Origin of the sequence: Maribacter sp. MMG018 (genome assembly GCF_018100785.1) — a bacterium.
Lineage (GTDB): Bacteria > Bacteroidota > Bacteroidia > Flavobacteriales > Flavobacteriaceae > Maribacter.
Window position 1 is genome coordinate 921,718 of sequence record NZ_JAGJEC010000002.1, and the last position, 115,343, is coordinate 1,037,060.

Sequence of the window (115,343 nt, forward strand, 5' to 3'; positions counted from 1 at the left end):
TATAGATCCAAACCATGTGCTGTATATGGGCGATGACATACCCGATATTCCTCCGATGAAAGTGGTGGGCCTAGCAACTTGTCCGCAAAATGCCGTACCAGAGGTAAAGGCCAATTGCAAATATGTTTCCCATAAGAACGGAGGAAAGGGATGTGCCCGTGATGTAATAGAACAAGTGTTAAAAGTACGCGGAGATTGGATGGACAATTACAGTGCGGCAAACGACTAACTATGTGGACCGAAAAATTAAAACATCATAAAATAATCTTGGCCTCAGGATCCCCAAGAAGAAAACAGTTCTTTAAAGAAATGGGGTTAGATTTTGAAATTCGCCTAAAACCTGTGAACGAGGTATACCCACAGGAATTAAAAGCAGGTGAAATTTCAGATTATCTGGCAAAGTTAAAGGCGGCCGCTTTTAACGGATGCCTAAAGCCTAGAGAAATTTTGATTACTTCCGATACCGTAGTATGGCATAACAACACCTCTTTGGCCAAGGCATCCTCAAAAGAAGAAGCCTACGATATGCTACGAAAGCTTTCGGGCGATTGGCACGAGGTAATTACATCGGTTTGTTTTACGACAAACGAAAAACAGTCGGTAAAAAATAGTACAACCAAAGTGAAGTTCAAGAAACTCACCAACGAAGAAATAAATTACTATATAGATACGTACGCCCCTTTTGACAAAGCTGGGGCCTATGGCATTCAAGAGTGGATCGGTCTTATTGGCATAGAAAAAATACAAGGCTCATATACCAATGTTGTCGGCTTACCGACCCAAATGGTGTATGAAACTTTAATAAATATGACCCAATAAAAGTTTTTTGTTTAACTTAAAGAAAAAGAAACGATTATGTTTAAAAAGTGGTTGACATTTGAGCTTTTGGTTGTTTTATGTGCCATTGTATCTACGTGTGTAACATCTTGTAAAGACAGTACGAATGCAGATATAGATTCTAGTTCGTCAGCGGATAAAGAGATTAAGGCCCCCAATACCAAAAAGCCACTTACGAACGAGTTTAAAAAATATTGGTATGCGGGCAATGCCGAGATTACTTCATATGAATTAGAACAGGTAAGATATGGTGAAGTACGAGATGGAAAAGCGGTCTTGATCTATGTCACCGAACCTTTTCTAAAAGAAAAGCAAGTAAAGGCAGATGCGCAAAACCCGGACAACATTCCGGTGCTCAAGTTAAATACCACTAAAAAATATTTGACCGGAATCTACCCCTACTCCATTATGACCAGTACATTCTACCCGGTACATAACAACCAACATGCGCTTAAGGTTTCTTTTTCTGCCCAAGAATGGTGTGGGCATGTATATGCGCAACTAAACAATAAAGATAAGTTTGAAATTAGGTCACATTCTTATTTTGAATCGGAAGCGGATCAAAGCCTAAATTTGGACAAGACCGTTTTAGAGAACGAAATATGGAACATGATCAGAATAAACCCCGATGATCTACCAAAGGGAGATCTAGAAATTATACCTTCATTAGAATATGTTCGGCTAAGCCATAAAGAACTAAAGGCCTACAAGGCAAAAGCTACCTTGACCACCGAAAGCAATATCAATAGTTATGAAATAACCTACCCTGAACTGGAAAGAACCTTGACCATTCATTTCTCGGCCGACTTCCCTTACACCATAGAAGGTTGGTCCGACTCCTTTAAAGGTGGTTATGGGCCCAACGCTCAAATTTTAACCTCAAAGGCAAAAAAAATCAAAAGCATTAAAACTCCTTATTGGCAACAAAACCACAACAAGGATATATATTTACGAGATAGTTTAGGTTTATAATTTATGGAAGAATTTATTACAGGCCACAAAAGCCAACTGTTATCCAGCCTTGTATTATTCGTCTTAGTCATCATCTTAAAAATCGTTTTTTCCTCTCTGGTAAGAAAAGTGGGTAAAATAAGTGATTTCAACCCTGTAAGAACCAATTTGATCATTAAGTATATCAATGTGGGTGTTTTCATATTATCGTTTGTTGCACTCACCTTAATATGGGGAGTAAATTATAAAGACCTAGGCCTGTTACTTTCATCTGTTTTTGCCGTAATCGGTGTCGCTTTATTTGCGCAATGGTCCATTTTAAGTAATATTACGGCCGGGGTAGTCATATTTTTTTCTTTCCCTTTCAAAATTGGAAATACCATACGTATTCTTGATAAAGAGCTATCCGATTCTGAAAATCCGGAAAATGAAATTTTTGTAATCGAGGATATTAGAGCGTTCCATTTACACTTAAGAAGAGGTAACGGAGAAATTTTAACCTATCCCAATAATCTTGTGCTACAAAAAGGAATTATTTTAATTTCGACCTATAAGGACGAACCTGCTCTTAAGGATGTAGAAGAAGCTTAGTTGTTAAAGAAGTTGTAAAAAAAGTGAATCTAGGGTATTAATCTTGTTATATTTGAAATCAGACCAAAAACCAACATGATGCGCCATATTCTGGTATGTTTTATATGTGGCTTCTACTTTGTAAGTACGCTTACGGCCCAAGTACCAAAGACCACGTCTCCTTCCGATATTTACCACTCGATCCAAAAATTGAATTTTTTGGGAACGGCACTATATATTGCCGCTCACCCAGATGATGAAAACACGAGGCTGATCTCCTATTTATCTAACAGTTTACATGCACGTACAGGCTACCTTTCGTTGACTAGGGGCGATGGCGGACAAAATTTAATAGGTCCTGAATTAAGGGAGTTATTAGGAGTTTTAAGAACTCAAGAATTATTGGCGGCCAGGCGTGTAGATGGTGGCGAACAAATGTTTTCAAGAGCTAATGACTTTGGTTATTCGAAAACCCCTAAAGAAACATTAAAAATTTGGGACAAAGAGCTTATTCTAAGTGATGTGGTGTCTGCCATAAGAAAGTTTAAGCCCGATATTATTATCAATCGTTTTGATCACAGAACTCCCGGTACCACACATGGCCACCACACAGCTTCAGCCATGTTAAGCGTAGAGGCATTTGACTTGGCAAACGACCCCAATGCTTATAGCGATCAGTTAGGACGTACCGATCTATGGCAACCAAGACGTTTGTTTTTCAACACTTCGTGGTGGTTTTATGGAAGTCAGGAAAAATTTAAGAAAGCGGACAAATCTAAACTGTTGAATGTTGATATTGGCACATATTATCCCATGTTGGGCATGTCCAACAATGAAATCGCCGCAATTGCCAGCAGTCAGCATTTATGTCAAGGATTTGGCAGATTAAGAACCAGAGGTTCTGAGCAAGAATATCTAGAACTACTAAAAGGAGACCTGCCACAGGAGAAAAGTGACCCTTTCGAGGGTATTAACACCACTTGGTCAAGAATTGAAGGTGGTGACGAAATAGGCAAAATATTAAATAAAGTAGAAGCGGAATTCAACTTTAAAGACCCATCCGTACATCTATCCGATTTGGTAAGGGCCTATGCCCTACTTCAAAAAGTTACGGACACCCATTGGAAAAGAATAAAATCCGAAGAACTAAAATCTATAATCGAAGCTGTAGCCGGACTTCACCTAGAAGCTTTTACGAATCAACCATTTTCCAACGCCAGTGAAACAATAGAATTTAATATCGAGGCACTGAACAGAAGTAACAAAGAGATTGTTCTAGAATCGGTACTTATAAACGGCCAACCTAAAATTACTGAACCTAAGACACTTAAAAACAACGTAAGCATAAAAAACAAAATATCAATAGAGATACCATCGACTACCAAATATACCAGTCCTTATTGGTTAATGGAGACCGGTACTTTAGGCACCTATACCGTAAAAGACCCGAACCTTATTGGTAAATCCGAAACACCGAGGGCCTTTAAGGTTACTTTTGACCTAATGTACGATGGTATTAAAATTCCGATAACCAAAAATGTAGTTTATAAATATGCCAAGCCCGATAAAGGTGAAATATACCAACCTTTTGAAATAGTTCCTGAGGCCACCTCACACCTTAAGGACAAGGTTATAATTTTCGCGGACGATTCACCTAAATTAATTCCGATAACCATAAAGGCCCATAAGAACAAGGTATCAGGTTCTATACGGCTTAATGTTGGCGACAAATGGAAAATAGATTCGAATATTCAACAATTTAATATCGAGAAAAAGGGAGATGAACAAACATTCTATTTTAACCTAACACCTCCAGGATCGGAAGATGAAAGTAAAATTTCCTCTATTCTGACCATAAACGGGAAAAAGATTACCAAAGACTTGGTTACGATCGCGTATGACCATGTGCCTACACAAACTATTTTAATGCCTGCAGAAACCAAGGTGGTAAGATTGAACATTCGTAAATCTGGTCAAAACATTGGCTATATAATGGGTGCCGGAGATGAAGTACCTACAAGTTTAGAACAGATAGGGTATACAGTGCACTCTATCGACCCCTCTGAAATTTCATTAAATTCACTACAAAAATACGACGCCGTGGTTTTAGGAATCAGGGCATATAATGTGGTAAACGAACTATCTTTTAAACAAAAATATATTTTAGAATATGTAAAAGAAGGTGGTACGGTAATTGTGCAATATAATACGGCCGGTAGATGGGCAGATCAATTTGATAATATTGCTCCTTATGAACTTAAGGTTTCCAGAGATCGCGTGACCGATGAAAATTCAGAGGTGAAAATTATAGCGAAAGATAATGATTTAGTAAATTATCCAAATAAAATAACCAACAAGGATTTTGAAGGATGGGTACAGGAAAGAGGACTTTATTTTCCAGATAAATGGAGTAAGGAATTTACGCCAATTTTGGAGATGAAAGATGAAGGAGAACCCGCTACAAAAGGAAGTTTACTTATAGCACCGTACGGAAAAGGGAATTATATTTATACGGGGCTAAGCTTTTTTAGAGAACTGCCCGCCGGTGTACCGGGTGCATACAAGCTGTTTTCCAACATGCTGTCCGTTGGTAAGAATAAATTAGAAAATAAAGAAAAGGTTAAAGGATGAGTCGGGAAAAAGATGAAAATAAAAGCTGGAAAAAAGAATATACCTTAGTTCTGATACTGAATTTTATTTACATCCTCTTTTTTTACTATATAATGATATCATTTACATAATATGGGTACTTTAGACTGGACTATTCTTTGTGGTACACTGCTTTTTATTGTGTCTTATGGCGTTTGGAAAACAAAAGGAAGTACCAATGTCAATGATTATGTAAGGGGAGGTAATGAAGCAAAATGGTGGACCATAGGCCTTTCGGTCATGGCTACGCAAGCTAGTGCCATTACCTTTTTATCTACTCCCGGACAAGCCTTTCACGATGGTATTGGATTTGTTCAGTTCTATTTTGGCCTACCATTGGCCATGATTATTATTTGTCTGGTGTTTGTACCAATGTATCATAGGATGAAAGTGTACACAGCCTATGAATTTCTAGAAAGTAGATTTGATTTAAAAACCCGTTCTTTAGCGGCCATATTGTTTTTAATGCAAAGAGGGCTTGCTGCCGGAATCACCATTTTTGCCCCCTCTATTATTTTATCGGCGGTTTTAGGATGGGACCTTGGCACCTTAAATATTATTATTGGTACCCTAGTAATTATCTATACCGTTTCGGGTGGTACAAAAGCGGTAAGTGTTACCCAAAAACAACAGATGTTCATTATAATGACAGGAATGTTCGTTGCATTCTTTTTCATTCTGGGTTACCTCCCCTCGGATATCACTTTTTCAAAAGCTCTTAAAATAGCGGGGGCCAGTAATAAATTGAATATTTTGGATTTTGACCTGAATACAAAAAGTAGGTATACTTTCTGGAGCGGAATAACAGGAGGTTTGTTCTTGGCCTTGGCCTATTTTGGAACGGACCAAAGTCAGGTGCAACGTTATTTGTCAGGTAAATCTATTCGAGAAAGTCAATTAGGGCTCGTATTTAATGCCATTTTTAAGATACCGATGCAATTTTTTATCCTATTGGTCGGGGTCATGGTCTTTGTATTCTATCAATACAATCCTTCTCCCCTCAATTTCAACCCTGCAGCCACACAGGCGATTATGGATTCGCCCTATGCAGATGATTATAAACTATTGCAAGAAGGGCAAGTAGCTTTGGAGGCAGAGAAACGTATTGCCCAAAATCAGTTTTCCGCCGCATTGGATATTAAAGAATACACCGCCGTACAAGAGGCCAAGCAACAAATAATCAGAATTAACCAAAAAGACAGCACTAATAGAATAGCTGCAAAATCATTGATCTCGCAGGCCGATAGCTCTGTTGAGACCAATGATAAAGATTATGTCTTTATCCATTTTATTCTTAATAATTTACCAAAAGGACTCATTGGACTATTATTGGCTGTAATACTATCTGCCGCTATGTCTTCTACCGCCTCAGAACTAAATGCCTTGGGTACCATTACCGCTTTGGATCTATACAAGCGAAATAAAAAGGGGGTTTTTACAGAAAAGCATTATGTTAAAGCCTCAAAATTTTTCACTTTTATCTGGGGTATCATAGCTATCTTAATAGCGTGTATCGCTAATTTATTCGACAATCTAATTCAGTTGGTCAACATTATCGGAAGTATTTTCTACGGCAATGTACTAGGTATTTTTCTACTGGCTTTTTTCTTCAAGTTCGTAAAGGGAAATGCCGTATTTTTTGCAGCGGTCATTACTCAGATCATTATTTGTATTATATACTACAACCTAATACATATATATCCGTCCGGAGAAGAAAAGCTAGGTTACCTCTGGTTGAACTTTATTGGTGCGGCCCTTGTTATTTGCACTGCAATAATCTTCGAAGCGTTCGATAGAATGTTAAACAAACCACTTAGCACAAATTAATTTACATATAATTTTCCTTTATAATACATCATCCAATTATGGTTCACACTAAAGTTAAAGACTTTTTCATGTCCAAATACGGTAACAGCCCAATAATGGTAAAATCGCCCGGCAGGGTAAATTTAATCGGCGAACATACCGATTATAATATGGGTTTGGTCTTACCTGCTTCTATTGAAAAAGCAATTTATTTTGCCGTTCACAAAAATGATAGTGACCATATTACCGTTGAAACCTTTTTAACGCTACCAGAGCAGATTTCCTTTGACCTAGAAGGAAAACATGAACCTTTTAATGCTTTTTGGGGAAACTATTTTAAGGCCATTATCGAAATATTAATTGAAAAAAAGTACACCCTAAAAGGTTTTGACTGTGTTTTCGGAGGTGATATTCCTATAGGATCTGGGCTTTCGTCTTCAGCCGCCCTTTGTTGTGGGTTTATTTTTGCCTTGTCCAATGCTTTAGACCTATCTATCTCTAGAGAAGAAATAGCGTTGATAGCACAACAGGCAGAACATAAGATTGGTCTTAATTGTGGCCTAATGGACCAATATGCCGTATTATTCGGGAAAAAATCCAATGCTCTCTTTTTAGATTGTAGAGATCTAACCCATAAGTACATTCCCATTAATCTTAATGGATACAGTTGGGTACTGATCAATTCGAATATAAAACACAACCTTGCCGTAGATTCTGAATACAATAAAAGAAGAACATCGTGTGAGCTGGTCTTTTCTAAAGTGGGGGAAACCAAAAATGGGGTCGACTCAATGAGAGATGTTACCTTGGCCGATTTGGAGAACTGTAAACCTACCCTAGATGAAAAGGATTATAAGCGTGCCAAATATGTAATCGAAGAAAACAATAGGGTTTTAAAAATGATTGAATGCCTAGAATCCGGCAATGCCGATGAAACAGGTAAAATACTCCTGCAAGGCCATTGGGCGATGTCAAAAGAATTTGAAATAACCACACCTGAATTAGACTTTTTGGTAAAAACGGGCCAAGAATTGGATGGCTTCATGGGAGCCCGTATGATGGGAGGCGGATTCGGTGGTTGTACCATAAATCTGATCAAAACAGATCATCGAAAAAAGACGGTCGATACAATCATTAATTCGTACAAGGAAGAAACTGGCATTGATGCCGAAGTCTATCATTTACATATTGATGACGGCGTGCATGTAATAGAATAAAGGTATTTATTGACCATTAAAAAAGCCCCATAGCTAGTTGCCATGGGGCTTTTTTATTAATTCGGCTACGTTATTACATAGCTCCCCATTCTTTTAAGGAGTCTTGATTCATCTTAACATAATCGTCATTTCCTTGCTCTTTTGCTTTTACCAAAGATTTTTTCGCAGCTTCGATAGCTCCTTTTTTATCTCCTGCTTTTGCCAAAATAAGGGACTGTTGTCTTAGTTGCCAGTAAGCGGGATTTTCGGTCATAGACATAGCCTTGTCCATCCATTCCTTCGCTTTTTTAATATCTTTCCCTTCGCTAGCGTAATATACCGCGGCAGCATAATAATCACCTGCACTTGGGCCCGATAATATTCTTTCTATATTGCTCATTACCGCTTCATCGGTAGGTACCTCAAAAGGAATGGCTACATAGGTATTCTCCCATATGATTCCGATGTTGGCACCACCAGATTTTAAGTCGTCTATTGTAATGGTAAATGTCTCTACAGGCATATCCATAGAATATACCGGTACAGAAGCCTTGGCAACAACCTTATTTTCATCCCAGTTCTTAGGGGTTCCTCCACCATCTATATCGGTATAAAAGAAGACTTCCCAATTCTTTTCACCAGGTTTGGAGAAAATAGAATACGTACCTGCCTTTACTTTACTACCGGCAATGGTAACATCTGTATCAAAAGAAATTTTGGTATAGGCATTGGCACCGGTTCTCCACAACTTACCGAAAGGAACCAAATCGCCATATACTTTTCTACCCCTCATTGAAGGACGGGAGTAATCAATGGTAACATTTGTTAATCCTACCATTTGTGTAATTGTTGAAGCCGGACTCGGGGCCGGGGTATTTATCTGCGCTTCTAACGATAAAGAAGCGACTACCGCTAATAAAAAAAGTATTACTTTGTTCATATTTAATTAGTTTTTAGTGTTCTAGCAAAACTAAATATAAACATAAGCGTCAAATGTTAACAAAATACTAAATAAAATATAGGAGTCAATACACGACAAAGGGAACAGAAACTACGCGAGTATTTAGGTAAACGGTAAAATAGTAGATATTAAAAGAAGGAAAAATTTTAGAGATCGATCCTTTGTTCATCAACTCCCCATATGACTGGAGAAGCCTTCCGGAACAATCAAAAATTGAAATTCCCTCAATGTTATCCTTTGTTTTAATTTCATATATAAACTCATCAGTTGCTTGGTCTTTATATATAATCACATGTTCTTCGGCTTTGTAATTCTCCTGTTCCCCTGGTTCTAAATCGGTTGGTTCGGAAAGCGATGTTTTTAAAAAATCGACCTTGAACACTCTTGCTTCTGAAGTAATGGATGGTGATTGTCTAGAAAAATATTCAGATGTTATAAAAAGTTTATTGTCAGATATTTTTGTAATTCCCTCCGTTTGCACAAAAGAAAGGCCCAAATCTATTTCACTTTCTGGATTATTAAATATTTCAGATAGGGTAACCTCTGTATATTTTAATAAAAAAGGGGTGAGAATACTTGAATATCCCAACAAATAAAGTTCGTTCGATTGATTATCGTAAGTAGCATCCGTTACAAGTCCGATATCGTTCAGCGTACCTATGGCCGATGCTATATGATCGCCAGGTACATTGGGTATCGCATAAGCGACCGTACCGTTAGATTGCCACTGTTTTGTAAATATTACCAACTGTCCACCTATAGAAACCAGAGCTTCGGCATCCCAATTAGAATCGCCATTGTCATTAAAATCCTCTTGCCCTTCATACGCAAAATTGATATTTTCCGCAGAAACGGTATCCGACTCCAAATACGTTTCTTTCGCTATTCTGTATACGGCCAGATTCTTGCGCGTACCGTTATTGTTTCCTATATCACCAATGTAAATATAATTGTCGTCTTGGGTAAGAGCTTCCCAGTCGTTATTCTCAACGTTTATGATGCTCACTTCCCTTACAATTTCTAACGATAGTGTGTCAAGCTCATACAAAATAGCTCCATTGCCCGAATCGTTATGTGTCACCAACCGGTCGTTAAAAAATATTAGACCAGAAGATTCATCAATAGCATCCGGCAAGGCACCTACTTCTGTAACCGTCTGTTGTGCCACTAACAACAAAGTGTGCAAAAATAAAAGTATCGCAATTAAAACCTTCATAATCAATATATAACGAAAGAAGGAAATTTACAAAATCAATTCTACCCTCACGAATATTACACCGTATTTACTATACGAGACCGTTTTAATCGACCAAGTAATGGTTTAAAGCGAACAATCATCTTCTTTTTTAATTATTGTTTAACTATTTATATTATTTATTAAACAAAATTGGTTCTATATTTGCTAAAACCCGGTAAATGAAACTATATCGCTTACATTCAAAACAACTATTACCAATTTCTATAGACGAAGCATGGAATTTTTTATCGGACCCCAACAACTTGCGTACGATAACACCACAAAATATGTCGTTCACCATTACATCGGGGAATGAACTACCAATGTATTCGGGGCAAATAGTACAATATATCGTAAAACCATTTCCTTGGTACACCACCAAATGGGTAACCGAAATTACCCACCTTAAAGAAGGTGAATATTTTGTGGATGAACAACGCTTTGGACCTTATGCACTATGGCACCATAAACATTTTATAAAAAAAATAGAAGGTGGAGTGGAAATGAAGGATGTAATAGATTATAAAATTCCCTTTGGAATTCTCGGGCGTCTCGCAAATTATATCATCGTAAGAAAACAGCTCCATCGTATTTTTAATTACAGAGCTGAAAAATTGATTCAATTGTTCGGTTCCATAGATGGTCATAAACATGAACTGCAAATAAAATAGAAGTAGATGAAAAACATATTATTAATAGGTGGGTCATATGGCATTGGAGCTTCTATAGTAGCTCAGTTACAAGAAACCAATAAATTGTTCGTAGCATCGAGAACAATGCCCGCCACCTCTCATCATAACGTCACACATTTGCCCTTTGATGTCAGCAAAGACGAATTGGACAAAGATTTACTTCCCGGTCTATTGGATGGTTTTATATACTGCCCCGGGAGTATTAATCTTAAACCTTTTAAAAGAATGGATATCGAAGCTTTTCAAAAAGATATGCATATTAATTTTTTTGGTCTGGTGAACATAGTCAAAACTGTTATTTCGCAGATGTCCTCAGAATCGTCTATGGTATTTTTTAGTACCGTTGCCGTAGATAACGGAATGCCCTTTCACACAAGTATAGCTGCTGCAAAAGGGGCCATAGAAGGATTTTCAAAATCTTTGGCAGCCGAATATGCTCCTAAAATAAGAGTAAATATAATAGCGCCTTCCTTGATAAATACTCCCTTGGCGGGCAGATTATTGAACAATGAAAAGAAAAAAGAATCTATGGGGAGCAAGCATCCATTGAAGCGTGTCGGCAAAGCGGAAGATATAGCCAACGCCGCCGTTTTTTTATTGAGCGACAAAAGTTCTTGGATCACGGGGCAGGTAATTAATATAGACGGTGGTCTATCTACTTTAAATTTAAACTAAATGTCCAAAAAAAAGGTTTCCATATTCTGGTTTCGCCGTGATTTAAGAGTTGACGACAATGTAGGCCTGTTAGCGGCATTAAAAGAAGAGTGCAATGTATTGCCCATTTTTATTTTTGATACGGACATACTTTCCAAATTACCAAAAAATGATGCGCGTGTAACTTTCATATTCGACCTTGTTCAACAACTACGTGCTAAACTAGAAAAAGAAAATGGCACATCACTTGCAATTTTTAAAGGAAAACCCATAACTATTTTTAAAGATTTGCTCCACACATATGATATAAAGACAGTTTTTACCAATCGCGATTATGAACCATACGCTAAAGAAAGGGATGGGGAAATAGAACAGTTTTTGCATGAACAAGGTATCGTTTTCAAAACCTTTAAAGATCAAGTAATCTTTGAAAAATCAGATATCTTAAAGCAAGATGGCACCCCTTATGTGGTATATACCCCCTATAAAAACAAGTGGAAAGAGAATTTTAGTCCCGATAAACATTTAACCGATCACGACGCTACCCATTATTTTCATAATCTTATAAAAAACACCAAGCTACCCAATCTTACGTTGAAAAGCCTAGGTTTTGTCAAATCGAATATTTCTGTTCAAGACTATGTGGTAACACCTAGTCTGATAGACAATTATGAGAATACCAGAAACTATCCAGCCATAAAAGACGGCACTTCTAAACTTGGACCTCATTTACGTTTTGGCACAGTTTCCATTCGGAAAATAATTAAAAAAGCCATTTCCGAGGATAACCAGACTTTTTTGAGTGAACTCATCTGGAGAGAATTTTTTATGCAAATTCTATGGCATTTTCCACATACAAAAAATGAGTCTTTTAAACCGAAATATGACCGTATAGAATGGCGGAACAACGAGGATGAATTTGAAAAATGGAAAAATGGGCAAACGGGTTATGCCTTGGTAGATGCCGGTATGCGAGAGCTAAATGCTACCGGTTATATGCACAATAGAGTGCGCATGTTGACTGCCAGCTTTTTATGTAAACACCTATTGATAGATTGGCGATGGGGCGAAACTTATTTTGCCGAAAAACTGTTAGATTATGAAATGAGCTCTAATGTCGGTAACTGGCAATGGGCAGCGGGTAGCGGAGTCGATGCCGCACCATATTTTCGGATTTTTAACCCAATGACCCAAGTCGATAAATTCGATAAACAAAAAGAGTATATAAATAAATGGGTTCCAGAGTTACAAGAACTTAGTTACCCAAATAAAATGGTAGATCATAAAGAAGCCCGTGAGCGTTGTTTAAATACATATAAAAGCGCTTTGAACAACTAAATTTATTTGGCCAATTGTTGGTTTAGAACCTGTTGATCACCAATTCTTCTTTTTAAGATATTTATGTATTTTAAAGCAATAGGATTGTTGTAATCCGTATACGAGGTAGAGGCCATTTCCATTGCCTTTTCTAGGTTTCCATTAATTTCGTTGATAATGGCCATGTTGTAATAAGCTCTTCCGGCAACTTTGGCCTTCGGATTGTTCAGTTCTTTCTCCCATAGTTCGGCGGCTCCGTTCCAATCTCCTGCCCTAGCCCTACGCATGGCGACCACAAAATTATCGGTTCCCCTTACAAAGTAATCACGAGAAACCCTTCTGCTCAATGGCTTTACATTAAGGCCGTAGTTATTGCCCAGGTCACTGCTGATCTGCATTACCCCTTCTTTTCTACCAACTACCGCTTCAAGAGCCCTTACAGGGTTAATACCTTCTCCCGTAGAGGTTACATAATTCTTTGAGGTATATTCATCCAGAATTCTTTTACCTACAGGATCATAGATACGCCATCCATTTTTTACAACGGTATTCAATGTAATCCTGTGCCCCGGCACCTTTATTTTAACCCCTAGACCATTAGGTACGGTTACTTCGGTCATTTGATAATCTGCATTGGTATCGGTATCATAATAAGCTAAGGAAAAAAGAACATCGACATCATTCTCTTTACAAATTTTCTCTACGGTATCCCAAGGCAGTGCCGCAGGAAATACTGCAAGTCCTTTACGATGGTCTTCACTTGTCTCGATCAACTTTATACTTTCAAAACGATTGTTTCTACTTAATTCGTCGAAAAGTCCGGTTACCGCATATTCAGCTCCCTCTTTATCAAAATTCAAACCTTCTAAAGACAATATTTTATCTATTTCGTCTATAGCCTTATTGTTTTCTGAAGGCAAGCTCCTATTTACAATACCAATTTTGGTTATGTCGGAGGCCAAGGGTATTTGGGCAGGTTCTACTACTCCCATCGTCAACCTATTGGTAGAACTACAAGAAAACATTGTAAATAGTACAACACAAGAGCAAATCAATGTTACTGGACCTTTCATATCTTCGTTTAAATAAATCGTTTGTATATAACGCAAAAAACAATAGAAAAGTATCGTTTTATGATGTACTAAAAAATTACGGTTCTATTACACAATCTGTATTGACCACTTTGTGCAACAATAGAAGATTTATAATCAGCACGTTCAAGGCTTCATTTAGACAATGAAAACAGTTATATTTACTATACTTTCTTGGTCTTATCTATTGTGTAAGACAGGTCAAGAAATTAAATAAACTAACACCAAACTTTATTTCAAAATGAAAAAACATTTAATTCTATTCCTGACCTTGTTTTGTATGGTCACGGGATTCGGGCAAAAATTGAGCAAGAACAAAAAAGCGATCATTCAATCTGTAGAAAACCACAAAGAAGAACTCATTAAAATAAGTGATTCTATATGGGCATTGGCAGAATTGGCTTTTGAAGAAAAGGAGTCTTCTAGAATATTGGCGGATTATGCCGAAAAAAATGGCTTAAAGGTTACTAGGGGAGTTGCCGATATTCCTACGGCTTTCACAGCTACTTATGGATCCGGAAAACCCGTTATCAGTATTTTGGGCGAGTTTGATGCCCTACCGGGTATCTCACAACAGGCCACACCGGAAAAAAATCCTTTAAAAGAGGGTGCAGCGGGTCATGGTTGCGGTCATAATATGTTCGGCACCTCAAGTTTAGGTGCCGCTATAGCCATTAAAGAATTAATGGAGGCCGGTAAGATCAAGGGGACCGTAAAATTTTTGGGTACACCGGCAGAGGAAAAATACTTTGCAAAAGTATGGATGGTGAAGGCAGGACTTTGGGACGATGTTGATGTAAACGTAAGTTGGCACCCTTCTGCGGGCATAGAGGCCGATGTTCAGAGCGGGTTGTCTTTAGTCGATTTTATTGTAGAATTCTATGGTCAGGCCGCCCACGCCTCGGCGGATCCCTGGAACGGTCGTAGCGCTTCAGATGCGCTGGAACTGTACACTACCGGTATAAATTATTATAGAGAGCACATACTTCCTACTTCTAGGATCCATTATCATATTCAAGATGGTGGACAGGTTGTGAATGTTGTACCTGATTACGCTAAACTATGGGTAAGGGTAAGAGACCCTAAAAGATCTAAAATGCTACCTACCTATGAGCGTGTAAAGGCAATGGCAGAGGGAGCGGCAATAATGGCCAATGTTGATTATAAAATATCGTTGGTCTCCGGAATTTATGAAACCTTGGTAAACAGAGCTGGTGGCGAAATTATGCAGGCCAATCTTGAACTTTTAGGACCTATTACCTACACCGAAGAAGAACAGGCTTTTGGTAAGGCCATTCAAAAAGCGACGGGCAAACCGGAAGTAGGAATGGACAGTAACATCTATCCTTTAAAGGAAACCGAGAAAAATCCGGGCGGAGGATCTACCGATGTGGGCGATGTGAGCTGGAACGTGCCCAACATTAATTTAGGTGTTACCGTGGCCCCCAAGGGCACACCTTGGCATTCGTGGGCCGTAGTAGCCTGTGGAGGAATGTCTATCGGGCACAAAGGCATGGTCTATGCTGCCAAGGCAATGGGAATGACGATGCTGGATTTGTTCGAAAACCCAAAAATGGTAGAAAAAGTAAAAGAGGAATTTAAGACCCGAAAAGGCAATGAAGTGTACGAACCTATGATCGATGGCCCTCCACCATTAAATGGTAAGTAAACTATATTTTATAAAAAAGAAGCTGCCTTATAAAGGCAGCTTCTTTCATTTTTAAGTATCTTGAGAAAGATAAAAACACAATGTTTACCATGAAAAAAGTTATAGCCCTATCATTTCTCCTTTACGGATGTTTTGCATCTGCACAATCTTATGATTTTACCTATGACCACTATTCGCTTATTGTAAAGGATTTAGAAAAAGTAGGCGCATTTTATGAAAAAGTATTGAATTTAGAGGAAATTCCGCATCCTTCTGCCCCGACTGGATTCAAATGGTTTCGTATTCAAGGAAACTCACAACTTCACCTGATCGGAAAAGACAGTGTGGCATTAAAGCATAGTAAAAGTGTCCATTTATGTCTATCTACCCAAAAACTGGACGATCTGGTAGCCTCTTTAAAACAAAACAACATTACCTTTTGGGATTGGCCCGGAAAAGAAAATGCTATAACCTTACGAGCCGATGGTGTACGGCAAATATACCTTAAAGACCCCGAAAACAATTGGGTAGAAATTAACGATGCCCCTCACTAAGAGGGTCAGATATTTAAATCAGATGTTTTCTTTACGGAACTACACAGTAGAGAGAACATCTACAATTTAGTTATAGAATTTATACCCTTGTTATCTTGGCCCCTATGGCCCTTAGACGTTCATCTATGTTTTCATAACCACGATCTATCTGTTCTATGTTATGTATAGTAGAAGTGCCTTTGGCCGATAAAGCAGCTATAAGCAATGATACACCTGCCCTAATATCTGGAGACGTCATTGTGGTCGCTTTTAAAGTAGATTTAAAATCATGTCCAATAACGGTAGCTCTATGGGGATCGCAAAGAATAACCTTTGCCCCCATATCCAATAATTTATCCACAAAGAACAAGCGGCTTTCGAACATTTTTTGATGTATCAAGACTTCTCCCCTTGCCTGTGTTGCCACCACCAAAATAATACTTAACAAATCTGGTGTCAACCCTGGCCATGGAGCATCTGCAATAGTCAAAATAGAACCATCTATATAATTCTGTATCTCATAACCATCTGTATGGGCAGGAATATAAATATCATCCTCTTTACGTTCCAAGGTAATACCCAGTTTATTAAAAACCGTAGGTATTTGCCCAAGATCGTCCCAACTAACATTTTTAATGGTCAGTTCACTTTTTGTCATGGCAGCAAGACCTATCCAGCTACCTATCTCTATCATATCGGGCAACATTCTATGCTCGGTACCACCTAACTTTTCAACTCCATCTATAACCAAAAGATTAGAACCTACACCAGAGATTTTGGCCCCCATGCGGTTCAACATCTTACATAACTGTTGTAAATAGGGTTCGCAAGCTGCATTATAGATAGTGGTCTGCCCCTCTGCCAATACCGCAGCCATTATTATATTTGCGGTACCGGTAACAGAAGCCTCGTCCAACAGCATATAGGTACCCTTCAATTTTTTGGCCTCTACACCATAAAAATATTCTTCCCGATTGTAACGGAATTTAGCACCTAGTTTTATAAACCCTTCAAAGTGGGTGTCTAAACGTCTTCTTCCAATTTTATCACCTCCGGGCTTGGGAATATATCCTTTTCCAAAACGGGCCAATAACGGACCTACCAACATAATAGATCCCCTTAGGCCCCTACCATCTTGTTTAAATTGATCAGACTGCAAATAATCCATATTTACATCATCTGCCTTAAAAGTATACGAGCCTTTGCCTTTTTTCTGGATCTTTACTCCAAGATCCTCTAAAAGGGATATTAGTTTATTTACATCTACTATGTCTGGAATATTGTGTATGGTAACCTCTTCAGGTGTTAACAACACAGCACATAAAATTTGTAAAGCTTCGTTTTTTGCCCCTTGTGGCGTTATTTCACCAGATAGTGAATGACCACCTTCGATTTTAAATGTTCCCATCTATAGGAGTGGAAATTTAGTAGCGTTTTTTACCGCGATTATTGTTTCGATTCTTTTTACCAGAATTTGACCTAGGTGATTTAGCGACCCTGTTTTTCAAAAACTGTCCACTATCGGTTAAATTTTCACCTTTTGCAGCCAAATCTATTTCACCATTACTAAGTTCGTACAAATGGTTAAAAATAGCTTTGTCATCCACCACATCTTTGTTCCAATTAAGGTAACATTTTTTCATGTGATTGGCAATGGCATACTCTAGCCCAGATCTTTTATCCCCTTTTTCCCATTTTACCGCAACATCGATCATTCTTTTGATATTGTTACCGTAAAAACGGTACTTAGGAAAATTTTGAGGGTATTCTAAAGGCTCTGGGCGTTTGCGCAGCATTTCTTTAGAGGTAATCGGAAATGGGGATTCCACATCCAATTTAAAATCCGACATGATAAACAATTGGTCCCAAAGTTTATGTTGAAAATCTGGAACATCACGCAAATGGGGCTGTAAGTTGCCCATTACGCTTATAATCGATTTTGCTACTTTATTTCTTTCTACAGGGTCTTCTATCGATACCGCATAATCTACCATTTTCTGAAAATGCCTACCATATTCAGGTATAATTAATTGAGGACGCTCTGTATTGTATTCGAGGTGTTCTACTAAATCCAAATTGGAAAATTTAACTTAAAAAATGTTTGAAGAAGTATTCTTATAACGACCGCAAAATAATAAAATTATAGGTGATATACTATTTTAAAGCGATATTACACCTTCTATGGCCCCTACTTCCTTGTATTTTATGATTACTTCGTCCGGGTTTTTAAGGTTTACGGTAATGGAAACACTGGTATATTTTCCTTTTTTAGATTTTTTCAACTCTATGACCGCTCCCGTATTATCGAATATTCTATGTATTTTTTGAATCTTCTCTGTATCGGAAAGTACAATAAACTTATACAGGTAGTCGGAAGGCCATTTACTGGTCTCTGTCAATTGCTCCTTCAGCTTGGCATAAAACTCATCAGAATTTTTCTCTGTCATTATATAAGATTTTATACAAATATACGGGTAAATACCAAGTTTTTTAATACCCTTCAATTCCGTATTTTTGTATCCCTAAAACCACATTTTTTTGGACTTTAAAAGGATTGTAATCACGGGAGCTCCCGGAACAGGAAAGACTTCTGTCATAAAATCATTGGAGAACTCAGGGTATTTCTGCTTTCATGAAATTATCAGAACCATGACTCTTGAGGCTATCGAGAACGAGGAGACCGATGCTTTGCAGAACAACCCCATAGACTTTGTTAGCGATGCCGCCTCTTTTAACCAAAAACTATTAAAAGGTAGACTGGAGCAGTTTAAACAGGCGTCAGAAATAAAAAAGGACATTGTTTTTTACGATCGTGGGGTACCCGATGTGCTGGCCTATATGGACTATTTTGACCAATCGTACGGCGACGACTTTGTGAATATATGCCAAACCAACCGTTATAATAAAGTATTTCTGCTACCGCCATGGAAAGAAATATACAAACAGGACAATGAGAGGTTAGAAAGTTACTCTCAAGCCGTTGACCTACATGAACACTTAGAAAAAACATACAGTTCATTTGGGTACGAAATAATAGAAGTACCATTCGGCACCGTAGAAGAACGGTTGAAATATATTCTTAACAACACCCAAACCTAAGTGAATATTGAAGCGCAAAAAATTCTTAGAAAGTATTGGGGCCACCCTCATTTTAGGGATTCGCAAGAAACCATCATAGAAGCTGCCCTGAATGGGCAAGACGTACTGGGACTCTTACCCACTGGCGGGGGTAAATCTATCTGTTTTCAGGTACCCGCAATGATGCAAGAAGGCATCTGTATTGTAATATCCCCTTTGATTGCGCTGATTCAAAACCAGGTTTCCTCATTAAAGAATATGGGCATTAAGGCAATCGGACTAACGGGAGGTCTAAGCTTTGAGGACATAAACAACCTCTTAGATAATTGTATCTATGGCAATTATAAGTTTTTATACTTATCCCCAGAACGTTTGCAACAAGAAATTGTTCAGGATAGGATCCGCCAAATGAACGTAAATCTTTTTGTCGTAGACGAGGCCCACTGTATTTCACAATGGGGGCACGATTTTAGACCAGCCTATTTAAAATGTGAAATTATCAGGGAGCTTCATCCAGAAATTCCCATTATGGCACTTACCGCAACGGCCACTACAAAAGTTGCCAAAGACATAATCAATTCACTGCGACTTCAAGACCCATTGGTAAAAAGGGATTCTTTTTCTCGAAAGAACATCGCTTTTAAGGTAGACAAGAACGAGGATAAAAATTACCGGCTAATACAATATTGTAAGGCGTTAAAAAAAAGTGCCATCGTTTATGTCAGAACCAGAAGAACAACAGAAGAACTCAACAGATACCTATCTGCACATGGCATCTCTTCCGCTTTTTACCATGGGGGCCTAACAGAAAAGAACAAAAAATCGACATTGGCCAAATGGCTGAACAATGAAGTAAGGGTCATGGTTGCGACCAACGCCTTTGGCATGGGAATAGATAAGGCCGATGTGGAACTGGTGGTGCATTATCAAATACCCGATTGTATAGAAAACTATTACCAAGAGGCTGGCAGGGCCGGAAGAAATGGCGAAGCCGCACAAGCTATAGTATTGACCAATAAAGCCGACCAAGAACAGGTAAAGAGACAGTTTTTAAGTGTACTGCCAGACGTGGCTTTTGTGAAACTTGTGTACAACAAATTGAATAACTTCTTTCAAATCGCCTATGGCGAAGGAAGCGATACCAAGTACCAATTAAATTTTAATGAGTTTTGCTCGGTCTACAAACTAAATGCGATGCTTACCTATAATGCATTAAAAATACTGGACCAAAATTCTGTAATCGCACTATCGGAGTCTTTCGCCAGAAAATCTAGTATCCAGTTTATCATCAGTAAAGATGTATTGCTGGATTATATGAACAATAATAGGTCGGTACGTGATTGTGTAAAACTAATATTAAGAACGTATGGGGGTATTTTTGAGTTCGAAACCAAAATAAACACCTTTTCCTTGGCCAAAAAATTGAATCTGCCGGAGAAAGCAGTTATAGAAAATTTGGAAGTTTTGGCCACCGATGGCATTATAGACTATAAAGCATCTCACAGCGATCTAGAAGTTACATTTTTAATGGCCAGGGAAGATGACCATACCATAAATAGGTTCGCCAACATTATAAAGGAACAAAACCTATTAAAAAAATATCAGGTACAGCAAATGCTTTCTTATATAAATACCGATACCGTTTGCAGAAGTAGGCAACTATTACTTTATTTTGGGGAAAAGCAAACAACGGCATGCGGAAAGTGTGATGTATGTTTAGCAAAAAACGAAGACCTATCCAGCACAGACGGTTTAAAAATAATGGTAAAGACACTTTTGGCCACTGGTGGGCTTTCATCTAGAGACCTGCAACAACAACTTGACTGTTCGCCCAATATGCTTATGCATGTATTAAAGGAATTACTGGAGGAAGGAGAAATAATGCTCAACTCCAAAAATGAATATGAAATTACATTATGAAAGATTTACGAATCGTATTTATGGGTACGCCCGATTTTGCCGTTGGAATATTAGATGCGCTAATTACCAACGACTATAATATTGTAGGGGTCATCACGGCACCCGACCGGCCAGCCGGAAGAGGAAGAAAATTAAACGAGTCTGCCGTTAAGAAGTATGCCATTGAAAAACAATTGAAAGTACTACAACCTACCAACTTAAAAAACGAGGAGTTTTTAAACGAGTTGGCCGATCTTAAAGCCAACCTACAGGTAGTAGTGGCCTTTAGAATGTTGCCAAAAGAGGTATGGCAGATGCCTGAATATGGCACCTTTAACCTTCATGCCTCATTATTGCCAGAGTACAGGGGAGCCGCCCCAATAAATTGGGCCATTATAAATGGAGAGACAAAAACCGGGGTTACCACCTTTTTTATAGATGAAAAAATAGATACCGGAGCCATTATACAGCAAAAGGAAACAGATATATTACCAGATGAGGATGCTGGCTCCTTACACGACAAGTTAATGTTATTGGGTTCTGATTTGGTATTGTCTACGCTCGAACGTATCAAAAAAGGGAATTTTGAGACCACGGTTCAAAAAAATGCGACCGATCTTAAATTGGCCTATAAAATTCACAGAGATACGTGCAAGATAGATTGGAATGCCGACCAAGAAGATATTTACAACCTTATTAGGGGATTAAGCCCCTACCCTGCCGCCTGGACGGTATTGCACAACGGAGAAGAAGAACTAATCGTTAAAATATATAAGGTATCAATAGAAGAAGCCGAACATTCGTTCAACAATGGCGCACTCATTAAAACAAAGAACGAATTAAAAGTTGCCGTCAAAGGCGGTCTCATAAACTTAAAGGAAATACAACTACAGGGAAAAAGAAAAATGGCAATAAAAGATGTTTTGAACGGTCTTAAGCTAGACGAAAACGCATATCTACGCTAAAGCCCCGTGCTTATTGGCCTAACAGAAAACGTAAAAAAACCCCTACTTTATTAACAAACCCCTTGAGTTATCAACAAAATAAGGGATTTAGAGCCGTTTTACTTGCGTTGGTCGTAAATCCATATAAATTTGCTTTTAGGTTTAAAATTATTTTAACAACAATTAATTTAATCACATTATGAACAAAACAGAATTGATTGATGCAATGGCAGCAGATGCAGGCATCACAAAAGCAGCAGCTAAAAAGTCATTGGAATCTTTCTTGGCAAATGTTGAAGGTTCTCTTAAAAAAGGAAATAGAGTTTCTTTAGTAGGTTTCGGATCTTGGTCTGTAACTAGAAGAAACGCAAGAGAAGGAAGAAATCCATCTACTGGAAAAACTATTCCAATTCCAGCAAAAAATGTTGTTAAGTTTAAAGCAGGAGCTGACTTAAGCAGTGCTGTAAACTAATCTTACAATTATATGTTGATATAAAGGCGCTTGTAAAAAGCGCCTTTTTTATTTTTGTTTTTTTGAATATTAATAAGAATTGTCTTATTTTTAGGTAGTTTGATATACAAAAACAATGGTTCAACTAAAACCAAATAAAGGAAAATTATTAATTGCGGAACCCTCTTTAACAGGAGATGTTTCCTTCAACAGGTCTGTTGTTCTTTTGGCCGAACATAACGAAGAGGGTTCGGTCGGGTTTATTTTAAATAAGCCTTTAGAATACCTTATAAACGATTTAGTAACAGAGATTACCATTCCGTTTCGAGTATATAACGGTGGCCCTGTAGAGCAAGACAATCTATACTTTATTCACAAAGTACCACATCTTATAGATGACAGTATAGAAATATCGGACGGCATCTATTGGGGCGGAAATTTTGAAAAAACCGTCGCCTTGATCAACCAAAAAGTTATCTCCGAAGACGATATTCGCTTTTTTCTGGGCTACTCTGGATGGTCGTCCCTACAATTAAACGAAGAACTATCCTCTAAATCATGGATCGTGGTGGACAACGAGTACCAAAGCCAGATCATTAAAAAGTCTTTGGGCACTCTATGGAAAGAAAAAATGATGGAATTGGGAGGCGATTACCTTATATGGTCAAATGCCCCCGAAAATCCCAATCTCAACTAAGCAGTAATTCTTGCCACAGCATTTAATTTACCCACCAAATTTTTGGCTACGTTATTATTAAATACCTTTTTGCGGTATTTGGTAACCGGTATGATACCCTGAATAGTGTTAGTTAAGAAAATTTCGTCCGATTTTTGAAGTTCAAATGGCGAAATACTTTCTTCCAAGAAATTATAATCCTCGTTCTTTTCAAGAATACCAATCAATTTCTTTCTTACGATACCATTTAAGCACCCTTCTTTTAACGAAGGCGTTTTTATCGTGTTTCCCTTCACAACAAAAATATTACCGTTTAAAGCCTCTACAACCTGTTTTTGTTGGTTTAGAAGTAGACAGTTATCATAATCGTTCTCATTGGCAAAAACACTACCCACAACATTCAATATCTTGTTATTGGTCTTAAGATTGGAAAGCATATCCGGATTCACAAAAAAGTCTTTGAACAACTCTATTTCATACGGTTGGTCATTTATCGTATAAAACGGATTCTCTAGTTCTTTGGCCTCTATAAGGTATGATATATCGTTGCTTTTGGGCAGATAAAGCCCTCCATCGTTTCTAAAAACGGTAAAACGTATCCTTTGGGCATTGCCAAGCTTATTGGCCTCGACGGTTTTCTTTATTTCTTCCTCAAAAAACTCCATGGTAAAATGCATAGGTATTTCCATTCTCAAAATGCGCATAGAGGACATTAACCTTAAATAATGCTCTTCTAAAAAATAAATATGACCATTAACCACCCTAATGGCCTCAAAAAGGGAATCTCCATAACGTAGTCCCCTATTGTTTTGATTTAAGAACTTATGTTCATCCTCATACAGATACCCGTTAAAATTTACCATAAAAAAAGCCTTAAAAAATTAAGGCTCAAAGATACTGTATAATATAGAAAATCTATGATGAACCCAATACCTGTTTTAGGTCGGATATTTGATTTTCCCAAAGCATTTTTGCTTCATCCACTTCATCCTCTTCAGCAAAGTCGGTTATAAACAACGATACGTCTTTCGTTATTTCATCTACGATTATTTTCATCTCAAAATAGGTATCGTCATCATTCTCGTCCCAAGAAAACCTAACGAATTCATCCGTTTTTCGTTTCAACAACTTGGCTTCTTCCTCTACCCCATCCCAAATAAAAATATATTTCTCACCTCTAGAATTAACATTATCGGCAAACCATTCGGAAAGACCTGAAGGTGTAATCAGGTATTGATATAACAACTGTGGTGAGGATTGTATAACGTATTCTATTTCAAACTTTATTTTGTCGCTCATTCTGTACTTCTTTATATTGCCCAATATATATATTTCTAAATGATAAAAAAATAAAAGGCGATTATAATTTTTTCATCAACTATTGTTGAAGAAGAAGAAATTTACCTTTATATTTGCAGCCGCTAAAAATTATCACGGCGAGGTAGCTCAGCTGGTTAGAGCGTCGGATTCATAACCCGGAGGCCGAGGGTTCAAGTCCCTCTCTCGCTACATAGTCCACAGGACTCAAAATCAACGGTTTGTGTACGCACAAACCGTTTTTTTATGTCTTTTATTTCATTAATTTTACCTGCCGTATACGATAAAGTATACAGTTTGAACATGAAATTAAACTATTCCGGACCTAAATTTTACACAGGTGGCGTTAACATCAAGGAGTGGTCTAAGCTTACCAGACAACAACAAAAGGATGCTCTTGCCAAGGATTGGTATGTGTATTTTTCTTATCGAGACCCAAAAACAAAAACACTTGTAAGACAAACTGCGATCAAAGCAGGAGTAAATCGGTTTAAAACCAAACGAGAACGTCTTACATTTATGAAAGTCGTTAAAAGGTCTCTTATAAAATATTTAGAACTGGGTTTTGTTCCCAAGGAAGACAACAACCAAATTTTATCAAAAATCAGTGGTTCTAAGGGGGTGTCGGAAAAACTCACTAAAGTTGAGTTCAAGGAGGAAAAAACCACACAAAAAACAGTAAAAAAGACAAAAACATTATTGTCACCCCCTACGACACCCCCTTCAACACCCCATACACCACCACCTCCAACACCACTTACAGCACCCCCTACCCCTACATCTCCTATATTGGAAGAAAAGTACATGACAATCAAAGAGGCTTTCGATTTTGCGCTAAAAATCAAAAAAAGAACACTAAGCCCCAATTCTTATTCCGGTTACCTAAATCCGACCAGACAATTCCAAAAATGGTTGGAAGAAAATAAAATCTACGACATAAGGGCCATCCAAAAGAAAACGGTCGTCAAATATCTGAATACGGTATTAGAACGTACATCGGCCAGAACCCGTAACAATGCAAGAACCACCCTTAGTGCCATTTTCTCCACATTGGAGGACAACGAGATCATAGAGGACAATTTTATTCTTAAGATCAATATACTTCCCACTAAACCTGAAAGAAACAAAACCTTGACCCCCACACAGGAATCTCAACTAGAAACATTTATGAGTGAGAATGATCCTCTGCTCCTATCTTTTATACAGTTTGTTTCTTATTGTTTTTTAAGACCTGTAGAAGTATGCCGCCTAAGAATCAAGGATATTGATGTAGCCGACAAAAAACTATATGTAAAAGCTAAGAACAAAAAGGTAAAGATTAAGATTATACCCGAGATTTTAATCGACTTGTTACCAGATCTTTCCGATTTCAACCCAGATCATTTTCTGTTTACTCCTTATGGAATGGGTGGTAAGTGGAACATTCCGGAAAGGGATAAAAGAAATTATTTTTCTAGGAGGTTTAAAAAAGTAAAAGACCATTTTAAACTAGGAAAAGAATATGGTCTGTACAGTTATAGGCATACCTATATCACAAAATTATACAGAGAAATGAGAAAAGAACTAACCCCAAACGAGACGAAAAGTAAATTGTTGGGAATAACAGGACATACCACTATTGAAGCGTTGGAAAAATATTTAAGGGATATAGATGCCGAACTTCCTGCCGATTATTCAGGGTTTCTTCAACCATCCATAACCAATAACACTCAAAATGACTAAAAAAGGAAAAGATTACTTTGGGTATTTAAAAGGAGTAAAACTCAATAGTCTTTCAATAGAAGAAAAAATGGACCTTTTTGTTTCCAGAAAATTGTTTACTTCCAAAAAGGTCCTAAGTCTTACCCTTAAGAAACCCCTAAACCTTTCAGATTCGAGTCTTTATAAGACTGAACAAGAACCACTTAAGAATTTGCTCGATTCATATTATACTTATGTATCAAAAGTCTATCAAGAACATATAGACAATACCATCATTGATTTTTTTCATATGTTCAACAATCAAATTTATGGGCTAAAAAACAAACAAGCTAAAGCAATTGCCAGGCTCTACTATATCAATATCATAAACAACAAAAACACTCCTAATATTGAGGTTGAAAAAATGTTTAAAAATGAAAATGGTATTCCTGAAGTGGACATGATGCCCAAATTGGAATTATATTATGATTATCAAGAATCATATAAATACAGATTGATAAAGGAATTCCCAAAAGGATTAGATGAATATCTGATGGGAAATTCTAATTACTTTACAACTAAGTTAATTGACAACACCCCAATTTTAAAGGAGGTAGCCCAATTTGAAGGAAAGTTCAAAATCTTACTAAGTTTAAACGACAAGTATCGATTTGAAAAAATAGCAGCTCCCCAAAAAGTAGAAGTAGAACTGCCCTCGAAAACTAAACCATGTATTCCACGATCAAAAAACAACGAACGTATTGATTACCCAATTCCTACGGAAGAAGAAATGGATGAATACATACTTAAACATGTTTTTAGTAAAAAAGGGTAATTTAAAAAGTATTGTAATCACCAAGAGTGTCGATTTCAGAACAACTGCATCTGTAAATACATCTAGAGTTAGCAACTACATAGGTAGGGAAAGTTTAAATGGTACGTATTCAAGCTCTTATTACATATCAAACTAAAGTTCTATTATGTTTAAAATCATCATTAAGTTAGCCCTCGTCCTAATTTTATTCCTATGCCTGGCAGACATGCCCTATGGTTATTTTGAATTAGTACGTTTTTTAGCATTAGTAAGTTTTGGTTATTTAACATTTGCCGCGAAACAAAAAAATAATAATACTCAGGTAATTATTTATGTTGCCCTAGCATTATTATTTCAACCTTTTTTAAAGTCGCTTTAAGGAGGACCACATGGAATATTGTAGATATCATTGTCGGTTCAGTTCTATTCATTTCAATTTTCGTAAATAATAAAAAACAGATTAAAAAGGGATAACCTATAGACCACAATAAGCACAAAACAATATTCGTTTTTTTTAAACCTTTACAGGAATAGGTATATTTACCAGACTACAATACCGACAAAAATCAATGACTAAAACAAAACTAACCCTCTCTCAATTAGAACAGTATTTATCTAAAGCTGCGTGGATACTCAAAGGCCCTGTAGATGCTTCGGATTTTAAGGTGTATATCTTTCCGTTACTGTTCTTTAAAAGAATTTCAGACGTTTATGACGAGGAATATAAAACTGCCCTGGAGGAATCGGAAGGCGATGAAGACTACGCCAACTTGCCGGAGTTGCACCGTTTTGTAATCCCCGAAGGGTGCCATTGGAAAGATGTACGGCAAACGACCACCAATGTTGGACTTGCCATTGAAAAGGCACTTCGTGGAATAGAACAGGCCAATCAAGAATTTCTCTATGGTATTTTCGGTGATGCACAGTGGAGCAACAAAAACAAGCTTTCCGACCGTTTATTGATAGACCTTGTTGAGCATTTCTCTCAATACAATTTAAGTAACAGTAATGTTGATTCTGATTTGTTAGGGAATGCCTATGAATATCTTATCAAGCATTTTGCGGATTTAACCAATAAGAAAGCGGGTGAGTTTTATACCCCTCGTTCCGTGGTACATTTACTTGGTCTTATTTTAGATCCCCATGAAGGGGAAACCATATATGACCCGGCTTGTGGTACAGGTGGTATGTTGTTGGAATGCGTAGACCATCTAAAAGATAATAACGAAGATTACCGTACGCTGAAATTGTACGGACAAGAGAAGAATTTGACATCAAGCTCCATCGCCAGAATGAACATGTTCTTGCACGGTATAGAAGATTTTCAGATTGTTCGGGGCGATACCTTACGCAATCCCGCTTTTTTTGAGGCAGATGGTCTAAAAACCTTTGATTGCGTCATTGCCAATCCGCCGTTTTCATTGAAGGAATGGGGTGCTGAAAATTGGGCCAACGATCCCTTTGGCCGTAACATTGCCGGGGTACCTCCAAAAGGGAACGGGGATATGGCCTGGGTACAGCACATGATCAAATCTATGAACAGTACCGGCCGTATGACAGTGGTATTGCCGCATGGGGCATTGTTCAGAAAAGGGGCCGAAGGCAAGATCAGAAAGGCCCTTTTGGAACAAGATATGTTGGAGGCCGTTATTGGCCTAGGGCCAAATATTTTTTATGGCACCCAGTTGGCGGCCTGCGTTATGGTCTTTAAACAAAACAAGGAGGAAGCCAAAAAGGGCAAGGTGCTTTTTATCGATGCTTCAGAACAGGTGCGCGTGGGCCGGGCACAAAATTATCTAGAACCCGAACACGTTAACCAAATTTTTGATTGGTATAAAGGGTATAAAGATGTGGAGAACTACGTAAAAGTTGCATCTACAGAAGACCTACAGGAAAACGATTATAACCTGAACATTCCCTTGTACGTAGAAAAGATCATTGAGGACAATTTGCCAAGTGTAGAAGAAGCACTCGCTGATTTAAAAGTAGCATGGAAAGAAAGTCTAGAGGCCGAAGAAAAGTTTAAAAAGATTTTAAAAGAGTTTTTAGCATGACCCAACAACAACTAGAAAAATACCTTTGGGGGGCCGCTACCCTGCTCCGAGGTACCATAGATGCCGGAGATTACAAACAGTACATTTTTCCATTATTGTTCTTTAAGCGTATCTGTGATGTGTACGATGAAGAGTTTGAAAAAGCATTGGAAGAAAGCGATGGCGATCTGGAATATGCCTCCTTCGCCGAGCACCACCATTTTCAGGTACCCAAGGGTGCCCATTGGAACGATGTTCGTGAGACTACCGTAAATGTGGGCTTGGCGTTGCAAAATGCCATGCGCGAAATTGAAAAGGCCAACCCCAATACGCTCTATGGTATTTTTGGCGATGCCAGCTGGACGAACAAAAACCGGCTCAGCGATGAAACCCTGACCAACCTCATTGAGCATTACTCCCAGCACAAACTGAGTTTAAGCAATATTCCCGACGATAAACTGGGCAATGCCTACGAATACCTGATCAAGGAATTTGCCGACGACAGCGGCCATACCGCCGCCGAGTTCTATACCAACCGCACCGTGGTAAAGCTCATGACTATGATTATGGACCCACAACCTGGGGAAAGTGTCTACGACCCTACTTGTGGTTCTGGGGGACTGCTATTGAACTGTGCGCTGCACTTAAAGGAAGAAGGCAAGGAATACCGTACGCTTAAACTATACGGGCAAGAGATCAATCTCATTACCAGTGCCATTGCCCGTATGAACATGTTTATGCACGGCATAGAAGAGTTTAGCATTGTACGTGGCGATACCTTGGCCCGCCCCGCGTTTTTAGAGAACGATGAACTAAAAAAGTTTAACGTGATCTTGGCCAACCCGCCCTATAGCATAAAGGCTTGGGACCGCAAGAGTTTTGAAAATGACCCTTATGGCCGTAACCTTTGGGGTACCCCTCCACTAGGTTGTGCCGATTATGCTTTTGAGCAGCATATTCATAAAAGTATGGATGACAGTAATGGAAGATGTGTTCAATTATGGCCTCATGGTATTCTTTTTCGAGATAACGAAAAGAAGATGAGAAAAAATATGATTGAAACTGATACTATTGATTGTGTTATTGCACTAGGAAAGAATTTGTTTTATAACTCTTCAATGGAATCAGCTTTATTAATTAGAAGAACTAATAAAGAAGAAAGAAAAAAAGGAAAAGTGTTATTTATTAATGCTTTTGAAGAAGTGAAAAATGAAAAAACTATTTCTTATTTATTAGATCAACATATTGATAAAATTTATAAAGCTTATACTGATTATAAAGATATTGATGGATTTGCAAGAGTGATTGATATTGATAAAATATTAAAGAATGATGCTTCATTATTAGTAACTAATTATGTAAAATCATCAAGAATACTTGATAACAATACTTTATCAGTACAAGAAGCATATAATAATTGGAGTCAAAGTTCTAAAGAACTAAATAATAGTATGAATAACCTTTTTAAAATATTGGATTAATGCAAATGAAGATTGATAAATCCAATTGGAAAAAAGTTAAGATAATTGATGTTTTTACCAAAAAAGAGGAAAATGACAAAGACAATGCAAAAAATAGATTTGACCGTTTTTTAAAGGTTAATCATATGGATGCGGAAACCTTACATATAAAAAGGTGGGGTAGCCAAGAAAATGGAGAAGAATTAAATCCAACGTTTTATAAAATTTTCAGAAAAGGACAAATATTGTTTCCAACAAGAAATCCTCATTTGAGAAGAGCCGTTTTAGCATCATTTGATGGTATTTGTGGGGAGAAAACTCTAACTCTAGAACCGAATGAAGAATTTTTAATACCTGAGTTTATTCCTTTTTTATTTCATAGTGATTCGTTTTATGCTCATACAACTGGAGCAATAATTGGTTCAACAAATCCTCATTGTAGATGGCGTGATGTTGCCAACTACGAATTCCTCCTCCCCCCAAAAGAGCAACAGGCCCAACTAGCCGAATTACTTTGGGCTATGGATGAGGTTGTTGAGAAAAATACTGAACTTCTAGAAAAATCAGAAATAATGGAACGACTATCCTTAGCGGATTTATTTGATAAAAAGAAAGTCTTGTCAAATATACCATTAGGAAATTTGTATAAAAAAAAGTTTAAATCAATTGACCCAACTACACTTTTTGACAAAGATGTTGAACATTTTAGTTTACCGTCTTTTATGGAAAACCAAGCGCCAGAAAAAGTTAAAGCAAGTTCAATTAAGAGTAATAAACTACTGATTAGTGATGATGCCGTATTGTTTAGTAAATTAAATCCTAATAGACCTAAAATTTGGGCTGTTCGAAATCTGGGTAATGAATATAAATTAGGATCAACAGAATGGTTACCTGTCAGGCCAAACAATGATTTTTCTATTAATTACATTCTTGCTTTTTTATCCTCACAGACTTTTATTCAAAGAGTTATGAGGTATGTTCAAGGCACTAGTAATAGTCATAAGCGAATTGATCCGAAGCGATTTTATTTATTAAAAATTCCGTTATTTTCTAAGGAGGACAGTGAAGATATAATTAATTGTTTATTAAGTTTTCAAAAATCCAAAGTGAAAACCTTACAAACTATAAATAGTTCCAAAGCCTTACAAAAGAGTTTAATCAATCAGGTATTTTAGGGTATGGAGTATAAAGGCCCATATTGCTATACGTTGTGGCTTTCGGGTTCGGAAGAAAAAAGAGTGTTGTCAAAAAATGACTTAGAGGGTTATGCAACTACTTTTAAACACCCGGTAACACAAAACAAGACTCCAAAGATTTACATCTTAAAGCAAGAGGAAGAAATTGTTTATGTAGGCTATGCCAGCCAATCTATAGGCACGCGTTTGGCGCAAGGTATAAGGGCCAGTGGTCTTAACGGGTATCATGGGTATAAATGGAAACAGGCAAATGAATTGAATCTTTTGGTATTTGTGTTTGATCATACATTACAGGGAGATAAAGATGCCGATAAACCATATGTGCAATTTGCAGAATCGGTAGAAGCAGAACTGGTTTACCTAATACGTGAAAAAACCGGTCAATGGCCCAAGTTTCAAAACGAAATACATTTTAATAATCATAATTTACAAAAGGCAAAAGGGGTTGCGGAGGAAATTTACGCAATGGTTAATGTTCAAAAAAATAAAGAATGACCTTACACGAAGCCATACAACAAATACTATTAAAGTATAATAGAGCCATGACTACCCAAGAATTGGCAGATGCTCTAAATAAAACCAAGTTGTATGTTAAGAAAAAAGGCTCTCCCATAATAACGGCCTATCAAATTCATGGCCGCACAAAAAACTATCCCCATTTATTTGATAAGACCGGAAGCCTGGTTTCACTTAAAAACAAAACAGGCCATGCAAAAATCTTAAAACCACAAATAAAAAATTCGCAAAAGGGTAAAGACGTTTTACCTAATGTTGAGTCGATAAAGGATTTAATGAACATAAAAAAATTCAAATCGACCGCAGATATAGACAGCTTGGTGCCTCCAAAACCTGGCCTGTATTGTATTTGCATAAAAAACATACAAATGCTCGGCCCAGATTTTTCTACGGTCTTAAAACAACGTAAGCACAATATTATCTATATAGGAATGGCCTCCAAAAGCTTAAAAACTCGTTTTTTAGGGCAAGAACTTCGTGCCAAAGGTCATGGTACTTTTTTTAGAAGTTTAGGAGCCGTGTTAGGTTTTACTCCAGAAAAAGGATCATTAGTTGGAAAGAAAAACCAAAACAATTACAAATTCTCTCCAAAGCACCAGGAAGAAATTATTGACTGGATAAATAAAAACCTCATAGTAAATTGGGTAGAGGTCGATGTAAACCTTGATGCCACTGAAAAAGGATTGTTAAAAACATATTTGCCTTTGTTGAATTTGACAGGGAATCCTGGTAAATTGACAGAAGTAACGCAATTACGGGATGAATGTAAACGGATAGCGAGAGGTAGCTATTAAAATAAATCTTATGAACTCTAAAAAGGAATTTATTCAATTCATTAATACGACAGAGAAGGCATCGTTAACCAATTTAAATACAAGTTATTCTAAAATAAATGTATCAAAAGAAGTCTGGTGGCTAAATATACCAACCCATAAATTTACTGGCACCGTCAATTTACTATTAAAAACAAATAATAAGATCATTTGGGTACAACTACCTAAAGGGTTCGTAAATAATATTGGGACCTACTTTAAGATAAGACCAGATAGAGATGCTGTTGATTTGGAAATTTCCGCCGATAAAAACTATATGTATTTACGGGATATCAAATCTGGTGGTAGTGGATTTGACTTTAGTGGGTTTGTGAAGGATGAATTTATTTATTAGACGCTTTAATGAATTGAGTTTGAGCAAATGGATTTTAAGGATATAGAACATAAATACAAATTAGATTTTAATGGTTTGGCCGCCATTTTAAAAGAGAGACATATTACGCTTAAACTAGATCATCTAAATGATATCCCTAAAGAATGGATTCCAATAGTAGAAGAGTCTTTAGGCATAGTGACTTCAAAGAAACAGGAAGAAAAAACAAAAAATAGTGACCAAAAGAACATTAAGAAAAAAGAGGGTATAAAGAAAAAAAAGGAGATTGAAGCAAGAAAAAGGGAGGCTATACGTAAATCTAGAATTAAACGGATTACAACTAATGAACATCCATCTCTATCAGTTGCTAAAAATAAATCAGAAAATACGTTTTATGCATACGTAAAATTTATAGGACGAGAATTAGACCATGCCTTTATAAAACGAATTAATGATATAAACTCTATTGCTTCATTAGACATAAAAGCTAGAGATGATTCTGATTTTAAAATTATCGAAGATTGTTCTACGCTTCAAAGAGGTCAAATAATTTTATGTAAAAAAAAATCAAAAAAACATAATGTAGCAAAAATTAGTTCAGAAATACTAGAAGGAACTATTTCAAATAATAATCAAACTACGCAATTTATAGATTGGTTATCCTTTGATTATCCTATTGAAATAAACAAAATAAGAACTTTTGGTTTTGAATTAGAAGATACTTTTGTAACAACAAACTTATTTTATCATAATAACAAATTACGACTTAAAAAGTTGGCGGTTAAAGCGAATGAGCAAGATATTATTTCCAATATGGAATATATAATTCTCGATTCAATTTCAAATGTAACCGTTCCAGAAAATATTCAAAAATACATTGATGTTTATAAAACTAATGTACCTGTATCAAACTTTGCAACACTAGTATTAAGTCAATTTAAAAAGGATTTATCTGAACAGCAAAATTTCATAAATGAAGAAACGATCAACGCTCTTGTTGAAAAGTGGCAATGCATAGATCCATATTTGGTGACTTATACCAATATTAAGCATGATGAGTATTTCTTTTTATTTTTTGAAATGTGGATAAAAAGAAAATTGCCTATAAATTTTTGGGGAGGGCAATTGATAGAATCATGTATTAAATATCTATCTACTACGAATAAAAGCGTTGATACTGTTCTTGCCAACGTTTTACAAAAATCACATTTAGAAATTGTTTCATCTGCCCTAGAAATCTACGTCAACAGTGAATTTGAGATTATTAATTTCAATGAATTTAAGGTTTTAAACGTTTTAGTTTCTGCCTCTACTTTGCAAAATAAAGAAACATTAAAAGACCAGATATTAAACAAATTATCAAGGGAATTAAGTTTTGAACTTTGGTTAAATGAAGAAAACGGAAAATTCGATAAAGAATTAGCCATAAAGATATTTCCTAACAGTAATCTTGATTTTCAGTCTCGAATATTAAATGAGTTATCAAGCATTGATATTCTTCCTTTATTACCGTTTATAAATAAGGTTTCAGATAGTGAAGTCGAAAAAAAGGTATATGAGACATTATTAATTAGTATTGCTAATCAATTAGATTTTATTTGTTTTGATTTAGAGACCAATGGAGTGGTTGTTGACCAAATAGGTTGGGTCGATCATAAAAAAAATGAAAACTTTTTTTCTCATACAAATGAAATAGATTCTGGACTGGAAGAATTTGATAACTGTCTATTATCTACTTCAACAATTTTTATAGGTCATAACATTGTTGAATGGGATATTCCAATCTTATCCAAATTTGAGGTAAACATACCTCAAAATCAAATCTGGGATACCTTACTGGTAGAAGCTTTTTTAAGTCCAGAATTTAAGAATTATGCCTTAGTTACTGCACATAACGCGATAGATGACGCAAAATTAACGCGGCAACTATTTCTGAATCAGTTTTGGCGCATATTGTATATGGAAGATGACAAACTGATGTACTTGTTCTCATACTTACCAAGCAATATTGTAGAAAAAATAAAAGAATTAAAATCTAAGAAAGCTATAACCTGGAAACCATTAGCGTTAATCAATTCTGAAAAAAGAAAATTTTTCAGACCACAGCCAACGCCAAATGCATTGGTTAAAAAATTAAAAAATAAAATAGATGCTTTAGATGCTAATAATATATTAATTGTTGGTTCTGATAAATTTAAAAATGAAATATTAAGCATAAAAAACATTAAATTTCATTGTAATGATGCAACCAATAAAGATTTATATAAATTAAATAAAACTAAGATTCAGGAAATTGATGATACAAATGCTTGGGAAAAGCAAGTGTTGTTAAATTATGTGAATTATAATACATCCCTAAGCCAACCTACGTTTTGGGCTCAATTACCAGTAAGTGCTAAAATTAAAATTGAGAATAATGTAGATAACGTATTAGACCTATTTTATCCTAGTGAAGAAATAATATGGTCAGGTAGAAATGTGATGTATTTTACGATTCCTGAATTATTATTGTATCAAGACCAGCTATCACAACTAGATGACATCAATGTAATTACTGTTCATAATGATTTATTGTCTGTTGAGAATAAAAAGGTTTTAAAAGAAGTTAGTTTAGATTTCTTAATGAGTGAAATTAAAAACGATGATCATATTTGGTTAAAGTTTTCTGGTGGACAAAGTTTCTCTGAGCTTACCTTAGAACAGTGTGAAGATCTTGAGGTTGATATACCCAAACCATTTGATAATATATGGATAGAAAAAGTAACTCTTAATAAATTTAATATTTGGGGCAATTTCAATTGGGAAAATTTATTACTCACTTTTGATATTAGTAGTATTGAAGATATTCAACCGAATGCTGCAATATTAAAAAAAGAGCAGACCATAATTGCCAAGATTAGCGCGGTCGAGACACTAAAGAATAAAGTAATTCGATTTAATCCGGAATCTTTGTATCGTTCTCGATATTGGGTTTTTCAAAAACAATTAATAGATCAAATAGTCGATCAAGAGAAGGCTTCTGTGTTATTGATCCAAAACTATGATGAAATAGAAATACTCCAAAATTATTTTAGTCACTTAGGGTATTATATTCCTAAACAGTCTATATCTATTGGTAGAAGATTAGAATTATTACATCAAAGTAAGTCTACCTTCAGATTAATTATAGAACATATCGGTCAACTAGAACGTATTATACAGGCTAATCATGTAGACAGTCTAAATATTATTTTTGACAGTTTCAATCTTTTAGAAAACTATTATTCTGCGCTTAATTCGAACTACTTTAAAAACTTAAACAATAAAAGGTTAAAAAGAATAAATGAAGTTGATGAGGATGATTCTGAAAATACTACTATTAAAAATGAAGTCCTGAATACTTCTAAAAAACCAGTAATTAGTGATACCTTTTTTCTTCTAGAATTATTAAAACCTAAAATTTCCCATATCCGGGACCTATTGCATTATGCAGATCCGAATCACAGATTATGGATTTTAGATCCAAGATGTAATGATTACAATAGCTTATATGAATCTTGGAATGTAAGTCATAGAACTTTAAAGATTTGGAAGGACTTTGAAACCTACGAAGTAGCCGTAAAAGAAGCTGATAAGCATATTGATAGTGTAAACCCAATAGAAGATTTACCAATAGATATAGATAGAATAAAAGAGATATTACGGCAAGTATTCCTAAAAGAGTTTGATTGGCGACCTAGTCAGGTTCCGTATTTGGATCTTATTATTGAAGGCAATAAAGATCAGCTTATTACTTTGCCAACTGGTGAAGGCAAATCTGTATTATTTCAAGGACCAGCGTTGTTTAAAAGTGCTTTTACAAATAGGTTGACAATTGTTATAACTCCTTTAAAGGCATTAATGGAGGATCAGGTAGATGCATTATGGGATAAAGGTTTCTTTGGAAGTGTAGATTACATAAACTCAGACCGAAGTTCAGAGGTTTATTCTATTTACAGAGCCATGGCAGGAGGGGAATTGTCATTGCTTTTTGTAACACCAGAGCGATTCAGAAGTCGCTCGTTCAACAATGCACTTCAAATGAGGATTCAATCGGATGGTGGTCTTGAATATGGTGTTTTTGATGAAGCTCATTGCGTATCACAATGGGGACATGAATTTAGACCAGATTACTTTAACTGTGCAAAACGAATGGTTAAACTAAAAAAAATAAGTAGCAATAACTTTCCTCTTCTATTGTTTTCTGCCACAGTATCTGAAAAAATTTACAATGACTTTAATACTATTTTTTCATGATAAATTGGATAGACCATAACAAAGAGTACAATCCTATTAGAAAACATATCAAACTTGGTTTTAAAACGGTTGCAGATACACCAGGAATGATTGATGCTATTGTTGAAGATTTAAAAACAAAAAAATTTGATGAAGCGAAAAGTCGGGTATTGATTTTTGTAAGAACAAGAAAACAATCAGAGGAAATGACAGCTGATTTAAATAGATGTCTAAAAAAAAATAAACTTCCTTATGCAGGCAAAGCAGATTATTATCATGCAGGATTAGAAGGTACTGGTAGGGCTGAAAAATATGAAAGTTATAAAAATGGTGAAATAGTAATTTTAATTGCAACGAAAGCTTTTGGAATGGGAATGGATATTAAAAACATTCATTTTGTATTTCATTTAGGGCCATCCTCAACTTTTGAAGATTATCTTCAAGAAGTAGGTAGGGCAGGGAGAAATGAAACTTCATTTGAAGCTGCCGGTTATTCAAAAAGCAATCCATTACAAGCTAAGTGTTTAATAACACAAGATGATTTTAATAAAATTAAAGATTTACAGCATAAGAACGAGATTACTTGGTCTCAAATAGAACAAGTACGGACTACAATTTTTAATTATATTTCTAAATTTCGAGTACTTAAAATTGAAAAAGAAAATGCATTTCCATTACCATTGGATTTATTAAAGCAAGATATAGAATATGACGAGGTTTATGATAAGGATACCGTGTTTAGAATCATTTTGTATTGGCTAGAAAAATTAAAAAGAATTAAACTTGGTGTTTACACACCATCTCAATTACCTATAAAAATACTTCAAGACAATACAGATTTAATAGTCACAAAAACAAAGGAAGAAAATGAACAATTAAAAAGTTTGCTTAATCTTCTATTACAAATAAAAGGTGATAAGTTCGAAAAGTCAGAAATTGTGATGGTAGATATGCAATTTTTAAAAGATAGATTGAAACTTAAAACAACTACAGAACTTTTTAAAGTATTATTTACAGCCCAAAGATTTAAACTTATAATTCTTGAAAGGAATATTAAATTAGAAATTACGCATATTCGTACACCAGAACTAAAATCATGGAGGTCAAATATAAAATCCCCTATAATAGAGGCAACTTTTGATTTTGCGACTGAAATTTTAAAGATAACCAAACCAGGTGATCAAGTAGTGCTAGATGATCAAGAGTTAAATTCTAAAATAAAAACTGTTATTCATTCTAATCTCTTACCTGAAAATATTTTTTGGAAAGAAAAAAATAAAAAAAACGACCCGGTAACTAAAGAAGGAATCACTGAAAAATTAATTGAAGATTTTAAGAATGTCAGGTCAAAGTTTGCGTTTAAACTAATTAATTTCTTACCAAGATTAAAACATAAGAGCCATATAGAATATGAAGGAGAAAAAGCTTTTGTATCACAGTTGATCTATAATGGACATTATTCCAATGATATTTCTTTGAAGGAATTGAATGCCTTCAAAATTGATTTGATAAAATTGATTAATCACATAAGAAAAGAAAATATAAAAAAGGATAAAAAAACATTCAATATAGTAGACTTAATTAATCAATTGCTAATAGAAGAAAAAGGAGATGACTATTTTCAAAAACTAATATTTATATCGAAAGGATTAGGTTATTTAAAAGGAGACGGTGGTGATTTAGTGCCAATGGGAATTGAACTTTTTATTCATGATTTATCAAAAATTGATATAGAAAATGATACTGATTTAGAATATCAAAAAGAGTTTGACGAAAGTAATAAAATGAAAGAGTTAAGATTGTTAGCTCTTAAATGTCTTACCGATTTAAAAGATGACGAGCATGACAATTTTATTAAAGGGTATTTTAAATGCTCAAGTATTAAAGATTTAATACAACTTCTAATTGAAAACTGGAAAGAAAATCACCCTGATTTAGTCGCTTTTAGAGAAGAAGCTTTAAAAGAGGCTAAAGAAGCTTTAAATGAGAGTCAGAGAAAAGTTTATGATGCTAATTTAAATCAAAACATACAAGTGATTGCCGGCCCTGGAACAGGAAAAACGCATACACTGACATTAAGAGTGGCACGATTAATTCAAGAAGATAAAATTAACCCAGACAATATTTTGATTTTAGCATATAACCGTGCCGTGGTTATTGAACTAAAAGAAAGATTGGGTAAACTTTTTAAACAACTAGGATATTCAAAATTAATTCAGAAATTAAAGATTTTTACTTTTCACGGATTTATAAAACATGTTTTAGGGGCTGAACTTGATGATTTGGATTTTGATGAATGGACACCTCGGTTCATTCAAATAATGCATAATACACCAGGAACTATTGGTCAGCGATTAGGAACGATAAAGTATGTATTTGTGGATGAGTTTCAGGATATAACATCGGAGAGGATGGAATTATTGAAATTTATTGCCAATCCAGAAAAAACTAGAATTTGTGTTATCGGTGACCCCAATCAAAGTATATATGGTTATGAGCGAGCTAATTTAGGTGGTCCTATGAGTCCACAATCTTATTACGATACGTTCGCAAATATTTATAAGCCAAAAGTATTAAAACTGAATATTAATTATAGGTCTTATATTGAGATTTTAACGGAGTCTGAAAGATTATTAAGTCGTAATAATTCACGTTTTAAGATGCCAGAATTATTGGCTTATAACAAAACATCTTCAGCTAATTCACCGGTAGAAATTATAGGTTTCAGAAATAATAGGGTGGATTGGAAATTAAAGTTGCAAGAACTTTTAAGAATTAATGATGATAAAGGATGCTATCGTCAGATTGCTATTATGTTCCGTTCAAACAATGAGGTATATAGGGCATTTAATATGCTTAAAGATCTTAATTTGAATGCAAGGTTAAGAGTTCAGGGAGCAAAGGTAGCTCTAACCAAGACAAGAGAGTTTTATGAATTATTAAGAGTTTTAAAATTAAAGAGTCAAAACCAGTTAACCTTAAATTATTTAGAAGAGATTTTAGTTCTAAAAACTACAATATTAAGAGAACATCCAAATTGGGATCAATACATACTAGATGTTTTTCATTGTTTGGTATACGAGTTTGAAAAAGAAAAAGATGAAGACTCAACTTATGGGGATTTAATTCAATTTATTGAAGATATCGGACGTAATGATGATGGGCAGTTTGGTAAAATATATGAACAGAATATAAAAGAAATAGGGGGAGATAATTCCTTGCAAGAAGTTGTTATTACAACTATGCATAAAGTAAAAGGTTTAGAATTTGATGCTGTGTTAATACCACCATCATTTTCAAACTTACCAACCACCAGTAAGTTTAACGAAGATGATTTACTTGATTATATTGAAGAGGAAAGACGTTTGTATTATGTAGCATATTCTAGAGCAAAGAGAAAATTGGTAGTTATAAAATACGATAGAGAGACAGCCTTGGAAGAAGGAATTAGATACACTGTTCCGCCTAATATTTTGAATCAACTTGGTATTGCTGTTAATGAAGGCATTGATAAGCTTACATTGTATTGGAGCGCTAGTAATTATGGTAATGGCTGTTTCAATTTTATAAAAAACAATGTAAGCCTCGGGGACACTTTAGTATTAAGGCCAATTATCAATGATTATGGAACGTTTTGGTATGCTTTTAAAAATAATCAAAAAGTTGCGTTGCTCTCGCATGCATTTTCAAATAAAATCAGTCACTTACCTGAAGTTAATGGATTTATAGTTTCTTCTATTTACGTTCATACTTATAAAGAATCATTAATATCTGATAAAAGGAATAATACAACTTATAGTAATAAATGGAACGAAGAATCAAAAAAACGTGGTTATGTTTATTTAATTGATTTTTCTGGGTATGGAAGTTAAATTTAATAATATGCTATGTTGAGCTTCAAAAGGTTTTTAAAAAAAATAAAAGGAACTAAGGACTATAATGTAGATGAAAGTCGGCATCAAGATTATATCTCCTTGTGGACCGCTGGTTTAAATTATGACTCTAGACATGAGGCCGTAAGAAAGTGCACCTTGAATGAAAAAGTATATTTAGAAAGAGAACCTCAAAATATTAAGGACAATAATGCCATTCATGTAAAAAGGAAAAATGGAGATTCTCTTGGATACGTTGGAAGAATGCATGCCCAGCAATTAGCTCCACTTCTAGATCAAAACGCAATATTCTCATGGGCAAGAATAGTCGCATTAAAATGTGATTTGGTGGAAAACATACACGGTGTAAAAATTGCAATAGCTGTTTCTCCTGAAATCATAACCTCTAACACTCCTAAGCAAAAAGATATTCATTTCCGATTTGACAAAAGTGAACATAATAATCTTTATTTGTTGTTGGATTGTGATGAAAGAACTCTGGGTGAAATAATTAAATTACTGAACCAATCTCTATTTGAAATTATTAGATCTGGAGTTAGTTATAGACCTGGTAGTGATGGAAATTTGTATTCTTGGTACTTGCGACTTGAGAATAGCGTTGACCAAGAATCCATACATAAGCTATTAAGAGATAATTTTCCAATTCTTAATGAGCGATACAATCATGAACTAGAAGAAGAATATTTTGAACTTCAATCAGAAGAAATAGAAGATTTAAAATCACGTAACAAAGTATTAACCGAAGAGTTATCCCATGCGAAAAAAAACCTAATAAAATTTCAAAGTATTCATAGCCATAGATCCAATCAATTTAAAGATTTGATTAATCTGACTTTACCTAAAGTTCAATTTATGGGTGATTCTATAGATGTTCTTAATAATGAAATTCAAGACTATTCTGGTCCTTTGAAAAAAATCAAAGAGATTTTGAATAACAATAATTACAAGGCAAAAAAGATTAAAACCCTAAATGGCTGGTTCGAGTTACACTTTAATACTGGTCAAAGAGACGATGGAAGACTTTATTATAGAAGATGTGCGCATCAACTAGATGTTCTCGTTTCTTTTAAAAAAACACAAAGTAAGGATATTCAGTTTCTGAAAAAACAATAAATAGAGTTATGGCATTTAACGAACTTAATAGCGTAGAACATTATATTATTCATCAACTGAGCGGGCATAACCTAAACAACCAAACGGCCCACGAACCGCGATCAACTTATAGTGCCCAATGGATATATAAAGCTCCGGACCAAATTCAAAGAGGGGTTAACGAAGTTCTTGTCGAGAAAGAATTAAAAGAAGCTTTGATTCGGCTTAATCTAGAGATAGAAGCCAATCCCGATTTGGCCGACGAAGTTATTTATAAGTTGAGAACGGTACTTTTAGCCGTGAACCAAGTAGGATTGGTCAGGGCCAATGAGGAATTTTTTAAATGGATGACCGGTGATAAAACGATGCCTTTTGGAGAAAATAATCGTCATGTGCCTGTCCGTCTTATTGATTTTGAAGAGTTGACGAACAATACATATATTGTCACCAATCAGTACCGCATTCACCACCGTGAAACCAAGATTCCGGATATCGTGATGATGATTAACGGAATTCCTGTTGTGGTAGGTGAGGCCAAGACTCCGATACGCCCTTCCGTAAGTTGGCTAGATGGGGCCCATGAAGTACATGATGTTTATGAGAACTCGGTTCCCCAGTTATTTGTCCCCAACATACTTTCTTTCGCCACGGAAGGCAAAGAACTATATTACGGTGCCATACGCTGCCCTATGGAATATTGGGCCCCTTGGCGATTGGAAAACGACGAAGATGCCATTGCCAAAAGGCTGGGATTGGGCGAAGTGGGTAAAGAATTATCCGATTTGTTGAGTCCTAGGCGGTTATTGGATATTATGCGTAATTTTTCTTTGTTCTCTACGGACAAAAAGAAGCGTAGGATAAAGATCATACCCCGTTTTCAACAGTACGAAGGCGCCAATAAGATTGTAGAACGTGTTAAAGAGGGCCGTATTAAAAAAGGTTTGATATGGCACTTTCAAGGTTCCGGGAAATCGTTCTTAATGGTATTTGCCGCCCAAAAACTAAGGCGCGAACCGGAACTAAAAAGTCCCACGGTTATCATCTTAGTGGACCGGACCGATCTGGATACCCAAATATCCGGAACTTTCAATGCGGCCGATATCGCCAATGTAGAGACTACAGATAGTATCAAAGAGCTGCAAACTATGTTGGAAAGGGACACCCGTAAGATCATTGTTTCCATGATTTTTAAGTTTCGAGATGCCAAACCCAATATGAACACCCGGGAGAATATTATTGTTTTGGTAGATGAAGCACATAGAACACAAGAAGGTGATTTAGGGCGTCAAATGCGGGCAGCCTTGCCCAATGCATTCCTGTTTGGGTTAACGGGCACTCCCGTAAACAAAGCCGATAAAAACACTTTTTGGGCTTTTGGGTCAGAGGAAGACGCAGGTGGTTATATGTCGCGGTATACCTTTCAGGATTCCATTCGCGACGATGCCACTTTGCCCTTACATTTTGAACCTCGGTTGGTAGATGTCCATGTAGATAAGGAAAATATTGATAAAGCATTCGAAGAATTTAAAGAAAGTGCGGCCCTGACCGATGAAGAGGCGGATGCTTTGAACAAAAAATCTGCAAAAATGTCCGCTTTTTTAAAATCACCGGAACGGGTTGCCAAAATTGTAGCGGATATCGCAACCCATTTTAAAGAAAAGGTAAATCCACATGGTTTTAAAGCCATGATCGTAACCCCGGACCGTTACGCTTGTGTTCAGTACAAAGAAGAGCTGGATACCTATTTTCCGGAAGAAGCCAGTACTGTTATAATTTCCACTTCGGCCAATGACCCCTTAGACTTTAAACAAAAATGGGGAATGGACAAAAGCCGACAAGATAAAATAGTGGATGAGTTCAACGATCCACAATCGGATTTAAAGTTTATTATTGTTACAGCCAAGCTATTGACAGGTTTTGACGCACCGATACTTCAGACCATGTACTTGGATAAGTCTTTGAAGGACCATACCCTTTTACAAGCAATCTGCCGAACCAACCGTCTTTTTCCAAACAAGGCCTTTGGGCGAATTGTCGATTATTTTGGTGTATTCGATGATGCGGCCAAAGCCTTACAGTTCGATGAAGAAAGCATTAAGAGCGTAATTTCCAATCTATCGGAGCTGCGGGAAAAATTACCCAAAGCCATGAAGGATGCCTTAAGCCATTTTGATGGTGTTGATAGAACATTGGAAGGATTTGAAGGCCTAGAAGCGGCCCAGAACGCTATTAATACCGACAAGAAAAAAGATGCCTTTGCCAAAGATTATAAATATCTGTCCAAACTATGGGAATCTTTATCACCAGATAGAACATTGGATATATATTATGAAGATTACAAATGGCTATCCCAAGTATTTGAATCGGTAAAACCGGCTGCCGATAACATGGGGAAATTGCTTTGGTTTTCTTTGGGTGCACAAACCACTAAATTGATTCATGAAAATATCCATGTAGGCGATGTACATCAATTGGACGAGTTTATCTTGGATGCCGATGTTATCGAGGAAATATTTAATAATCCCGACCCTAAGAATGCCAAGAAGCTTGAAAAGATTTTGATAAAGCGATTCAAGAAACATGCAGAAAATCCTAAATTCAAATCGCTTAGTGAACGCCTGGAGGCACTGAGAGATAAAGCCGAACAAGGTTTAATAACATCTATAGAGTTTGTGAAGGAATTATGCAAGTTGGCCAAGGAAACGGTACAAGCCGAAAAGGAACTGGAAGAATTGATTCAAGAAAAAACACCTAAGGCGGCCTTGACCGAATTGTTCCTGGAACTAAAAACGGATAAGACTCCTGCCGTTGTAGAACGTATCGTGACCGATATTGACGCTCATGTACGTATAGTCCGTTTTGAAGGGTGGCAGCAGACAAGTAATGGAGAGCGAGAGGTGCAAAAATCCTTGAGAAAAATTCTATGGGCCAAGTATAAAATTAAAGACCAGGTACTTTTTGACCGAGCCTATGCCTATATCAAAGAGTATTATTGACCTTTCAGTATCAACTTCCTTTAAAGACTTATAGTGTCAGAATGAGCTATTACTAAAGTTTAAAAGGTTTACCTTGTTCAAATTATAAAAAAAACGCAAGAACCGATAAACTGTATTGGAAACAAAGTTATGGGGGTATTGTATTCATAGTAAAAGGTAATAGCTTTTGAACTTGTTTCAAAGTCTATGAAATATAACAACAAATCAAGAAAACCACGCTATAATTTCTTCCCCGATATGATCGTTTAGCTTATCATTATTCAAGATATTCAATTTACCGATCGCACATTTATGTTTTTCATCACCTTCAAAAGCGATAAACTCAGGTTCTATTGTTTCTATTGAAGGATATAACAAAAGTGCCTTAAAAGAAGTCCAATATTCGTTGTAAACATACATCTGCCGAAGATCATGGGTAGATGGTTTACTAGCTCCTATATTCTTCCATTTTGTGTCTATTACGTAGGTTTCCCCCTCTTTATGAACGATAATGTCTGGCCTAATCTTTATACCGTTCCAAAACGGCCTTGATTCTTGGCCTTTAACCTCTAGACCTTCTGTCTGAAGTGTTTTTAGCTTGATCAAAACATATTCTTCCCATAAGTCATTCATATCAAATAGAAGGGCCAGCATGTTTTCTTTTCCACTTGAAATATTAGGAGCAAAATTTAATATAATGAGTCGGGCAATTTCCAAGGCCGTCCTATACGGTTCTGCTTTCCTGTTCACCGTTAATTTTTTAAATGTACTTGCGTTTACCACAATCCGGGAAACGTCAGGAAAATCGGCCTCTACCCTTTTATATTTAGAATATAGGTATGTTCCCGATGAAAATTGACCTATAATATCCAATGCCAATGATAAGATTTGATGTATTTGGTGGTTATGGTCATATATTTGATGAGAGGTATAAAACCGTTCTTTATGTATAAGGTTTTGCCCAATGTGCTTAGCAAACACCAATTTGCCTTTTAATGCCTTTACATTTCCTGTTTTCTTACGGTATTGTTTTATCAATCCTTGCCGGACCAATAATTGCACCTCATTTAAAAACCATTCAAAATAAATGTCCAACAAATGAATCTGTTGCTTGTTGACAATGGCCTGGCCCACCTTATTTACTTTTAGGCGTCTTGTAGCCCGAAGCATATCGATCAACACTTTTTGCCATAAAGCTTCATTGGACGAACCCCCATCTATTTTGGGTAAAACCTCAATAGTTAGGCCATCTATCTGGATGACACCTACATATTGTGAGAATTTAATGCCTTTGTGCAATAGGGTAAAATACTCGTTGTTATGTAGCTGATTTAATTTAGCTAAGGCATTAAAATGCTTTTCTTCAAAAGAAACTCCATTATATTCCCGACCATAGTATAATTTACCATGTTCAAAGACCTGTAATATGTTTTTACGCTTACTCATTAACGATGCCCAATAGCTGCCCTACAGCATCTTCTATATCATCAATGGAATCAATGAGCTCAAAGACCCTATCATTCTCCGGCTCTTCAATATTCTTTAACTTAGGAAAGAGATTCTTCTTTGTTTCTTTTTCATTCACAAAACCTGGTCCCAATACCAAAGCTATTTTCTCATAATCGTTATAAAAATACTCTTGAAGTAACGGAATAATATTGTTTCTAAATACATTCAACAATCCATCAGTGTCATTACTGTTCAACTTAATAAAGTACGAATGCCCAATGGTATGGTCTCGGTCCAATAAGGCCTCTACCCTATCATTAATGGTAGTAAGCAACTGTTCAAGATTAAAGCCATTAAACGTTATTTTCGATAACAGTGATGGGTTCGGCATTACTTCCTCAAACACAAAACGTCTTCTTAGGGCTGTATCCAAAGCCTCCACACTTCTATCGGCCGTGTTCATGGTGCCTATAATATATAAATTTGAGGGCACCCCAAATTCAGTTTTGGAATAGGGTAATTTTACCGTTACCTCTTCGGCCGCACCTAAACGTTTATCAGGTTCCAATAAAGTAATTAATTCACCAAAAATTGCTGAAATATTGCCTCTGTTGATTTCATCAATTATTAAAACCCTGGAAGATTCAACTGTGTTACTTGATTTTTCTTCTTTAGCCTTTACATATTCCAATAAGGCCTTAAACATACTATCATATCCAAAGAGATATTTATCCCATTTAGTGGGTAGATTTTGATGTAGGTAGTCTCGGTTTGCAGAATTAAAATCATCTATCGAAATATTACCCGCCAAAAACTCAGAAACCAACTCATTAATAAAATCCAATGCCAGGTCTACAATTCCAGAATCTCGCTGTATTTTAAGAAGATACTTGTTTACCCCCACTATTTGATATTGGTTTCTAGAACCAAAAAAATCACCTGACTCGAACCATGAAGCCTTTTTACAGATATCCTTAAAAATACCTGGCACCACCTTATACACCAATCCATCTTCTTTCTCCATAGGCTTAATGCCTTCTACAAAATCCTCATAGGACATACTTTGGTGAAAAGTGGTAAAAACAATTTGGCCTTCCTTTACTTTTTGCTCAAAAAGTTCCTTGACATCTTCCCGTTTTAAATTTTCTGTATCTACACCTAAGATATTCAAAGCTTTGCCCTTCGTTTTATATGTCTTTCCGGTACCAGGAGGGCCGTAAAGAATTTGGTTTAAAGGAATATTCATTTCAATTGTCGTATTAACCGCTTCATCACCATTTATAATTGCCATGAGGCGTTCATGATAAGTAGCATGTTCAGTTTCTAGTGAAGGATAACGAGAAATATCAGTAAGTGTTTTTACGACGAGATTATGACCCGCCTCCCAAGTACCTTTCTTTTTCCAATCAACTTTCCTGATATTTTTATATTCAGTTCTATTTTCATCATATATACAACCTGAGGTTACGATACCATAACCCAAAAGTTTAGAAGTTCCCTTTTTAACGAAAACGACATCCCCGATTTGCATTTCATTTGCAAATTCGAATACGGCAGTTGCATCATTTTTCTTGGAACTATCTGTCTTAAACTTTTCTTGAAGGATTTTAACAATCTCTTCTTTTGAAGTGTATGATTTAAAGTTCCCTAAATAATCCCAACCCAAGGCCATTATACCTTCTTTATGGAACTCTTCCCATTTATTGGCCTTTTCTCCTGGTGAGTATATCCAATACTTAGTGCTATTATCCATGTAATTAATGATTGAATAAATAAAATCTTGAGTTAGAATATTATAATCGTCCTCTTTGTATGAAGAACCGATTAATCTATTCTCATGAATATCCAATAGCTCCTTATCCTCTTTAAGTGAATTTTTGATTAACTCGCTAACTTCCTGATTAATAAATATCTGGCTCACAATATCACCCTTTTTTGGAGCATCTAATTTGAACTTTTTACAAAAAGACTTAAGAACACTATATTTAAAAAGGAAGTATTTTGAGGGAGTATTAAATGACAATAATAAACCTATGGTCCTGCCATCTTGGTAATGCTGTTTATCAGATGCCCCTTCTATTTTGTTTCTTTCATCCAATAACTCGTCCATTGCATTTTTATAGGCCAAAATCCTATCTTCTAATTGTTCATTTTCATTAAATAAATAGACCAATGACGATTTTACTTTATCAGGATTTATTTTTGCAAATGATTTTAGCATGGATATGGGATAATAATTTTGGCTGCTCCACAAATTGCTATTGCCCGGAAATGATTGGTCAATCATTTCAACTAAATCATTCGATTTTAAATCCCAATGATCTTGAAAATTCTGGATGGCTTCCCATTTATAGATTTCATCATAATCGATAGAGTTAACGATTAAATCTTTATATTTCTCAATGTAAGGTTGTAACACTTTTCTTAAATCCATGTCTTTGTTGTCTTTTTCAGTGCTTTTTTCATATGGACTTATGTAGCTCTTGATTTTCGAAAACACTTCATGCTCACTAAGATTATCGAAGTCGTTATAAACATCCAAAGAATATCCGCTAAGTTTTACCGGATTGCCTCCATCATCTTTCCAACCTTCCCTTTCGGTTTCGGCAAAATAACCATCAAACGCATCTCTAGAGTTGTTTAAACTATTTCTGAATTGGGTAACAGAACGTCCATTACTCAATTTATTATAGAAGATATTGTATGCATCTTTCCACTTAGATACATTTAATTGTTTTGGCGGATACTTCTTACCAAATCTAGACAAGTAGTATCCAACAATTACTAGTTCCTTTGACCGTTCTGCCATTTCTTAATATATTTTAAAATCTACTTTTCAATAATCTTTCTATATGTCTCTTGATACTTTTTGTTTTGATTATCCTAAGCTTTGACATGTTTTTGATTGTCGCAGAGATTTCAATATTTAAAGGGATTGTAACTTCCCATTCTGAACGTCCTAAAAAACTCAGTCTATTCAATCAATTGCTTACTCCCCTCTAGTATTCCATAATCTAAACCCGTTAAAAGTATTTTTCGATCAAATTATTCCTACAAGGTCTAGAACTCATACCGTCCCATGATTATATCTCTACTTCAGTTTTATAAAAAAGCATTCAATTTCAAACACTTAATCTTTGAACGAAAATGAATCGAACTCTTTCTTTTTAAATGTTGTGGACAATGTTCCAGCGTTGGGTTGGTAGTTATTGTTTTTGTTGGGTTATTTGTTATTATTCTTCTTTTTTTATGAATTCTCCCTTGAAGTTGTATACACTTCCATCTACATAGAACAACTCCTCATCGTCAAAATGTTGTATTTTATTAAATATTGGCTCTAGAATATAATCGCCATATCTATTAATGACGCTCATTTTCCAATCATCATTAGCCACTGAATAGTAGGCACTATCATTTTCGCCTAAACCAAAACCAGTAAACATTACTACAAATAATTCTACTTCGGGTATGTAATGATGGATTTCTTTAATTCCTTTTTTAACCAAGTCACCATCTTTTGAAACAATTGCAAAATGTTCTGTACTATCCCATTCATAATACATAAGTTCCAAATAGCTCTTATCTTCTCCCAACCATTCACATTCAGTCACAGTTGCGTTTAACAGTTTTTCTAAATCTATTAAAATTGTACCATTGTTTTTATTAAGCTTATATTTCGTTACTTCATCACCTTCTACAATTTCTTGGTAGGTTATTATTTCTGTCATCGAGCGTTTTTAATTATTTTGGAATAGTAATTATTCGGTACAACTAATTTATAATAATTCGACCAAAGACTGTGGGTAAACAATCCATTTATCCCCTTTAGCATTCTCTTTATATTTAATTCCTACCGACTTACCATTTACAGTTATAGTTGTCTTATCCACAACATATCCATTTGCTATCATAACCTCTATGACTTCAGCATAAGATCTTCCCTTTAACTTTCCAAGATTTGTTGCAGAAAGAAGTTTGCTTTTTGTTTTGGGTGGAGACATTTCAAGTGTGGTTTTAGTTGCATTGCCTTCAATTAGCCTTTCAAATTCTTCTCTACTAGGTCTTTCTGTATGTTCAATCTCATCTACAAAGGTTTTGTCCATAAATTCAAAAACGTTCCTTTTCGATTTGAGCCCCCCACTTAATAATTCATCTGTAAGATCTAAAAGAGTTTCAGAGCCTACATAATCTTTTGCTATTAAAAACTTCTTTTTATAATTAGGTCTACGTATAAAAATGGTGTGATTTTCCGATAAAATCTTCATGGTTTCCTCCCATGCTTCCTTATCAATGCCTGAACCTCCCAAAAGTGAGGTTTCACTAATAACACCAAATTCCACATTATTTTCAAATGAATAATCATACAAGTTAATGGATGTAATTATGCCTTTTTTTTCATTCGAATAGTATTTAGCATGTAGATTGGGAATAAAAACAATGGAAATATTTGGAAAATCCTTGAAGTAGTCTAAATCTTCTTTTTTCAAGCTCCGCTGAGGATTTTTCTCGTTTTTTCCAAAGGCAATAATAATATGTAGTTCTGAATTTTTCTTATGATTCTCGAAAAGAGCCTTTTTAAAATAATCATCTAGTTTAATGTAAGGTGAAACAATCAGTAGTTGCTTCTTTGCCTTGTGAATGATTTCATAAACTTCTTCTTTTAGCTGTTTTCCAGTAATGAACTTAGCCATTATATCAAATAATTAAATATGTTTTTTTAATAAGGTTTGATCAAAAAATTGGTTAGGATGTTATGGACATCCTTTCATCTTTAACTTCTACAGTACAACATTTTAATTTCAAATAACAATATATTGTTCACTTAAAATCATTGATTATTTTCGATTATTTATAGCAACTAAAATTAAAATAATTATTCTTTTGAAGGCAAATCTTACGACAAACACCTTAGATAATGGTTTAATTTAAATGCCTATTCTTAATAAAAAAGGTGAATATCCAAACAAACGCCAATGCAACATAGCACCTTTAACTCCTGCAGATTTACAGATTTCCGTAAATGCTTCTATTTTTTCCAATAAAACCGTATCAATTACCATAGTTATTTATGAAACATACGGTATATCGTAGCATCAATAAATATAAAGTATACGGTGTCCCCTGTCGCCTTTTTTGGCATACCACACCTCACCTGCGGTCTTGCCCAATAAAACTACGGTATACCTTACGGTCTTTCCCATAATTTAAACATACGGAGACTACGGACACAACTACGGCCCTATTAAAAATAGTTAAGTGATACATTCTTTTTTAATTGATTAAGATTCAAAAAAAACCGTATTCGTCAATAAACTTAATCAGCAACAAGGTCATATTTGAAATGTTCATAGACCATGACCATGGCCAAGGTATCCAATTCGCAGTATTTTAATAGGGCACTGGTAATCTCAGCACGTTCCTGTTGATCCATATCTGTATATTGTAACTTGGCATAAGCGGTCAGTGCCGCACCACCGTCTGCGATACCTTCCAGTTCCGAGATTGTATTCTCTAATTCCAACATACTCCAACCATCGAATAAGGGAGGCAACATTTTATACGGGTTCAATATGGCACCCCCATCTTTTCGAAGCCATATATGACCTGGTTCAAAATTGGTACTACTTACATTTATGGTTCCGATAGGCTTGCTATATTTTTCTTGCAAATAAGAACTAGTGTTTAAACTGGCCGGTAAAATGGCCTTGATACTGTTGGATCCTTTTGTAAGGGGGTTATAATAATAATCTTTGACCACCTTGTTTAGATCAACCATACTACGATCCCCGACCCACTGTTCAACGTTGTCTTTTGTAGCCGTGGAAATGGATTTTAAAAAGGATATCAGCTCGTGGGCATCAGCTTCACTACTGGATATTAACTGGGCGATAATCGCGTTGACAATCGTGTTTTCATGGGCTGCGAACCTAAATATGGTTCCCTGGTCTTTGGAAAGGGCCTTTTGCAAAGCACGGGCAAATTCAAAATTGGGAAACTCCCCAGGGCTATTGTTTATATATTGGCTCTTGTGTTCAACACTGCCATCTTCATTCAATTGATGATGCGAAAACTGAAAAGCTACTTGCTCATAAGGTCTTCTGCCCTTCGTAAAAGGAAGCGCTACAGTACTCGTTTCAAAATCTATGAAATGTAGTGGATATTGCCATTTGCCCATTTCTTGTTTTAATTCCTCCCGGAGCACAAAAACGGTGTCGTCATTTTGTTGGGCCTTTTGTATTTGGAGCCATTGCCGCTCGGAAGCCGACAATTTCCCCGGTTCCACTTTTATGTTGATTTCCTCCTCCGTAAGGTCATCCATCAACAAGCGGTTCTCTTCCATCAGGTTTTTCCCCCTAAAATTCCATATTTCAAAGGCATTGGGCCTATCAAAATCTTTATCTGCCCATTGATGCTGCTTTTTAAAACAATATTTAAAGCCAGATTTCAATCCTTCTTTTTCCTGTTCTTTCGTGGTTTTAAATTCGCAATTTTTACAACTGCCGAATTGTGTAGGCCAATTCAGGTACTTATTTTCTTGATATGCTTTTTTAAAAAGCTCTACCGACTGTTCAAAGTTCAGATTATCAAAATACGAATACTCACCGGTTATAATTCCATTAATCAACCTATCAACATTGATTTCCGAAAGAACGGAACCCCCAATTTCATCAATGGAAGAAATACCTGTAACAACATCGGTTCGTGGGTTCCCATTTTTAGGTATTCTGAACAATTGGTTCAGACCGTCCACTTTTGCCGTTTTTGTTTTGTCGGCCATCATAAGATAGGCCTCGAAGGTAAATTGTGGAAATGCTTGTTGTGCGACATATTTCTGGAAGGCCAAATCGAACAAATAGGATTTCCATCCACTTTTAATACTTCCTCTTTTTCCCAAAAACAAATATTCATCGTCGGGATCAAATGATTTGGCCTTTACCTCAATGAGTTTGATATGGTTTCCTTTTTTTGAAAGGATATCGGTACGGATAAAAAGACCTTCGTGTCCAAAGGCGGCTTCATATATGGAAACAGTTTCTTTTTCCAAATAAATTCGCGTAAGATCCGTGGCCCGATCGTACTCATAATTTGCCGTATCGATAAAGACTCCATTGGGATAGTGTAAACGGGCCAAAGCCTCAACCTGAAACCCACCTTTTGCCAAAGCCTCTAAAAAGGAATCGTCCATTCGCTGATCGGCATATTCCCTTTTAGAAGTGAAGAACAATTTATTGGGACATTCCAACCCTAACTTGAAGCGGGATTTGGTTAAGGGTTTCATATAGATTCAACCATCTTTTTTACATTTAAACATGGGGCTAGTTTTTGAACATTAGGTATTCTACTATCCGTATAGAAGATAGATTTCATTTTTTTATTTTATGTAACCAATCTTCTAACATATAATCATATTTTTTTTCTCCTTTTGGTACTTTAGCCGCCATACTTGGGGACGTGAGACTTATAATTGGTCCAATTTTATCGATTTCAACATTCCAATTTTTAATGATAGGTCCCTTGCCCCACGTGGAATAAAGCCTTACACCAGGATTTTTTTTGATTACTTCTATTATATTGGTTGTGTTATGTTCTCTTTCTATTGTGTTATTAATGATTTTGGAATCTGAATAACCTTTACCCGTAATCAAAGAAATGTCTTCATTGATAACCTTTACAGATTTAATCATATCCATACAGGCTATTTTATGCTTTTTTAATTTCGTTAAAAATTGATCAAATTCTTTTGGGTTAAATTCATCTTTAAAAATTTCACTTAATAATTTCCATGTTTGATTTCTATTTCGACCATAAAAATAATTGACCTCTTCACCTCCTTCAGGGTTAAAAGTGCCTAAAAACAAGTGTTTGATTTCCCATTTAGGTATAAAAAAATCTTTACTTAATAATTGGTGATTAACAATTTTCATTTTTTTTGTTTTTTATTTTAAACTCTCTAATACCTCTTGTAGTTGGCCGCTCCAAAAGAATTGTTCGCCATCTACTTTTCTGTTCAGCGAAAAACCAATTAAGAGGTGTTTTTTATAATATAATTTGGTCACCCTAAAATCTTTCATGGCGACTATCGCATTCCATTTTTTGGAATACTCATTTTTTATCTGTTTAAACTGTCTGGTTGTACATACATGATCCAATCGCAGGTCTGAAAAAGTAGTACTATCCAAACAATACATGTTGTTCATAAAAGGCTCAGCTATCTCTGTATTCGCAAACCTTTTGAAAATTTTAAATTCCTTGGGGGAGATAATGGAATTTTTTTCTTTTATAATTCTAGCAACCACTTTATGAACGGTTGAAACAGATATTTCATCGGCACATTCCACTGTGCCCGATTTCAGAATCAGTCCTTTATAAAACGGTCTTATTTTTAAATTTAGTACATGGTCGCCATATAAAATTCCAGCTAATGTGTCATTTTCATAGATTACATGGATTCTTTTTATGTTTCTTTCCTTATGTTCATCTTCCAAACCAAACAACTGAATAAGTATTTCTTTAAACCCTATATCACCGCCCCCACATTCTTTAATTAAATCTTTGGCATTTTCATGAGCAATATCTCGAAAGTCGACTACCTTAAATGCTTCCAAGGAGTCGTATAACAATTTCCACATACTGTTACTTTTTAAGTTTATAAAATATATACAACAGAATTACAGGCCAAAGTAAAATATATACCACTTTGTCGCTGTTTGTTATTTCGATATCATCTTCATCATATGAGGGTATATCGTTAATTTCGGAAACCATGATGGTTAAGGTCAAACCAATAAACAAGTAAATTGATAAAATTTGCATAGAATATATGAAGTAGGTTAATATTCAGTAATGGCAAGGAATTTTTTATCTCCTAAAAATGAATATATTGGAAGGTTTTTGGATGACCAATACATTTTTTTAAAAGTCGCCGAAAAAAATTTTTCGTGTTAAAAATTAGTGCAGATTATCGATAGTTTTAAATCATATTTCATTTTTAGGGTCATGAGTCAAATATGATATAATGTTAACGGGTATATTTTCCCACAATAAAATAATCTAATATGCGGTCGTTTACTTCACCTATCAGTTCTCCCGAATACTCTATCAGCCCGCTATCATCACTTAATATTTTCATAATGAAACAGTTTCCTTTTGGCTTATCTTTTACAAGTATGGCATTGACCTTGGCTACCCCTTGATCATCTTCATAAGAGTCTTTATAGTGCCAATCAAAAGAGAACACAATTCCATCATACTTATATTGACTTAAGTCACTCCGTCTAATGATTTTTATATTATCAATAGGTCCATAACTTTTGGTATTATCATTGGCAAATACATTTTCCATATATATGGCATCATTATTCTTTTCAACATAAAATGCCGTATACCCACCACTCTTTACCACCTCTTCCGTACAATCTTTTTTATTGTTTATCGCCTTGGTGATAACATACTTTGCCAAAATAGGGTTATAATCGTTTTGTGCCCTTGAAACTTGAGAAACAAGTAACACCATCATTAAAAAGAACAGTTTTTTCATAGTGGTAGGTTTTAAAAATTCGATAATATTTGGTTTTATTTTGATTTAGCAGATTTTATCTAATTCTTGCATTTCATTCTTTGACAAAAAAGAATTACAAATCATTAGATCATACAATATTCCCTCCCTCACATCGTATGCCATTCCAAAGTCATATTTATATACGATACGGTTATAGGGAAATTCCGCCTCTGAATGTTTATATTCAAACCCATAAACAGTTATGCTTTTTCCTAATAGGCAGGCAGCGCAACGACTTTTTGATATGGATACATCACCAACAACTACGGATACTTTACCTTTCTTTTGCCACCCATTCATCATTTCATGATAAGCTTCTAAAAATTCCGTTACTTCTGGTTGTATAACGATGTTATATTTTAAAAGAACCCTTATTACCTCAATATCCTCCATAGCTTTCAAGGCATTGTTCATATCATGAATAAAAGACTTGGTGCTCTTGGTTGTGAAAAAATTACCAAGCCCCTTTTTTATCCGTTCATTTATTGCTTCCATATAGCTATTTCAATTATTTAGGATTTATTATGACACAGCTTTTATTGAATGGCCTATAACCATTTTATTCAACAGTCAATTATTCTATTTTCTTCTGAAAATGAATAAATACACGATAATACACCCTTTTAAGACTTATAAATCATGTTCAGAAATGATATGGAAAGTGAAATCATTTATTTTGACAGACTGCCCACATTCTAAACCACCGTGGCTTTTATGCTCGGTTGGCACCCATAAAGAGTTCTAGATGTATTACTACTTCGAAAGTAGGAATATCATGAAACCCCACCAAAACTGTTCGTTTTATGAACCGAATTTTCGATAATCGCAACGAAAAAGCAATAATTAATTTCGTAAAAAATACTCATAGAATTGGGTAACCTAATATAACTTTGTATTTTCTCTTACCCTAGACCCATCTGCCTATTAATATCGTTCTGTCTCTATCCTATTCACCCACATTTCTATACATACCTATAATTCTTCATTTGGTTTTCTACTTACAAACGAACTTCCAATCAGTCCTATTCCAACAATTACATCTATAATATTCCATATTTCTCTCCCAAGTGCAATTTTGAAAAATGGTTGAAATAGAAGTGCAAGTGCAGCATATAATATCACTTCTAATTGTTTGTTTTTTTTATTTGCTTTAAATGACAAAATTCCAAATCCTATGAACGCCACAAATCGCACAAATTCATAAAATCCATAAGGCATATCCAATAAACATAAGAACATTAGAATTGCCAATACAGTCTTTATAATAATACCATTATTCCTCATTCTTTTCTTTTAAACTATTTAATATGTCACCATCAATTTTACTAATCAACTCAAATTTGCTCGAAACATGTGTATCAAAAAAGTCGTCTTGAAGTCTTGACAAATAAAAATCGGTAATTATGTCTTGCTCTAAATAATCCTCAAAATCAGGATACTTTTTAAGTATAGCCTCATTATCTATTTTTAACTTTGAACGAATCACCTTAAAAAACTTGATTTCACTGTATTCAACCTTTTCGTCTGCTTTAATTGTGTCAATTGCAACTTCAATCAAGTTAAGTTCATCAGCTTCTGTCAATTCAGAAGTTGTTAGTTCATCAAAATAATCTCTCATAAATTGATGTCCATCTTTGTTGATAGCAATTAGCAATGTGTCCAATTCGGTATTGATGTCTATTTCTCCGAAGGTTTTACGTTCCTTTTGCAGTTGCTTAATAAGTTTGACCTCACGTTTGTCAATATCGCCATCACAAGCCATACATGAAAAAGCAGTTTTGAGCAAAAGTTTATTGAAGTGTAATGTTTCCATATCTAATTGTTTTTAAAACCGATTCTAGGTCGGTCGTTAGTATTATTCGATACCCCTTCCATTTTCGCTCTTATAGCGATATAACTTTGTAATTCCTCAAGTTTTATTGAAGGTTTATTGTTCCTTATGGTTTCAAGTAAAATCTCTTTTGAAATTCTTGAGTTGAGTTTTAATGCTTTTCTTGATGCTTCATCACAAAGGAATCTAATATCACTCGAAACATAGTTCTCTGTTGCTTTTGCAAATTCTGAATAATCTAAACCTATTTCTCTTGGCCTTTTCTCCAAGTATAATTTGAACATCAATTCACGAGCTTCTAGGTCTGGTGGTGGCAAGTAGATTACTTTATCTAATCTTCCCGCTCTCAATATGGCTGGGTCAATTGAATTGGGTCTGTTAGTCGCACCAATAATGAAAATTCCATCTTCACCACAATTATTCATTTGTGCTAAAAATTCATTAACAGCACTTGTATTCATATGATTTACACTCGAATTATCACGATTTGGTACAACTGCATCCAATTCATCAATAAAAATAATGCTTGGCCCATTTTCACGAGCTTCATCAAAAATATCTTTGATTTGTTCCTGTGTTTGATTTACATACTTACTTTGAATGTCGGAAGGCTTTAATTGATAAAATCTAAATCCTATTTCTTCAGCCATTCTTTCGGCAAAAAATGTCTTTCCGCAGCCTGGTGGACCATAAAGTAACATTCCGTTTGGTATGGTTAAACCATATTCTGCATAACGTTCTTTTTCGTTTAAAGCATCAATAACATCAAGTTTGATAATATCTTTCAATTCTTGCATTCCTGCAATAGCTGAAAAACCTTTACCTTTCTTAATCTCATTTAATTTAGGTTTCGAGGTCTGTTTTGGCGAAGACAATTGTTTTACTTCTAATTCACCATTAATAGCTTTTACGAAATCACTAACATTCTTAAAACGATGTTCTGTATTTGGTTGTAATGCTTTAGCAATTATATTTTGAATTTGTTCGTCCGTAATATTTGAGAATCTTAAAGGCTTCTTTCGTTCAGAAATAACTGCATCTTCCAGTTTTATAGTATCAGATTTGTATTTTGAAATTTCTACAAACCAAGGTGGCAATCCTTCCAATAAATGATAATACAAAGCACCAGCAGAAAATACATCACTTTGAACAGAGAAAATTTTATTAAATGCTTCATTGGCTTGGTAAAACGGATTTAATCCATCTTTTAAAAAGTCCTTGTTAGATTGACTCAAATAACGGGCATAGCCAAAATCAATAATTTTTGGAATAGAAATTTTACCTGATAAATCTAACATTACATTTAAGTTGGTAATATCGTTGTGAATAATTGGATTGTTTAAAGAATGTAAATATTTCAATCCGTTTAATACACCCAAAATAATGTCTTTAGCTTCATAAATATTAAGTGACTGCTCACGTTTTAATCTATCTACCAATGTTTCACCGCTAATAAAATCAAGAATAGCATAAGCGTATTTTTGACCATCAAGAATTAATTCACCACTATCGCAGTATTTAACCAAATTAGGATGTTTGATTTCTTTTAAAATCTCAACCTCCAAAACATCACCATTTTCAGTAAACTGGGTTCTATCCAATTTTGAATACGCAAACAGTTTTAAAAGCTTTGTTTTACCTTCTTGGTCTTTTACACGATAGGTTTCTGCATAACTTCCCTTTTTGAGAAAGAAAGTAACTTTGTACTTATCTTTAATAGATTGACCTTTGGATAATATGTGATTATGTTTATTCATTTACAAAGCCTCTTCTGGATTACTCGGACGAGTACTGAAATTCCCATTTTCTTGTAAAATCAGTTGGTATTCCAAAATATTGTTGTTTAATGTTTGTGGATTATCCTTGCCAAAGTCTTCATTGGCAACAAAACCACCTTTCATTTTTCCTCCTTTCATTTCCTTTTCAGGATTCCAACCTTTTCCGTAATAAAAAAATGTTTGATAAGTTCCATTAGGAAATGAAAAAGTGTAGCTGCTATATGATTTGATGTAGGCATGTCTGACTACTTTCCCTTCCTTTTTAATAGTAACGATTACATCTGAGTTACTCGTTGTTACTTTTATTTGTGAACAACCATACTTGTTACAAGAAGAATTTCCTCCATAATAACGGGAATAGGGTGTAGTACCCGTATTTAATGAGCTATTAATATATTTTTCATAAATAATTCTTTCTTGTCTTTCTTTTTCAAGAAATATTTCTCTGGCAATACGCTCTTCTTCCTCACGCTTTTCTTGTTCAATGCGTTCTTGCTCTAATTGAAATGCACGTTCAGCTTCTTCTGCTTTTCGCTTTTCTTCCAATTCAATTCTTTGCTGTTCTTCTTTTGCTAAACGCTGTTTTCTTTCTGCATCACTTTCACAGGAAGAAATAATTATAGTTAAAAAAAAGAGCGGTAAAAGTAACTTAGTACTTAATCTCATATCCTTATCTTTTTATCCAACCAATACAGAATCATCACCACTTGGTATTTCCGTATTTGGTATCATATCGAATAATGAAATTAGTATCTGTCTTAATTCTTCTTTATCTGGACCATTTGCGATTTTTTCCATTCCTGCACTAACCAATTGTCTCGCTTTTGTTGGGTTGCTCCAAGAATAGCCTCCAAAATTGTCATTGAAGTTTCTTATCAACCCGATAAACTGATATATTTCGGTTAATTTAAATAAGAACATCTCGATTTCTTCCAATAGAACATTACCAATTTTCACGTCTTTAGCCCTTATGACTTCATCTAATTGCGAACGGAATTGATTGACTACTTGATTAGTTTGTTCATTACCTAATTCATTATTAGCTTTTTCTAATCTATAAAATTCTTCCTTTAAAGTTTCTTCTAATTTTGGCCACTCGGTGGTATCGTTGAGCTCATCAATTGTTTTTAATGACTTTCTCAAATTGGTTAATACTTCTTGCTTGCCATCTACGTCATTTTTATTGTTTTCAAATGCTTTTTCAATTTGCTCTAATTCAGCTTCAACTTTTAGCAATTGTCCATTATTAGAAATACCGTTTTGTTTCAGTTCGGTAATACTGCCTTTTGCTTTTCTGATTTCATTAGCTAACCAAGAAGTTTCTATAGAGGTTTTAGTACTATCAACTTCTATTTCTGTTGAGTAATCTAAATAAGGGAAGTAAGCTGTTACTGTTATTTTCTCCGACCTATCAATGTTTATAGTTAAATCCACATCACTGTTTTCGGGAAGCAAAGAAGGTAAATCAGATCCGCTTATTTTTATATCAGTAACATGTTCATTGTAAATTGCTCTTGTCCCCTCAGATGCGTATTCACCTTCATAAACAGGGATTTTAATAAAATCGGAATCCATTCCTGGACGAATTTGCTTTTGGGTTTTGAGCCCATTTCTTGTTCCTACAGCCGGAATGGATTGATTTTTTTCTAATCCTTTGATGGTTCTGAAACAAACTTTGCCTGTTATTTTATCTTTTAATTCAATTCCAATATTATAAGGTAGCGTAGCATTTCCAATTTTAGAACCTTGTATCACGCTAAAAAATGTTGGTTCGCACTCCAAAATATTACCTTTATCATCATAGAGAGCTACTTCAAATAAATTGGTTTTACCTTCATTGAGTTGGATTTCAACTACTTCACCAATCGTGTTAACTTCAACTTTCCCGCTAGACCAAGCTTTATCTCCTCTAGTAAGTTCTACAAATACTTTTTCAGGAATTTCGTCTTCTGTTTTGTCAGCTAAAATTTTGATAGGCACAAATTCTTCGGTTTCGACTGTGGATGCTTCATTGGCAATTTCCAGTTGAATCTTTGTTTTATCTCTGGTTTGCTCCCTTACTTCTTCCGAAACATCAACAGTTGATGCGTACAAAGCAGCCCCTTTTGAAACCACGGTCATTGGGTCTACACTTGTGTCTGGTTTGCAAATTTGTTCTTCTAACATTTTCCTCAAAACAGGTGAGAATGTTGGTCCACCAACAAGAATAAGTGAATCTAAAGATGAACCTTTTAAATTGTTACGCTCTAATAGGCGTAAACTAACATCAATTGCTTTTTGAAAAACAGGTGAAACAGCTTTAGTAATGTCCGCTTGGGTTACTGTAATGTCCAATTCAAATTCTTCCCCTTCATCATCTTCTCCGGGAATATCCCCCAAATCTGACAGGATATTGTGCGTGTCGTTGAATGAAAGTTTAATTTTTGCTTCTTCTGCATAGAACTTCATAGCATTACGTAGAATTTGTTTTTTTGCATCATCTGCTAAAATGGAATTAATGATATAATTTTCTTTTAGGTATGGCATAATAATTTCATCAACAATAGCAAAATCCAAATTTTTACCGCCAAGATAATTGTCTCCCTCAGTGTCAATTACTTTCATTATGCCTTCTTCAACTTTCAAAAGAGCCGCATCAAATGTTCCTCCTCCGAAATCGAATACTAACCAAAAACCATCTTTTTTATTGGAATCTAAACCATAAGCCATGGAAGCAGCAACAGGTTCTTGTAACAATTCGATATGATTAAAACCTGCAAGTTTAGCGGCTTCTCTTGTAGCTTCTTTTTGGTTGTTTTTAAAAGCAGCTGGAACGGTAATTACAATAGAATTTACATTTTCGTCCTTGACAAAAGACTTGAGTGTTTTTAATACTTCTGCTGACAATTCTTCACTTGATAATTCTTTGTCAAGGTTGGAACTTTGATACATTTTGTCAGTTCCCATTGTTCGTTTGAACTCAATGAATGCGTTTGATTGAAAATTATCAGCACCTTTCATTGATTTCAATTTGTCTCGCTTTAAAGCGTTATAAGCACTATCGCCAACTTGTATAGCTTTCTTTTTATTGATATAGACACAAGAGGGCATTGTGTCTTTTAAAGTATCCGTTTTTTTTATGGTTGCTTCTCCATTTTCCATTCTTGAAATAGCGGAATTGGTGGTTCCTAAATCAATACCGTAATCAATTTTTGTTCTTGCCATTTTGATTATATTTTTTATGCTTCTGTAACTTCTATTTGTGCTGTTTGAATCATTGTTCCCTTATAATTTACTTGAGGTTTAATGATTCTTGTTATAATTCTTTTTCCCTCTTCAAAATCCTCATCTTGAACAAAGTTTACTGTTGCTTTCATTCCCTCATTGTATTCTTTCCCAAGCATGTCTACCAATTCGTAACCGTTAGATGCAAAGTTGTCTTGAATACGTTTTACTGAAGAATTTAACTGTTTTAAACCTTTTGTTTTTTCATCCATTCTGCTCAAATTCTTTTGAATCCGAATGATTTCATCTGCAACTTTAAGGGCTAAAGAATGGTCTGCTTTATCGTTTGAAGCAACTGGTTGAGATTTGCTTGTTTCTTGTTGCAGCTTTAATTGTGTTTCTAAAACTTCTACCAATTTGTTATCTAATTTCACACTTTCTTCTTCCAATGAAGCTTTAGTATTTCTGATTTGAGTTTCTACATCTGTTTTACTTGACTGAATACGTTTACCTAATAACCAATAAATCAAACCACCTAATAAAAGTGTTGCCAAAGTGGCAATTATCCAGTACAGTCTGTTTTTCTCCACATCTCCGCCTAGTTCTGATATCTTGTTTTCAGCTTGCTGCTCCGTTTCTTGGATTTTAGTGCCAAGTTCTTGAGAATTGGTTACAATATTTTGACTATTCGTTTGGATTAGCTGACTCAAGCTATCAATGGAAGCATTTAGACTAGTATTTTGCTCTTGCAAAGCTGAAATGGTTTGGCTTTGTTCTCTAATTAGATAACTTTGGTTGTTCACCTTTTTAGTTAAAACATCAACCTCTTGTTGCTGTTTTAATAAATCACTTTTTAAGCTTGGTAATTCTTGAACCAAAAGTGAATCCTGTTGCTGTTGAGCAAAAAGATTTGTTGCTCCGATAAAGAACGATATAATAATTAGTCTCTTCATTTATTGTAAATTTTTATAAATCCAATTGCCTACAAAATATCCTATTACAGTTCCTATCACAGGTAAAATAAATGTTCCTATAACCATTGGAATACCGTATAACAATATTTTTGACCAGCTTATTCCCGAGTTTTTATTAGAATAAGTTGGTCTTGTTGTAGATTTTGAGTTTGTTGAAGAACTACTTGATGTTCTTGGTGAATGCCAATACTTTAAATATTGAATCCTACTCTTTTGAGAGTAACTAACTTTTTCAAGTACAAATTCGACTAATTTTTTGTATTCGTTTATTTTAGAAGTATTTTGGGCATTCTTTATTTTACTAATATTCTCTCTTGGAATTACGTTGACAAGAAGTTCCGTTGCTTTATCCCAATCAATTGAATTTTTGATTAGTTCAGCGACTTTTGTCCAATTGATTGATTGCCCATAGCCCATATTTGCTTCTTGCTCTTTTACTTGTGCCATTAGTTGTCTAGCATTATTATCATACGCATCTTTTATAGATTGTAAGACCTGTAATGCTTGATTAATCTCTTGATCCTTCATTTCTTCAAGTGTGGCAAGACTGTCTTTTGCCCTATCCTTGGTCAATTTTCCAACCGCAATAGAGTCTGCCAATTTTGTCAACTTTTGAGCTGATTCAAGATAATTATCATTGGAGTCATTTTCTTGACACTCGTTGAAATAATCAATTCCGCATTGCATTATTTCGTTCGCCAATTGGTCGGAAACCGATTTGTATTTTAAGTCGCTTGTACCAAGTAATGATTTGAGAAGTGATAAATCGTCCTTTGTGTTTGTGAATAATTTAAAACCAAATTCATAAGCTCTGCCTTTGTCTGCTTTTCGTTTCTTTTTACAACTCTCAATTTGGCTTTCTATGTTATGTAATGGTTGTTCTGTAAACTTTTTGGAAAGATACTTTTGAGTAGTTCCGTTACATCCGCTAAACAATTCCAATGTTTCTGAACTTGAAAACTGATTTTTGAATTGTATCAGCAATTCATCAATCAATTTTTCAGATTGTTTTTGATTGTCAATTGTATAAGTTTCATCTGCAACAGAATGAACGAAGCTTTCAAAATAGTTTGATTCAATGAGTTTGATTTTGGCTTCAATCCCTGTTTTGATATCAGATTTATCTCTGCTTAAAAGTTTGTAGGTACCCAAATTGTTGAACGCTGAGAAATTTTTGGAATTAACATCTTTGTCGGTTGTTACTTTTTCCCAAATTTCAATTGCCTTTTCTTCATCTCCATTTTTCAAGTATTCAAAAGCGGTGTTGTCAAATGGACTAGCATTTAAGAACCAAAACAGGGCATAATTTACTTTGTCTTGGTTTTGCTCAACATTTGAAAATGCTTTTTTTACAGAATCTTCCGTTCTGTCAATACTTTTGAGAATTTGAAAGTCAAAGTCTGATTTGATTTCTTTTCCAACCTTTGTGTAGGCTTTGATTTTAGTCTTTTGCTTTTGTAACTCTCTTTCCGTTGCGTTTGAGAGAATACCCGCAATTCGATAAGGGTTTTTTTCTATTAACTCCATATATTTTTGGTTGGTTTTATTTCCCTAAAAATATTAGCTCCATGAACTCCTAATTTTTCATTTTCCTCTTAGAAGCTCCTGTTGAGTATAAATTCATTCGCAACTTAGAATCTTTTTAATTAGTTCTTTTACGGATTTCTGTAAGGGTTGAAAAAAAATTAAAGAATCAGAACTGAAGTTTTTGATATTTCCAGGGTAAGCAACAACCTACAAAACCCTTTTAATCAAAATAATTAGATATTAGTTATCCCTATGACAATCATATAATTAATACTTATCAAAAACATTTGTCATTACGATATAAATTAAATAAATCTTTAATGAAATTGGTTGCTAACTATCAAACCAAGAAAATATCTTCTTTTATTAAATTCCATTAAAAATTAGCCAATCAATGTAAGAAGATATATGTGCTACCAGAACATATTTGCAAACAACAGATATTCACACTGAATTTTTATAATAGCAATAATTATTTATACGAAAGACCTAAATACTATCACAACACCCACTTCTCACTTTTTTATTATATTAGGCCATATAATATTGTAAAACCAGCGTATACATTGCCTGATACGATTTTGCTATAAAAAGCTTGAAACAGCCGTAAAAAAGGGGAATTTTTAAAATTCATAACCCGGAGGCCGAGGGTTCAAGTCCCTCTCTCGCTACATAGTCCACAGGACTCAAAATCAACGGTTTGTGTACGCACAAACCGTTTTTTTATGTCTTTTATTTTCTAATCTTTTGTGCAGCATGCACTTCCATATAAGATTAAAAAATAAAACTGGATTCCTGTTATTTGCATAAATCAAACGATATATCATCTAAATAACCTACATAGATTAAGGAGGTATGTTTAAGAAAAACACAAAATCTATATAATTAGTAGAAAGTTAAAACTAGATCTGGTAAAAATACTCTTCTCTCCTTTTCCATGACATGGACCACGGACACAACTACGGCTCGATTAAAGATAATTTGGTGGCGAGGTCTTTTTTAATTTTTAGGATACAGCTAGATTTAGATTTATAAAAAAAGAGCCACAGTTTCTTGTGACTTCTTTTTAAAACTAAACTAACAACTCAAATAATACTTAGCTTTTGGTCGTTTGATAACTATTTTCATTAATTATTACATCAGGTAATGAATACACCTGTTGATTTTCAAAAACTTCTTACTGCTTTTTTAGTTCTTTTTGGAGGGGGCAAAATTTTCACGTTTTTATTATATAATTCCTGTAAAATGGATTTTCGTTTTGGATTTTTAGCCGAAATATCATTTAGCTCGGTTATATCATTTTCAATATTATATAAACTCCCTTCGGAATGCGGATATTTATTTTTATTTGTTTTCCCGTTTTCATTTTCAATCACATTTATATTTCTGACCAGTTTTTCATCACCACTCCTTATAGAGTAAATATTCCTATCATATCGTCTGAAAAACAAATATTCATGAGCTGTTTGTCCTTTTTTATCTCCTATTAAATAGGGAATTAGGTTAACACCGTCAATAACACGGTCTGCCGGCACTGTTGCTCCTGCCAATTCCACCGTGGTTGTAAATATATCCATAGATGACACCATTAAATCAGAGGTTTCTCCAGCTGGTAAAGTACCTTTCCAATTCATCACAAATGGCACTCTAACACCTCCATCATAGACAGTACCTTTACCTTCTCTGAGTGGTAAATTAACCCCTCCAAGGTCATTTGGTCTAGCTAGTGCAGCTCCGTTATCGCTTAAATAAAAAATCAAAGTGTTGTGTAATAAATTTTCATCTTCTAAAAGACTTACTATTTTTCCAACACCATCATCAACCGATAAAAGCATAGATAAATAGACTAGCCGTAATGCTTCCTGATCTAGATTTAATCCTTTAAATTTCCCAAAATAGTAATTCCTGTCATTACCACTTTTTTCCCATTTGTCTGTTTCAAGTTTCATGCGCTCATATGCCGCTTGATACTTCGGCTGATGTTTAACAATTCTTTTTATCAAACTTTCTTTGGTCTGAAATGGACTATGCGGTGCATGGTATGCCACATAGGCAAAAAAAGGATTGTTTTTATTTCTTTTTATAAAAGAAAGAGTTTCATCTGTTACAGCATCCGTTAAATATTTACCATATTCAGGAACAGCAAATTCACCACTTGTCCAACTTGGTGGATTTTTTATTCCTTTTCCCATAAATAACTCTCTATAGTAACCATGATAGTCTTGATTTACTTCACTTCCATTTAAATAATCTTCACCCCAATAGTAATCAAAACCGCGTCCTGTGGGAAACATAGCTAAATCGCTACCTCCCAAATGCCATTTACCAAAAGCTCCTGAAATATAATTCTTTTGTTTAATTATTTTTGGTATGAAAATTTCTGACAATGGTGGTCCCGTATCTCCTTTAGGCAGATTTATATTATCCTCCATTTCAAAACGACTACTTGAACGACCCGTTAAAATTGAAGATCTAGAAGGCCCACAGGTAGAAGATGCCACATATCCATTACGAAAATATACACCTGTTTGTGCTAATTTTTCAAGATTGGGTGTTAAAACATCAACCGAGGCCGGAAACTCTTTTGGGTCGTGAAAGCTAAAGTCTGCATATCCTTGATCGTCTGTTAATATTACAATAATATTTGGTTGCTGGTTAACAGGAGGGGGTTCATTGGAATTTTCTACTTTTCTACTTCCATATGCAAATAATGCTATTGTTATGAGTATTGAAAAAATACCAATATATTTTAATTGTTTGTATATCATAATTTAGTACACTTTAAATTTTAATAATATTTTAATCTTAAATCAAACTGTCAAATTGAAAAAGTATAACAATTTTTAAATGTAACAAAAATACAAATGTAAATTCCACACTTGTAATTAAATTTTACTTTAATTTTATAATTTAAAAATTATTCTAAATAGTTAATTATCAGGTTATCTAAGATTATATCAATACAATTCTACTAGAATTCATAACCCGGAAGTCCCTCTCTCGCTACATAGTCCACAGGACTCAAAATCAACGGTTTGTGTACGCACAAACCGTTTTTTTATGTCTTTTATTTTCTAATCTTTTGTGCAGCATGCACTTCCATATACGATTAAAAAATAAAACTAGATTCCCGTTATTTGCATAAATCAAACGATATATCATCTAAATAACCTAGATAGATTAAGGAGGTATGTTTAAGAAAAACACAAAATCTATATAATTAGTAGAAAGTTAAAACTAGATCTGGTAAACATACTCTTCTCTCCTTTTCTAGAACGGAGATTACAGGCACCCCATTAAAGCCCTGTTAAAAAAGCTTGCCGGCACTCTTTTATTGCGTGCTTCAATTAGAAATGGCTACCAAGTCTATGAACAAAAAAAGAGCCACAGTTTCTTGTGACTCCTTTTTAAAACTAAACTAACAACTCAAATAATACTTAGATTTTGGTCGTTTGATGACCTTTTTGTCTTTTGATGATCAGCATCAGAAATAAAATACAAACGATAATGGTTATGATTCCACCCAAAACGTAAGATGTTGTATTGTCCAATTCAAATCCTTCTGGCGCGATCAAAATATAGGTAGTGCATACCATGGTCATAAAAACAGCAGGAATCAGCGTAATCCAATAAAACTTATCCGTATAGACCAAATACGCGGTAATGGTCCATAATACAACCGTCGCCAAGGTCTGGTTACTCCATGCGAAATAGCGCCAGATGATACCAAAATCTACCTGCGTTAAAATAAACGCTACTACAAATAAGGGGATGCTTAGGTATAATCTATTCTTAATTTTCTTTTGATCTACCTTAAATATGTCGGCAAGGATCAAGCGGGCGGACCTGAACGCCGTATCGCCAGAAGTAATCGGGGCAGCTACAATGCCTAACAATGCTAAAAAACCTCCGATCGTACCCAGCATATTGGTAGATATCTCATTAGCTGCCCAAGCTGCGTTACCATTATTAGCAAGCATGGCATCATTAAGTAAATCTACATTGCCAAAAAAGGTCATTGCGGCCGCGGCCCAAATCAAGGCTACAATCCCCTCCGTAATCATGGTGCCATAAAATATTTTTTTACCAAAAGTTTCATTTTTTAAACATCGGGCCATTAACGGGGATTGCGTTGCATGAAATCCTGAAATGGCCCCACAGGCAATGGTTACAAAAAGAATTGGAAACAAAGGTGTTTCCTCAGGGTTCTTGGTCATATTTCTTAGATTATCAGGTACCATTTCAGGAATGGTATAATCTCCCCAAAAAAGAGCGATGAGCAATCCGATAGCCATTAATAACATAGCCAACCCAAAAAGGGGATAAATTTTACTTATTACTTTATTGATAGGCAATACGGTCGATAGAATATAATAGAGTAAAATTATACCCACCCAAATCCATAAATTCCAAAAATTACCGGTCATTTCAGCTATGATCTTAGCTGGCCCCATTAAAAAAACGGTTCCAACAAAGATCAACAACACAATAGTGAAGAGCCTCATTAACTGCTTCATATTGTTTCCTAAGTAGACCCCTACGACCTCACTAATGCTTAGTCCATCATGTCTTAACGACAACATTCCCGAGAAGTAATCATGAACACCACCCGCAAATATGCTTCCCAAAACAATCCATAAAAAAGCTGACGGACCAAACATCGCTCCGGCAATTGCACCAAAAATAGGCCCTAAACCTGCAATATTCAGAAATTGAATCAGAAATATGCGCCATGCAGGCAGCGGTACAAAATCTACATCATCCCTTAATCTAACAGCAGGTGTCTCTTGGTTTTTATTAATGACGAAAACACTTTCTACAAGCTTGCCATAAATAAAATAACCTAGAATCAATACTACAATAGAAATAATGAATGAAACCATCTGGAAATATAATTATTAGATTATTCGACTCTTTGCTACTAACACACGCTTAAATTAAGAATGGGATTTTCTATTTTTCAGACACCGTTCCGGAAATTATACCACGTAATTCTTTATGCATTTCAGCTGCCACATCAGAATTTTCCGTGATTATGTTATTAGATTCGGATTCGTCCTCGTATAAATCATATAACTGGCCCTGAGCCGAGTCATTTTGCGGTGCAATAAACTTCCATTTCCCCTTTCTTAATCCCATTAGATTATTTGAAGACTGAACAACTACAGATTTTCTAACATCTTTTTCTTCGCCCAAAAGGTTCATGGATTGGTCATAACTATCTATGGCCATATTTTGTGGCACGTTAAAATTAACGATCGAACCAAGGGTTGCAAGTACATCGTTCAAGGCAAAGATCTTATCCGATTTGACACCCTGGGGGATATTTCCCGGCCATTTGGCTATAAGAGGAGTACGAACCCCTCCTTCCCAAATGGTCCATTTAGAACCTCTTAAACTACCGTTCGGATGATGTTCATTCTTGTTTGGCCCTTTTTCTTTAACATCCGACAAATTATTACTTGCGTTTGCCAAATCTATATGAACACCTGTTCTCTCGAACTGAGAACCGTTATCACTGGCGAAAAGGACGATCGTGTTTTCTGCTTGCCCTAAACTATCGAGCGTATTCAATATTTGCCCTACATAGCTATCCAGTTCAGAAACATAATCACCGTACAGCCCAGCTTTTGTGGTACCTATAAATTCATCGCTTACCGATAACGGCACATGGGGAACATACGGTGCATAATATAGAAAAAAGGGATTTTCTTTTTTCTGTCTTGCTCGCTCACTTAAAAATGCGATACTTTTCTTGGTGATACGTTTAAGGTATTGATTGGCCGGAACGATCTCAATATGATCTTTTCCTTTTGCCGAATCGATGTTATAGAATTCATGCCCAAGCGCCGCAACAATAGTATTGCCATCCATTATCCAGCATTCACTTGCGCAACTAAATCCGTACCAATTTTCAAAACCATTATCGACCGGGCCTCCGCTGATCGGTTTTTGTAGATCAATATTCGCACCATTGTTCTCTGCCTTAAATTTTCCATACCCGGCAGGTTTAGCCCCGTCCAATGTAGGAAATGTGGCCCCCAAGTGCCATTTACCATACCCGGCCGTCGTATAACCTGTTTGCCGTAACATTTGCGGTAAGGTCAGTTGGCCTTTATCCATCATAGATGGTTCATAATTTGACAAGACACCTGATTTTTTCCAACTTCTAAAAGGATACGTTCCGGTCATCAGTGCATACCTAGACGGCGAACAGACCGAAACAGGGCAATACGCGTTCGTAAAACTTATACCTTCAGATGCCAATTTATCTAAATTAGGGGTAGGTACCAGAGATTTATCATTATATGATCCCAAGTCACCATACCCAAGATCATCTGCAAATATCAGTACAATGTTGGGCAGGGGTTTCTGTTCTTCTTGTACGTTCGTACATGAAATAAACATAAACGTACTCAGCAGTACAATAGCACTTATTAGAGAACCACTGCCTTTTAAATGTTTGATCTTATTTATACTATCTTCCGATGCTAAATTCATGAAACCGTTATTTAAACTTTCTAGAATTACTCAAGACGTTGACCATTTTTCAATAAAATGGACCTTAAATTTTCATAAGAAATGTCTTGAACCGATTTTTCAGAATCAATTGCCAAAGAAGCTGCGGTTGCCGCAGACTCCCCTAAAACCATAAATACCGGTTCCATTCGTATCGATCCAAACGCAATGTGGGTAGAACTAAGACAAACCGGAACTATCAAGTTTTCGCACTCTTCCTTTTTGGGCACCAAAGACTTATAACTTATTGGATATGGGTCAAAACCGTGGGCTTCTACATTACCCTCATTTTGAACATAACCATTGGCATCTACATAACGTTGCACATTGTGCGAGTCCATAGTATATGCGGCCAAGCCAATAACGTCCTCGGCTACTTCGAGCCCCTCACAATTTTGCTGTGTCATAACATAATCGCTGATCATACGCCTGGCTTCACGAACATATAATTGTTGTTGCCAACCATCTTCTCTTTCAAATTCATCTTTTGTAGTGCCCCATTTTGAAGCCTCATCGCGCACTTCCTTCGGAATCCTTGGGTGATTGGCCAAAGTCCACATTAAGCCCATTTGGTAGTTACGGTGGTCTTCGATTATTTTTTCCCTCTCGGCATATGATGCTTCTGGATAGTTATAGTTTTTTCCTATAAAATCAGTTGAAAACCCAAATCTATTATTCGAATCGGTCTTGCGATTTGGCATACTGGAATTTATCAATGGCAACAACGGACCTCCTTTATAGTACATATCACGTACAGACCCTTTGCGAGCTTCATAATTTCTAAAAAGAAGTTCATAATCCTGCTCATTATAATTTGCAGGTTTTTTGAATGGAATGCGATTGTCCGGATGATCGGTCAAACACATCCTAAAACAATAAGCCTGAATTTTATTGTCTCCTTCCCCCTCAACACCAGGTTTTTCATTAACATTGGGCAAAAGACCGCTCTCTGGGTCCCCTTTAACTATGTAGGGATCTACCCTTGGTATAAAATTGTGGTTAGCTGCATTTATAGAAATCAAATGGGTCAGAGACACGTTATAGTTGTTCGGTTGAACGCCGTTTAGGGTTTCTCCGTATTCCGCATTACCTTCACGACCCACCGTATAACTTACTCCTGCAGTGGCCATTAAATCACCTTCATACGTTGCATCAAGAAACACTTTACCTATAAATCTCTTTCCACTTTCCATGGTAATCGAAGCAATCTTTCCGTTCACCTTCTCTACGCCCGAATCTCTATTTAACCGCTCGTTATATATTACTTTGACCTTCTCTTTTTCTATCATGTCATGATAAACGGATAATGCCGCAGAAGGCTCAAAAGTCCACATGGTAGGTTCTCCTTCTTCCGTACGGGATTGGCCTCCATCTTTATAATCGGATTTCCGTTCCCATTTCCAGTTGCTTTCTTCATCATAATATGTTTTGATATTGGTATAAAATTCCCTGGAAATACCTCCAATGGCCTGTTTGTTACCTATATCCGTTTGGCCCAATCCTCCTGTGGTCAGGCCGCCCAATCTGTTGGTAGGCTCAATCAATACTACCGACTTGCCCATTCTACTGGATTGAATAGCTGCTGCTACTCCTGCCGAAGTACCTCCGTAAACAACTATATCATATTTCTTTTTTTGGGCATGTATACCCTGAAACATCAATATGAGGGCAATAACCCCTAATAATTTTTTCATTTCCTATTGTTTTATCATTAATACCTAGTTGTTGTTTTATTCTAAACAAGAATACAAGTAGTAATTTTTCTTAAAACCTATGATTACAACTTATAGTTCAGATATGTAGACATTAGAAAAATACAGGCCTTTTAACAGGCCTGTATTCCTATGCACCATCTATATTAATACCCAGGATTCTGATCAGACTGATTTACAGCCGGGTTATTATTTATTTCATCTTCGGGTATTGGCCATAAGAGACGTTCATCTATTACGGTTTTTCCTGCAGCGGCAAAAGCTTCTTTAACTTTTCCTGTACGTTTTAGATCGAACCAACGTCTACGCTCTAACAAAAACTCATATCCTCGCTCTTGCAATACGGTATTTTCAAAATCAGCAGCGCCCATTCCAGAAGAATAATCCACCGGAGATGCCGTATTCGGATCATATCCATAAGCTCTTCTCTTTATCATGTTCAAACGCTCCAAGGCAAGTGCCGTTGGACCACCATTGGCTTTACTGGCCGCTTCTGCGTAAAATAAATATGCTTCTGTAAACCTATAGATAGGTACACTATAAACATTTTGCCCAGAAGTGTTGGAAATAAACTTTTTAAAGAGCATTGGTACCGTTTCAGGTAAAGGCACCCACTCCCCTTCTGCATTCTGATACTGCGTATATAAATTAAAATCCTTTCGCAAATCATTATCGTCCCAACTATCACCAATAAATGAATTGGTATCAGGAAGCCATGCAAAGAAACCAGAAGACGAATAATTGTATGGTAATGCCTGTCCTCTGTGTATATATGTTGGAATACCGGAAGTTTTTGTTTCAGAATGATGCACCGACATAATATCTTCGGTACTGGTGTCCACAGCAAAAATCTTATAAAAATCATCTGAGGCTTCAACTTCAACTAAGCTATATGGGCCGTTAACGATTACATCATCGGCTTTGTCAGCTGCCGCTTCCCAATTTTCCAAGGTTAAATAAACATGGGCCAATAGCATTTTTGCAGCCCATTTAGAGGCTCTACCCGTTTGTCCTTCTACTTCGCCAAGACCACTTTCTGCAGTCAAGGCATCGGCAATAATCAATTCGTACACCTTACTTTCGGGTTCCCTTGGGGCTTCTATAGAACTCAAGTCTACACTTTCTTGTGTCTTGATCGGTACAGCACCCCAACCACGAACCAATTCAAAATAACTTAAGGCCCGTAAAAAGTGTGCTTCGGCCAAAATCTTTTCTTTCGCGTCTGCATCTATATCATCTATACCTGGCACATTATCTAAAATGGCATTGGCTCTATTGATCGTAGCATATAAAGATGACCAATTTGAGGCACACCTACCAATACTTGTCTGGTCTAATATCTGGTCCCAAATAGTGATCGGGGCTTGCGACCCTCTTCCGAAAAGAAAATCTCCGTGCAGCTCTGTCATTAAATAATGGTTCATACCAAAAAAGTCGCTTTGCATACCAGCATATACACCGACTATAGCGGCTTGTGCATCTTCCTCGTTATTATAGAAGTTAGACTTGGAAACAAAATCCTTGGGAACTTCCTCCAATGTTTTATCACAAGCAGAGAAACATATGATTATTATTAATCCTAAAACTATATTTTTCATAATGTTATGTCTTTATAAATTAAAATCTAAATTTTAGGCCCATGGCATAGATCTTGGCACTAGGATAACTGCTTTGATCGTGACCAAATCGCAATCGATCTCCAATATTACTAGAATCTGTTCCTCTTGTGTTGGCCTCTGGATCGATACCCGAGTATTTTGTGAAAGTGAACAGATTGGTACCGCTAATGTATAACTGGAGCATATCAAATCCGTTTAGACCTATATCGGAAACAGGAAAATTATAGGCCAATCTCATTGATTTTACACGCAGATAACTGGCATCTTCTATAAATCTATCGGAAACCGTTATTTGGGTTGCACTACTTATTTTTGGGTATTTGGCATTAGGGTCAGGATTCTCCGCTGTCCAATAATTTCCAATTATATCCCTAAACTGATTGTTACCTCGTTGAAAAGAATTTAAATGTGTTCCATTGGTCGCATTAAACAATTCATTTCCTTGTACACCCTCCAACATTACATTTAATTCAATCCCCTTGTAACTGAAATTAGATGTTAATCCATAGATGAAATCTGGATGATAACTACCCAAAATCACACGGTCTTGCGTGTTTATCAACCCATCTGGAACTCCATCGGGTCCGCTTACATCTTTATATTTAATAAAACCGTCTTCATCTAAACCATCTTCCAGAAGTCCATAAAAGACTCCTAAAGGCTCTCCTTCACGTGCAATATTTGCACTTGGCCAAACTGCACTTTGGGCCGCGCCAAAAATATCGCTGTCACCGGCAAGCTCTATTACCTTATTTCTATTGGCAGAAATTTGAGCTGAGATATCCCATTTAAAATCGTTTCTTAGTATATCGGCATCTACACTAAATTCAACTCCTGAATTTTGTATTTCTCCAAGATTTGTAAGAATTGAGCCAAACCCGACACTTGAAGGAAGCGGTACCGAAGCAAGTAAGTCTTTCGTATTCTTTTTGTAGTAATCAAAAACAAACCTCAATCGATTATTAAATAGGTTAAGGTCAAATCCAACATCCAACTGTCCTGTAGTTTCCCATTTCAATTCGCTATTGGAGATACCGGCAGGATAAAAACCGATAACATCCGTCTGGTTACCAAAAATATATTTTGTAGTATTCAATCTATCCAGTGATTGATAAGGACTAAGTGCCGTGTTACCCGTAATACCATAACTTGCCCTTAATTTCAGGTTAGAAATGGTAGCGCTGTTTTTAAGAAAGTTCTCATCTGAAACACGCCATGCCAAAGCTGCTGAAGGAAAATATCCCCATTTATTATCTGCCCCGAATCTAGATGAGCCATCAGCCCTGATACTGGCCGTAACCATATATTTTCCGTCATACGAGTAGTTTACCCTAGAAAGAAAAGAAGCCAATGTCCAGTCAAAATAACCCGACCAAGGATTACCAACAGTCTCGGCCGCGGCCAAATTAAAGTTCTCCGTAATATTATTGGAAAAGCCACTCACATAAATTCCGGAATAACGGTTCATTTGTGTTTGATACGTTGCCCCTCCTATTACGTTTAAACTATGTTTTTCATTGAAGGTTTTAGAGTAAGTCAGGATATTTTCGGTAAGAAAAGAATTAAAGTAGTTATTTCCTTCTTGGGCCGACCCCCTATCGTTTTCATATACGATCGGATTAAACTGCTCGCTACGTAAGTTTCGATATTGCAACCCTAATAAAGTCTTAAAAGAAAGACTCGGGGTTATCTGAAAATCGAAAGTTGCATTTGCCAAGGCACTATTAGAAAAACTTAAGTTTTTATTAAGGGTGGATAATAATGGATTTCTCATATCGGCCGACCCAAAATTATACACCTGTCCTATTTGTGTAGGTAGGCCTTCTTCATCATATAATGGAAGTGTAGGAGGCGCAGAGGCAGCCGCAGAAAGCATTGATGTACCACGGTATCCATTGTCTACATTAACAGTATTTGTCTCATTTCTAGACAACTGTATGTTAACACCCATTTTTAACCAACTTTTTAATTCTTGATCTAAATTGACCCTAACAGAACCCCTGGTCACACCAGAATTTTCAATGATACCATCCTGATCATAATAATTACCAGAAATAGAATACCTTCCTTTTTCAGAACTTCCAGAAAAAGTTACCGTATGGTTTTGAACCGGTGCGGTTCTAAAAATAGCACCCAACCAATCTGTTCCTGGATTTTCTATTTCAGAAATATTAAAATATGGCTCCAAACCTTCGTTTTTAAGCCATTCATTGGCTATAGTCGCATATTCTTTGGCATTAAGCACATCATATTCATTTATGGCTTGTTGCATACCAAAAAAGGTATTGATCTCCACTTTACTTTCTTGATCTTTCTTACCCCTTTTAGAGGTTATAATTACGACACCGTTTGCACCACGAGATCCATAAATTGCGGTAGCGGAGGCATCTTTTAAAATATCAACCGATTCAATATCCGCAGGATTTAGATAATCGATACCACTAGTTACCGGAAACCCGTCCACCACATACAATGGCTGATTATTACCGATCATAGAATTTCCTCCTCTGATTCGCACCTCTATTCTAGAACCCGGTGTACCTGAATTTTGAGAAACCCTAACCCCAGAAGCCCCAACCTTAAGTGCCTGAGCCATATTGTATACGGGAACCGATTCTAATGTTTCGGTTTTAACTTGAGAAACCGACCCTGTCAAATCGGCCTTTTTCATGGTTCCGTACCCCACTACAACAACTTCTTCCAAACCTGCTGCGCTTTCTTCCAATACAACATTAATATTGGTACGCCCTTGCAGCGAGACCTCTTTAGTGGCAAAGCCCAAATACGATATAATTAAAACGGCATTCTCATCTGATGTAGTTATAGAAAAATTTCCGTCAAAATCTACGGTAACACCATTTGTGGTACCTTTCACAATTACATTTGCGCCTGGCAACGGTGCCCCGTCAGTATCGACAACAGTTCCAGAAACTGTTTGTTGGTACATCCCAACATTCAATGTTTCATTTTTCTGGTTATTAGCCTCTACATCTTTTTTCAAGAGTATTTTACGGTCTGTAATCTCATACGATGTATTTACATCCCTGAACAAAAAATCTAAAACCCTATTAATAGGTGCATTTTGCAATTTAATGGTCACCCTTCTTTGTAAATCGACAGATTTTGTATTGAAAAAAAATCTGAATTCACTTAGACTTTCTATTTCATCTATAACCTCCCTAACGGTAGAATTCTCTTTTTCAATTGAAATCTTCGTCTTTTGAGAATAAGAGCTGGCTTGCATAAGGAAACTTATTGCAAGAAAAAAAAGAAGTGATAACTTCATTTTTAAGTAATAATTTAAGCGCCAAGGAAGACAACCCGACGACATTGGTGGTTTTTTCATAATTTTGAGTGTTAATTTGTGATTACGCTTTAAGTGTGGTCATTCTTATAAATCGGGAAATGTTACAGCATTTTCCGATTTTTTTATTTTGATATAACAAAATTTAAAAACGACCAGATGTGATCGATCGGTCTTATTTCATATGATTATGGTTTAGTTAATTATTATTTTGTTCTCTACAATTTGATATTCTATCTTATATACCTTGTTAAAATATTTGAATACCTGTTCTATTGTTTCATGCTCCATCTCTACAGTGGCATTAAATTTTTCGGTATCGAGCTCTCTATTATTATTAATGATTACCACATTATAATGCCGCTCTAACTTTTTAATGATGTTTTTAAATGATTCATCCCTAAAAATGAGATTCCCGTTCATCCAAGACGTATATATATCGGTATTTACTTTCTTATCGGCGATCGCACCTTCCTCTTTATCAAAAACCCCCAAATACCCAGGTTTTAAATAAAATTCTTTGTCAGCACCTACTTCCATTAAATTTGATAGGCTTACAGACCCTTCCACCAATACTACTTTCGTTTCACGATCCTCGGTATAATTGGAAACATTGAACTTAGTACCATAGACCTTTACATCTAAATCTTGAACATTTACGACAAACTGTTGGTTTACATTTTTACTAACCTCAAAAAAGGCTTCTCCTTTTAATATTACTTTTCGTGGCTTGTTTTTTTGAAAAAAGGTAGGGTACGTAATAGAACTACCTGCATTAAGATGCACTTTGGTACCATCGGACAGCACTACACCAAATCTTTTTCCTTTTGGAATGCTCAATGTGTTATATTCTGGAGTTGGATCGGCATGTGAATCATAAATTATCTTACTATCGTCCTTATTTCCAACTACATTGCCATCGGCATCCACAATGGTCATAGAATCATCTTCCCTTATAACCTGTTTCTGTCCATTGCCAAGCTCCAATGTAATTACATCTTCCCTAGGGCTCACCACATTGCTCGTTTTTTCGGTAAACAAATTATCGTTCACTAAAAAGCCCAATCCTAAAAATACTATGGCTATGGCGGCGTACTTAAAGACATTTAACAGTATGGTTTTATGGGCCGCTTTTTTCTCATTGTGAATTTCCTTTAAAAGTTCATCCCTTACTTTATCTATTTTTGAATCGTTCATGGCTACGTTAATCGCGAAATGGGTTTGAACATATGACTTAAAAATCTCATGGTTTTTTTCTTCCGCAAGCCAATTGTTCAACATATCCAAATCGTTGATATCGGCTGACTGGGAAAAATACTTTACTATAGCATTTTCTATTTTTTTTAAACCCATCGAATTTTTCTCCTTTCTAATTAATACAAGCGAAATTTACAATACCCTAACTTTTTTTTGATATTTTTTTCATAATCACATATTTTTTGCCGTTAATTTGTCAAATAACCACATTTCATGAATAACGAAGAAAACAGGAAGTTGATAGAAAGACTCATTTCGGGGGAAGAAAAAGCGTATATGTTTCTTTTAGAAAAATATCATAAACAATTGGATGCCTACGCAATAACGTTAACCAATGATCAATCTTCGGCACAAGACATTGTTCAAAATGTATTTTTAAAAACATGGAAATCCAGAAAGAAACTTAATCCGGAATTTTCTATCCGCAACTTTCTTTACAAATGTGTTTATAACGAATTCTTAAATCTATACCAGCAAAACAAGGCCGTTACGTTATTACATAAAAAGCACATCGAATATGCTTATGAGGTAGCTGTTGAGACAGATGACGCCAGTATGCACAAAATGATGGCTATTGTGAACAAGGAAATTCAAAAATTGCCTCCAAAATGCAAAAAAGTATTTGTACTTAGTAAAAAGGAAGGACTCACAAATAATGAAATAGCCAATTATCTAAATATATCCATTAAAACCGTAGAGGCCCAAATAACCAAGGCATTTAAAATTTTAAAAGATAAATTAGGCGAGAAATACGAAACAATATTGTTTCTTCTTATTGGTGATAGTATAAGAAAATTAAAGACGGCCCCACAGGCAATGGTTACAAAAGAATTGGAAACAATAACTTTAATGAAGTTTTAGAAAAATAGATAGTTCTAACTAGGGAAAACTTACACTAGAAGTGGGAAGCCTACAAAAGCAATAAACAAAACTACCAGATTTAGTGATACATCAAAGTTTCTTACTCTTCCACTTAAAAATCGTCAATTAGAATATTTTGTTTATTAAATTTAAAATCACAATTTAACCCGTTCAGTATGGATTTATGAATTTACATTTCAAATCTACACTGCGCATAGCTAAACCATTCATCATAATTATCAGGATAATCGAAAAAGAAATAAATGATTTCATTGAATAAGACCATCGCATATACCAAAAATTGGAAACACACTTTTTGGACTGCGTTATTGTTAGGTGTATTACTTCCACTCTTGTTAATTACCTTAGAACCTTTTGATAATAGCAATAGTTTTTCTTATAAATATGTGATTCTTTCAGGTTACGCGCTTTGCATAACAATCCCCATACTACTTGTTCATCCGATAGAAAATTACTTTTACAAAAGTCAAACAAAACGTTGGTTCATACTAAATGAGGTTTTTTATATCATCTCAACACTCTTTATTATATTTCTCTTTGCCTTTTTTTATCATTTCTTTATAATAAGTGGTCGAACATCGTTTACTTTCGATTTGATATGGGGTTTTATAAAATCTTTCGGATTTCCGTTCATACCTATTATAGTCCCTTTTTGGTTGTACCTACGTTCTAAATATGGTTTAATAGAAGTTCCGATGTACGATGAAAAGAACATCGAAAAAAACAAAACCATTACTATTAACGGAAACAACAAATCTGAAACTTTAAAAATTTTCGAGTCGGATTTTGTTTTTGCGAAAGCGCAACAAAATTATGTGGATGTTTATTATAAAACCGAAATAGGGATTCAACAAAAAACCTTTCGTAATACCTTATCGAATATTATGAAACAATTACCCAAGGCATGGCAAGTACATCGCTCTTACTTGGTTAATCTGGATTATCTTAAATCTCTAGAAGGAAACGCCAGAAAACGTTTTATTAGAATTTCTGCAACTGAAGAAACCATTCCTATCTCTCAAGTGTATTACGAAGCTTTGCATAAAAGGCTTTCAAATTCGTCCCAATAGCCTTCAAAATAATCCCAAACACTTCAATTTTAAACCAAATATTTCAAATTAATCACACTTTTTTTTTGCTTTTATTTTTTTGGATTCTATTTGTAGAGATCTTAAAAAAAGCAAAAAAAAATGAATATCCGTACACTCTTTATATTAGTGGTTTCTATTGTATTTTTTACAAGTTGCTCATCAAGTAAATATGTAAACTATTTAAAAGAGCATACCGAGGTGGTTAAAATGAAAGATACACTTTGGTTCAATTCATTAGATAATAATTTTTATCAGAACAAACTTTTTTTATTGGGTGAAGTGCACGAAGTTGAAACTTCGCCCAGAATTGATTTTGCACTATTTACCCAACTTAACGAAAAAATAAAAATAGACGTTTATTTGGCAGAAATGGATATGGCCCAAGCCTATTACCTCCATGAATATTTAAAAGGCTCAAATAATCTTGAGCTCAAAAATATATTAAAAAAATGGCCTGTTTTTATAGGTACCGTTTCTAAGCAATACAGAAATAAATGGGAAAAAATGAGAGCATATTATAAACTACTTCCTGAAAATTCAAAATTTGAACTTGTTGGTATCGATAGAATTGCGGACTTTGATCTAGTTAGAAAATTGTTGAAAGAAAAACTGCCTGAAAAATATCATAAAGAGATTCAGAGCGAAAACGACTCCTTAATTTCATGGTCTATAAGCAACCTAACCAATATTATACAAAAAGAAAAAATAAGATTAAACAAGAACACTATTGATTTACTGTCAAATATCGAGTTCAACCTTTCTAATTACACACAAACCAGAAGCAGAGACAAATTTATGCACCAAAACTTCAAAAGGATGCACGAACAAAATCAATGGAAAAATAAGAATATCTATGGGGGATTAGGGTTTTCTCATACGCTACAGGCCTACAACTACACTTTTGCCGGACGCATAAAGAAAGACACAACATTACGCTATAAAGATAGAATGGTGAGTCTAAACAGCTTGTATGTCGATTCTAAATTAACTGTAGACAGCAGGGCATTACCTAAGTTTATGCAAGACAAAGGGAAAGAATTTACAAGACTAAACTACTCACAAGACAATAGACTATTTATGTATATACAAGGCATAGCCGACTATAAAAGGGTAACAGACCCCAAGACCATAAGTTTGATCAAGTTAGATGCCCAAGGTTCACCTTATTTAAATTCGACCAGGGGAACTAAAGTAAAAAAACTGATAACTGTTTGGGATGCTTATGACATTTTAGAAGGGACATCTACCACGGACTATGCACAATACATATTTTTTGTTCGAAATTCGGATTGGATTCAACCCGACGAAAAGTAACAGCCTGCAATAAACTATAGCCGTGAAGAGACATTAAGACCTGGGTTCTATGCTTAAAGATTAAAAAATCAGATTCTTTGAGCTTTTTTATTGATACTATTTTCTAAAAATATGGTGCTGCGTAGCGGTAAAAAAATCTCTGAACACCAAGTTGATACAATGGCCCTCACTGGCCGCACGGATCCCCAAACCGGGAAAAATTTCTATTATGGCCCGCGCAAGCGATTGCACCGAAGCTGTCGCCTTTTGGTGTATATCGCCGATCCATGCTTCAGGAACCCTATCGCCCCCGGCAACCTTCTTGTGCATGCGATCCGCAAAATCTATGACTGCGGCATCGGCATTTTCAATGGCCTTTTGAAGGCTTTCCAACTTTTCAACTGAGCCTATCAGCTCTTTCGCCTCTTCTAAAAAATGGTCTGCCATTCCAATATAATTAACCCAAAGCGTTAAGTCGGCAAATGGGCCAAAGGGTATTTTGAATATAGCATGGGGTTGGTGTACATCATGGTATACAAAGCTGTATTTGGCATGCACCCATTTAGAGGCAACCTCAAAAGAGTCTGTAGCCGTGGCCTTTAATCCCACGGTATTCCAATCCTTAATGATCCTCACCTCTTCCTTTTTTATTACAAACGAGCGTATCAACGGAGAGCCGTCTGCCTGTAATATATCTTTGCCATTCTCCCGTATCTTGGCATTTAAGGTAAAATGGGTCAGAAATGGGGCTCCGGTAGCATATTTCCATGTACCCGATAACACATAACCATCCCCTACCCTTTCCGCAACACCAAAAACACCACCGCTTCCCCCAAAACATATGGGCTTCTCCTGATCTTTAAAAATTTCATCGGCCACGGGTTTTTGTAGATTTCCGATAAAAAAATTGGCACCGCTACACAGGGTTACGGTCCACCCCAAGCTACCATCGATCTTCGCCAGTTCCCTCAATTTTCTTAATCCATCGGGTAATGCCATTTCGAGTCCGCCATAAGACTTGGGCACCCACAGGTTCCATAAATTTTCTTGGGCAATGCGATCCAATACCCTTGGGGAGAATTCCGCCTGTCCAAAATCGAATTCGTTAAACTCTTTCATAGATACCGTCATTTTCTTCTGCAATTATTTTTTTCCATTTGATATAGCCAGAGATAGCCACCATGAACAAAAAGGTGGTCAGTCCTGCATAAATGAACAAGCCTTTATAGATCAACAAGGGTATAGAGATAAAGTTGCTGATATTCAGATACACCCAACATTCGATCTTTCTTTTTGCCATCTGCCACATACCGGCCCATGCAAAGGAACAGGCCACGGCATCCCAATAAGGCACATCAGAATCGGTGTGCTGCCCAAGCCAATAGGCCATTAGCACAAAACAGGCAAGAACAATGCCCAAAGCAATGCCATGCTCTCTTTTATTAGAATATGAAATGGGTGTTTCCTCTCCTTTTTTACCCAATTTCCAATAGACCCATCCGTAGATACTCATGACCAAATAGTATAGGTTGAGCAAAATATCGGCATATAGCTGCGAACTATACATCACATAGATACCGATCAATATGGAAATAATGCCAAAAAGGTAATTGTGCACATTGTTCTGCCGTGCCAAAAGTACTTGGGCCACGCCAAAGGCGGTGCCGATCCATTGTAATACGATCAATGATAAAAAGAATTCCATTTGCATTTGGTTGTCCATCACTATTATGGGGTACCAAAAATGGAATCTAGGGCGAATGCCCTACCAATTTCCCTACGCCAGCATTACCTGGATCAGGTGCGAAGTGGTCCACTTCCGGGTATGATCTCAGCCCTGTTAAAAGGGCACCCCAATGTATGGCGTAAATATAGGAAATAGTTGTTGATTTCATGGATTATTTGATGGACAACAAAAGGTTAAATTAAAGAAGGAACCTCTTTGGTCCTTCCCCCGGATTATTGGCCTTTATACAAACCCCACAGAAACAAGCATCTATCCTAGTTGACCTATCCACTTTCGCAAACACCAAAAAATCCATTACATTAGTCGTCGCCATTACATAGACCTGCATACTGGGGAATATGAAACGAAAGACGATTTGAAAACGGAAACGGACATAGAAACCATTTCGGAACTGGAAAAGTGGCTAAAGGATAACTGCTACCCCATGCACGGGTATAGCATTAATGGAAATGCTATTTACGAAGGCTATGGACTCGAAAAAAACGGCAAGCGTTTTCAATGGTTTTATACCGAACGAGGGGCCAAACAGCCCTTAAAATATTTCGCGACCGAAAAGAAAGCTGTAGCCTACGCCTTGAAAAAAATAAAAGCCGATGAGCATGCCAATCGGAATTATATTGGAATGTACACATCGGAAGGGAAAGTTGAAAAAATTTTATCGGAACTCAATAAACGCGGAGTTGAATATTGGACCGACAAAATTCCCTATGGTGGTCCGCAAGACTGGCGGACCCGTATTTTTGTACTTGGTTGCGGAATTAAAAAAGTGCAGGATTTAATTCAAAACGAATAACACCGATGGCAATAGGATTACTATACACGAATAAAACCAACTACAGCAAATTAGTAGCCCCATGAGCAAGTTTTTAAAAACACTACCCGTTTTATTCCTGATAATTCTTGGTGGTAGGGCACAGGAGAGCAAACCAAAGGACTTTATTCCGAAAGGATATATAGAGTTTGAAACCTATTTTGGAGATCTGAATAACGATGGACAGGAGGATTGTGTGCTACTAATCAAGAAAACGGACACGAATAATGTGGTTAAAAATCGGTTCGACAAAATGGTCGACAGAAATAGACGGGGAATAATTGTATTGTTTAAAAGCAAAGACAGGTATAGGCTTGCCGATAAAAATTACGACTGTTTTTCACCTGAAAATGAGGATGGCGGGGTTTATTTTCCACCCGAATTGTCAATAGAAATTAGAGACGAAAAATTATACATCCACTATGCACACGGCAGGTATGGCTATTGGACTTACACCTTCCGCTATCAAAATGAAAATTTTGAATTGATCGGATACGATTCCAGTAGCAATCGTGGACCGATCATAACTAAAGAAACCAGCATCAACTTCTTAACAAAAAAGAAATTGACCAAAGAGAACACCAATGAGAATGCGGAAGGCGGTGATGAAATTTTTAAGGAAACCTGGAATACGATTGAAATAGAAAAGCTGCTAAAACTCTCTAAAATAAAAGACTTTGATGAATTGGACATGTACCATTATTAAATATAAAACTGTCCAAAACAAAGACTTAAGGTAAAAAACAAACAGATTCTTCCTTGATCCGAGACCATACTTTTCTAGGCCATTGATTCTATAAAACAGATTCTTTGGGCTTTTTTATTCGATTCACCTTCTATTGATCTAGACAACACCGAAACCTTGGTTGCATCGTATGCCCTACCGGATTTTGTTATCTTTAAACAATAAAAAAAGGAAACAGAAATGGCGGCACCATACCCATCTACGGGTACCAATAAATAATGTCCAAAGGCTTTTATTGCTACGTTATGCACGGCATACCACGCAACTCGCCATAGCCGTCTGGCCGTTGTATAGCATATGAAACACTAGTAACATAAAAAATCAATTTTGCGAAAATTCATTTTTGAAAAAACAAAGTACGGCTTCGAGTTGCTAATGGATTTACACAAGTTTGAGGGTAATCCAAATGTCTTCTTTGACCCCAATCCACAGACCACCGATTTTTTTGAGATTATGATTTTTGAAAAGGCGAATGGAAGCATAGAATTGAACGGGCAATTGTTGGAGATCAAGGAGAATAGCTTTTTTTTTATTTCCCCCTTCCAAAAAAAAAGCTGTATGATCGACCTATCCGGCATTAAGGGTTTTCATCTTGTATTTCAGAGTGATTTTTTATCCGACTTTTTTGGGGACAAACTGTTCACCTACCGGCTACAGTATTTTTACAATTCGCAACACCCACAATTTTTGCAACTCGGAAAAGAGGATTACACCATTATAAGTTTGGCGCTGAACGAAATTATCGCCGAGATAAAAAATTATCAAAATGATAGTCCCCATATCTTGCGCTCGCTATTGTATTTTTCTTTGTCAAAGCTCAATCGGTTGTATTCAAAATGCTATAACATTTCATCGAACACGCAATCGAATTCAAAAATCTATAAATTCAAAGAACTACTCGAACAGAAAATTCGTAGCGCGCATACGGTCAAAGAGTATTGCGAATTGCTAAAAGTAACACGCCATCAACTAAATACGATGGTCAAAGAACATACAACAAAGACAACAAAGGAAATTATCAGCAATAGGTTATTGCTTGAGATAAAAACGGAACTCCGCTATTCCGATAAAACCATATCGGAAATTGCCCATGACCTAAATTTTAGTGAGCCAAATAACTTGACACGATTTTTTATGAAAATGGAAAATATCAATCCTACCGACTACAGAAAAAATTACCAAAATGATAGTAATTATCAGTAAAGTGATACGGCGATTAGGCTATTAAACCTGATTTTTGTCAAAAACAAAAAATGTAAGTCATGACAAAATTAATTGCTTCTATCATTGCTTGGTTGGGTTTTCAAATGGCTATTGCCCAAAACGCTGAAATAAAAGTAGCCATGGTCGCCTCGAATTGGAATGTTTCAGAAGAAGCTACGTTCGAAAAATTTGACAATAGGGAAACCTTGGTATTAAACGGGGGAAGGATTACGGTTAAAGATCAAAAATTTGCAAACGGTACTATTGAAGTGGACGTATATGCAAACACAATTAGAAGTTTTGCCGGTATTACCTTTAGAAGGCAAAATAACGATATGGAAGAAGTATATATGCGAATGCATAAATCGAACCAAGTTGATGCCGTTCAGTATACGCCCATATTTAACAATGAATCGAATTGGCAATTATATAGGGAGCAACAAGCAAGGGTCTCATTTAAGGAAACAGGCTGGAACAGCTTACGAATAGAAGTAAACAACCAAAGTGCCGAGGTTTTTGTAAACGATAAAAAAGTCATGACAATTGACCAACTAAGAACAGCCCATAATACGGGCGAAATTGGGCTTTTTGCCTTGTTCCCAAATCGGTTCTCCAACTTTAGGTTTACACCCAAAGAAGCCGTAGAAAGTACCAAAAAAGACAGCATTGCCCCTGTTGACCCTGCAATTATTACAAAATGGGAAATAACGGAATCAAAACCCTACAAGGCAGAAGAGATACACTATGAAAATTTTTTAAAGGAAGAATACATTACCGTTGCAACCGAGGCGACAGGTCTTTTGCCTATTTCCAAATACATAAAAAAGTCATCTTCCGGCAACTTCGAACAGAATGGGGAAGATTATATCGTAGCATCAACTACGGTACATTCCGATAATGACGAAACAAAACTTTTCTCATTTGATTATAGTGACAGAATAATAGTCTATTTAAACGGAAAAGCAATTTTTAAGGGCAATAATGCCTTTAGGGCAAAAGGAATTCAATACATGGGACATATTGATATCAATACCAATAAATTATACCTGCCCCTCAAAAAAGGAGTAAACAAAATTCATTGTGTTGTTATGGATAAGGCAAACGGTTGGGGGTTAATTGCCAAATTGGAATAAAAAATACGCTTTACAACAAAAGGAACCGTTGTAGCCAATTAAAGAATCACTCGAATTTTGATTGAAATTCGAGTGATAATTGTAAATTAACTATTGATCTAATCGTTGCTTTACTGATTGAGCCGTGTCTAAAATAGATTTCTGAAAGGAAATAGGCTTCCAATCAAACACTTCCTTTGTTTTGCTTACATCTGCATTATAAGTGTTTCCGATAAAAGGCTTCATACCTTTTAAATCACTGTTAAACTTAGACATGAATTTTAGCAGGAAATTTGGACCTTCGAGTGTACTAACTTTTTCATTTCCATTTGATTTTAGAATTTGGGCCATTTCTTTAAATGAATATGGATTTTCGGTCGCCACAACAAATCGTTGTCCATTAGCTTTCTCATTTTCTAAAGCCTTCACGTGAATACTGGCAATATCCCTTACATCTGACATATTAATACGCACTTTGGCAAGCATTGGCATTTTACCAGATATCATGTCTTTAACAATATTCATTGATTCACCAGAGAGTTTATCTGACAAGGTCGGGCCCCAAATCGGACCTGGATTAATAACGACCAATTCCAACTTATTATCACCTTTTTGAGTTTCAATAAAATCCCAGGCACTCTTTTCTGCAAGGGTCTTACTTTTTACATAGGCGGACATATTTTTAGCATTCGGATTAGTCCATGTATCTTGATCTATATTCAACGACTTATTTGCATCACCGAACATAGCTACTATAGAAGAAGTTAAAACTACGCGTTTCACACCAGTACTTTTAGCAAATTTTAAAGCTCGTTGTGTACCTTCAATAGCAGGTTTTATTAGCTCATTTTCATCTTTGGGTTCACTTGCTACATAAGGCGAAGCAATATGTAGAACATAATCACAATCTTGCATTGCTTCCATCCAACCTTCATCTTTTAAAAGGTTAAGTTCGCAAAACTCTAAATTACCATTAGGTTCAACTTCTTTTTTTATTGCCCTTGTTAATTGCCCTGTTTTAGATAAGTTTCTAACTGAACCTTTAACTGCATAACCATTTTTCAACAGTTCCACTGCTGCGTGCAGACCAACATATCCTGAAACGCCCGTTACCAATACTTTTTTCATTTTATTATATCTTATTTACATCAAAATATTACTTGCAAATTGCAAGCAAAGATAACTTATTACTTTTATTTTGCAAGTAATAAACAATAAAAACGTATTTTTACAGAATCGTATTAAGGTTATACTACATTTAAAATGGAACATAAATTTAGATGCAACTGCCCAATTACCAGTGCTATTGATATTATTGGAGACAAATGGTCTTTAGTAATTATCAAACAAATGTTGACCGAAGAGAAAAAAACGTTTAAAGATTTTATTGAGAGCGAAGAAGCTATCGCAACAAATATCTTGTCATCGAGATTAAAAATGCTCGAAGAATTTAAAATTATAATGAAGGGAAAACTTCCTGAAAACAAAAAAACAAACATATATACCTTAACCGAAAGGGGACTTGCACTAGCACCATTGATTGTAGAACTATCAATTTGGAGCGATAATCATCTACGGGAATTTCATTCAGATCTATATGCAGGAGAACAGCTAGATATGATAAGAAGTAACAAAGAAAAGTTTATTAAAGTTATAGTAGAAAATTACAAGAAAAATAACTGGCTAGAACACCGGTAACCCTTGCGCAAGCCTTTTATTACCACGACAGCTATTGATATAAACCTCCTATACGGAGCATAAAACCATAAAAAAAATCATTCTATCATAAGGTAGAATGATTTTTAATTAATAAGTACTCTCTTTCAGAATTAATCTGTAGTAATTTTTATCAATAAAGTACTTTTACGAATCTTGCATGGTATCGGTAATGATAATTTCTCGCAAAGAAACTGATTGTGGTAATTCATAGGCATACTTAATTGTTTTTGCTACATCATTTGCTGTAATATTTACTGCCCCAACAGCATTTTGCCAATCTTTATAACCATCAATTATATTCTGGTCTGTAGTATGGCTTAACAGTTCTGTTTGAACTGCTCCTGGCATTATTGATAACACCCTAACATTAAAAGGGGACATCTCACCACGAGCCACCCTAGTTAATCCTGTAACACCAAATTTACTAGCACAATAAGCAGCATGATTTTCAAATGGTTGTAAACCTGCAATAGAAGATACATTTATTATAGTTCCGCTTTTACGTTCTTTCATATCATTCATAACCACTTGCATACCATTCATGACCCCCATAACGTTAACATCTAACATAGTTTTCCATTCCTTAGTATCTTGACTGGCAATATTACCTAAAAGCATTACACCCGCATTATTAACCAGTAAATCCGTTTTGCCATAAATAGCTTCGGCATCACGTACTGCAGTTTCAAATTGTTCTTTGTCAGTTACATCAACTTTTTTACAAATAACATTTGGTAAATTTAAAGATTGCATTTTTTCAATTCTACGTGCCAATAAAAGTAGCGGATAACCACTTTTTGAAAACTCTTTAGCCATTTCCAAACCAAAACCAGAACTTGCTCCTGTAATTACAACTAACTTATTATTAGTTTTCATTATAATAGATATTTAAATTTTTAATGATAATTATACCCTATGTTTCAAAGACATGGCAAAGGTATATTGTACATTTACATTCTTAAAATACCAATATTAAATACCTATTATAACTTTTACTTATGGATGGGCGATTACTAAAATTTTTTGTTGCTGTTTACGAAGAAAAAAATTTAACAAGAGCCGCTGAAAAGTGTTTTGTCTCACAACCGAACATTTCTAACGGATTAAAACAACTAGAAGAAGCACTTGGAAAACAGCTATTTGTAAGAAACAAAAGAGGGGTAGAAATTAAAGAAGATGCACATTATTTATACCCGGTAGCAAAACGATTATTAGGTGAATTAAATGCTATTCCTGAAATGTTTAAAGATGAAAATTTTAAACCTAAAATAATTATTGGCATAGCCGACAGTCTACCGCAATATCTTAAAAGTGAATTTTTTAAAAAAGCATCAGAAGTATTAGGCCCAATAGAATGGGACGTTAGACCCATTGGACATGAATGCGACATAAACTTATTAATTAGAGAATGGAAATTTGAAGAACATCTATTTTTACCTATACTTAAAGAGAATTATGTACTGTGTGTTCCCGAAAACAATCCATTGTCTAAAAAAGATAGTATTAAAATTAAAGATTTAAATGGCGAACCGTTTATTCATTGCCCTCCTTGTGAAGCCCACCAACAAAGTCTATCTATCTTAAATAATTCAGGTTTAAAATGGAATGCTGTTGCCAATTGCCAAAGTAAAAACGAGGTTTTAACGCTACTAATTTCCGGACTTGGTATTACTTTTTTACCTGAATTTTTTGTTAGTGACTGGACGGGATTTAAAGTGAAAAAACATGATGGCCCTGTAAATTTTAGAGAAATAGGCTTATCCTATGCTCCAAAAAGCTTAGAAAATTCGAAAATTTCTGAATTGATAGATTACTTTTCTAAGAATATAAATGCTTTTTTTAAATAATAAAAGCTTGCTATATCAATTTATCGCACCTGCGATTTTGAAATCTGGTTGGGATGAGCAAATACAATTAGGACGTGAAATTTTCTTTACACTTTGTAGAAGTTCAGAACAAGTATTAAAAAGTACTTTTCACCAAGGTTGTCAATACCCTTCGGGATACACACCATACATCAACCGTTGTAGTGCATTTGAGAAAAAGAAAACTTATTGGAGAATTTAAATTGAATTTACAATCAATCCAACTAATTAACGTTTGATAAAATACGCAAATAATTTAATCCCAAACCAAATGAAATTAATTGTAAAATGTAAAGATTGTCGGGAAGAAAACAAAGTGCCAAACTATGCCGAAGACCGAGTTAATTATGCAAAGGAATTTGGTGATGAATTTGATTTGAAATGTAAAAAATGTGATAAAATAAATAAATATCACGTGGACAATATAAGAGCCGAGGGATATAGTTTAGGAGAAATAATCGTAAACCGGCTGATTATAATAGGAATTGTTGCAGTAATATCAATCATTTTAAAAATAATTTTCTGGAGTAATCCGATAAGTTGGAGTTTTCTATTATTCCCAATTGCAGCCTTATTCTTTTTTAAAAATAACGACTCCAAAAAGCAACTTAATTTCAATAAGCATAAATTGAAAGGACGAGTGTCTATGGGCGGATTTAAACGATAATAATAGCGTTAAAAAAACGCACTACAACAAAGCATCGAGGTTAAAAACAACAGATCCTTCCTTGATCCGAGACCATATTATTTTAGGCCCATTGATTCTGTAAAACAGATTCTTTGGGCTTTTTCTGTAGTACGCTTTTCTGTAAAAAAATAGTATATAAATTTTTATATTGCCTTGTATTCGGATATGTTAACCTATTGTTTTACAACCGAATAAAGAGGTGTATATGTATAATGGCATGCATATACAGTTGTTAGGTGCAAGTTGACATACAACCCAAAATTAATGCGATATTTTCATATTCAGATATTAAACGGCATTCGAAAGGAATGGAGAAAAGGAGATTCTGAAAAAACAGACTTTAATAATTTTTACAAAGACATTCTCAATGGAATTGACAATATTTCAAAATTTAATTTCCAAGGCAAAAGATTAATTAAAAGAGCTGGGGAAACTCTAGACGTGGAATGGATGGATAATATAGATTATGAGTCTAAAAACTATGAAGACCTATTCTATAAAGTTCAAGATTTACTAATTGAATATGAAGGTTTGTCAAATGATTTATATAAATCACATTATCAACATTTAAAGTTAATTAGAGAAGATGTTTTTGAACAAACAAGACTTGAAATTAACCCTTTACTTCCATCAAGAAAAAAATGCATATGGTTATGCACGACTGACACAATTGAGAGTTGGTGGGATACTTTTAAAAATCACCCAAAAAAGAGAATAATAGAAATTGAGTTATCAACTATGGGAAAAAAACACGTTGCTGATGCAGAATACATAACAACGGAATTATTCAGTATTCAGGAATGGAAAACTTTAGCAACTGATTATTGGAAAGGCATAAAATCTTCTAATCCTCATTTGGAAATACTATATGAGGGGAAATTCAAGATAATTAATGAATACGAAAAAATTGAATTAATTTAAAAACCAGCATCTAATAAATATTGCAGGTAATGGCCCAGAGCTTGGTCACGAATAGGGCCCACTACCCGTACATAAACGTTGTATACATTTAGATAATAATCGAAAATAATATGGTAATCTTAGAAAGAAAAGCTTCAGTAAGAAATCATTTAAGAATAAGTTTAAATCAAAAATGGTCAAACGTTGATTTTATCAATTTCCTTACTGCAATTCAAAATATTTATGAGCTTTATATACTTAGTGAGGAAATTAATTCTATGGAAGATTTCGAAAGTTCTTTTCAATCTAATCCGACAAAAACCTCATTAATTATTACTTATCTAGAACAGAACTTTATGCAGTCAGATTCAACAATGATGATTAGAGATAAAACTGAAACTAGCATATATAACAATAATGACTCTTTAAGATTGAAGTTTTTAATAAAAAACGAATTACAAATAATAAGGATTAATTATGCATCTCCTGGATTTGCTGATATAGGTGGTTTTGGGGCAGCAATTGGTCATATAAAAGACTTAATCCTAAGAATAATTGACTTTTTTGAAAACAGAAGATCTAATAAACTTGACAACGACCGAAAAGAAATTCAAAATGATATTCTAAGAATTGATAAAACAAAAAAGATAGTTGAATTACTAAGAGATATTAATTACCCTGAAAGCAAAATTCTAAAAATATTAGAAACTGAAAATAACTCAATTAAAGCACTAAAAAGCTTGGTTGAATCTAAACAAATTGAAAACGTTGAATAAAATTACACAAAAAAACATCTATGACAAATAGAGCGAAAAGTACTACATTTAAAGGATTTGGCAATTAAAAAAATATAAACTGAAATACCAAGATCTAACCAAAACTAGTTGCCAGTTTCCTGTTCATATAAAAAATACTACCTCTTCTCCCCTATCCGTAATGCAAAACATTCCCATACATAGCCAAAAAGCATCCTTGCACTTGCTATTTGTAGATGCCTTTCATCCATCAGAGCTACCTATAAAAGCTGACCATTGGTACCTAAGATACCAACTTGCCCTACGCGACAATTCCTTTAAATTCGATGATTGGTTCACGGGAAATTTCTGGTATTTGAACGGGGGCGATAGCATCGTTTTTGAAGTCTATGCCAACGAAAGTTTCACTAACGAAACCATTAAACGCGACGATGATGTTGAACTAAAATTGTTGCTAATAGATTTTGGAAAGAATGCCATGGCCCATTTCTCCCAAATCCACGGAGGAAGCTTTGAGGTGACCGAACTTACCAAAGACGAACGCATTATCTATCGTAAAAAACAACACGGCAAAACAGGGGAATATGAGGTGCCGTTAAACGCCCTTAAATTTGAACCGATCTATCCATAACAGTTGCCAACAAAAGCAACCATTGTCCATTATCTACATCTAATGGCTAAACCGACCCTGATTATGAAAATCGTTTCTTATATATTCCCATTTTTGCTATTGCTCATTGCCTGCGACAAAGAAACGGATAACCCCATCTCGCCCACTGCATCATTACTACAAGGCAAATGGATACATAACGAGGCGTACATTAGTGCGGGCGGTCCCCAATATTGGGTAGATGTGGACAATGGGGAAGCGATTGAATTTTATATGGACGGAACATTTTCCTCGAACAGATTTACCGAATGTGACACCGGAAATTTTTGGATAGAGGAAAACACCTTGTTTCTAGAATATACCTGCGACGAGTTTGAAACACCCGCCAACAACGAGGATAGTTATATTACATATCGTTTAGAGCTATTCTCCGATTATTTTATTCTTACCCCCACCAGCGGCCCCATTTGTATCGAAGGCTGTAGCTATAAATATCAAAAGGTAGGCAATACCGATAATTAGAAAACGCTAGGCACAACCGCCCCGATACTATTATAGACTATAGGCCGTACTATCTTTTACCGAATCTAACACGAACGAGGTGTGTATGGTGGCAATGCCATTGATATTGGACAGTTTCTCGTTTAAAAGATCGTGAAATTCGGCAATGTCGTCCACGGCTACCTTTAGTAGGTAATCAAAATTACCCGACACCTGATGGCACTCCATAATATCCGGCAATAACAGTATTTCTCTTTTAAAGTTGTCGGCCATTTTCTTTTGTTGTTTTACCAAGGTAACCTGGCAATACGCGATCAGTTCTTTGCCTATTTTGGTCCTGTCCAACAAAGCGACATATGATTTAATGACCTCTTGCTGTTCCAATTTTTTAATTCTTTCATACGTAGGGGTTACACTAAGCCCTACCTTACCGGCTATTTCTTTGGTATTCTGCTTTGCATTTTCTTGCAATTGCATCAATATTTTATGATCTATCGTATCCATACTAGATTATTTTTCTGTTGTTGTACCCATTCAACCCTCGAACAATTTTAAAAAACCACATAAATCAATATAATAGTTTTATATTCTAAATTATTACAAATAAAAGTATTATTTTATTACAAATTGTAATTTTACAGTATTAAAATACCTACATAAATTACAATGATTATGAATAACGAACAACAGATAGATGAGCTGTTAACCAGTATAATTCAAGAAAAAGATAGAGTTATTGGTTACCCGGTAGCAAAGGATTTTGATTATTCAAGATTGTACGAATTTTTAAAACACCCGTTAAACAACGTTGGAGACCCCTATGAGGATAGCACCTATAAAGTACAGACACATGAGATGGAAAGAGAGGTCGTTGATTTCTTTGCGAAATTATATAGGGCGGATCCGACCGACTATTGGGGCTATGTAACCAATGGCGGTTCTGAAAGTAACCTTTACGGTCTTTATTTGGCCCGGGAATCTTTTTCGAACGCTATGGTCTATTTTTCAGAATCTACACATTACAGCGTACGAAAGAACATTCATTTATTGAACTTGCCCAGCATAACCATTAGGGCCCAAGAGAACGGTGAACTGGATTATGAGGACCTAGAGAACACTTTGTTGTTGAACAGGGACAAGCCGGCCATTGTTCTTACCACGTTCGGTACGACCATGACCGAGGCAAAGGACGATGTTTCGAAGGTGAAAAGAATACTGAAAAAACTCGCCATTCAAAATCACTATATTCACTGCGATGCCGCTTTGGCAGGTTCTTACGGTGCTTTTATAGAACCCCGTATTCCTTTTGATTTTGCGGATGGTGCCGATAGTATTTCCATAAGTGGCCATAAGTTTATCGGTTCCCCCTTCCCCTCCGGAGTTATTATCGCAAAACGCTCTTTAAGGGACAGGATCGCCAGGGGTATTTCTTATATCGGTTCTTTAGACACTACCATTACGGGATCTAGAAATGGCCATAGTCCCCTTTTCTTATGGTACGCGATTAAAAAAATGGGTATCAAAGGACTTGAGGAACGCTACCGCTATAGCTTGGAAATAGCGGAATATTGTAAAAACGAATTGATTAAAATAGGCATCAACGCATGGACCAACCCAGGGGCTATTACCGTGGTGCTGCCCAAGGTATCGGATCCCATTAAAAAGAAATGGCAATTGGCCACCGAAGATATTACCCATGTAATATGTATGCCGAACGTTACCAAACAGCAAATTGACGAGTTTATTAAAGATATAACCACAGAAAAAAATGAGGCCCTTAATGCGAACGAACAAGCATACGAGCTTATGGCGTAGATCTATGGTACTATAAAAATAAGGGAATCAATAAATGTTGTCAAAGTCCTATTTATAAGGCATACAACAATTTTGATTCCCTTTTTACTTTCCTGTTGATGGTATGTAAACCAGGTTCGTTTAGAACCTATTGCATCTCTTTGGTGAAATTATGACCGTGCAATAAGCTATCTTGTCTACTATCGTCTATTAATTTAGACAGGCGGTCGTCCAACAAATCTATATGCTTCATGGCCTGCTCAAAAGAAATTCTTTCATCCGTATTCCAAACCCTTTCCATATAAACGGGCAATCGCTTTCTTAGGCTTGGTATTTCTACTGCTTCCGATTGCTCCCAAGAACACATTTGTGCCCCGATCACCAACGGTGATTTTTCTATTTGTATAGGGTCGTACGAGGGTGCTTTATCATACCAATTATCCCACTTCCACATGTTCCATGCATAAATGGTCTTTGGCTCCCATTTCTTTTTATTTACCACATACAGGGGTTTCCAAGAGGTATTCACCACCGTATACCCATCTTCTATCAATTGGTTCGGCAAATAACGATTGGTTTCGAACTCAAAAACGATAATATCTTTCGGAATCTTAATTTTTCCATCGGGCCTAAACCCTTCCCATACACACATTTGCTTGTTGTGTTTCTTTACAATTTGGTTCATCCTTACTAAGAAATGCCTATATAACTCGTGCACATCATTGTCTATATTGTGTTTTTTGATGTAATCCTGCACAAAGGGATCATCGGCCACTTTATCAAAAATGGCCTCGTCGCCACCAATATGAAAATAAGGACTGCTCTTGAATATGGATGCTATTTCCCCAATAATTACATCCAAGGCCCCATACCCTTCCTCTTTTCCCATATTTATGATCCAGGGGTTTGTAAGGGTATCCTGAATAGCGAATATTTCGGGATATTCTTTTACGAACGGACTAGAATGGCCCGGTATGTCTATTTCGGGAATTATGGTTATTCCCCGTAACTGTGAATATGCCTCCAGCTCTTTTAATTGCTCAAAAGAATAATGCCTGTTCGGCGTGGATAGCTTCGGATATTCTGTAGAAGGCAATGTAAAGGACTGGTAATCGGTAAAATGCAACTGTAAAAAATTGATTTTATAAAATGCCCCTAGGTCTATTATTTTTTTTAGCGTTCCTATATCGTGCCATTGTCTTGCCAGATCCACCATCAGCCCACGGTACGAAGCATCGGGGGCATCTTTTAGGGTCAATACAGGAAACATTAATTTACCTTCCTCCTCTACTACCAGTTGTAACAAGGTGGCTTTGGCCTTTGCCAATGCCTTGTAACTTGCGCCCATTACCTTAACGGTCTTGCCGATCTCAATAGAATAGGCCTCCCCTGCCATTGCAGTATCTATCTGAAAAAGTATATCCGCTTCATGGTTGTTAGTCTCTGTTGTAACCAATGTGCTATTGGTGATTTTTTGCACTTCAGAGATAAACAGGTCCAATAAAGGGTACACCTCGGCTTGTGGAGAATACAATTTACTTTGGTCGGATAAAACAAGTACTTCGTTTCCCTTTTCTATTGTTTTAGGATAGGGAACAACACTAGCTGCTACATCTTTGGGTTTGACCGTTGTAGTTTGGTCACAAGAAATAAAAAGCAGCAAAAAGATTATTAACGATACTATTTGTCTCATTATTTTTTTGGTTTGGATTGATATTATAAATATAAAGGTCGGTCGTTTAAACATTTAATGTAACAAATACCAAGCGAATAGAACATCTCTTTGGATTTTTACCGCGAGGGAATCTTCCGTACTATTTTCCCAGTGCCGTGCCAGCGATACGCTTTTCAATATCCGAAACAAAGTTCATGATTCTATCACCGGAAACCAGGTAGTTTTCGGTTCCGTATTTTTTGTCCATGGCATGTGCCAGTTCCTTCAACTCATTAAGGGTTTTGGTTAATGAAACCAAGTTTTCTTTAGTAGGTCGATCACGGTTTATTACATACCGCAGGTAAGCCTCAATATGCGGCATGCTTATCTTTATAAAATCCTCCATCAGCAAAAGCTCCCCATTGATCTTCTGATGCGCTTCTTTTGAAAGTGATTTTTTAATCGATGCCACATCAGAAATCGATTTTTGGCACATGGCCAGAGCCTTTTTACGGTCGGCAATCGCCATATGTATTATTTCTTCGGTCGGATTATAAACAAAAGCCTCTATCAAGGCATTGTTCTTAATATCGTCGGGATTCCATTTAATTATCGATTTTCCCGTATGCAGTACCTGCCCGGTCATGTAATCCAGAGAGGCTATTCTGCTATGTTCTTGAACCCAAACTCCCTTAAAATAATAGACCAAATTACCAATATCATTGGTTCTCTTTAGCACCTTTATCATTGTAGGCGCCGCTGTTTCGCCAAATTTCTCTATTGCCCAGTCTTTCCATACATCCTCTACATTTACATATGGATCTTTGGTAAAGCGTGCGAGGGCATACAAATTTATCTCGTTAAAATTATTGAACAACGTTTGGTCGTCTTCCCAATAGGTACGCATGGCCAAGGTCTTAATACTCTTATTGTGCTCAATGGCATGCTGTACCCTGGTCTGTATCTCTTCTGGGAAACAATACGGCACCAAAGACCTGCCCCAATACTCACCAACACCATCGAACAACAAAGACGCCTTGGTCTGTGTCCGCATCATAATATTGTTCGGCCCCTTGTACGGATCCCAATCTCCGGGTTGCGACTTATGTACCATTAAAAAAGACTCATTTCTACGCTCAAGCTCCTTTAGGGCCTCTAACAGCAGGTTTTCTTGATATGGATAATGGCTAAAGGTTAAAATAGAAAAGTCTTTTCCGGCACGATTGGCCCCTTTGATTACGGCGGCCATAAACTCAGTTAAATAATCGGCTTGCGAGTAATATTGGTTTTCCCCTTTATGCCATGTAATCGGTTTTTGCCATTTTATCCCCGGAAAATAATTAAGGTCGTCCAGAATGGGAGTCTCCCAGAGAAAAAAATCTGTAGCATCTACTTGGGGGAAGGCTTTAAAAAGAGCATAGGTTCTTTCTTCATAAAACTTCCAAAGTAGACCATTGTCCAAATATTTTGCTTCTGGATAAAGGCTGAAAAAGCTATTTTCATCATTACTATAATAATCCATTCCCGGTAAACTGGGTTCTCCCCCACTTAGGGTAATTCGGATCCCATGATCCTTAAACCATTTTAACCCTTTTTTATACTTGGCCAATTCTTCCGGATTTCCTTTTTTATCTATCTCTGGAAAACCTTCTATATCCAAGTATTTGTAGGTAATTGCATTTCCTCCGCCATAGATCCGTACCTCATCGACATCGTACTCAAGAATCTTCTTTTTTGTCATTTCAAAATACCCTTCCAATGCGGGATCCATGAGCAGCCCAAGCCTAAATCCAATAGCAAGGTTGTATTTCTTTTCTTCTTTGGTTTGGCCCGTTATACGAAGTGCCAGTGCCAAAACAAAAAGTAATAATAGTGTTCTCTTATTCATGATGTCTTTCATTATTTAAAGTAGCGGAATGTTTGGTTGGTTATTATTGTTGGTTGAATTGAAATACTTCGGATGGTGTTCTGGCCGTATTGAAAATACCTTCCATTTTTTTAACAACATCTGGGTGTTTGTCCGCTATATTATTTGTTTCCCCGATATCCGTTTTTAGGTCATATAACTCCATTTTCGCATCGGGACTTTTAAACACATTGTAACGCACGGCCTTCCAATCGCCCAAACGTATAGCCTGTCGCCCGCCCATTTCATGAAACTCCCAATACAGGTATTCGTGTTTCTTCTGTTTATCGTTTTCCCCTAACAAGGTGGGCAGAAAAGAAATTCCGTCAATATTCGAAGGAGATGCTACACCGGCAATATCCGAGAAGGTAGGCAGTACGTCCCAAAAGGCCGAAACAAGTTCCGTTTTACTATTTGGTTCAATTTTTCCTGGCCATTTTGCAATCATGGGCACACGTATTCCCCCTTCGTAAAGATCTCTTTTAATCCCCTTTAACGGCCCGTTGCTATCAAAATATTCCGGGTCCGCCCCTCCTTCATCATGTGGGCCGTTGTCTGAAGTGAATATGATGATCGTATTGTCAGAAATACCCATATCCTCTACCTTCTTAACTATTTCCCCTACCTGCACATCCAACACTTCTATCATGGCCGCAAACGCCGCATGGGGCGTCTCTTGGGCACCATAATAACCACCTTCATATGGTTTTTCTGGAGGAAATTTGCCTGAATATTTCTTTAAAATATCTTCTGGTGCGGCCAATTCCGCATGTGGAATAACCGAAGGCACAAACAAGAAAAAGGGATTGTCCTTATTGGTTTCTATAAATTGAAGCGTCTTTTCTTGAATTAGATTAGGCGCATATATTTCTTTCTTTCCATTTTTATTTCCGGCTAGTACAATAGAATCCGTATTGCTCCACAGATGATCGGGATAATAATGATGTGCCTGTCGTTGGCAATTATACCCATAGAATTCATCAAAACCTTGTTTGGTCGGGTCGCCTTCAGAACCCGGATACCCAAGACCCCATTTTCCAAAAGCCCCGGTCACATAGCCCGCTTTTTTTAAGGCTTTGGCAACCGTATAGGTACTGTCAGGTATGGGGTACTGCCCCTCTGGCTCCAACTCTTTGTTTCCCCTCACCACGGTATGCCCGGTTGTCATCCCCGTCATTAAAGCACAGCGAGAGGGCGCACAAACACTTGTGCCCGCATAATGTTGGGTAAAGACCATACCCTCCGCGGCCAGTTTATCTATATTCGGAGTATTAAATTTCTCTTGTCCAAAACAACTTAAGTCCCCATAACCAAGGTCATCCGCAATTATGTATATGATATTTGGTTTCTGAACCATCTTATCTCCCGCTATTTCAGCGGTGTCAACTTCGGCTTTTTTCCCTTGGTCTTTACAGCCTACAAGGGCCATTATAAAAAGTACTGGGAGCAAATAAATTGTTCTGTTTTTCATATCGGACTATTTAAACATTATGTGGATTTATATATAGGCACCAATACATACAATGAACGACCCTTAGTCATATCATTTAAAATTAACATGTATCGTATTCCCTTCTCTAATATACCTATCAAATATTGTTTTGTTTTCATCATCCACGACTTTTACATGAAGTTTTTTTCCTTTTCTTTCTACATAAATATCAAAGTCTTCACCAAATGCCTTTATTCTTTTTAGAGCCATATGGTCCCATTTTTTTGGTAATCGGGGCGTGCTTTTAAAACTATGTAATCCTGTTGGTACAATACCGAAAACCCCTTCTGTGAACACACGACAATAAAGACCACTCTCGGCGGACAACTGTGCCATATTACCTTCTGGGTACGCTTCCACTACATAGGGCACGCGATCACCCAAAAGTCGTTTTGTGGAGAACTCATCCAATTTCTCCAACGATTCTTCGGTATTACCGGCCAAGAATGTACCTCTTAATGCATATAAGGTGCCCCTGTCCCAGAAAATTTCTGAAATAGCCTTGTTCTCATCATTTTTTTCGACATGTACCCCGTTCTCCGACCACAGCTTTTCAAAAAGAGCTTTTATCGTACCTTCTTTACGGTCGTTGATCCCTACCACAAGGGGCAAGCAGATCCAATGTCTTAATTTGGTATGTTCTTTATAATATTTATAAGTATCGATACCTTCAATAGTGGCCCCAAAATAAGCTTCTATTGCCTTTTTTAAAGTTTTGGCCTGTTTTGAATATGTTTGTAACTCCCTACCGTTCACGTTTAACGAACGCCCCAGGTTTACGGCCAACCCTAAGGCGCCGTAGTACAAACTGGAAGTAGATAAATTAGCAGTTCCGGTAGCGATTCTACCTTCCATCTCATCCGATTCTGAAGCTACCACTCCCTCATCGTTCAATTGCCTTCTATTGTACTCTAAACACCAAGTAATCAAAGGCCATAGCTCTTTGGCAATATTCTTATCACCACTTGCCAAGGCAAATTGTGCGGCCCCATAAGCGATCATTGCAGCATCTCCCCTATCTAAGGTGCTTTTGGGTGCATCGCCTTCCATTTCAAAAGAATACGGAAGGTTCGTGTACGCATCGTTTGTTTCCTTATCAAAAATTCTGTAAACGTTTAAAGACGCTTCGTTTCCGGTGGCATACCCTAAATATGGAAAAAAGGGACCTACGTATTCCGCTTGGTCATTTGCCCAAAAACCTACATAGTACCGACCTCCGCCCGGAGAGTGTGTTAATCCTAATTTTGATTCAAAAATACTTTCAGATGCCCGTATCTTAGAAAAACCGAACAAGGTATTTAAAGTAGCATCAGGGGTAACCAGTTCTAAGGAATTCTTCATTTCGGCCAAGAACTCCATACGTTCCCCGTAAAATTCCTTATCGGTAATCTGGATCCGCTCTTCATTGTTCATCGTAGCGGAGATACCGATAGAAAACGTGTACGATTCATTCGGAGCCAATGACACCTGACTCTTTATATTCGAATCTACATAAATAGTGTAGCTGCCTTTTGCCCCTTCGGTCTTTGATATGGTTTCCTTGTCCCCACCTTTTAATATTACGGTAGAAGCACCGGTATTGGTCATAGTCCATTGTTCGACAAAAAGTCGTTCACTCATAGAAGGATAAAAAGTACGGGTAAGCGTAATACCATTAACCGCTTCGTGCTTTAATGTCAGCATACCGTTAATAATAACCTCTGAAACGGGTCCGGGCACATAAATTCTATCACCTACGGCAATGGAAGGAAGAATATCGTCCGAATATGTATTTTTAAGGTAGGCCCTATAGGCTTTCCAGTCCGGATCATTGGTTTTTAAAAACGTGCGCAACTGGGGAAAAAAAATCTCACGGCTCACCGTAACGTCCCTATTCTCATCAATATCGTAGCTTACGATACCCGAAACCCTTTTTCCCGAAAGTTCAATATTATCTTTATAGGGATGGTTATCATCAGCGGTAACATTCAACCGAATTTCGTCCAACTTTTTTATTTCCCAATGTTTTTGCTGCGCCATTAGCCCCTGAAAGACCAATATGGCCGTTAAAGCCAAAATATTCTTCATTCTCATTATTATCCGTTATTTAGAAAATTCGTGGTTTTTAATCTATATTCAACAACATCCAATTATCGTTCGCTACCCCATCGAGTACATTCTCGATACAAAGGTTCCAACTAACAAAACCTACAATTTTTCCATCTTCGTCTACATGATCGTCACTTGGTGCCAAAGCAACACCGGTATCCGCATCATAGTTTTCGTGCATGGTATCATGTTCTTCTATGTCTTTCAATAATAGGTTTGCCACAGTGTTTCCCATCCACGCAATTTCTTCTTCATATCCATAATTTTTAAGACCTATGGAATAAATGTAATTTACAATTGGCCAAACGGGCCCTTGCCAGTTAGAAAAGGGAACAATTATATTTTTATTGTTATAGTCCACATCTTGAAGTGAAAGTGACCTAAAGCCATATTTTGCCTTCATATGATCGGTACTCAACAAATACTTTTCTATCATTGCCTTTCCATCTTTCATCGGTGCGATCCCTGCCATTAAAGGTACAAAAGAAGAATAGCTTATCCTTTTATAAAAACGTCCGGTCTCCCTATCCACCGTATAATATATTCTATCTTCTTTAGACCACAGGTATTCATTAATGGCCTTTTTAAGGTCTTCTGCTTTTTTGGCATACGTTTGCGCATCTTGATCCTTACCAAGTACTTTTGCTATGGCAGATTGGGCAAGGTATTCCTTATACTGTAGGGCACTGGCATCCGGAGCTAGAAAAGAGCGGGTATCCTCTTGAAAATAATTCATGGCGGGGTTGTTGTCCGCACCGCTTTGCATGGCAATATCCCAATAAAAAAGTCCTGTTTTTTCGTCTTGTTGTGTACGCTCCCTATAGGACAATACTTTTTTCAACTGCTCGTAATAAGGTGCTATCCAAGAAAAATCATTTGCACCTTTTGAAGACAAATAGACCCCTTGAGATAAATAGGGTTTCATGGCAAATTTTCCAAAAATGGGCCTTGGTCCTTTCGTGGTGGCACAACCCGAGACATATCCCTCTTCATCGATCCCCTTTATCAAGTTCAAGGCCCAGTATTTTAAGTATTCCGGTTTTCCTTTACTTACAAAGTAATTGCCCATAAAAAAGCCGTCCCAATCCCACATTTGCTTATAAAAACCGGAGGGAATAAGGTACGGATGCTCTAAATAACCTTCTGCCGGTTGAATCACTTTTTTGGCCTGTTGCTCAAAGCTTTCGCTTAATTGCGTATGTAATTTTTTTAGATGTTCTTTATTCGAAAATCCATCCACTACATCCGTATTTTTTATTGTTTCATTCTTAGTTGCTTTTTCCTTTTTTTTACAACTTGCCATAGCCACTAAGGCTATACATAGTAGAAGTGTTTTTTTCATCTATCTCTTAGTTCTAATGATATGCGGTCTTATGGAACGAATATCTTTTTTTCAAAATCTGAAACCTCTGGCGAGGTCTAATTAAATACTTACTTACCGTAAAACTGGTTGAATCGATTTTAGTACCTTTTGGTTTTATGAACAATCTTACCTTGTTCATAAACAACATTAGCCGAAAAGAACGCCCAATACCTTGTGTCTCTCTTATAAGGGAAATACCCAAAGTACATTGAAACGTTCTTTTTTCGACTAACAAACTAACAGCCAATTCAACAATTATAAATACTCTACTACCAATTTGGGTTGTTGGGAGCCAAATTCGGGTTAATATCGATCTCACTCTGTGGTACCGGCCATAGCTCGTGCTTACCGGCTACAAAATTGTACCCCTTACTTGTCATGACTTCCGCCGCCTTGCCCCATCGAACCAAGTCGAAGTATCTTTTTTGCTCAAAGCACAGTTCTACCCTTCTTTCATGGTAAATGGCCTCTCTCATTTGTTCTTTTGATATAGTGGCATTGATCAATGGCACTTGTGCACGCGTTCTGATCGGATTTATATAATCAACAGCTTCTGAGGTACGATCTAATTCATTCAATACTTCTGCCTGTAACAACATAATATCTCCCAAACGTATTACCACGTAGTTGTTATCTACAAAATATGGAGTACCAGCGGTATAGTCCTCAAAAGAGACCAACCCTTTTTTACAGTTGTAACCAGTGGTAGACCACTCTTCTTTATAAACATCACCACTAAATATGTCACCATCACGAAGAATAGAAGCTGCCAAACGAATATCGCCAGGTTCAAATTCATCTACCAAATCTTGGGTGGGCAGCATAAAGCCAATTCCACCCCAATCTATGTCTGAAGTTCTAGGAGCCATCCATCCGTTACGGTTATAACCTTCACGGTCACTAGAGCCACCTGTCTGAAAGTTTACTTGAAAGATGACCTCTTGGTTGGTTTCGTTACCTATACCAAAAATAGCCGCAAAGTCATCAGAAAGTCCGTACCCATAATCGTTGATCACGCTACTAAGTAAAGGTTCGGCTTCTTTCCATTTTTTCTGAAAAACATACGCTTTTGCCAAAAGGGCTTTTGCGGCACCTTCGGTGGCTCTTCCCAAATCACCATCAGATAGTTCGTTTGGTTTTTTAAGACCTTCTATAGCCGACATTAGATCACCTTCAATAAACGCCCATACTTCGCTAGCGGGACTTCTAGAGATATCATAGTCCTCCGGACTATTAGGTTCGGTAACAATTGGCATATCGCCATACCTTACCACTAGGTCGAAATAGCATAGTGCCCTAAGAAATTTGGCTTCTGACAATAATTGCTCTTTGGCAGCTGCATCTATGCTTTCAGTTGGCATCTCCTGGATCTTTTGAATGGCAAGGTTGGCCCTGAATACAGGAACAAAATAGGCCTTCCATTTATCTACAAAAATGTGGTTATCGGCAGATGCTATAAATTTCTGAACCTGATCCATACCAGGTTGGTCAGAGGGGCCTCCCCCTCCTTTATCGGCATCATCGGACTGTACGTCCTCTACAATAGACATGGCGCCGTAAACGGTGTAGCCCTGTATTCCATCATAAATTGAATTGACAGCCTGTGTGGCCTCTTCTTCATTTGTATAGAAAGTACCTACACTAAGCGACCCCAAGGGTTCTTTTTCCAAGAAAGAATCATCGCAAGAATATACGCCTAAAGCCAGTAAACTAATATATATGTATTTCTTCATTATTTCGTTTTTTAAATTATAAGGATAAGTTTACGCCAAGTACCAAAGAGCTGGCTACGGGATATTTGGCCCTATCTACACCAAGATCGGTTCTTGACCCCTTGGTCTGATACATCTCTGGATCAAAACCACGGTACGAAGTAAAAGTGTGCAAGTTTTCGGCGCTAATGTACAAGCGTAAGCGCTCTATCTTTAATTTTTCTACCACACTTTTTGGCATCGAATAACCCAACTGCACATTTTTGATTCTTAAGAAAGAACCATCCTCTACCATGCGTGAAGAGCTTCTGGTATTTTGGTTTACATCATCTCTGGTTACCCTAGGTACAGAATTAGAAGTTCCTTCCCCTGTCCATCTGTCCAAGATATAAGACCATTTGTTATAAGGTTCAGAAGCGGTCTCTAACTGACGGATCATACCGTTATAAATATCGTTTCCGTAAGAACCATATAAGCGTAGGCTAAAATCAAAGTTTTTATAATTGGCCTGTGCATACGCAGAGAAAGTAAAATCTGGGTTGGGATCACCTATATAGGTACGGTCTTGATCATCTAATACACCGTCTCCATTGACGTCCTCAAACCTAATATCGCCAGGTTCCGCATTTGGCTGCACCCCATGTTCCGTTATATCCGATTCATTTTGGAAAAGACCATCTGCGACATAACCAAAGAATTGACTAACAGGCATGCCTACCTCGGTACGTGTCCATCGTTCTCCCAAATAATCTTGATCACTCCAAATATAATCTACCGTACCCAAGTCTTTTACCTCATTTTTGATCTTGGTAAAGTTTCCTCCTAAATTATATGTAAATGCTTTGTCGGATGGAGATTGATAGTCCAAAGCCAACTCAATACCAGAGTTTCTAATCTTACCTACATTGGTGTAAGCTGTTGTAGAGTAACCCGAAGTAGCAGGTGCAGGCAAGGTCAATAACATATCTTCGGTATCCTTTATAAAGTAGTCTGCCGTAAAGGAAACACTGCTATTGAACATTTTTAAATCAACACCAAAATTGCTCTGAATAGTGGTTTCCCAGGTAACATCTGGATTAGACGCCGCATTTGGCGCATAACCTGCCACTGTAGATTGCGAGGTTCCGAAAGGATAGTAAACCAAATTAAGATTATTGGCCCAAGGATAATTGCTATAAATATCCTGGTTTCCCAATTTACCATAACTCGCCCGTAACTTAACGTAGTTAAAAGCCTTTACGTTTTCAAAGAAATTTTCTTCGCTCACGATCCATCCCCCTGATACAGATGGGAAGGTTCCGAAACGGTTTGACTCCCCAAATCTAGAAGAACCGTCGCGTCTCACGTTCGCCTGAAAAAGATACCTGTTCTTATAGTTGTAGTTAATTCTTCCTAAATACGACATTAATGCGTATTCGGAAGTTCCGCCGCTATTGTCCCTAGTACCTGTTCCTGCATCTAAATACCAAATATATTCCTGATTGTTAGGATAGTCTTTTCTACTGGCATTTAACGTTTCGTATTTATCTTCTTGTTTGGTAATACCTGCCAAAACATCAAAGTGATGATCTTCGCCAAGGTCAAAAGTATAATTAACGGTATTTTCCCATACCCATGTCGTATTCAACGAAGAAGTCTCAAAAAGCTGGTTTTGTATTGCCTGCGTATTACCTTCTATATAGGTAGGGTCAAAGTTTTTTCCTTTAGAATATAAAAAATCATACCCAAAAGAACTTTTAAAAGTGAAATTGGAGACAGGTGTGTACTCTAGGTAAGAGTTACCCAACATTCTATATGTTTTGCGCTTGTCGTAGTTCATCAAGGCCAAACGCACAGGGTTTCCTCCATCGCCAACATACTCTGCCGGACCAATATTACCACCCCAATTACCATCGGCATCCTTAACGGGTACCATAGGTCTTTCCCTTAACGCCCCAAAAAGAACACTTGTCCAAGAATGATCGTCAGGTACCACATCTTGCGTACTTGTAGACAACGATAAATTGGTACCTACTTTAAACTTGTCCGAAAACTTGGTACTACCGTTAATACGTGCAGATATTCTTTCGAAACCACTACCTATAACAATACCGTCCAAATCATAATAGCCTAGAGAAAATAAATAATCCGATTTTTCGGATCCTCCAGAAAATGTGAATTGATGGTTTTGGATCGCTGCGTTTCTAAAAACCTCATCTTGCCAATCGGTATCGGTAGGATATCTTCTTCCTTTACCATAATCATTGGCATCTCCCCAAAACTCATCGTCCGGAAGGCCAGAGTTTCTGTATGCCTCCTTGGTGATCATAACATAATCGTGCGAATCCAAAACATCTATCTTGTTCGCCGCTTGTTGAAAACCGTAATAACTTTCTATATTGATTTTTGATACACCGGCCTTACCCTTTTTTGTAGTGATTATGATAACCCCATTGGCAGCTCTTGCCCCATATATTGCGGAAGCAGCGGCATCTTTAAGGATGGATATCGAAGCAATATCGGATGGATTCACTGAACTGATTCCCGATTTTGTCGGAAAACCATCGATAACGTACAATGGATCATTGTTACCAAAAGTACCTGTACCACGTATTCTAACGGCAATGCCACCACCCGGCTCACCAGAATCTGCAGTAATCTGTACCCCGGCAACTTTACCTTGTAGGGCTTGTGATACCGTAGGAACAGAACTTTCTTTTAGCACATCCTCATCCACAAAACCTACACTACCTGTAAGGTCCTTTACTTTTTGCTTTCCATAACCAACGACCATAACCCCTTCTAGTGAATTAGCCTCTGGCTCCATTACTATTTTTAAATTGGATTGGGCTCCTACAGTAATTTCCATTGTCTTGTATCCTAAATAGGAAATTACCAATACAGAACTTTCTGAAGGAACTTCAATTTTGAAATTACCATCAAAATCGGTGGTAGTACCGGTGGTGGTACCTTTAATTACGACCGCGGCACCTGGTAAGGGAATACCTTGATCATCGATAACGTTACCCGTTATCTCCTTTTCTTTTCCGTCTGACGACAATGCCAGATCATTGTTGGCACTTGCGCTGGACACAAAAGCCACATAACAGACCAAAAAGCCTATAAGCTTGGTCTTAGTGATTGCGCTTTTAAATTGTTTCATCATAAATTATAGATTTAAGTTAGCTTGATCCGAACCTTTTATATTAGGTTCAACAAATACAGATAAAAGTGTGCATTTGTTCTTTGTAAAATTATCGGGATCCTATGCTCAAAAACTTATAATTCCATATCAAATGCTTATAAAATCGTATCAAATCCCCATTATTTACTGGGATTGACAGAGCATTTGAAAAAATGACAAAAAATCTATAAAGAACAGGAAGGTATGTAAGAGAAGACTCCGTATTAGTCTTTTTTATACTCTTTGGGGCTGCATCCGTATGCTTCTTTAAAGCACCTGGAAAAGTAACTTGGTTCTTTAAATCCGGAAAGAAAAGCTATTTCCGATATCTGAAATTTATCTTCTTCCAGTAATAGGACCGCATACTTTAATCGAATCGATTTAATAAAGTTGTTGGGGGTAAGTCCGGTCAAAGCCTTCACTTTTCTAAACAATTGGGCCCTACTTACACCTATTTCGGTAGCCAACATTTCTAAAGTAAGGTTTTGGTCCTGTATATTGTCCTCAATGGTTTGTTTCAATTTGTGCAACAGTTTTTCATCAACAGAGGTGACCGTTACCTTTGAAGGTTCTAAAATTTTGGCATTTTGGAACATCAACCGGAGTTTTTCCCTGTTTTTTATAAGGTTATTGATCTTAGCAATTAATATATCACTATTAAAGGGCTTGGTTATATAGGCATCCGCACCAGAATTTATACCTTCTACCACTTGTTGATCTATTGCCCGAGCACTAAGTAATATTATAGGTATATGGCTCGTTTCAAAATCATCTTTAATTCGTTTACAAAGCTCAAGACCATTAATTTCGGGCATTAGAATGTCGCTTACCACCACATCAGGAGTTTCTTCTTTGATCAAATCAATTCCTTGTAAACCATTATTTGCGGTAAAGACATTAAAGTTATTTTGCAAAATTCGTTTTAAATAGATCCGCAATTCGTCATTGTCCTCTATAATGGCTACACTATAATCTTTCTTTTCTATTGTTTTAAATTGTTCTTCGCCAGTAGTGGCATGCAATGTTTCTGTATGAACATTGGGCATTACCGATTGCGGTACAGTCGTTTTAGAAACTTTATATAGATCGTTGTTTTTAGGCAATAGTATCACAAACGAAGCTCCTTTGTTCTTTTTACTTTTTAACAAAACGGAGCCATGGTGCATCTCGGCAAGTTGTTTTACCATGTATAGCCCGATTCCCGTACCGGAACTAACGGTATCTTCTTGATAAAAACGAACAAATATATCCTTCATTTTTTCTTCGGATATTCCCGTACCATTATCCCGAACCTTTATATACACATAATTGTTCAGATCCACTTGCTCTTTTTTTCCACAAATAAGTTTGTAGTGATGCTCTTGAAATTTCTTTTTCTTTTCTCGTAACTCTCCGACCGACACCTTCACCTTACCTTTATTATCAACGGCCTTAAAGGCATTTGATAATAAATTATAGAGAATCTTCTCTACCTTGTCCTTGTCATAAAACATGAGTATTGGTGTTGCAGGCAGATCTATCTTATAATGTATATTCTTGATCTTTGACATATGCACGAACGAATTGGCAATTTCTCGAACCGTCTCTACCATATCGCCTTGGCCTATATGCAGGTCTAATTTTCCATATTCATATTTTCTAAAATCCATTATTTGATCTACCAGCATACGCAACCGTTCTACATTGGTTTTAACAATGCCCAACAATTCGTTATCGCTGCCCATTCTTTTTTGCCTTATCAAACTTTGTATAGGATCCAATATCAAAGACAACGGAGTTCTTAGTTCATGGGATATATTGGTAAAGAAGACCAATTTGGACTCATTGATCTCGGAGAGTTTTTTACGTTCCATCTCTTGGATCTTCAGTTCATTTCTACTGTCTCGTATCTTTATAAGCACCAGCACAAACGATGCTATTACGGCCAAACCTATAAAGTACCACAATAATCTCATCCACCAAGTGGCATACCAAGCGGGCAATACTTCTATCTCAAAAACAAGTTCTTTTGGGTTCCATACTCCGTCGTTATTGGTCCCCATAAGATGAAACTGATAATTGCCTTGTGGAAGATTTGCGTAATTAATAGATCTTTTGTTTCCCAAATAGCGCCAATCGGCATCTACCCCTACCAACTTGCACTTATAATAATTATTGCTAGAATATGGCAGGTGCAAAGAGGCAAACTCCAACCCTACGGTATTTTGTCCTGATTTTAAGGTAATGGCTTTTGAGTAGGTGATTTCATTGTCCAATATTTGACTTTGGTCATTAGCCCTAACTTGTTTGCCATTAATGTTTAATTTGGTCAACACAAGATTTGGACGATAGCCATTTTTATTGATCTCTACAGAAGAATCATACCTATTTAACCCATTGGCTCCTCCAAAATACAAATTTCCAGAACTACCCCTATGCACAGAGTTTCCATTGAACTCTAGTGATTGCAGACCATCCTTTAGACCAAACCTTTCTAGTTCGTCGGTATTTATATCATAAGTAAACAACCCGTTGTTAGAACTTGCCCATAGCCTGTTCTTTGCCTGATCGTAAATTATACCATACACATAACCGGTTCCCAGTCCCAAAGATTCTGGAGATCTGTTCAAGGAAAAGAAAGGCTCTATTTCCTTTTTTGGGACGTCTATTTCACAAATACCAAAATTTGTGCCCACCAAAATCTTGTTCCCCGACAATTCGCACAGGTTATAAGATTCGTAGCTCTCAAAATACTGTTTATAGGTTTCTGGAATTCTAATGATCTTAAAATTCAATGGTTTCCCCAAGTTCATGTACTTAGACATGTGTACGCTATAATCCGCATAGTCCAAATAGGCCACCCTACCGTTCAGTGTGCCAAACCAGATACGATCTTTGCTATCCAATAGCATAGAGTAGATAATTTTATTGTCTAGGGAAGTTTGCACCGAAGTATTGGTCACCTGTCTTAATACCCTTGAAGCGGTGTACACATACAATCCATTAGAAGTACTGATCCATTTATTACTGTCTTTGTCCTCTATAATGGTATAAACGTTCTCACCCGACAAAAGGCTTGGTCTTTGATTGTAAAATTGATCTCTAAGCTCTTTATTGCTATTTATGGGCTTTTTTATAATATAAATGCCATTTTGGGTGCCGACCCACACGAACCCTTTTTTATCTTGAACAACAGACCTAACATGCCCCAAAGAGTTATTAATGCTTGGCGACACATGTAATTGCCTCTCCCTATTAAAAACAAAAAGTCCCTTGCCACGTGTACCGACCCATAAATTAGAATCGGTATCCTCTAAAATACCGTGAACGTTTACAATTTCTGCTCCTTTTTCACTGCCTTCCTCTATCCTATTTATAATATGGAACCTGCGCTCAAGGGTAACAACGGTATTCACCCCTGCATCGGAACCTACAACGATCATTCCCGAAGGATCCTCATACAGTGTTCGTACAAAATCGTTGTTCAGTGTATTGGCATAATTGATCCTATGTCTATAATTCTGCCAATTATCGGTTTCTTTGTGAAAAACAAATAAACCTTCGCCCTCTGTACCGATCCAAATAGCGCCATTTATATCTTCCAAAAAATTATTGACGACCACAGCATTAGGCCAATTACCGTATTTACTTAAAATAGGCCGTAATTTTAAGGGGAAACCTTTGACTATATCTTCTTCTTTAAATTCGGAATAATATGTTTCTCCATCCGCAAAAACGAGCAGTTCTTTAGACTTGGTCAGATACAGTGTCCTGTAATTTTTGGGGACTCCCTCCCCCTGCTCCAATGCCAGGTTCACATTTTTGGCAATGGCGATACTTGGTCTTAAAAAGAAAATACCTGCGGATGTTCTTACCAGTGCCCCTTTGTTAACCGCAAGAATCTGATAAACATCTGGAAGGAGACCAGTGTTCTCATAACCCTCGAACTGAATTTCTTGAATGTTATAATC

Annotated in this window: 89 protein-coding genes, 1 tRNA gene and 2 riboswitches (2 of these 92 only partly in view); of the genes, 45 read left to right on the plus strand and 45 right to left on the minus strand. The window is 36.2% G+C overall.

Features of this window, described 5'->3' with window-relative positions; all coding sequences use genetic code 11:
• From J8L85_RS12400 to galK, 7 genes are all read left to right on the plus strand, one after another.
• Positions 1-229, plus strand: partial view of an HAD-IIIA family hydrolase gene (locus tag J8L85_RS12400; RefSeq protein ID WP_211017665.1) — the 3' end only. It extends 299 nt beyond the left edge of the window; 229 of the gene's 528 nt are visible here — the last part of the coding sequence; its start codon lies beyond the left edge, outside the window; its stop codon occupies positions 227-229.
• Positions 230-231: 2 nt separating this feature from the next.
• Entirely contained in the window at positions 232-819 is a 588-nt protein-coding gene (locus J8L85_RS12405; protein WP_211017667.1) for a Maf-like protein, read from the plus strand.
• A gap of 36 nt (positions 820-855) precedes the next feature.
• The gene (locus J8L85_RS12410; protein ID WP_211017669.1) at positions 856-1,809 is read left to right on the plus strand and encodes a septum formation inhibitor Maf; all 954 of its coding nucleotides are present in this window, start codon (positions 856-858) and stop codon (positions 1,807-1,809) included.
• Positions 1,810-1,812: 3 nt separating this feature from the next.
• Complete coding sequence (locus J8L85_RS12415; RefSeq protein ID WP_211017671.1) at positions 1,813-2,379, plus strand: mechanosensitive ion channel domain-containing protein; 567 nt, start codon at positions 1,813-1,815, stop codon at positions 2,377-2,379.
• 78 nt (positions 2,380-2,457) lie between these two features.
• On the plus strand, positions 2,458-4,989 hold the full coding sequence (locus J8L85_RS12420) for a PIG-L family deacetylase (protein ID WP_211018286.1): 2,532 nt from the start codon (positions 2,458-2,460) through the stop codon (positions 4,987-4,989).
• Positions 4,990-5,100: 111 nt separating this feature from the next.
• Positions 5,101-6,834 (plus strand): sodium:solute symporter, encoded by a 1,734-nt coding sequence (locus J8L85_RS12425; protein ID WP_211017674.1) that lies wholly within the window; start codon positions 5,101-5,103, stop codon positions 6,832-6,834.
• Between the two features lie 38 nt (positions 6,835-6,872).
• A complete protein-coding gene (gene galK / locus J8L85_RS12430; protein ID WP_282103038.1) occupies positions 6,873-8,030 on the plus strand; it encodes a galactokinase in 1,158 nt (385 codons plus the stop codon).
• Positions 8,031-8,103: 73 nt separating this feature from the next.
• On the opposite strand, the gene J8L85_RS12435 is transcribed toward galK, so the two are convergent.
• Both J8L85_RS12435 and J8L85_RS12440 read right to left on the minus strand, forming a co-directional pair.
• Positions 8,104-8,949 carry a DUF2911 domain-containing protein gene (locus J8L85_RS12435; RefSeq protein ID WP_211017677.1) on the minus strand — a complete coding sequence of 282 codons (846 nt, stop codon included), beginning with the start codon at positions 8,947-8,949 and terminating at the stop codon, positions 8,104-8,106.
• A gap of 85 nt (positions 8,950-9,034) precedes the next feature.
• Positions 9,035-10,186, minus strand: coding sequence for a T9SS C-terminal target domain-containing protein (locus tag J8L85_RS12440; protein WP_211017679.1), 1,152 nt, complete (start codon positions 10,184-10,186; stop codon positions 9,035-9,037).
• 200 nt (positions 10,187-10,386) lie between these two features.
• On the opposite strand from J8L85_RS12440, the gene J8L85_RS12445 reads away from it, so the two are divergent.
• The 3 genes from J8L85_RS12445 to J8L85_RS12455 are packed head-to-tail and all read left to right on the plus strand — an operon-like array spanning position 10,387 to position 12,891.
• Entirely contained in the window at positions 10,387-10,878 is a 492-nt protein-coding gene (locus tag J8L85_RS12445; RefSeq protein WP_211017681.1) for an SRPBCC family protein, read from the plus strand.
• Between the two features lie 6 nt (positions 10,879-10,884).
• Entirely contained in the window at positions 10,885-11,574 is a 690-nt protein-coding gene (locus J8L85_RS12450) for an SDR family oxidoreductase (protein ID WP_211017682.1), read from the plus strand.
• A complete protein-coding gene (locus J8L85_RS12455) occupies positions 11,575-12,891 on the plus strand; it encodes a deoxyribodipyrimidine photo-lyase (protein ID WP_211017683.1) in 1,317 nt (438 codons plus the stop codon). It abuts the gene before it with no gap.
• Between the two features lie 2 nt (positions 12,892-12,893).
• Here J8L85_RS12455 and J8L85_RS12460 read toward each other — a convergent pair whose 3' ends face one another.
• The gene (locus tag J8L85_RS12460) at positions 12,894-13,943 is read right to left on the minus strand and encodes a DUF6340 family protein (protein ID WP_211017684.1); all 1,050 of its coding nucleotides are present in this window, start codon (positions 13,941-13,943) and stop codon (positions 12,894-12,896) included.
• Between the two features lie 259 nt (positions 13,944-14,202).
• On the opposite strand from J8L85_RS12460, the gene J8L85_RS12465 reads away from it, so the two are divergent.
• Both J8L85_RS12465 and J8L85_RS12470 read left to right on the plus strand, forming a co-directional pair.
• Positions 14,203-15,630, plus strand: coding sequence for an amidohydrolase (locus J8L85_RS12465; RefSeq protein WP_211017685.1), 1,428 nt, complete (start codon positions 14,203-14,205; stop codon positions 15,628-15,630).
• 89 nt (positions 15,631-15,719) lie between these two features.
• Entirely contained in the window at positions 15,720-16,163 is a 444-nt protein-coding gene (locus J8L85_RS12470; protein WP_211017686.1) for a VOC family protein, read from the plus strand.
• Between the two features lie 79 nt (positions 16,164-16,242).
• On the opposite strand, the gene murA is transcribed toward J8L85_RS12470, so the two are convergent.
• The 3 genes from murA to J8L85_RS12485 all read right to left on the minus strand — a co-directional run bounded on the left by murA (position 16,243) and on the right by J8L85_RS12485 (position 18,589).
• The gene (gene murA, locus J8L85_RS12475; protein WP_211017687.1) at positions 16,243-17,550 is read right to left on the minus strand and encodes a UDP-N-acetylglucosamine 1-carboxyvinyltransferase; all 1,308 of its coding nucleotides are present in this window, start codon (positions 17,548-17,550) and stop codon (positions 16,243-16,245) included.
• A 16-nt stretch (positions 17,551-17,566) separates the two neighbouring features.
• Positions 17,567-18,217 (minus strand): DUF4290 domain-containing protein, encoded by a 651-nt coding sequence (locus tag J8L85_RS12480; RefSeq protein WP_047245456.1) that lies wholly within the window; start codon positions 18,215-18,217, stop codon positions 17,567-17,569.
• An 84-nt stretch (positions 18,218-18,301) separates the two neighbouring features.
• Positions 18,302-18,589: a DUF493 family protein gene (locus J8L85_RS12485; RefSeq protein WP_211017688.1), complete on the minus strand. Its 288-nt coding sequence runs from the start codon at positions 18,587-18,589 to the stop codon at positions 18,302-18,304.
• Between the two features lie 91 nt (positions 18,590-18,680).
• Between J8L85_RS12485 and J8L85_RS12490 the strand changes: the two genes are divergently transcribed.
• The 5 genes from J8L85_RS12490 (at position 18,681) to J8L85_RS12510 (ending at position 23,211) form a co-directional block, all read left to right on the plus strand.
• The gene (locus tag J8L85_RS12490; protein WP_211017691.1) at positions 18,681-19,241 is read left to right on the plus strand and encodes an ATP-binding protein; all 561 of its coding nucleotides are present in this window, start codon (positions 18,681-18,683) and stop codon (positions 19,239-19,241) included.
• On the plus strand, positions 19,242-21,140 hold the full coding sequence (locus tag J8L85_RS12495) for a RecQ family ATP-dependent DNA helicase (RefSeq protein ID WP_211017693.1): 1,899 nt from the start codon (positions 19,242-19,244) through the stop codon (positions 21,138-21,140). It abuts the gene before it with no gap.
• Positions 21,137-22,084, plus strand: coding sequence for a methionyl-tRNA formyltransferase (fmt, locus tag J8L85_RS12500; protein ID WP_211017695.1), 948 nt, complete (start codon positions 21,137-21,139; stop codon positions 22,082-22,084). Before J8L85_RS12495 ends, fmt begins: the two co-directional genes overlap by 4 nt.
• Before the next feature lie 178 nt (positions 22,085-22,262).
• Positions 22,263-22,535: an HU family DNA-binding protein gene (locus J8L85_RS12505; protein WP_047245461.1), complete on the plus strand. Its 273-nt coding sequence runs from the start codon at positions 22,263-22,265 to the stop codon at positions 22,533-22,535.
• Positions 22,536-22,650: 115 nt separating this feature from the next.
• Positions 22,651-23,211 carry a YqgE/AlgH family protein gene (locus J8L85_RS12510; protein WP_211017697.1) on the plus strand — a complete coding sequence of 187 codons (561 nt, stop codon included), beginning with the start codon at positions 22,651-22,653 and terminating at the stop codon, positions 23,209-23,211.
• Here the strand turns inward: J8L85_RS12510 and J8L85_RS12515 are convergent.
• Positions 23,208-24,053 carry an aminotransferase class IV gene (locus J8L85_RS12515; RefSeq protein ID WP_211017699.1) on the minus strand — a complete coding sequence of 282 codons (846 nt, stop codon included), beginning with the start codon at positions 24,051-24,053 and terminating at the stop codon, positions 23,208-23,210. The two genes, J8L85_RS12510 and J8L85_RS12515, sit on opposite strands and share 4 nt — an antisense overlap.
• A gap of 52 nt (positions 24,054-24,105) precedes the next feature.
• Positions 24,106-24,489 carry an START-like domain-containing protein gene (locus tag J8L85_RS12520; RefSeq protein WP_211017702.1) on the minus strand — a complete coding sequence of 128 codons (384 nt, stop codon included), beginning with the start codon at positions 24,487-24,489 and terminating at the stop codon, positions 24,106-24,108.
• Between the two features lie 136 nt (positions 24,490-24,625).
• Between J8L85_RS12520 and J8L85_RS12525 the strand changes: the two genes are divergently transcribed.
• The 13 genes from J8L85_RS12525 (at position 24,626) to J8L85_RS12585 (ending at position 45,587) form a co-directional block, all read left to right on the plus strand.
• A tRNA-Met gene (locus J8L85_RS12525) sits at positions 24,626-24,699 on the plus strand.
• 54 nt (positions 24,700-24,753) lie between these two features.
• Positions 24,754-26,229 carry a site-specific integrase gene (locus J8L85_RS12530; protein WP_211017703.1) on the plus strand — a complete coding sequence of 492 codons (1,476 nt, stop codon included), beginning with the start codon at positions 24,754-24,756 and terminating at the stop codon, positions 26,227-26,229.
• Entirely contained in the window at positions 26,222-27,022 is an 801-nt protein-coding gene (locus J8L85_RS12535; protein WP_211017704.1) for a hypothetical protein, read from the plus strand. The genes J8L85_RS12530 and J8L85_RS12535 overlap by 8 nt, the downstream gene beginning before the upstream one ends.
• A 548-nt stretch (positions 27,023-27,570) precedes the next feature.
• Positions 27,571-29,055 (plus strand): class I SAM-dependent DNA methyltransferase, encoded by a 1,485-nt coding sequence (locus J8L85_RS12540; RefSeq protein ID WP_211017705.1) that lies wholly within the window; start codon positions 27,571-27,573, stop codon positions 29,053-29,055.
• On the plus strand, positions 29,052-30,515 hold the full coding sequence (locus J8L85_RS12545; RefSeq protein ID WP_211017706.1) for a class I SAM-dependent DNA methyltransferase: 1,464 nt from the start codon (positions 29,052-29,054) through the stop codon (positions 30,513-30,515). The genes J8L85_RS12540 and J8L85_RS12545 overlap by 4 nt, the downstream gene beginning before the upstream one ends.
• Complete coding sequence (locus J8L85_RS12550) at positions 30,515-31,669, plus strand: restriction endonuclease subunit S (RefSeq protein ID WP_211017707.1); 1,155 nt, start codon at positions 30,515-30,517, stop codon at positions 31,667-31,669. The genes J8L85_RS12545 and J8L85_RS12550 overlap by 1 nt, the downstream gene beginning before the upstream one ends.
• A gap of 3 nt (positions 31,670-31,672) precedes the next feature.
• The gene (locus J8L85_RS12555; RefSeq protein WP_211017708.1) at positions 31,673-32,185 is read left to right on the plus strand and encodes a hypothetical protein; all 513 of its coding nucleotides are present in this window, start codon (positions 31,673-31,675) and stop codon (positions 32,183-32,185) included.
• Entirely contained in the window at positions 32,182-33,000 is an 819-nt protein-coding gene (locus tag J8L85_RS12560; RefSeq protein WP_211017709.1) for a GIY-YIG nuclease family protein, read from the plus strand. Before J8L85_RS12555 ends, J8L85_RS12560 begins: the two co-directional genes overlap by 4 nt.
• 10 nt (positions 33,001-33,010) lie before the next feature.
• Positions 33,011-33,373, plus strand: a complete 363-nt coding sequence (locus J8L85_RS12565; protein ID WP_211017711.1) for a hypothetical protein — start codon at positions 33,011-33,013, stop codon at positions 33,371-33,373.
• Between the two features lie 27 nt (positions 33,374-33,400).
• Positions 33,401-37,627: a DEAD/DEAH box helicase gene (locus tag J8L85_RS12570; RefSeq protein WP_211017713.1), complete on the plus strand. Its 4,227-nt coding sequence runs from the start codon at positions 33,401-33,403 to the stop codon at positions 37,625-37,627.
• On the plus strand, positions 37,624-41,478 hold the full coding sequence (locus tag J8L85_RS12575; RefSeq protein ID WP_211017715.1) for a UvrD-helicase domain-containing protein: 3,855 nt from the start codon (positions 37,624-37,626) through the stop codon (positions 41,476-41,478). Before J8L85_RS12570 ends, J8L85_RS12575 begins: the two co-directional genes overlap by 4 nt.
• Positions 41,479-41,493: 15 nt before the next feature.
• Positions 41,494-42,612 (plus strand): HIRAN domain-containing protein, encoded by a 1,119-nt coding sequence (locus J8L85_RS12580; RefSeq protein ID WP_282103039.1) that lies wholly within the window; start codon positions 41,494-41,496, stop codon positions 42,610-42,612.
• A gap of 8 nt (positions 42,613-42,620) precedes the next feature.
• A complete protein-coding gene (locus J8L85_RS12585; protein ID WP_211017719.1) occupies positions 42,621-45,587 on the plus strand; it encodes an HsdR family type I site-specific deoxyribonuclease in 2,967 nt (988 codons plus the stop codon).
• A gap of 204 nt (positions 45,588-45,791) precedes the next feature.
• Here the strand turns inward: J8L85_RS12585 and J8L85_RS12590 are convergent, their stop codons facing one another.
• The 23 genes from J8L85_RS12590 to J8L85_RS12700 form a co-directional block, all read right to left on the minus strand.
• Positions 45,792-47,012, minus strand: coding sequence for a restriction endonuclease (locus J8L85_RS12590; protein WP_211017721.1), 1,221 nt, complete (start codon positions 47,010-47,012; stop codon positions 45,792-45,794).
• Complete coding sequence (locus J8L85_RS12595) at positions 47,005-49,824, minus strand: AAA family ATPase (protein ID WP_211017724.1); 2,820 nt, start codon at positions 49,822-49,824, stop codon at positions 47,005-47,007. The genes J8L85_RS12590 and J8L85_RS12595 overlap by 8 nt, the downstream gene beginning before the upstream one ends.
• 424 nt (positions 49,825-50,248) lie before the next feature.
• On the minus strand, positions 50,249-50,743 hold the full coding sequence (locus J8L85_RS12600) for a hypothetical protein (RefSeq protein WP_211017726.1): 495 nt from the start codon (positions 50,741-50,743) through the stop codon (positions 50,249-50,251).
• Between the two features lie 48 nt (positions 50,744-50,791).
• A complete protein-coding gene (locus tag J8L85_RS12605; protein WP_211017728.1) occupies positions 50,792-51,706 on the minus strand; it encodes a phospholipase D family protein in 915 nt (304 codons plus the stop codon).
• Between the two features lie 623 nt (positions 51,707-52,329).
• Positions 52,330-54,294 (minus strand): DUF2779 domain-containing protein, encoded by a 1,965-nt coding sequence (locus J8L85_RS12610; RefSeq protein ID WP_211017730.1) that lies wholly within the window; start codon positions 54,292-54,294, stop codon positions 52,330-52,332.
• Positions 54,295-54,379: 85 nt separating this feature from the next.
• A complete protein-coding gene (locus J8L85_RS12615) occupies positions 54,380-54,940 on the minus strand; it encodes a hypothetical protein (RefSeq protein ID WP_211017731.1) in 561 nt (186 codons plus the stop codon).
• Positions 54,941-54,952: 12 nt separating this feature from the next.
• On the minus strand, positions 54,953-55,645 hold the full coding sequence (locus tag J8L85_RS12620) for a hypothetical protein (RefSeq protein ID WP_211017732.1): 693 nt from the start codon (positions 55,643-55,645) through the stop codon (positions 54,953-54,955).
• Positions 55,646-56,034: 389 nt separating this feature from the next.
• Entirely contained in the window at positions 56,035-56,553 is a 519-nt protein-coding gene (locus tag J8L85_RS12625; protein ID WP_211017733.1) for a hypothetical protein, read from the minus strand.
• Between the two features lie 45 nt (positions 56,554-56,598).
• A complete protein-coding gene (locus J8L85_RS12630) occupies positions 56,599-57,069 on the minus strand; it encodes a hypothetical protein (RefSeq protein WP_211017734.1) in 471 nt (156 codons plus the stop codon).
• A gap of 167 nt (positions 57,070-57,236) precedes the next feature.
• Positions 57,237-57,328, minus strand: a riboswitch (SAM-I-IV-variant riboswitch).
• Between the two features lie 218 nt (positions 57,329-57,546).
• The gene (locus J8L85_RS12635; protein ID WP_247656650.1) at positions 57,547-57,858 is read right to left on the minus strand and encodes a DUF6804 family protein; all 312 of its coding nucleotides are present in this window, start codon (positions 57,856-57,858) and stop codon (positions 57,547-57,549) included.
• Positions 57,848-58,387 carry a hypothetical protein gene (locus tag J8L85_RS12640; RefSeq protein WP_211017735.1) on the minus strand — a complete coding sequence of 180 codons (540 nt, stop codon included), beginning with the start codon at positions 58,385-58,387 and terminating at the stop codon, positions 57,848-57,850. Before J8L85_RS12640 ends, J8L85_RS12635 begins: the two co-directional genes overlap by 11 nt.
• Before the next feature lie 2 nt (positions 58,388-58,389).
• Positions 58,390-60,162, minus strand: a complete 1,773-nt coding sequence (locus J8L85_RS12645) for an AAA family ATPase (protein ID WP_211017736.1) — start codon at positions 60,160-60,162, stop codon at positions 58,390-58,392.
• Positions 60,163-60,849 carry a hypothetical protein gene (locus J8L85_RS12650; RefSeq protein WP_211017738.1) on the minus strand — a complete coding sequence of 229 codons (687 nt, stop codon included), beginning with the start codon at positions 60,847-60,849 and terminating at the stop codon, positions 60,163-60,165.
• 12 nt (positions 60,850-60,861) lie between these two features.
• The gene (locus J8L85_RS12655) at positions 60,862-63,387 is read right to left on the minus strand and encodes an Hsp70 family protein (RefSeq protein WP_211017740.1); all 2,526 of its coding nucleotides are present in this window, start codon (positions 63,385-63,387) and stop codon (positions 60,862-60,864) included.
• Positions 63,388-63,401: 14 nt separating this feature from the next.
• Positions 63,402-64,340: a hypothetical protein gene (locus J8L85_RS12660; RefSeq protein ID WP_211017742.1), complete on the minus strand. Its 939-nt coding sequence runs from the start codon at positions 64,338-64,340 to the stop codon at positions 63,402-63,404.
• Positions 64,341-65,888: a hypothetical protein gene (locus tag J8L85_RS12665; RefSeq protein WP_211017743.1), complete on the minus strand. Its 1,548-nt coding sequence runs from the start codon at positions 65,886-65,888 to the stop codon at positions 64,341-64,343.
• Between the two features lie 1,166 nt (positions 65,889-67,054).
• Complete coding sequence (locus J8L85_RS12670; RefSeq protein WP_211017744.1) at positions 67,055-68,656, minus strand: sulfatase-like hydrolase/transferase; 1,602 nt, start codon at positions 68,654-68,656, stop codon at positions 67,055-67,057.
• Between the two features lie 669 nt (positions 68,657-69,325).
• Positions 69,326-70,771 carry a carbon starvation protein A gene (locus J8L85_RS12675; RefSeq protein WP_211017745.1) on the minus strand — a complete coding sequence of 482 codons (1,446 nt, stop codon included), beginning with the start codon at positions 70,769-70,771 and terminating at the stop codon, positions 69,326-69,328.
• A 70-nt stretch (positions 70,772-70,841) separates the two neighbouring features.
• On the minus strand, positions 70,842-72,389 hold the full coding sequence (locus J8L85_RS12680; RefSeq protein ID WP_211017746.1) for an arylsulfatase: 1,548 nt from the start codon (positions 72,387-72,389) through the stop codon (positions 70,842-70,844).
• A 26-nt stretch (positions 72,390-72,415) separates the two neighbouring features.
• Entirely contained in the window at positions 72,416-74,101 is a 1,686-nt protein-coding gene (locus J8L85_RS12685) for an FAD-dependent oxidoreductase (protein WP_211017747.1), read from the minus strand.
• 164 nt (positions 74,102-74,265) lie between these two features.
• Positions 74,266-75,717 (minus strand): RagB/SusD family nutrient uptake outer membrane protein, encoded by a 1,452-nt coding sequence (locus tag J8L85_RS12690; protein ID WP_211017748.1) that lies wholly within the window; start codon positions 75,715-75,717, stop codon positions 74,266-74,268.
• Positions 75,718-75,736: 19 nt separating this feature from the next.
• Positions 75,737-79,024, minus strand: coding sequence for a TonB-dependent receptor (locus tag J8L85_RS12695; RefSeq protein WP_211017750.1), 3,288 nt, complete (start codon positions 79,022-79,024; stop codon positions 75,737-75,739).
• Between the two features lie 213 nt (positions 79,025-79,237).
• On the minus strand, positions 79,238-80,395 hold the full coding sequence (locus tag J8L85_RS12700) for a FecR family protein (protein ID WP_211017752.1): 1,158 nt from the start codon (positions 80,393-80,395) through the stop codon (positions 79,238-79,240).
• Between the two features lie 117 nt (positions 80,396-80,512).
• On the opposite strand from J8L85_RS12700, the gene J8L85_RS12705 reads away from it, so the two are divergent.
• From J8L85_RS12705 to J8L85_RS12715, 3 genes are all read left to right on the plus strand, one after another.
• Positions 80,513-81,160, plus strand: coding sequence for an RNA polymerase sigma-70 factor (locus J8L85_RS12705; RefSeq protein WP_211017754.1), 648 nt, complete (start codon positions 80,513-80,515; stop codon positions 81,158-81,160).
• Between the two features lie 263 nt (positions 81,161-81,423).
• Entirely contained in the window at positions 81,424-82,251 is an 828-nt protein-coding gene (locus tag J8L85_RS12710; RefSeq protein ID WP_211017756.1) for a LytTR family DNA-binding domain-containing protein, read from the plus strand.
• Positions 82,252-82,371: 120 nt separating this feature from the next.
• Positions 82,372-83,586 (plus strand): hypothetical protein, encoded by a 1,215-nt coding sequence (locus J8L85_RS12715; protein ID WP_211017757.1) that lies wholly within the window; start codon positions 82,372-82,374, stop codon positions 83,584-83,586.
• A 96-nt stretch (positions 83,587-83,682) separates the two neighbouring features.
• On the opposite strand, the gene J8L85_RS12720 is transcribed toward J8L85_RS12715, so the two are convergent.
• Together J8L85_RS12720 and pnuC are read right to left on the minus strand one after the other, a co-directional pair.
• Positions 83,683-84,684, minus strand: a complete 1,002-nt coding sequence (locus J8L85_RS12720; protein ID WP_247656651.1) for an acyl-CoA dehydrogenase — start codon at positions 84,682-84,684, stop codon at positions 83,683-83,685.
• Entirely contained in the window at positions 84,671-85,270 is a 600-nt protein-coding gene (gene pnuC, locus J8L85_RS12725) for a nicotinamide riboside transporter PnuC (protein WP_211017759.1), read from the minus strand. The genes J8L85_RS12720 and pnuC overlap by 14 nt, the downstream gene beginning before the upstream one ends.
• A 52-nt stretch (positions 85,271-85,322) precedes the next feature.
• A riboswitch (TPP riboswitch) is annotated at positions 85,323-85,431 on the minus strand.
• A gap of 236 nt (positions 85,432-85,667) precedes the next feature.
• Between pnuC and J8L85_RS12730 the strand changes: the two genes are divergently transcribed.
• Complete coding sequence (locus J8L85_RS12730) at positions 85,668-86,105, plus strand: hypothetical protein (RefSeq protein ID WP_211017760.1); 438 nt, start codon at positions 85,668-85,670, stop codon at positions 86,103-86,105.
• 61 nt (positions 86,106-86,166) lie between these two features.
• On the plus strand, positions 86,167-86,829 hold the full coding sequence (locus J8L85_RS12735) for a hypothetical protein (protein WP_211017761.1): 663 nt from the start codon (positions 86,167-86,169) through the stop codon (positions 86,827-86,829).
• A gap of 74 nt (positions 86,830-86,903) precedes the next feature.
• Here the strand turns inward: J8L85_RS12735 and J8L85_RS12740 are convergent, their stop codons facing one another.
• Complete coding sequence (locus J8L85_RS12740; protein WP_211017762.1) at positions 86,904-87,119, minus strand: hypothetical protein; 216 nt, start codon at positions 87,117-87,119, stop codon at positions 86,904-86,906.
• 76 nt (positions 87,120-87,195) lie between these two features.
• On the opposite strand from J8L85_RS12740, the gene J8L85_RS12745 reads away from it, so the two are divergent.
• A complete protein-coding gene (locus J8L85_RS12745; RefSeq protein WP_247656652.1) occupies positions 87,196-88,071 on the plus strand; it encodes an AraC family transcriptional regulator in 876 nt (291 codons plus the stop codon).
• Between the two features lie 59 nt (positions 88,072-88,130).
• Complete coding sequence (locus tag J8L85_RS12750) at positions 88,131-89,204, plus strand: family 16 glycoside hydrolase (protein ID WP_211017763.1); 1,074 nt, start codon at positions 88,131-88,133, stop codon at positions 89,202-89,204.
• Positions 89,205-89,294: 90 nt separating this feature from the next.
• Here the strand turns inward: J8L85_RS12750 and J8L85_RS12755 are convergent, their stop codons facing one another.
• Positions 89,295-90,311 (minus strand): aldehyde reductase, encoded by a 1,017-nt coding sequence (locus J8L85_RS12755; RefSeq protein ID WP_211017764.1) that lies wholly within the window; start codon positions 90,309-90,311, stop codon positions 89,295-89,297.
• Between the two features lie 135 nt (positions 90,312-90,446).
• Between J8L85_RS12755 and J8L85_RS12760 the strand changes: the two genes are divergently transcribed.
• Entirely contained in the window at positions 90,447-90,881 is a 435-nt protein-coding gene (locus J8L85_RS12760) for a helix-turn-helix domain-containing protein (protein WP_247656653.1), read from the plus strand.
• 165 nt (positions 90,882-91,046) lie between these two features.
• On the opposite strand, the gene J8L85_RS12765 is transcribed toward J8L85_RS12760, so the two are convergent.
• Complete coding sequence (locus J8L85_RS12765; protein ID WP_211017765.1) at positions 91,047-91,778, minus strand: SDR family oxidoreductase; 732 nt, start codon at positions 91,776-91,778, stop codon at positions 91,047-91,049.
• Positions 91,779-91,900: 122 nt separating this feature from the next.
• Between J8L85_RS12765 and J8L85_RS12770 the strand changes: the two genes are divergently transcribed.
• From J8L85_RS12770 to J8L85_RS12795, 6 genes are all read left to right on the plus strand, one after another.
• Positions 91,901-92,749, plus strand: a complete 849-nt coding sequence (locus J8L85_RS12770; RefSeq protein ID WP_211017766.1) for a LysR family transcriptional regulator — start codon at positions 91,901-91,903, stop codon at positions 92,747-92,749.
• 289 nt (positions 92,750-93,038) lie between these two features.
• Positions 93,039-93,434 carry a hypothetical protein gene (locus J8L85_RS12775; RefSeq protein WP_211017767.1) on the plus strand — a complete coding sequence of 132 codons (396 nt, stop codon included), beginning with the start codon at positions 93,039-93,041 and terminating at the stop codon, positions 93,432-93,434.
• Positions 93,435-93,719: 285 nt separating this feature from the next.
• A complete protein-coding gene (locus tag J8L85_RS12780; protein WP_211017768.1) occupies positions 93,720-94,376 on the plus strand; it encodes a DUF2441 domain-containing protein in 657 nt (218 codons plus the stop codon).
• 110 nt (positions 94,377-94,486) lie between these two features.
• A complete protein-coding gene (locus tag J8L85_RS12785; protein ID WP_211017769.1) occupies positions 94,487-95,131 on the plus strand; it encodes a hypothetical protein in 645 nt (214 codons plus the stop codon).
• A 160-nt stretch (positions 95,132-95,291) separates the two neighbouring features.
• Positions 95,292-95,741, plus strand: a complete 450-nt coding sequence (locus J8L85_RS12790) for a hypothetical protein (RefSeq protein ID WP_211017771.1) — start codon at positions 95,292-95,294, stop codon at positions 95,739-95,741.
• A gap of 63 nt (positions 95,742-95,804) precedes the next feature.
• The gene (locus J8L85_RS12795) at positions 95,805-96,242 is read left to right on the plus strand and encodes a hypothetical protein (RefSeq protein WP_211017773.1); all 438 of its coding nucleotides are present in this window, start codon (positions 95,805-95,807) and stop codon (positions 96,240-96,242) included.
• A gap of 30 nt (positions 96,243-96,272) precedes the next feature.
• On the opposite strand, the gene J8L85_RS12800 is transcribed toward J8L85_RS12795, so the two are convergent.
• On the minus strand, positions 96,273-96,725 hold the full coding sequence (locus J8L85_RS12800; protein WP_211017775.1) for an Lrp/AsnC family transcriptional regulator: 453 nt from the start codon (positions 96,723-96,725) through the stop codon (positions 96,273-96,275).
• A 168-nt stretch (positions 96,726-96,893) separates the two neighbouring features.
• Between J8L85_RS12800 and J8L85_RS12805 the strand changes: the two genes are divergently transcribed.
• Entirely contained in the window at positions 96,894-98,036 is a 1,143-nt protein-coding gene (locus J8L85_RS12805) for a histidine decarboxylase (protein WP_247656654.1), read from the plus strand.
• Between the two features lie 127 nt (positions 98,037-98,163).
• Here J8L85_RS12805 and J8L85_RS12810 read toward each other — a convergent pair whose 3' ends face one another.
• The 8 genes from J8L85_RS12810 to J8L85_RS12845 all read right to left on the minus strand — a co-directional run.
• Positions 98,164-99,708, minus strand: coding sequence for a family 20 glycosylhydrolase (locus J8L85_RS12810; RefSeq protein ID WP_211017779.1), 1,545 nt, complete (start codon positions 99,706-99,708; stop codon positions 98,164-98,166).
• 121 nt (positions 99,709-99,829) lie between these two features.
• The gene (locus J8L85_RS12815) at positions 99,830-101,557 is read right to left on the minus strand and encodes a hypothetical protein (RefSeq protein WP_211017781.1); all 1,728 of its coding nucleotides are present in this window, start codon (positions 101,555-101,557) and stop codon (positions 99,830-99,832) included.
• Positions 101,558-101,600: 43 nt separating this feature from the next.
• A complete protein-coding gene (locus J8L85_RS12820) occupies positions 101,601-103,046 on the minus strand; it encodes an arylsulfatase (protein ID WP_211017783.1) in 1,446 nt (481 codons plus the stop codon).
• Between the two features lie 72 nt (positions 103,047-103,118).
• Positions 103,119-105,134: a six-hairpin glycosidase-like protein gene (locus J8L85_RS12825; protein WP_211017785.1), complete on the minus strand. Its 2,016-nt coding sequence runs from the start codon at positions 105,132-105,134 to the stop codon at positions 103,119-103,121.
• Positions 105,135-105,171: 37 nt separating this feature from the next.
• The gene (locus tag J8L85_RS12830) at positions 105,172-106,497 is read right to left on the minus strand and encodes a trehalase family glycosidase (RefSeq protein ID WP_211017787.1); all 1,326 of its coding nucleotides are present in this window, start codon (positions 106,495-106,497) and stop codon (positions 105,172-105,174) included.
• Positions 106,498-106,787: 290 nt separating this feature from the next.
• Complete coding sequence (locus J8L85_RS12835; RefSeq protein WP_211017788.1) at positions 106,788-108,251, minus strand: RagB/SusD family nutrient uptake outer membrane protein; 1,464 nt, start codon at positions 108,249-108,251, stop codon at positions 106,788-106,790.
• A gap of 16 nt (positions 108,252-108,267) precedes the next feature.
• Positions 108,268-111,375: a TonB-dependent receptor gene (locus J8L85_RS12840; RefSeq protein WP_211017790.1), complete on the minus strand. Its 3,108-nt coding sequence runs from the start codon at positions 111,373-111,375 to the stop codon at positions 108,268-108,270.
• A gap of 242 nt (positions 111,376-111,617) precedes the next feature.
• On the minus strand, positions 111,618-115,343 hold the 3' portion of the coding sequence (locus J8L85_RS12845; RefSeq protein WP_211017792.1) for a response regulator. It continues 489 nt past the right edge of the window; 3,726 of the gene's 4,215 nt are visible here — the last part of the coding sequence; its start codon lies off the right edge, out of view; its stop codon occupies positions 111,618-111,620.

Excerpts from the sequence above, each read along its gene's own strand:
- J8L85_RS12830 (WP_211017787.1), bottom strand. The coding sequence starts at position 106,497 with ATGAAAAAAACACTTCTACTATGTATAGCCTTAGTGGCTATGGCAAGT.
- J8L85_RS12435 (WP_211017677.1), bottom strand. The coding sequence starts at position 8,949 with ATGAACAAAGTAATACTTTTTTTATTAGCGGTAGTCGCTTCTTTATCG.
- J8L85_RS12720 (WP_247656651.1), bottom strand. The coding sequence starts at position 84,684 with ATGAAAGAGTTTAACGAATTCGATTTTGGACAGGCGGAATTCTCCCCA.
- J8L85_RS12805 (WP_247656654.1), top strand. The coding sequence starts at position 96,894 with ATGAATAACGAACAACAGATAGATGAGCTGTTAACCAGTATAATTCAA.
- J8L85_RS12510 (WP_211017697.1), top strand. The coding sequence starts at position 22,651 with ATGGTTCAACTAAAACCAAATAAAGGAAAATTATTAATTGCGGAACCC.
- J8L85_RS12460 (WP_211017684.1), bottom strand. The coding sequence starts at position 13,943 with ATGAAAGGTCCAGTAACATTGATTTGCTCTTGTGTTGTACTATTTACA.
- J8L85_RS12625 (WP_211017733.1), bottom strand. The coding sequence starts at position 56,553 with ATGAAAAAACTGTTCTTTTTAATGATGGTGTTACTTGTTTCTCAAGTT.
- J8L85_RS12630 (WP_211017734.1), bottom strand. The coding sequence starts at position 57,069 with ATGGAAGCAATAAATGAACGGATAAAAAAGGGGCTTGGTAATTTTTTC.
- J8L85_RS12560 (WP_211017709.1), top strand. The coding sequence starts at position 32,182 with ATGACCTTACACGAAGCCATACAACAAATACTATTAAAGTATAATAGA.
- J8L85_RS12760 (WP_247656653.1), top strand. The coding sequence starts at position 90,447 with ATGGAACATAAATTTAGATGCAACTGCCCAATTACCAGTGCTATTGAT.
- J8L85_RS12675 (WP_211017745.1), bottom strand. The coding sequence starts at position 70,771 with ATGGTTTCATTCATTATTTCTATTGTAGTATTGATTCTAGGTTATTTT.
- J8L85_RS12550 (WP_211017707.1), top strand. The coding sequence starts at position 30,515 with ATGCAAATGAAGATTGATAAATCCAATTGGAAAAAAGTTAAGATAATT.
- J8L85_RS12650 (WP_211017738.1), bottom strand. The coding sequence starts at position 60,849 with ATGAGATTAAGTACTAAGTTACTTTTACCGCTCTTTTTTTTAACTATA.
- J8L85_RS12545 (WP_211017706.1), top strand. The coding sequence starts at position 29,052 with ATGACCCAACAACAACTAGAAAAATACCTTTGGGGGGCCGCTACCCTG.
- murA (WP_211017687.1), bottom strand. The coding sequence starts at position 17,550 with ATGGGAACATTTAAAATCGAAGGTGGTCATTCACTATCTGGTGAAATA.
- J8L85_RS12645 (WP_211017736.1), bottom strand. The coding sequence starts at position 60,162 with ATGAATAAACATAATCACATATTATCCAAAGGTCAATCTATTAAAGAT.
- J8L85_RS12520 (WP_211017702.1), bottom strand. The coding sequence starts at position 24,489 with ATGAGCGACAAAATAAAGTTTGAAATAGAATACGTTATACAATCCTCA.
- J8L85_RS12810 (WP_211017779.1), bottom strand. The coding sequence starts at position 99,708 with ATGAGACAAATAGTATCGTTAATAATCTTTTTGCTGCTTTTTATTTCT.
- J8L85_RS12570 (WP_211017713.1), top strand. The coding sequence starts at position 33,401 with ATGGATTTTAAGGATATAGAACATAAATACAAATTAGATTTTAATGGT.
- J8L85_RS12620 (WP_211017732.1), bottom strand. The coding sequence starts at position 55,645 with ATGTGGAAATTGTTATACGACTCCTTGGAAGCATTTAAGGTAGTCGAC.
- J8L85_RS12640 (WP_211017735.1), bottom strand. The coding sequence starts at position 58,387 with ATGGAAACATTACACTTCAATAAACTTTTGCTCAAAACTGCTTTTTCA.
- J8L85_RS12790 (WP_211017771.1), top strand. The coding sequence starts at position 95,292 with ATGCAAAACATTCCCATACATAGCCAAAAAGCATCCTTGCACTTGCTA.
- J8L85_RS12670 (WP_211017744.1), bottom strand. The coding sequence starts at position 68,656 with ATGATATACAAACAATTAAAATATATTGGTATTTTTTCAATACTCATA.
- J8L85_RS12835 (WP_211017788.1), bottom strand. The coding sequence starts at position 108,251 with ATGAAGAAATACATATATATTAGTTTACTGGCTTTAGGCGTATATTCT.
- J8L85_RS12840 (WP_211017790.1), bottom strand. The coding sequence starts at position 111,375 with ATGATGAAACAATTTAAAAGCGCAATCACTAAGACCAAGCTTATAGGC.
- J8L85_RS12470 (WP_211017686.1), top strand. The coding sequence starts at position 15,720 with ATGAAAAAAGTTATAGCCCTATCATTTCTCCTTTACGGATGTTTTGCA.
- J8L85_RS12585 (WP_211017719.1), top strand. The coding sequence starts at position 42,621 with ATGGCATTTAACGAACTTAATAGCGTAGAACATTATATTATTCATCAA.
- J8L85_RS12405 (WP_211017667.1), top strand. The coding sequence starts at position 232 with ATGTGGACCGAAAAATTAAAACATCATAAAATAATCTTGGCCTCAGGA.
- J8L85_RS12715 (WP_211017757.1), top strand. The coding sequence starts at position 82,372 with ATGAATATCCGTACACTCTTTATATTAGTGGTTTCTATTGTATTTTTT.
- J8L85_RS12415 (WP_211017671.1), top strand. The coding sequence starts at position 1,813 with ATGGAAGAATTTATTACAGGCCACAAAAGCCAACTGTTATCCAGCCTT.
- J8L85_RS12680 (WP_211017746.1), bottom strand. The coding sequence starts at position 72,389 with ATGAATTTAGCATCGGAAGATAGTATAAATAAGATCAAACATTTAAAA.
- J8L85_RS12705 (WP_211017754.1), top strand. The coding sequence starts at position 80,513 with ATGAATAACGAAGAAAACAGGAAGTTGATAGAAAGACTCATTTCGGGG.
- J8L85_RS12580 (WP_282103039.1), top strand. The coding sequence starts at position 41,494 with ATGTTGAGCTTCAAAAGGTTTTTAAAAAAAATAAAAGGAACTAAGGAC.
- J8L85_RS12735 (WP_211017761.1), top strand. The coding sequence starts at position 86,167 with ATGAGCAAGTTTTTAAAAACACTACCCGTTTTATTCCTGATAATTCTT.
- J8L85_RS12815 (WP_211017781.1), bottom strand. The coding sequence starts at position 101,557 with ATGAATAAGAGAACACTATTATTACTTTTTGTTTTGGCACTGGCACTT.
- J8L85_RS12515 (WP_211017699.1), bottom strand. The coding sequence starts at position 24,053 with ATGGTAAATTTTAACGGGTATCTGTATGAGGATGAACATAAGTTCTTA.
- J8L85_RS12660 (WP_211017742.1), bottom strand. The coding sequence starts at position 64,340 with ATGAAGAGACTAATTATTATATCGTTCTTTATCGGAGCAACAAATCTT.
- pnuC (WP_211017759.1), bottom strand. The coding sequence starts at position 85,270 with ATGGAATTCTTTTTATCATTGATCGTATTACAATGGATCGGCACCGCC.
- J8L85_RS12600 (WP_211017726.1), bottom strand. The coding sequence starts at position 50,743 with ATGACAGAAATAATAACCTACCAAGAAATTGTAGAAGGTGATGAAGTA.
- J8L85_RS12445 (WP_211017681.1), top strand. The coding sequence starts at position 10,387 with ATGAAACTATATCGCTTACATTCAAAACAACTATTACCAATTTCTATA.
- J8L85_RS12535 (WP_211017704.1), top strand. The coding sequence starts at position 26,222 with ATGACTAAAAAAGGAAAAGATTACTTTGGGTATTTAAAAGGAGTAAAA.
- J8L85_RS12615 (WP_211017731.1), bottom strand. The coding sequence starts at position 54,940 with ATGAAAATTGTTAATCACCAATTATTAAGTAAAGATTTTTTTATACCT.
- J8L85_RS12655 (WP_211017740.1), bottom strand. The coding sequence starts at position 63,387 with ATGGCAAGAACAAAAATTGATTACGGTATTGATTTAGGAACCACCAAT.
- J8L85_RS12485 (WP_211017688.1), bottom strand. The coding sequence starts at position 18,589 with ATGACAGAGAAAAATTCTGATGAGTTTTATGCCAAGCTGAAGGAGCAA.
- J8L85_RS12795 (WP_211017773.1), top strand. The coding sequence starts at position 95,805 with ATGAAAATCGTTTCTTATATATTCCCATTTTTGCTATTGCTCATTGCC.
- J8L85_RS12610 (WP_211017730.1), bottom strand. The coding sequence starts at position 54,294 with ATGAAACCCTTAACCAAATCCCGCTTCAAGTTAGGGTTGGAATGTCCC.
- J8L85_RS12605 (WP_211017728.1), bottom strand. The coding sequence starts at position 51,706 with ATGGCTAAGTTCATTACTGGAAAACAGCTAAAAGAAGAAGTTTATGAA.
- J8L85_RS12765 (WP_211017765.1), bottom strand. The coding sequence starts at position 91,778 with ATGAAAACTAATAATAAGTTAGTTGTAATTACAGGAGCAAGTTCTGGT.
- J8L85_RS12775 (WP_211017767.1), top strand. The coding sequence starts at position 93,039 with ATGAAATTAATTGTAAAATGTAAAGATTGTCGGGAAGAAAACAAAGTG.
- J8L85_RS12530 (WP_211017703.1), top strand. The coding sequence starts at position 24,754 with ATGTCTTTTATTTCATTAATTTTACCTGCCGTATACGATAAAGTATAC.
- J8L85_RS12410 (WP_211017669.1), top strand. The coding sequence starts at position 856 with ATGTTTAAAAAGTGGTTGACATTTGAGCTTTTGGTTGTTTTATGTGCC.
- J8L85_RS12565 (WP_211017711.1), top strand. The coding sequence starts at position 33,011 with ATGAACTCTAAAAAGGAATTTATTCAATTCATTAATACGACAGAGAAG.
- J8L85_RS12710 (WP_211017756.1), top strand. The coding sequence starts at position 81,424 with ATGATTTCATTGAATAAGACCATCGCATATACCAAAAATTGGAAACAC.
- J8L85_RS12450 (WP_211017682.1), top strand. The coding sequence starts at position 10,885 with ATGAAAAACATATTATTAATAGGTGGGTCATATGGCATTGGAGCTTCT.
- galK (WP_282103038.1), top strand. The coding sequence starts at position 6,873 with ATGGTTCACACTAAAGTTAAAGACTTTTTCATGTCCAAATACGGTAAC.
- J8L85_RS12785 (WP_211017769.1), top strand. The coding sequence starts at position 94,487 with ATGGTAATCTTAGAAAGAAAAGCTTCAGTAAGAAATCATTTAAGAATA.
- J8L85_RS12540 (WP_211017705.1), top strand. The coding sequence starts at position 27,571 with ATGACTAAAACAAAACTAACCCTCTCTCAATTAGAACAGTATTTATCT.
- J8L85_RS12575 (WP_211017715.1), top strand. The coding sequence starts at position 37,624 with ATGATAAATTGGATAGACCATAACAAAGAGTACAATCCTATTAGAAAA.
- J8L85_RS12780 (WP_211017768.1), top strand. The coding sequence starts at position 93,720 with ATGCGATATTTTCATATTCAGATATTAAACGGCATTCGAAAGGAATGG.
- J8L85_RS12425 (WP_211017674.1), top strand. The coding sequence starts at position 5,101 with ATGGGTACTTTAGACTGGACTATTCTTTGTGGTACACTGCTTTTTATT.
- J8L85_RS12665 (WP_211017743.1), bottom strand. The coding sequence starts at position 65,888 with ATGGAGTTAATAGAAAAAAACCCTTATCGAATTGCGGGTATTCTCTCA.
- J8L85_RS12700 (WP_211017752.1), bottom strand. The coding sequence starts at position 80,395 with ATGGGTTTAAAAAAAATAGAAAATGCTATAGTAAAGTATTTTTCCCAG.
- J8L85_RS12820 (WP_211017783.1), bottom strand. The coding sequence starts at position 103,046 with ATGAAAAACAGAACAATTTATTTGCTCCCAGTACTTTTTATAATGGCC.
- J8L85_RS12755 (WP_211017764.1), bottom strand. The coding sequence starts at position 90,311 with ATGAAAAAAGTATTGGTAACGGGCGTTTCAGGATATGTTGGTCTGCAC.
- J8L85_RS12505 (WP_047245461.1), top strand. The coding sequence starts at position 22,263 with ATGAACAAAACAGAATTGATTGATGCAATGGCAGCAGATGCAGGCATC.
- J8L85_RS12420 (WP_211018286.1), top strand. The coding sequence starts at position 2,458 with ATGCGCCATATTCTGGTATGTTTTATATGTGGCTTCTACTTTGTAAGT.
- J8L85_RS12770 (WP_211017766.1), top strand. The coding sequence starts at position 91,901 with ATGGATGGGCGATTACTAAAATTTTTTGTTGCTGTTTACGAAGAAAAA.
- J8L85_RS12440 (WP_211017679.1), bottom strand. The coding sequence starts at position 10,186 with ATGAAGGTTTTAATTGCGATACTTTTATTTTTGCACACTTTGTTGTTA.
- J8L85_RS12690 (WP_211017748.1), bottom strand. The coding sequence starts at position 75,717 with ATGAAAAATATAGTTTTAGGATTAATAATAATCATATGTTTCTCTGCT.
- J8L85_RS12595 (WP_211017724.1), bottom strand. The coding sequence starts at position 49,824 with ATGGCAGAACGGTCAAAGGAACTAGTAATTGTTGGATACTACTTGTCT.
- J8L85_RS12635 (WP_247656650.1), bottom strand. The coding sequence starts at position 57,858 with ATGAGGAATAATGGTATTATTATAAAGACTGTATTGGCAATTCTAATG.
- J8L85_RS12695 (WP_211017750.1), bottom strand. The coding sequence starts at position 79,024 with ATGAAGTTATCACTTCTTTTTTTTCTTGCAATAAGTTTCCTTATGCAA.
- J8L85_RS12465 (WP_211017685.1), top strand. The coding sequence starts at position 14,203 with ATGAAAAAACATTTAATTCTATTCCTGACCTTGTTTTGTATGGTCACG.
- J8L85_RS12825 (WP_211017785.1), bottom strand. The coding sequence starts at position 105,134 with ATGAAGAATATTTTGGCTTTAACGGCCATATTGGTCTTTCAGGGGCTA.
- J8L85_RS12590 (WP_211017721.1), bottom strand. The coding sequence starts at position 47,012 with ATGAGTAAGCGTAAAAACATATTACAGGTCTTTGAACATGGTAAATTA.
- J8L85_RS12800 (WP_211017775.1), bottom strand. The coding sequence starts at position 96,725 with ATGGATACGATAGATCATAAAATATTGATGCAATTGCAAGAAAATGCA.
- J8L85_RS12750 (WP_211017763.1), top strand. The coding sequence starts at position 88,131 with ATGACAAAATTAATTGCTTCTATCATTGCTTGGTTGGGTTTTCAAATG.
- fmt (WP_211017695.1), top strand. The coding sequence starts at position 21,137 with ATGAAAGATTTACGAATCGTATTTATGGGTACGCCCGATTTTGCCGTT.
- J8L85_RS12555 (WP_211017708.1), top strand. The coding sequence starts at position 31,673 with ATGGAGTATAAAGGCCCATATTGCTATACGTTGTGGCTTTCGGGTTCG.
- J8L85_RS12455 (WP_211017683.1), top strand. The coding sequence starts at position 11,575 with ATGTCCAAAAAAAAGGTTTCCATATTCTGGTTTCGCCGTGATTTAAGA.
- J8L85_RS12685 (WP_211017747.1), bottom strand. The coding sequence starts at position 74,101 with ATGAAAAAATTATTAGGGGTTATTGCCCTCATATTGATGTTTCAGGGT.